Below are 113,439 nucleotides of genomic sequence, written 5' to 3' on the forward strand. Positions count from 1 at the left end.
TCGAGGAACGATTAAATATCGTATTTGAAAAATTAAATGCTATTCCCGGCTTTAATTGCATCAAGCCTCAAGGAGCTTTCTATTTGTTCCCTAATGTCAAAGAGGCTGCCTCATTGACGGGTTATGAATCAGTTGATACATTTGTAAAGGCACTTCTCGAAGAAGCGAATGTAGCCGTCATTCCGGGATCTGGATTCGGTTCTCCCGATAATATAAGATTATCTTATGCAACCTCTCTAGACTTATTTGAAAAAGCTTTGGAACGCATCCATTCTTTTGTAAATCAGAAAATCCAAGATGCAAAGTAACCATTTTCCGGTGGTAACCTGTCAGTTACCACCGGAAAATATTTTTATCCTTGCAAATTGTAAGTGAGTTTACAGGTTTTCTGTGTTGCTAGTGGTTGTATCGATATGTATAATAAGAAACAATAAGAAATGATACATAAGTCATTGTTGAAAGGTTTTGGAGGGAATTAAACGTGAAAACAACAATAGCAGAAGTGAATAAATATGTAGGAGAAGAAGTGACAATAGGTGCCTGGCTTGCAAACAAACGTTCAAGCGGGAAAATTGCATTTCTTCAACTTCGTGATGGGACAGGCTTTATACAAGGTGTTGTAGTGAAGAGTGAAGTCGAAGAAGAAATCTTCCAAAAAGCAAAAGCGCTTACCCAGGAAACATCCCTGTATGTTACGGGTGTAATCCAAGAAGATAGCCGCTCTCCGTTTGGGTATGAGATGCAGGTAAACAACCTGGAGGTCATTCATGAATCCGTTGATTACCCGATTACACCAAAAGAGCATGGTACAGAATTCCTGATGGACAACCGCCACTTATGGCTGCGTTCACGCCGGCAGCATGCTGTTATGAAGGTGAGAAACGAAATCATCCGTGCAACATATGAATTCTTCAATAAAGAAGGATTTGTTAAAGTAGATCCGCCTATCCTTACAGGAAGTGCGCCAGAAGGAACATCTGAACTTTTCCATACTAAATACTTCGATGAAGATGCGTACCTTTCACAAAGCGGCCAGCTGTATATGGAAGCTGCTGCAATGGCGTTAGGAAAAGTATTTTCATTTGGACCGACATTCCGTGCAGAAAAATCAAAAACACGCCGCCACCTGATTGAATTCTGGATGATCGAACCGGAAATGGCGTTCTATGAGCACGATGACAGCCTGAAAGTGCAGGAAGAGTATGTATCTCATATAGTTCAATCTGTTCTGGAAAATTGTAAGCTTGATTTGGAGAGGCTGGGACGTGACACCTCAAAACTTGAAAATATCAAGGCTCCGTTCCCGCGGATCAGCTACGATGATGCCATCAAGTTCTTACAGGAAAAAGGCTTCGACGATATCGAGTGGGGCGATGATTTTGGTGCTCCCCATGAGACGGCGATCGCAGAAAGCTATGATAAACCGGTATTCATTACTCATTACCCTACTGCCTTGAAGCCATTCTATATGCAGCCGCATCCTGAAAGGGAAGATGTAGTGCTTTGTGCAGACCTTATAGCACCGGAAGGCTATGGAGAAATCATCGGCGGATCTGAACGCCTTCATGACCATGAAATTCTAAGCAAGCGAATCAAGGAACATGATTTGGATCCTGAAGCTTATAAGTGGTACCTGGAACTGCGTAAATACGGTTCTGTACCTCACTCAGGCTTTGGACTTGGCTTGGAGAGAACAGTGGCATGGATCAGCGGTGTGGAACACGTACGTGAATCAATTCCATTCCCAAGACTATTAAACCGCTTATATCCATAAAAAATTCAAAATGACTGTCTTGTGATATTTTTCCAGGGCAGTCTTTTTTTCCGCTTTTGTCCATCTGGCGGGAGGCCCATGGCTGTTTCCGCAGATGTAGTCATTTTCCATGTTCAGTGTTTTTGTCAGCATGATATACTAATGAATGAGGTGGACGTATTATGGATTATAAACAATTGATGATAGCTTGGATGGAAGAAGGTACTGTCAGTATTCCTCAGCTCCTTCTGTCCAATTACCACAGACTTGGTTTGAGCGAATCCGAATTTGTTTTGCTGCTCCAGGTATTTTCTTTTATAGAAAAAGGCAACGATTTCCCTACTCCTGAAGAACTTTCCTCCAAAATGAGTTTCTCCAGTGAAGAGTGTTCATCAATTCTCAGAAGACTTGTTCAAAGCCAATTCATTTCCATTGAAGAAGGAAATTCATCAAATGGCATTCTTTACGAGAAATATTCTTTGAAACCTCTTTGGACGAAACTTGCTGATTTTCTTGCATCTGAAAGCAAGGGAGAAAGTGTAGAAAAGACTTTACAGGATGAGAGCGACTTGTATACTTGTTTTGAACAAGAATTCAGCCGGCCTCTTTCACCGCTTGAATGTGAAACATTGGCAATGTGGATAGACCAGGATGAACATAATGCAATGATCATCAAGGCAGCTCTTCGAGAAGCTGTTATCTCAGGGAAATTGAATTTCCGTTATATCGACCGCATCTTATTTGAGTGGAAGAAGAATGGCGTGAAAACAATAGAACAGGCCAAGAAGCATGGAGAACGGTTTCGTCCGCATCAGAAAGTGCAGCCATCAAGCCAAACAACTCAAAGCGATAAGAAGGCTGTACCGTTTTATAACTGGCTTGAACAGTAATAGGACATTCTGCACATGCAGTTATATGAATAGAACAGAGAAGGGGATGTCATATCCATTGCATAGCAGGCTTGACATCCCTTTGTTTTAGGCTTTGTTAGTTAATGATGTTGTAATTCAAGTTTAATGCCTTACATTTTATCCTTTATAAACTGCAATTAATTTCTTGCTACTTCTACTCTTTAACAAAGCCTTGTTTTAAGACAAGAATTCAGGATATACATAAAAATAAATTGAAATACAGTGGTGAAAATAATGTTGAATAAAAGTCAAATTGAGTATTGTTTATCTGAAATGGAAAAGATGTTTCCGGATGCTCACTGTGAATTGAATCATCGAAACCCTTTTGATTTAGTTATTGCCGTATTGTTATCAGCCCAATGTACAGATGCACTGGTAAACAAAGTTACAAAGACACTATTTGAAAAATACAAAGAACCCGAAGATTACTTAAAGGTAAGCCTTGAGGAGCTGCAGCAGGATATACGTTCTATCGGGCTTTACAGGAATAAGGCGAAAAATATCCGAAGCCTGTGTGAAATACTTTTAGAGCAGCATGGAGGAGAGGTCCCTCAATCAAGGGATGAACTTGTTGAACTCCCTGGTGTGGGAAGGAAGACGGCAAATGTGGTGGTATCCGTAGCGTTCGGGGAACCAGCATTGGCTGTAGACACCCATGTTGAGAGGGTGAGCAAGCGGCTGGCGATCTGCCGCTGGAAAGACAGTGTCTTGGAGGTTGAAAAGACCTTAATGAGAAAAATTCCTAAAGAAAAATGGTCGGACACCCATCACCGGCTTATTTTCTTCGGAAGGTATCATTGTAAAGCCCAGTCTCCGCAGTGTAATATATGTCCGCTTCTTGATCTCTGCAGAGAAGGAAAAAAACGCATGAAAAGGAAGAAGTAACATGGGGGAAGCTATATCACTTCCTATTCCTGTACAACTTATGAACTCCTTGTTTTTTAATGATGATGAAAAGGGTCTTTTGATTAATATGGAAGAGAAAGACTCATTGAAACCTGTTTTTTCATTTGAATTTCTCTATTACAATGATATTCCTTTACAGATCCTTCCCTGGGAAAATACAGATGAGGTCAAACGGTTAGAGGAAAGTTGGCAGACGCTGCGCCTAAACTTAAATCAGGCGTTTTCTGCCAGGGCTGCAGCTGAAATAGAGGAGCATATGAAAAACGCTATAGCATGCTTTCTTATGTATTTATTTTGGACGAATGGTCTGCCTGCCAATGCGGCTGATTGGAAAGAAGAGCTTCCGAAATTACATGTTAAACCTGTAAATGCAGGAGAAAGGCTTGAATTTGTGTTTATGCAGCCGTCGCTATTTCACTCATATAAACAATTGGATCAGTTATTTACGGAACAAATAAAGCAATTTGCTAAACATCTTGCTATTTCGCAATCGAAATGAATGAATCACTGAAAAAGGCGTCTGACATATGTCAGACGCCTTTATTATTATTGCTGGCTTCCGGTTCCGGAGTTGTTACCCGAGTTATTCCCATTGCCGCCGTTACCTTGGCCATTGCCTTCGCCATCGCCAGTGTCATCCTCGGCAGGAGGATTGTCTCCATCATCTCCATCACCTTCACCGTTTCCATCATCATTTCCTTCTTGGTTCTCATCATCATTTCCATCTTGATTTTCGTGATCTTCAGGATTTTCTTCTGAACCTTCATCCTGTTCTTCTTCCTCTTCCTGAACTACAACAGTTACAGTTGCTGAATCACTGCGCTGTTCACCATCGACTGCTGTTACAGTAAATGAGTAAGTACCATCAGCAGCAATGTTCTCAACAATCAAGCCTTTTTCAGGTGTCGTGGAAAGCACTTTTGCTTCCTCATCATTGAACGAACCTGTTACTTCAAAGCTTGGTTTTCTATCCTCATCCTCTTCATATTTCCATGTCAGAGTAATGGTCTTTTTGTCTTTATCATAATCTGCCTTGAATTCTTGCGGAGCAGGCAACTTATCAAATTGCTCTGAAACCTGGCTAGGTTCTGTTCCACGCACAAACAGCTCATAAGTGATTTTATCATCAGGTGTATAGTCACTTGGCAGACGTGCAGGATTAGAGCCTTTTTCAACAGGCGATTCGACTACACTTTTCGGCTTTTTGAAGTCTTCAGTGTCGATATCTTGAGACACATAGCTCATGAGATCTTTGACGATGTATTGTGCTATTCTACGTTCTCTTGGATCTAAGGAATATTTTATTTCTTTATATCCTGTCCAGACAGAGGCAGTATAGTTTGTAGTATAACCTACAAACCAAGAGTCTGGTGCCTCATTTTTAGGAATATCATGTGTAGCTCTGAAGTCATCATCATAGTTTGTGGTCCCCGATTTTCCTGCCATAGGCAAGCCTGGGACATTTGCAAATACTCCAGTTGCTCCCGGATTTAAGACATCCTTTAACATATCATTGATCATGTAGGCGGTGTAATCCTTCATTACGGTTTTAGGTTCCGGATCGACAGATACCTCCGTTTCACCATCTCTAAGAATAATTTTCTTAACGGTGTGTGGTTTGTTGTAAACTCCTCCGTTACCAAATGCAGCATAAGCACCTGCCATTTGGATAGAGTTTACGCCAGGTGTTCCACCAATCGCAGCAGATTCAAAAAGTTGCTCTTCAAAGTCAAGACCAAGGTTTGCGATGAATTCAGTACCTCTTTCGGTACCAACTTCTTTTAGAGCTTTTACTGCTGGGACATTCCGGGAATCCCATAATGAGAGACGCATAGAAACATTGCCCTTAAATGCTCCATCCCAGTTGTTAACTTCTCCTCCAGCATCATATTCGTATGGTTCATCCTTAAACTGCTTGTAGGTAGACCACTTCTCGTATTCAATACCTGGTGCGTAATCTAATAAAGGCTTTATTGTTGATCCTGGCTGCCTTTTTTGGTCAACGGCAAAGTTAAATCCTCGTTTAATTTCTCCATAGTTTCTTCCTCCGCCGATTGCACGAATTTCCCCAGTTTGTGTATCAAGCAGGGTGATGCCAGCCTGCATGACAGCTTCTTCAAATCGTGCTGGGTATTCAAAATCAATTGCCTCGCCAGCAAGAATCGCTTCTACACGCTGTTGGGCGTTAGGATCGACAGTGGTGTACACCTTCAAACCGTCAGTGAAGAGGTTGTAGTCTCCCAACTCAGCGACTTCATCGATAACAACATCAATGAATGCTTGATACTTATCAACAGAACGCTCTTCTCTTTTTTCTTCTGAAACAAGCGTTTCTGTGACAGGAACTGCCTGCGCCTGTGCCATTTCTTCCTGACTGATTTTACCGTGTTGGTGCATCAGGCTGAGAACAATGTTTCTTCTTTTCTCTGCTTTTTCAGGAAAATTAAAAGGATTGTAGTTGTTTGGGCTTTGCGGCATTCCTGCAAGAAGGGCCGCTTCATGGAGCTCAAGGTCTTTCAATTCTTTGCCATAATAATAGGTTGCAGCTGTGCCGAAACCATTAATTCCGGCAGACATATAGACTTTATTGAAATACATTTCAAAGATGTCCTGCTTTGTGTATTCCTGTTCAAGCTTGATGGCAAGCCATGCTTCCTGGGCTTTACGTTCCAACGTTTTATCAGGTGTAAGGAATGAACCTTTAATGACCTGCTGTGTCAATGTACTGGCCCCTTCAGAACCAAATCCATTTGTTACATTGGCAATAACGGCTCCGCCGAGGCGGATCAAATCTATACCATTATGTTTATAAAAGCGGTTATCCTCTGTAGCCAATATTGCTTCTTCCATAAGAGGGGGGATCTGTTCGTAATTTACATAATCCCGCTTTTCGGTTCCTACTGTTGTAATTAAGTCGCCGTTCATGTCGAAAATTTCAGAGGCGATAGGATCTTTGAGCAGGGACTCGTCTAATGCAGGAGCATTGCTTGCATAATAAGCAAACAGGCCGGCGCCTGACAGCATGCCGATGATGCCGATAATAAATAAACTGATAAGCGCTTTGGCAAAGAATGATTTTTTCTTTCCTTTTCCATTTGCCTTTGCTTTTTTCTGCTGTGCAAGGCGTTTTTCTTCCCTGGATTTATATTGACCAGACATAACTTATTTCCTCACTTTCATATCTCTTAAATCGCTGTCTTAGGAGTCATGGATAGCATTACTCAATCACAGCATGAGATTTCCGTATTTAAAAGAATAAAGAATGTACAATTTTAAGATAATCAATACGGGGATGAAAACCCAACGGAATCTTGTATCCGTCTTTTTCAATTTCGGCTTTTGTGATGGATTTTCTGCCGCCCCGCTCCATTCTCTCCCAGTATATAAAAAGTTCTTTAAATTTCATAAAGAATATTTCTTCTGTCGCCGAAAATCGGATCAGGATAAAGGCAATACCCTTTTGTTCACTCACTTGCTTCATATGGATGATTTGATGCTCATGAAGATTTTGCAGCGGAAAGGAGGTTTTGTTTCTCGTTTCCTTCGCTTCAAAATCTATGTATCTGCCTTGAAATAACCCATTATAATCCGTCGTGGAAGGCTGCTTAAAATAAGCCTCTTTAATAACGGCAGCACTTCGCTGCGGATAGTGCACATCGACAATTTGAACAGGGGTTGGCTTCTTATGAATAACTGCAATGCCGTTGGCCAGGTAGTATTGATTCGTCTCATTGATATCTTCCTCTAATGTCATCCCCCGGTTGCTGTATGAAACTTTCTTGGCTGCCGGTTTCTTACTGGCAGAGGAATCCTTCGGAATAAACTTTTTCCCATTAGGATAATGGAAGTTCATATTCACACCTCACAAACTAATCTATATGATATCAGATACGTCAAGAAGATGGGTGAATAAAATTTCCTAAATCTCGTCATCATAACCCTATAAAGACTAACGAGGCGGTTTACATGAAGAAAATATCCTTTTTTCACCGGTTTTTACCCGTTTGCTCATCCGCTGAAACCCCTGAGACATTAATAAGGAAGATCAGGGAAACAACCTTTCGCTATAATAAGGACAATATTTCCAGAACGAAGGCTTATCAAGAGTATTACCTATTACACCCTGAAATAAAATGGTCATTTTTAGCCTCCATGGTCTCTCGAAATGCCGGATGGAACATGTGCGACCTAAAAGGTGCATGGCTTCCCGATGTGATTGACAGAGATATTCGAAAAGACCTTTTCCTTACATATGAAAGGGCGAATTGGCTGATTTTTCAAGATATCTTTCCTCAGCTCTTGATATATCACTATATGACGGAAATGAAGAAAGAAATGTTTCACTTATTAAGTGAATTTTTTGTGTCGGCATTCATGCAGAAAGAGTGGAAACTTTTTTGGGAGGATGAAGATATGGAAAGGCTGATGCAGGCACTTATCATAAATGAACAAAATGTCATTGAAGAACCGGTCATTCGTCATCCTGTATATAAAAGGAGAGTATTCAAATCTAATTTATTCTTTTTGGAAGATCATCTTCACTTCAGTTCAGTTTTATTCCCGACAAGAGGAGGGAATTTATACGGAGCAAGTGTAAGCGATTTTAGAAAATTGGATAGCCGAATTGCATTGGGGAACAGGCTCGCACAAATTTTATTTAAAGAGGATTTATATTTTTATTTTAAGGAATTTGCGCTTTCAGTTGAACCGACAGGATCCCGAAGAGATTATGAACAGTACTGCAGGGGTGCGCCTTTTACAGGGACGCCCATCCTCCGGGCAGTGTTTGATGTGACAGAGCACCATATCCACGAGCCGCTTGGCGACTGGTCTAAAGAAAGAAAAGTGAAAAGCAAGTGGTTTAGCCGGTCTAAGGCAAAGGAGCCTGTCAAACTGACCCAATGGTATTTTGGCAAACAACTTCAGCTGCAAAAAGCAATTGAGATAAGAAACCTTTTTAATAGGAAGAAATAAAGTGCCGGTTCGCTCTGTATGAGCTTGCCGGCACTGTCTTAAACTAGCGTTATATTAAGTTGATGGACGGTCCGGCCCCTCCAATTTCGGGTTACCTTGTCCGGCTTTCGTTTCGTTTCGTTTTGCTTCTTTAATTCTTTGTTCTTTGCTTTGGTTTTTAGCCATGGTCGTTTCACACCTCCTCTTAGTATTGTTCTAATCCTTGTGGAATTTCATTCAGTATTTCTGTCGAAAATCTTCGTCGAGATTATGCGATTTCCACTTTCTTTGCCGAAAGAATACTAGTTTTGTCAAGCCTGAAGGTAGAAGGGGAAAGAGGGAGAATACTTATATAAACCTAATTTGAGGAGGCTTTAATATGGTTTGTAAAGATGACCTGCTCGGAATGCTGACAGACATAGAAAATCAACTTGAACAATTAGAAGAGAAGATAGGCGCGAAGGTTCATGAAGAAAAATCAATAATAATAAAGGAAAGGCAATTGAAAGTTGCCAGAGCTGAAAAGGGATATATGAAATCAGAGGGACGGATTCTTGTGAAAATGCATCTTTATGGGGAGGGTGTACCGGAAAAGGCGCGTAAGATCAATAATCTTGAATTATCCTATAAAACCACATAAAATGAAGTAACAACCAAAGTGGCTTACAAGCTGCTTTTTTTTATTCTCAATTATGGGAGGATGCCGTATGAATAACTTAAAACAATTAACTTCCGATCTTCTTCAACTAAATGAAGAAATTCTGTCGACATATAAAAAAACAAGAGAACGAGGGGAAAAAGGGGATTTTTATCAAGAGGTCAAGCCTTTTGCTGACCGTACAAAAGAGCTGGTGGATGAATGGCATCAGCTTGCCCTTCAATGGATGAAGGACAGCAGGCCGAAAAACCTCCATCCCAGCCAAATCATCAATACAGCTGAAAACATTGAAATGATTTCTATTCAGGCATTTTTCCCCGAGTCCAGCTATAAGAGGTTCATCAGTCATTCACAATCAGTCCATTACGTTTTAAAAACCGTCCTGGACCAATATGATGAGTAATTCGATAGGCAATGGAAAGGGCAGAATCAAAAGATTCTGCCCTTTATTTATCTATATTCAGTTTGGAACCACAGGCGATTCTGGTGACGGATAGGCTGCTTCAATTTCTTTTACAAGCTGACGGTACTCCGTGATGGAAATTTCATTTAATATGTAACACTTTCGGGCAAATGTAAGAAGTTCATTTAATGTAGCTGGATTAAAATGGTACTTTTCATGAAATAATTGCTGAATCTCTTCTAAATTCATTTTTATTCCTCCCCTTGTTACGTTGAAATTTGGGTCATCCCTTCCCCTTACAAGGCTATACTAACATGAATTCTGCAAATTAGAAGTTGTAAGAAAAATGGAACTTCCGACAAAAAAATTAAATTTTTGTCGAAAGTACTATTGTTGATGAATGCTCTTTTGGACATTTGCACAAGGCATTGGCACATTTTTGCTGCAGAAACATATTTTATAGCAGAGATTCCTTTGTCAGGAGGATGAATGGAAATGAATCATTACAATAATAAAAGGTATCCAGCCCCCCGTTATAATGGAGGCTTCCAACAAAGTTATTCTGGTCCTGTACCATATTCTCCATATGGCACGCCACAGGGATATGGTCATCAGCAATTTGGATTTCCAGGGCAATCCCCCTATGGGAACGGTGGCAGTTATCAACCGCAAATGCCAGGGTATCAAACCAACCCGGGACAACAGTCAGCTTATCAAAATCAGTTCTTTCAAAACCCGCTCCAGCCTGAAGAAAATACTTATTATCAACAGCAGGGTGGGTATAATGAATACCCCGGTATGACAAATCCTTATCCTCAAGGCAGTTTTATGGTCAAACCTCCTTCATCCGGGGTAGGGACGATCATGAATTCTTTTAAATCACAGGATGGCTCGCTCGACTTCAACAAAATGATGAATACAACCGGTCAGATGATGAATGCTTTGAACCAGGTGTCGTCCATGGTCAAGGGCCTTGGTGGAATGTTTAAGTTGTAGTTATGTTGAACAAGGGCCGTCTTCGGATATGATGCTCTGTACCTGAGGATTTAAATTTCCAAGGCGGGATCATAGGTTGTTACCAATTAACAGCAAAACAAAAAAGCTCAGGGATTCCCTGAGCTTTTATAATTCTACCTTTTTCCCTCTTAACTTACCAAGCTTGAGTGTCAATAATCCATTTTCATAAGAAGCTTTCACTTTTCTTTCGTCGATCATGCCATGCAGCGGGATTGTTCGTGAGTTGTGCTGCTTCAGCTGCTTTTGGAAGAACACGTTTGCTTTTTCATCTTTCTGAGTATGGACTTCATTATTATCTACTGAGATTGTTACGTAGTTTTGGTAGATATCAATATCAATCTGCTCTTTTTTTACACCAGGAAGCTTTGCTGTGATTGTGTAGTCCGCCTTGGATTCCTTCAGGTCAATTGGGAATCCTCCAAATGGGAAAGGGGAGGAAAAGAACTCATCAATACTTTCAAGGATCCCCCTGACCGGTTTTTCATGAAAAAAACCATTCATGGAATCCATCAGGTCACTGAAGGGCTTTTGTCTCTTTTTATCCGGGAGCTTACCATCCATCATACTTGTCTCCTTTCAGGCAGTTTTCTCCATTTATTTTATGTGCGGATTCAGTAAAAGGTGTAAATATGCCCGACGTTTATTGAGTTCGGTAAAGGGCAATATAAACAATAGATTCTGAAAAAGGGTGGGGTTATTAATGGATACTCAACGTGTTGGCATACATGAGCTGGCCTTTAGAGATCATGGCCAAGGGCAGACGGTCATTCTATTGCATGGTTTCTGCGGAAGCTCTGAATATTGGGAGAAAGTAATACCGCTTTTAGATCAATTCAGAGTCATAGCGATAGACCTTCGGGGACATGGTAAGTCAGGAATTCCGGAAGGCGGTTATACACTAGATGAAATGGCCAAGGATATCAATTATTTTATGGACCAGAAGCAACTGAAGGATGTGTACATGTTCGGCCACTCGCTGGGAGGATACGTGACATTGTCATTTGCGGAGAACTTTCCTGAAAAGCTGAAAGGCTTCGGATTAATCCACTCGACCCCATTGCCTGATAATGAAGAGGCAAAAGATAGAAGGACAAGATCTATAGAAAAGATTGATGAATACGGTATGGAACCATTTATCGATGAACTGGTTTCCAACTTGTTCAACCATGAACATCTGGAAGATTTTCAGGATGATGTCAATAATGTGAAGCAAATAGGATATAATACAAGCCCTGCAGGAGCAAAGGAAACGCTTAAAGCGATGAGGAGCAGGGGAGACCGCCAGGCGGCAATAACAAACAGCAAGGTGCCTGTCTTTTTGGCAGCTGGAGCAAAGGATTCCGTTGTGCCTCAGGAAAGTACATTCTGCGTTGATGGCAGGCATGTGAAGAAGGTTCTGTTGGATCATTCAGGCCATATGGGTATCTATGAGGAACCGGAAAAATTGTCAATCGAAATCAAAGACTTCATTTTGGAAAATGAATAAACTGTAAATAACGTCAGGCAGATGGCAGCAGCCAATTATTGCCTGGCTTTTTTTTTCTCTTTTTATTCGAACGTTTATTCGCTAAAATAAAGAGAGAGGTGAAAAGCATGTTTCGGAAAAGAAATCTGCAGGAAATGATAAATACATTGAAAAAAGATAATAAAGGCCAGATTGTTCACTGGCATACAATAGATGAGAAAAAGGCGCAAGTGGAAGACCTGCCGGATCGTATTCATCCTAAACTGAAAAAAGCCTTGAGCGAACGGGGGATCGAAAAGCTGTATACCCATCAGGCTACTGCTTTCGAAACGGCAATGAGTGGGAAGAGCTTTACGGCTGTTACACCTACAGCTTCCGGGAAGACACTGTGTTACAATCTTCCGGTGCTGCAGTCTATCTTGGAAAACAAGGACACCAGAGCCCTTTATATTTTTCCTACAAAAGCATTGGCTCAAGACCAAAAAAGCGAAATCAATGAAATCATTGCTGAAGCGGATGCTGCAATTAACAGTTATACATATGACGGAGACACTTCGGCAAATATTCGCCAAAAAGTAAGAAAAGCCGGACATATTGTGATAACCAATCCGGATATGCTGCACTCAGCAATCCTTCCACACCATACAAAGTGGGTCTCCCTCTTTGAAAATTTAAAGTATGTTGTCATTGATGAACTGCATATTTACCGCGGTGTATTTGGCAGCCATGTCAGTAATGTGATGAGAAGACTAAGGAGGATTTGCAGGTTCTATGGCAGTGATCCGATCTTTATTTGTACTTCCGCTACGATTGCCAATCCTCAGGAATTGGCCGAGGGACTGACTGAAAAAGATATGGTGCTGATTGACAACAATGGGGCTCCAAGCGGGAAGAAACATTTTGTGTTTTATAATCCGCCTATTGTCAATAAGCCTTTAAATATAAGAAGAAGTGCTACTTTAGAAGTGAGAGACATAGCCGGATCGCTATTGGAAAATAAAATACAAACCATTGTTTTTGCAAGAAGCAGGGTAAGAGTCGAGATCATCCTTACGTATTTACAAGAGTTGGTCAAATCCCAGCTTGGCCCTAAATCAATCCGGGGTTATCGTGGGGGATATTTGCCGACACAGAGGAGAGAAATTGAGAAAGGTCTTCGTAATGGAGAAATTTATGGTGTAGTCAGTACCAATGCACTTGAACTCGGGGTGGATATTGGCCAGCTGCAGGTTTGTGTCATGACTGGCTATCCAGGGACCATTGCAAGTGCCTGGCAGCAGGCAGGAAGGGCAGGAAGGCGGCAGGATGAAGCGCTGGTCATCATGGTAGCAAGTTCAAGTCCCCTGGACCAATACATTATTGAGAATCCTCAATACTTCTTTGAGCGTTCTCCGGAAACAGCCAGGATCAACCCTGATAATTTAATTATCTTAATCGATCATTTAAAATGTGCTGCTTATGAACTGCCTTTTACGGATGGAGAAAAATTTGGCGGATTGGATATAGAAGATATTCTGGAATTTCTAGCCGAGGAAAGGGTTATTCATAAAAATGGAGAAAAATGGTATTGGATGAATGACTCGTTCCCTGCCCACAATATCAGTTTAAGATCGGCTTCCCAGGAGAATGTCATCATCATTGATCAAAGTGATGTTGCGAATGTAAAGGTAATCGGTGAAATGGATAGGTTTTCGGCGATGACACTCCTGCATGATGAAGCGATTTACTTGCATCAGGGGATTCAGTATCAAGTTGAATACCTTGACTGGGATGAGAAAAAAGCATTTGTGAGGGAAGTGGATGTCGACTACTTTACGGATGCCAACCTGGCTGTTAAGTTAAGCGTTCTGGAAGAAGACAAGTCGATTAGTTCGGATTCAGCTGAAACAGCCTATGGAGATGTCACTGTCCAGGCGATGGCAACCATCTTCAAAAAAATAAAATTTGATACACATGAAAATATCGGATCGGGTCCGATCCATCTACCTGAAGAAGAGCTTCATACCAGTTCGACATGGGTGTCTTTGAAGAAAGAAGTGGATTTGAACAGTGATCGAATTGAACAGGGGCTGATCGGACTAGCCCAAAGCTTAAAGGCTATTGTCCCTCTTTTTGTCATGTGCGACACAAGTGATGTCTATGTTGTTCCGCAACTAAAAGCGGCACACAACGAAAAGCCAACAATATTTATCTATGACCGTTACCCTGGAGGGGTCGGTTTAAGTGAAAAGGTTTTTGACCAAATGGACGAAATCCTGCAAGAGGCAAAACAAATGATAGAAAGATGCCGGTGCGAAACAGGGTGTCCTTCTTGTATTGGTACCGATATATCAGCCCAAAGTGCAAAAGACGATGCCATGAAACTGCTGGATATGTTCCTTGTTGACCATCATTCATGAAGGCTCTTTTCTTAAACTTTGTGCTATTGATATGAATTTATTATTCGCTGGCAATATCCTGGTAAGCAGGAAAGAAAAGAGCTGCTTTGCCTGTTGAGAGAAAAGAACTTGTCCAGGGGCTATCCGAAAGCAGCAATCTATTAAAAAACAGCTTTAACGGAAGGAGGGGGCTTTGTGTCATTAAAAAATAAGTTGAACCGGATGAGAAATCATATTGTAAGGGAACAGGCTGATCCGCCTGCCAATCCTCCTGAACCCACCTCTAATGAAGAAATTCCATTCTGGGAAAGTTGGTCTTCAAATGGCGTTAAACCTTATTATTTAGATGGAGATTACTGTTTGATTCGGGAAAAATCCTACGACCTTGCTGAATTTCACGGGAAGTATCAGCTTGGTCAAATAAAAGAAGCTGTTAATGCCTGGAATTCCTTTGCAGGAAATCACCCGTTATCTGCTCACGGCTTGTCTGAAGATGACTTGTTCTTTTTTGACACAGAAACCACCGGACTTGGGGGTGGAGCAGGAAACACGATCTTCCTTCTGGGATATGCAAAGGTACTTGAAGACAAACTCGTGTTAAGGCAGCATATCCTTCCCCGGCCGGGAAGTGAAATCCCTTTGTATCACAGCTTCCTGGAAAAGGTGGATTATAATACGCTGGTTACTTATAATGGGAAAGCATTTGACTGGCCGCAAGTGAAAACCAGGCATACCCTCATCAGGAAGCACGTACCGAAGCTGCCGGCATTTGGCCATTTTGACCTTTTCCATGGCAGCAGAAGGCTATGGAAGTCGGAAATGGAGTCAGTGAAATTAACCAATGTAGAAAAAGAAATATTGAATTTCCACCGGAAAGATGATGTACCCGGTTATCTGGCGCCCATGATTTATTTTGACTTCGTGGAGAGGAAGGACCCAGAAGGGATGTTGAAAGTGCTTCTTCATAATGAACTCGATATTCTGTCACTGGTCGTGCTTTATGTCCATCTCAGTTTCCAAATCCTTGGTATCGATTCACACCAAACTTCAAAGGAAAAGCTGTTGGTGGGGAAATGGTTTGATTACCTGGGTGATAAGGAACATGCAGTGAAAAGACTGGAACAACTGGCTGAAGAACCGGCAGGAGAAGATTCAATGGCCGCGAAACATTCGCTGGCTTTCCAATATAAACGGTTAAAGAAATACTCGGAGGCTTATGAATATTGGAAGGAAGTATCTGTAGATGGCCCTGAATCTGTAAGAGCAGAAGCCTGTATTGAATTAGCGAAATTATCCGAACATCAATTTAAACAGCTGGATTCTGCCAGGATGTTTAGCGAATTGGCTTATGAGGAAATAACAAAGAGATCATTCGGCAATGAAAAACAATTGATTGAGCTATCCAAGAGGATAGACAGGCTGGAAAGAAAATTAGCGAAATAACGAAAATTTCCCGGGTAACCGCAACTTTCGCTAAAAAATGTATGCAGAATTGAAAGATGTCGAAATAGTAAATATTATTATTTACTTGGTTTAGCAAGCTTTCAAGGGTGTGAGACCTTGTTATCAAAGGGTTGAATGCCCGATTCTTTTAGCAAGGAGATGAATGCATGCCCTGCATCTGCCACTCACTCCAAAAATTTCTTATTGAGGAATCCTCTGTACTTTTGTAAAATGTTGAATTGTGTAGAAATTCGTAGATTCTAATTTATAAGAAAGATAGGATGAATGTTGATGAGTAGAGCGTTAGTAGTTCTTTTTTTTGTTGTGATATGCTTAACCGTTTTCGTCTTCTCAGGGATGAAGGATGGTTCATATACGTTTCTGTAAAATTTGTTGAATAAAAACAGGGTGCTATGACGGTTTACTCTAAACAATAGGGCCGTTAAAGCGATACCAGATCGAGAAGCCTTAAAAAATAGGTGTTTGCATTAGTACATGTTCTACCCTTTCATCATAGGCTATTAATGTAACGAAACAAAGATGAAAGGAGATTTTAGTATGCATTGCAGACCTAATCAAGTTCTTCCGACAGTTATGCATCCAACGAAATGCTGTAAAGTTAATAACTTTTCAACGTATGAAGTTCCTCATGTTCATCCGCAGCATACAACAATTGTAAATAACCAAATGTATCAGCATAAACACTATTTCCCACAATCTCAGTCGGCGGTGGACAGCGTGTCTCACCAGCACTTCAACTGTGGACCAGGACCAGGGCAAGGTCCTGGAGCGGTACCGGGACCAGGGCCAGGAGGGCCAGTTGGACCTATGGGGCCAATGGGCGGACCAGGATTTGGGCCGTATGGACCGGGAAGATAATGACTTTAAACAAGGGCACAGAGTGTCCTTGTTTTTTATTTTACAAAGGAAATAGTGTCGATTATAGTAGGAATAAGTAATGCGCCCGGGGGTGATGAAATGGCAGCGATAGCGACTGTAACAGGATATAAATCATTTGAATTAGGAATTTTCAAGGAAGATGACCAAGCGCTGAAATATATTAAGAAAGCAATACAGAAACAATTGGAATCACTTCTTGAAGAAGGACTTGAATGGGTTTTAATCAGCGGGCAGATGGGTACTGAATTATGGGCTGCAGAGGTCGTGTTTGACTTACAGCTTGATTATCCTGATCTGAAACTGGCCATATTGACGCCATTCTTGAAGCAGGAAGAAAATTGGAATGAGAAGAATAAGGAATACTATGATATGATCTTGTCACAGGCCGATTTCGTTGATAGTGTTTCTAAGCAGCCATACACGAGTCCGGCCCAATTCCGAAATAAGGATAATCTCCTTTTACATAAAAGTGATACCGTCGTGGTTTTATATGATGAAGAGAAAGAGGGCTCACCGCAATATTTTTACCGAATGGCAAAGCAATATCAGGAGAATCACCCACTGGAAATCCGGCAAATCACTTTCATGGATTTGCAATGGATAGTGGAAGAGGAACAATTAAATACTATTGATTGAAAGAAAAATTGACAAATACGGCTTTTTTTGAAAAAATATAATTGATGTTGGTTGAATTTAGAGGTGAAAATATGATATCTGACAAAGTTAAATTGACTGCTAAAGATATACTCGAAAAAGAATTCAAATCGGGAATGCGCGGCTATAAGCAAGAAGACGTGGATAAATTCCTTGATCTGATCATTAAAGATTATGAAACATTCCATCAGGAAATTGAAGATTTACAGCAGGAAAACCTCCGCCTGAAGAAACAGGTGGAAGAATCGAATCGCCGTACACCTTCTCAACAAACAGGAACGACGAATTTCGATATCCTTAAAAGGTTATCCAATTTGGAGAAGCATGTATTCGGCAGCAAGCTTTATGATTGATGCTGGATAAAAATACCGCTTGCTCTGAGTGTGATACTTCTGTATAATTACTTCTTGGATATACTAGTAATAACATTCAGGTAATCGCTGCAACGTTTGTTGTAGAGGAAAGTCCATGCTCGCACGGTGCTGAGATGCCCGTAGTGTTCGTGCCTAGCCAAGTCATAAGCTAGGGCAGTCCGCTTGCGGATTGACGGCAGGGAAAACACCTAAGTCTTCGGATATGGTGTGAATACCTTGAAAGTGCCACAGTGACGGAGTCTTGCAAGAAATTGCAAGAGTGGAACGAGGTAAACCCCACGAGCGAGAAACCCAAATTTGGTAGGGGCATCTTCTTTAAGGAATTCAACGAGAAGAAGGACGAAACAGTGGTTTCGTAGATAGATGATTACCACCGGAGTACGAGATGACCCATCGTTTGCAGTACGAAGGAACAAAACATGGCTTACAGAATGTTATTACGGGGATTAATAATTGAGTACATGACGCTCTCCTTATTATAAGGGGAGCTTTTGTTTTGTCTTTTAACAGTCTCAGGCGGGCGGGACCTGTACAGTCCTGCGCCGCTGAACGGGGCGCTTGCGCTTTTTTATAAACTTTCACAGTGTTTCTGTTGCTTAAAGTTGACTTCAATGGTTACACTTAGAAATGGACAGTATTATTGTCGAATATACATACATGCTTTAAACAGCTATGATTTGGTGAATGTGCTGTTGGGTGAAGCAGATATTGAAAAGTTAGGGTGATTCAAATGAGATTTAAATTGATAGCGACAGCTGCAATGGGCCTCGAGGCTTTAGTCGCAAAAGAAGTAAGAGACCTGGGGTATGAATGTGAAGTCGAAAACGGCAAAGTCATCTTTGAAGGAGATGAAACAGCGATTGCCCGTGCCAACATGTGGCTCAGGACAGCGGACAGGATCAAAATTCTGGTGGGCGAATTTAAAGCGTATTCGTTTGACGAGCTGTTTGAAAAGACCAAGTCACTTCCTTGGGAAGACTACTTGCCTGAAGATGCACAATTTCCAGTACAAGGAAAATCTGTGAAGTCCAAGTTATACAGTGTTCCTGATTGTCAGGCTATCGTTAAGAAAGCAATAGTAAACAAGTTGCAGACATACTATAACAGGACGAGCTGGTTAGAGGAGTCCGGTGCAATATTCAAGTTGGAGGTTGCCATTCATAAAGATACTGCTTCATTAACGATTGACACAAGCGGTCAAGGGCTGCATAAACGCGGTTACCGCATCGGACAAGGTGAAGCACCGTTAAAAGAAACGCTTGCTGCTGCATTGATTCAATTGACAACTTGGAATCCGGACAGGCCTTTTGCAGATCCATTTTGCGGATCTGGAACGATTCCAATTGAAGCTGCTTTAATCGGTCAGAATATAGCACCAGGTTTTAACAGAGAATTTCTCTCTGAAACATGGCCATGGATGTCAGACAAGATTTGGGATGATGTCCGCATGGAAGCCGAAGATCTTGCCAAGTATGACCAGCCTCTTGAAATCATCGGTACTGACATCGATCATCGAATGGTTGAAGTTTCCAAGAATAATGCATTCGAAGCGGGGCTTGGCGAACTGATTCAATTCAAGCAGATGCAGGTGAAAGATTTCCACAGCGATAAAAGCTACGGTGTTATCGTAGGGAATCCTCCATATGGCGAAAGGATTGGAGAAAGAAAAGAAGTCGAACATATGTATAAAGCAATGGGAGAATCCTTTGAAAAAATGGAGACATGGTCAAAGTATATCATGACCTCCCACGAAGGTTTTGAAGAGCTTTATGGTAAAAAAGCTACCAAAAAAAGAAAGCTCTTCAATGGATTCATTAGGACTGACTATTATCAGTATTGGGGTCCAAGACCTCCGAGAAAAGATTAAATATAAATGAAAAGCCGTCTGATTGCAGGCGGTTTTTTCTTGACCCTTTAAATGAAATGGATGATCCGTGTATCCTGTCCACTTACCGAAATAGTCATAACCCAGAAATCTTCTGCGTATAATACTCAATATATATTATTGAGGAGTGAAACACAGTGGAAAGACCTTCTATTGACTACAATCGAATTTCGAAAGCATTACAATCTACCATTAATCTGATAGAAGAAGAACACTCAAAAATGGACAGCCAGATTATAGGCGAATTGATATCGGCAAAGGAAGATTTGACCAATGCCCTGGCTTTTGACCTTTTTTACAGCAACCCGCGCAATCAGTAAAGGCAGTTTTTTCTTTTGGATTTCATGAAACCAAACCTTCATGAAAGATAGTTCCTGCAGAAAACGCAAGCTTCCCTCGCTTGCGTTTTCTGTTTTTGAAGTTTACAATTATTCTTTTGGAAACGAATTTTTTAGCTGCGGGCCGAGAATTGGCTGAATGCTTCAAATAGATATAATGAAGAGATACGGAGGAAGTTATGAGAGGGAAATTGCCATTTACATTATCAAGGGAACAATCTTTTTATGAAGGACTCGGTGATTGGATCGGGGATGTTTTTTACGATATTCTCCCTGAAAAAGGCTTTGAGCTCCGCGATGAACAAATCTATATGGCTTTTCAAGTACTGAAAGCCTATCAGGATAAAAAAGTGATGTTTGCTGAAGCAGGCGTCGGAACCGGAAAGACACTGGTTTATTTGTTGTATGCACTGGCATATGCCCGGTATACAGGCAAACCGGCCATCATTGCTTGTGCTGATGAAACCCTGATTGAACAAATTGTAAAAAAAGAAGGCGATATCAAGAAGATTGAAGAGGCGTTGAACCTTCAAGTTGACGTTCGCCTCGCCAAATCAAGGGAACAATACTTATGTCTTCAAAAACTGGATGCAGAAGTACTGGAGAATGATAAATTCATGGATATTTTCAACTCCCTTCCCGGGTTTGTCCATGGCAAGGCTTCTATGAGCAAGTTCCACCGATATGGTGACCGAAAAGAGTATGGGGATTTAACAGACCAGGAATGGCAATCAATCGGCTGGGACCCTTTGCAGGACTGTATGTCGTGTGCAGAACGGCACCGCTGCGGCCAGACACTGAACCGTGATTACTACAGGGAAGCCGCTGATTTGATCGTATGTTCTCATGACTTTTATATGGAGCATATCTGGACGAAGGAATCACGAGTAAGGGAAGGTCAGCTTCCGCTGCTTCCGCAAGCAAGTTCTGTCATATTCGATGAAGGCCACCTGCTGGAATTTGCTTCTCAAAAAGCATTGACATACAGAATCAAAAAAGAAACACTTGAGAGTCTTCTTGAAAAAATGACGGCAAGTGATATGCGGGAAAATACGATGTATTTAATTGAAGATATCATTGCTCAAAATGATATATGGTTCGAAGCCTTGAAACAAGCGTCTTCCCAATCAGGAGATGCTCTCAGGCTTCATGTAAGCAAGACGGAAAAAGTCCAAGCTGAAGGCAGCAAATTGGTGGATTTAATAGAGAAGCTTACCGAGGAACTGGTATTTGAGTCAGAGATGTATGTCATGGATGAATACCTGTTAAAAGTGATTGAAGAATATCTTGAACAAATCCTTTATTCCCTTAAGCTATTCCTTCAGGAAGACAAAGGTATCAACTGGCTTGAAATACAACATGGTTCAGAAACCCTGGTCATTATGCCGAGGCTTGTTGAAGAGATACTCAGGCAGAAAGTATTCAGCCAGAAAACACCTTTCATCTTTTCGTCTGCTACACTGTCTAATAATAAAGACTTTTCCTATTTAGCCAATAGCTTAGGGATCGATCAGTATGAATCTTTTACAGTTGAATCGCCATTTGACTATGAAGAAAACATGGTAATCCAAATTCCTGAGTTTTCTGCTGATGGAGCGGAGCAAAAATATCAGTATTGTTTTGATAAAGTGAAAGAAAATGAAGGGAAAACACTCCTTTTGTTTCCAAATAAGCGGGAACTCCAATCTTTTAAAGAGTATCTACAGGACAAACAGCTGCCATATCCCATCTATTATGAGGGCGATGAAGAAATCAGCTTAGTCGTGGAGCGATTCCAAAATGAAGTGAATAGTGTTTTGTGCTCCTATCATTTGTGGGAAGGGTTGGATATACCAGGTGAATCACTCTCTCAAGTACTTATTTTTTCACTGCCGTTCCCTCCAAAAGACCCGGTTTTTGATGCAAAACGGAACCATGCAAAATCTGCTTTTGATGAAGTCGACCTGCCCTATATGCTTCTTCGTTTGAAACAGGGAATCGGGCGATTGATAAGAACTTCGACAGATAATGGCCAGGTTTCAATCCTTCTTAATGATAATGAAAAAGGACTGCTTCCTGCCATCAAGAAGATCCTGCCATATTGATTCATAAAAGTGAAAAATACGGATTCCGTGTTTTTCACTTTTAGGTTTTGGTTCAGGTGTTTACGTAAGTTTTTTTCTGAAAAATATGATAAAATTACAAGGATGCCAGATATTAGGGGGAAAATATGAATACAGAAGTGAAAGAATTAGAAAAAGACTTTTTAGAATATGTAAAAAAGATGTCGGCATACAATGAAGCATTAGGACTTATCTTTTGGGACCTGCGCACAGGCGCGCCAAAGAATGGTGTTGAACAGCGTTCGGAGGTAATAGGATTATTGTCTTCTGAAGTGTTTGAGATGTCCACAAGTAAAGATATGGCTGCATACATAGCGAAACTATCCGCAAATAAAGAAAACCTTTCTGATATGGTTGTAAAAGTTTTAGAGGAATGCCAAAAGGATTACGAAAGAAACAAGAAAATACCGGCTGATGAATACAAAGAGTACGTTGTTCTTCAATCAAAAGCCGAAAATGCTTGGGAACAAGCAAAAGAGAAAGATGATTTCCCATCCTTCCAGCCTTATTTGGAAAAACTGGTTGAATTCAATAAGAAATTCATCGGTTACTGGGGATATGAAGGAAACAAGTACAATACATTACTGGGTATGTATGAGCCGGGAGTCACAGTGGAAGTATTGGATCGGGTATTTGGGGAACTGCGGGATAAAATTGTACCCCTTGTACAGCGTATAAGCGAAAGTGCCAATAAACCGGATACATCCTTCATTTTTGAACATTTTCCTAAAGGAAAACAAAAGGAATTCAGCCTTAAAATTCTTGAACAGATGGGATATGATTTCAATTCTGGAAGATTGGATGAAACCGTCCACCCGTTTGCGATCGGTCTAAATCCTGGTGATGTCAGGGTGACAACAAAGTATGACGAAGGCGACTGGAGAACCGCGATTTTCGGCACCATCCATGAGGGCGGCCATGCATTGTACGAACAGAACATCTCAAGTGACCTGACAGGAACTCCTTTAGCAACAGGAACATCTATGGGGATCCATGAATCTCAGTCATTGTTCTATGAAAATTTTGTAGGAAGAAACTATTCATTCTGGGAAAACAACTACTCGCTTCTGAAGGAGTATGGTGAAGGGCAATTTGATGAAGTTGAATTGAATGAATTCTACCGTGCCATCAATGAGTCTAAACCTTCCTTAATTAGAATCGAAGCAGATGAACTGACATATCCTTTACATATCATGATCAGGTATGAAATCGAGAAAGGCCTCTTTAACGATGAAATTGAAGTGAAGGATCTGCCGCAAATCTGGAATGATAAATACGAGGAATACCTGGGCATCAGACCGGAAACAAATGCGAGAGGTGTTCTTCAGGACGTGCACTGGGCAGGTGGAAGCTTTGGCTATTTCCCGTCTTACGCATTGGGCTATATGTACGCAGCACAATTCAAGCAAGCAATGCTGAAAGATCTGCCAAATTACGATGAGCTTGTTCAACAAGGCGATCTTGCGCCAATCCGTGAATGGATGACAAAGAATGTCCATCAGTGGGGGAAAATGAAGAAGCCTCTTGAAATCCTGACAGAAGTAACTGGGGAAGGGCTGAATGCTGCTCACCTTGTAAACTATCTGACAGAGAAATATTCTGGTGTTTATAATTTAGCTTAATACAAATAAAAGATGCCGGCATTCCTCTTTGAGGTCTGCCGGCTTTTTATCTTCTTTAAAGAAATATTCTGATGAGTATATTTGCAACTTATGGCGAAATGCTATGAAAAGAGTAGTTGATGTCCTTAATCTTTGAAGCGAAGGACATCAAAAAAGGAAAAAGAGAAAAAGATGTCCCGCGCCGATGAAGCGAAGGACATCAAAAAAGGAAAAAGAGAAAAAGATGTCCCGCCTGCAAAGCGAAGGACATCTTTTTAAGCAAAGAGAAAGACAAACACAATAGAATTCAAGGGTATATAATAACAAAAAAATACAGCAAGCCTCTTTTATTAAAAGAAGCCTGCTGTGTCTTTTACCACAATTTAAACCCTTTTGAACCAGGAGGTGCATTTTGAATCATATCTGCAAACGGAATCGAATAGGCGACAAGAATTAAAGCCGTTAATACTGTAAGCCAGATTTTCCAATTTTCAAGAACCATTGGTGTTTTTTCTGCTTCATCAGCTGTTTCCCCGATTGGGAATTCTTCTTCACCTTTAGGTGCAAAGAATGCAAGGTTGATGAAGATATAGAGGATAAGAATGATTCCAAGAAACAGAATCGTTCCGCCGACTGCCTGTGCAACCTGGTAAGGAATCCAATCCAATGCTTGTTGAGCATCTCCATATGTGGAGAAAGAAGAACGTCTTGGTGCACCAAGAAGGCCTACCGCATGCATAGCTCCTGACATGATGCTCATTCCGACTGCCCAAGTAACAGCCTGGACGATCGCAAGTTTATTCATTGCTTTTGTAAGGACACGGCCTGTTAAATGAGGAACCAGCCAGTATGCAATACCAAAGAATGTTAATACAACAGAAGTTGCGAGTGTTAAATGAAAGTGACCGGTTACCCAAATCGTGTTATGCACGACTTGGTTCATCTGATTGGAAGCATTGATCAATCCGCCTGCACCGGCAGGGATGAAAGCCACCATACCTATGAACGGTACACAGAAACGTGCATCTCCCCAAGGAAGCTTTTTAAACCAGCCGAACAAACCTGTAGCGCCTTTAGAGCGTCCATACATTTCGAAGGTGGCAAACAGGGAGAACGCTGTCATCAAGGAAGGAATGACAACCATGAAAGTCAGTACTACCTGTAAAAATTTCCATGAAGCATCAATGCCCGGTTCCACTAATTGATGGTGAAATCCTACAGGGATTGAGAATAACAGGAACAGAATAAATGACATACGAGCAAGTGAATCTGAGAAAATTTCTCCACCGATGATCTTTGGAATGATCACATACCATGCCATGTAGGCAGGCAATAACCAGAAGTATACCAGCGGGTGACCGAAGTACCAGAAAAGTGTGCGGCTGACTAGAACGTCAACTTCAGCTACAAGGCCGAGAGACCAAGGAAGCAGCTGGAATAATACGGTTCCTGCAACACCCAATGTAGCCACAATCCATAAAACAGTGTTAATAATAGCCATGAACGTCAGCAGGGGACTAGGCTGTCCGGGATGCTGTTTTCTCCAATTCATATACTCAGCGATCATGGCAGCTCCGCCAATCCAGCTTCCCACAACAACGAAAGTCAATCCAAGGTAGAAAATCCAGTGAGCTTGTAGCGGCGCATAAAAAGTGTATAAGACAGTTGCTTCATTAAGTAAAATCATAACAGCTGCCATGGCTGTACCGAGCAGCATTACCCAGAAACCAATCCATCCTGAAATCCGTGCACCTTTGCGGTACGTTCCGGAAGTTCTGGAAATAGCAGCATGCTGGAAGCCCAGAATAAAGAAAGTAGTTAGAACAAGTCCTAATAAAACACCGTGAACCGTCAATACTTGATAGTATCCGATATTTGCAGGGAGAGTAAACCTTCCTGATCTGACTAATACCTGAAGCAAGCCTGCCAACCCGCCAAGTGCGAGGGCAATGAATGCTACATAAATATGTGCAAGCGCTAAACGTGCGTCTTTACGATCGACTTTAGATAACATCTTAGTCCACCACCTTAATCATAGTTTTCATCGTATGGTGACCAACCCCGCAATATTCATTACACAAAACGAGATATTCACCAGCTTTGTCAAAAGTAGTAACATATTCACTGATAAATCCTGGTTCAAGCATCATATTGATGTTCGTACCAGCGACTTGAAATCCATGAACTACATCCTTAGTAGTTGCGATGATTTTCACTCTTGAGTCCAAAGGAACTTCAATTTCATCTCCTGAATAATAGAAGAAAGCCGAGCCTACCACTACCAGTTCATAGTCCCAATCTTTTCCTTCCACTTTCTTTAATCCCGGCTCGCTGAAAGGAGCGATCTGGTCTACCTGCTCAGGATCTATAAAAGCTTTAGCACTTGGAGGTGTATGTCCTGAGTGAAATGCGCTGATACCTAAAATAGTTAAGAAAAGAATAAGAGACCCAGTACCTAAAATTAACCACCATTTTTCATAACGATGCATATGCATAAAAATCTTCCCCTTCCACTAGAAACGATCTATAAAAATGTAATAAACACCAAACCAGCTGAGAATGAGAAACAGTCCCAGGAATAATACTGAAGCCAAAGTTCCCTTCAAAGAAGAGGAATCTTCAGTCTTCACCTTCGTTTTTTGATTTAACTGCGGGTTTGCCATACGGCTCACTCCTTTCAATTTTGGAAACAATATCTTGTTACCTATATAATAGGGCTGAAATAATAAGCTATCTGTGATTTATGTCACACTGCAAAAGAATAATTGTGAAGGTTATGTGAAGAAACTCACATATGGCATTATAGTAAGAAGGTTAATTATACGAATAATTAAAGTTTTTATGGTGGTATAGTTCGTGTTTGATTGAAATAAAGGTTGAAATTTTGTGGAAATCTGATATACTGATGATAAATTAATAACACTTACTCATATAACGGCGGGAATATGGCCCGCAAGTCTCTACCGGATAACCGTAAATTATTCGACTATGAGTGAGCAATGGACGGAATTGTTTTTCTGTACTTCTTTGATTTAAGCTCAAAGGCATTGTCTCGCTCAGATTGAGAGTGTGATGCCCTTTGAGCTTTTTTGTTCAGGGGCGGAAGGAGGAAAACGAAATGAAAAGCTTAGAAATGAAAATCATCGAAGAGGGAAGCGTGTTATCCGATTCAGTTCTGAAAGTGGATTCCTTTTTAAATCACCAGATCGACCCTCAATTGATGAAAGAAATCGGCGAGGAATTTTCCAAAAGGTTTTCAGGTGAAGGTATTACAAAGATCGTGACACTCGAATCCTCAGGCATTGCCCCTGCAGTTATGGCCGGCCTTACGATGAATGTCCCGGTTGTCTTTGCCAGAAAGCGCAAATCTTTGACATTGCAGGAAGGGCTGCTGACTGCAGAGGTTTATTCTTTCACCAAGCAAGAAACCAATACGATTACAGTTTCAAGTAAGTACATAGATAAGAACGACAAAGTCCTGATCATCGATGACTTTCTTGCAAATGGCCAGGCGGCTGAAGGGTTAATCGACATTGTCAGGCAAACAGGGGCAGCGGTTGCAGGAATAGGAATCGTGATTGAGAAAGCCTTCCAGGACGGCGGCAGGCTCCTGAAAGAAAAAGGGTACAGAGTAGAATCACTAGCAAGAATTCAGTCATTAAAAGATAGAAAAGTAGAATTTTTGAAGGAGGCAGCGGTATGAACTCATTTAAACTATCATCATTAGCTATTCAGCACGTGCTTGCCATGTATGCAGGAGCGGTTATCGTACCGTTAATCGTAGGGGCAGCATTAGGACTTACAGGAGAGCAGCTGACTTACTTAGTCTCAATTGATATCCTAATGTGCGGTATAGCGACCATTTTACAGGTTTGGAAAAATCGCTTTTTCGGTATCGGGCTGCCGGTTGTTCTTGGGTGTACATTTACGGCAGTGGGTCCGATGATTGCAATTGGCGGCCAGTATGGGATCACTGCAATCTATGGGTCTATTTTAGTTTCAGGGTTATTCGTCATGGTGATCTCCAATTATTTTGGCAAGCTCGTACGCTTTTTTCCTCCCGTTGTAACTGGGTCGGTCGTTACAATCATCGGAATTACATTGATTCCAGTAGCGATGAATAATATGGCAGGGGGCGAGGGTGCACCGGATTTCGGATCACTATCAAATATTGGCCTTGCTTTTGGGACTCTGCTTTTTATTATTCTATTGTTCCGCTTTTTTAAAGGCTTTGTTAGAGCAGTAGCGATTCTGTTAGGGCTTGCTGCCGGAACAGTGGCTGCAGGATTCATGGGCAAAGTGGATATCACGCCGGTTATGGAAGCTTCTTGGTTCCATATGGCACAACCGTTTTACTTCGGGGTGCCGACATTTCATTTGACAGCGATCCTGACTATGATTCTGGTAGCCATGGTTAGTTTGGTAGAGTCGACAGGTGTTTACTTTGCACTTGGGGATATTTGTGAAGAGGAGATCGGGGAAAAAGATGTCGCCAATGGCTACCGTGCAGAAGGTGCCGCCATTGTTCTTGGCGCAATTTTCAACGCTTTTCCTTACACGACCTATTCGCAAAACGTTGGATTGACACAGTTGTCAGGTGTGAAAACGAAGAATGTCATCTATCTTACAGGTGCCATGCTTATCACTTTGGGATTTGTACCAAAGATTGGAGCACTTACAACCATTATCCCTTCTGCTGTTTTAGGAGGAGCTATGATAGCAATGTTCGGGATGGTAGTTGCCTATGGAATTAAAATGCTGGGCCGTGTTGAATTTAATTCACAAGAAAACCTTCTAATCGTAGCTTGCGCTGTCGGAATGGGAATGGGTGTAACCGTTGTCCCTGACATGTTCAATCAGCTCCCGCCAAGCCTGCAAATTCTCACCAGCAATGGGATTGTAGCAGGGAGCTTAACAGCTATACTGTTGAATATAGTCTTCAATGTGAGAAAATCAGAGAAGCCTATCAGAGTTGTTGAACAGAAGGCTTCTTAATAAAAGCAATGAATGAGACCGGTCCATGAATGAATCAAGTAGTTCAGTTTTGGAGTACAAGAACACTATTTGTCCCCTTAATTGAATTGCTTTTTTCATATGAAATCGCATACTAATCTGTCCCCTGATTCGTAAGGTAAAGTGCAACCAAAACTGTCGGCCAGACTGAATGAAAATGATAAGATGAAGGGGTAGGAAGGTTTTAATAAAGGAGCAGGATCGTGGAAGGTGATTTTTTAATTATAGATAGTCCTATCATTAAGTGAGGAGTCACAGATCCATAAATAGAGGGAGAAATTCCCCTTAAACTGCAAAACATGGCTTAGTTCGCTATAAATAAGGGGAGATTTTCCCCTTATTCCTGGCACAGCACCCCATTTTTCATGCTTTTCAAATGAATAGCGGTAAATATTCCCCTTATTTTAACTATTTTTAGTGCCATTTCCTAAATAAGGGGAATTTCTCCCCTTATTTTTATCAGCTCATGCTACTGATTTCCTTTGGGCCCATGAGATTCCTCTCTCGGATGGCGAGGCGGGGCCACTCAGTGAACAAACGGCGTTGTTACTTGAAGAAAAGCCGTCTTTTAATCCGCTGCATAAATCGCAAGGCTACAATATTTATTTCAGTGTTATGGAAACGTGTGCGAACTAGATGCGAAAAAACACTTGATAGTAGATGACTTGCTGAAATACCAAAAAAAAATAGCATACGAATAATGGTGCGAATTCGTATGCTAAAGACTTTGGATTTTTACATTTTGTACCTATAAAGTGAACTCCTTAATGAATGAATGGGCCAGTTCTTATTTTTTGTCCTAATTCTCCTGTTACTGACACTTCCTGCTTACTGGAACATATGATATCAGTATTGAGCACATGGAGGTTTGGGAATGGAAAAGTTTTACTGTGAACGATGCAGAAGGCTGTTTGAGCAGGATGCCATTTGTGATAAATGCTTAATAGAAACTAAGAAAATCATGATTCATAATCTGTACCAGGCTCCTTTGGAAAAAAAGGAATAATTCAGAAAGCAATCTCCTCTTGAAAATAGTACGCTTATGATAAAATAAGGTTAATAGTATAGAGGGGGAGATTGTTGTGTTTTTGCCATCATTTGATTTAAATGGAAAAACAGCTGTTGTCACTGGAGCCGGCAGAGGGATCGGAAGGGCGATCGCGATTGGTATGGCCGAAGCGGGAGCGGATGTTGCCTTGTTATCGAGAACAGAGCAAGATCTTATTGAAACAGCTTCACATATTGAGAAACTGGGAAGAAACGCATACATATTGACCACTGATGTTACTTCACGGGAAGAGGTTGCAAGAGCTGTTTCAGAAGTGAAAGAAAAAGCGGGTTCGATTGATATCCTTGTTAATAATGCGGGAATGAATATACGTTCGCAAGCGCTGGATGTTACTGATGAAGAGTGGCAGAAAATAATGGATACCAACTTAAAATCAGCATTTATGATGAGCCAGGAAGCCGGCAAAATCATGAAAGAGCAGAATGGCGGCAGAATTATTACCATTGCTTCTGTGGCAGGGCATGTGGCACTGCGGACTGGTGTGGTATATGCAGCCACAAAAGCGGCTCTTATCCAAATGACGAAGGTACTTGCTTTTGAATGGGGGAAATACAATATCAATGTTAACAGTATCGGTCCCTGGTATTTCAGGACGCCATTAACGGAGAAACTTTTACAAGATGAAGATTATGTCAACGACATTCTTGAAGTCACACCGCTAAAAAGGGTTGGAGAACTGGAAGAACTTGTAGGCCCTGCTGTATTCCTTGCTTCCTCTGCAGGAAGTTATGTCACCGGGCAGACATTATTTGTCGACGGTGGGATGACAATCCAGGGATTCTAAAATAGACGATAACAAAAAGAGAAGGCATGCGAACCGTGATTCGTATGTCTTCTCTCTTTGTCATGGAAAGCAGTTATGTAAGGTCCACCATGATGACGACGATGAAGTCACCAACATTTTCTATCGAAAGCGGAAGTTTTAAAGCCCGGTCAAATCCGGCTATCCTTGATTCGCCGATTATGACCGTTGGCGGAGTAATATCCATGGAATGCCCCAGTTGTGAGATGTGGGTAGAAAGATTGCCCGCAATCATATTCCCCAGCTCTCCTGCGAAGGATTCCAGCATCTCACCCTCAAGCGGCATTCCGAACATTGAGGCAGCAAGCCCTTGAAAGCCCTCGATATCACCATCAAAGATGATTTGACCCCTTATATCCCCCGTAAGTCCTATCAATACACCAATCTTATGCTTCTTGAGCGGTTCGTTGAGAAGAGTCGGCGGATCGACTGTAACAGGGAGGGGGATGACTGATTTGATTGACTGAATTGTACCATTTACTATGTCGGTTACACTTTTAGTTGTAGTCATGTCGAATCCTCCAATATTTTGTCTTTTTAGCTTAGCATAATGTCTGGGAAAAAAGAACGATGATTTAGAATTTTTTGTAGATTTTCAGCCGATGTTCCGGCGGCTATTCCGCCCGTCAAATGCATATGCAAAACCAGGCACCCATAGAGTGGAATTCTAACATTTATAACAATGAGCCTTTGATAAGACTGTTTTCTAAGATAACACTCTAGTAAACATGCAGAAAGGATAAAGGGACTCGACTTCAAAAATTAAGTAGTTTATATACCTATTATCGGCAGGTAGAAAGAACTGTTTAGATTCTGTATAAAGAAAAATGAATGAATTATTCGCGGTTGGAAAAGATATCCTTACTGAGGTAAGGAGAGATTTCAAATGCCCAAAATCATGAGAGTGGAAACAGCAATACCTCCATACTGCATTGGACAAGAGGAAGTAGCCAGATTTGCCGAGAATTTGTTCTCAGAGAACTTCCGGGATATTAAACGGCTTCTGCCGGTATTTCAGAATGGAGATATAGAGTCAAGGCATTTTGTCCAGGATATAGACTGGTTCAAAAGCCCCCGTTCTTTTCAAGAAAAAAATGATTCCTTTATTGTGAATGCTGAAAAACTTGGGAAAGAAGCGATACAGAAGTGCATGGAAAACAGCGGTGTTCCATTTGAGGAAATAGAGGCGATTTTCACCATCTGCACTACCGGATTGGCAACGCCAAGTATAGAAGCAAGGATCATGAATCACCTTCCTTTTCATGATCATGTCAAAAGAATACCGATATGGGGGCTGGGATGCGCAGGAGGAGCAAGCGGATTATCACGCGCTTATGAATACTGTCTTGCATTCCCAACAGCAAATGTCCTGGTGTTGACGATTGAGCTATGTTCATTGACATTTCAGCATGGTGACAGATCCAAAAGCAATCTGATTGGTACCTCCTTGTTTGCGGATGGGACAGCTTGTGCTCTTGTCTGCGGCGATGAAAGTGCCGCTGTAAGAGAGGCTGAAGTCCCATTGCCATCCGTCATTGCAACCCAGTCAACAACTATGAAAGACTCATTGGACGTTATGGGATGGAATATCAAGAATGACGGACTATTTGTTGTTTTTTCAAAGGATATCCCTTCTATAATAGAAGATTGGTTAAAGCCCAATGTGGAGTCATTTTTGGATAAGCACGGGTTGAAATTGAAAGATATCAACCATTTTGTTGCACACCCCGGGGGGAAAAAGGTGATAGAAGCTTATCGAAAAGCCCTTCACTTGGATAACTCTCTTCTGGAAATATCAAAAGATATATTGAAACGGTTTGGCAACATGTCATCCGTGACCATACATTATGTGTTGAAAGAGCACTTAAAGAAAGAAATCAACGCAGGCGAGATTGGCCTGGGGGTGGCCTTGGGGCCTGGTTTCAGTTCTGAATTGTTATTGATGAGGTGGGAATAATGTTTTATTTGCTGTTTGCAGTTATCGCAATTCAACGGATTGTTGAACTGTTTATTGCCAAAAGCAACGAAAGGTGGCTGAAAGGACAGGGTGGTGTAGAATACGGTCAAAGGCACTATAAACTTATGGTCACGATCCATGTGTTGTTCTTCGTGTCCCTGTTAGTGGAGGGATCAGCAGGGGGGGAATCCCTGAACGAATACTGGGTGATATTATTTGCTGCTTTTTTGCTGACACAGGCTGGAAGAGTATGGGTCATCACTTCACTGGGGCGTTTTTGGAATACGAAAATCATTGTCCTGCCACAAGCAGATGTGGTAGCGAAAGGGCCTTACAAATTCATGAAGCATCCGAATTATTTTATCGTAACAATTGAACTGATCGTCATTCCGCTGATGTTCAATGCATATTGGACTTTATTTATTTTTGCCCTCCTGAATCAGTTCATTTTGTCTGTTCGCATCCCTCTTGAGGAAAAGGCACTGTCAGAGGTGACAGACTATCAATTTGTGCACGGTGAGAAAAAACGTCTTATACCCATTACAAAAAAAGGTAATTAACAGAAAAATGATAAAACCTTATTGAAAATGATTATCGTTTCTGATAAGATTCTAATTGAAGATGAAAATTATTCTCAACACAGGTTTAAAGGAAGGGGTTTCCGACATGACTTGGTTTTTGATTATTTTAACGGCAGCGGTATATGGCGTGTTAATGAAAGTTGTATTAAACAATGTCTTTGTATCCAACCGTAAAACCCTGATGAATCATTCTGCCGATACATTATCCGGAGAGAAAGATGCAAGAGACTTGATTCCGGCTTATGACCGATAATTACAATGAATACTAATTGCCAAAAAGGACTGAATGTTCAAGATCTACTTGAACGTTGAGTCCTTTTTGGCTTTACTAAGGAATTTGCCTCCATGTTTTGATAGGAATGGAACGCCTAATAAGATAAAATATAAGATGCATATTGTTACATTACTCAAAGGTATAAGGGGAAGGTTAGATTGCAAACGCTATCACAAACAAAGACTACAACTGATGGAAAGATAAAAAAACTTGCTTCATTATATGAAACGTTAGTGGAAAATGGGGATAAGGAGTCAGCTTCCAAAGCGGAACTGCTCGCCCATAAATTCTGGAAGAATGAATTCATTGCAGGATTCTGCGGCCATTTTTCAGCTGGTAAATCCACAATGATTAATGCGCTGGCCGGAGAAGAATTACTCCCGTCAAGTCCGATACCGACATCAGCCAATCTTGTGAAAATCCATCACACCGAAAAGGATTTCGCAAAAATCCATTATCACGATCAGCAATCTGTTTTATTTAATGGTGCGTACGACTTTAATGTTGTAAAAAAATACTGTAAAGATGGCCAGAAAGTTCAAAGTATTGAAATTGGCAAAACAGATACAAAATTGCCTGATGGAGTGACAGTACTCGATACACCTGGGGTGGATAGTACTGATGATGCCCATCGCATTTCCACAGAATCTGCTCTCCACCTGGCGGATATTGTATTTTACGTCATGGATTACAATCATGTTCAGTCCCAATTGAATTTTGAATACACCCGGGAGCTGGCTGCCCATGGAGTCCGCCTGTATCTGATTGTTAACCAGATTGATAAACATAATGAGGAAGAATTATCGTTTCAAGAGTTCAAACAGTCAGTCAAGGATTCATTTGCCGCATGGCAGGTGGAACCCGAGAGGATTTTCTTTACTTCATTAAGGGATCAGGACAACCCTGATAATGAATTTTCAGAGGTAAGGAGCTTGATCAACAGGCAATTCCAGCAAAGAGATGAACTGCTGCAGCAGTCTTTCGCTGCAGGGGTTAGCCGCCTTGTCAATGAGCATCATCGCTGGCTGAAAGAAAAGCTGAAAGGGCAGAAGGATTCCTTGTCTTCCATCCTTGAACCTGGGGATATTGAAGACGGTGCTGCCATAATGGAAAAAGAGGCTGAACTTCAAACCAAAATCGCGGCAACGGATACCAGAAGATATGTTGGTGCTTTTGAAGAAGAGAGAGAAAAAATTCTTCAAAATGCCTACTTGATGCCATTTGAAACACGTGAACTGGCAAAAAACTATCTCGAATCTCTACAATCCGATTTTAAAGTGGGGCTGTTCTTTTCAAAAAAGAAAACAGAAGAGGAAAGGCATCATCGCTTGAATGCATTGATTAAGACCCTGAAAGGCAGCGTAGAATCTCAGCTTGAGTGGCATCTCCGGGGGTTAGGGAGCCTTGTCCTGAAGCAGGCTGGTTTACACGATGAAGAACTGACTGCAAACTCAGAAGGATTTACAGTAGAGGTTACAGAAGAAGATATAAATGACAGTGTCAAAAAAGGTGCCAGGGTGACGGGCGAATATGTTCTGAACTACTGTGAAGACCTTGCCGGAAAGATGAAAAGAAAAGCCCGCAGACAAACGGAGGGTCTTAAAGAGCGCCTTATTGAAGTCGTAGACAGAGAGAAAAGTGAAGAAAAAGAATTGCTGGATAAGCAATATGATCAGATAAAGAAAAAAGCGAATGCTATAAAACAACTGGCCTTCTATCATGAAGATCTTGAAATCAGGATCAATAATGTAGAAAGTATTGCTGAGGGTACTGTGAATCTTAGTCCTAAGGATACAGTAGACTCCTGGGAACACAAATGGGAAGAGTCAAAGAGTAATTATTCAATCTATGAAAAAGAAAATGAAGATATAGAGAGTAATGTTGATCAAGCAGTCGAGAAGGAAGCTTCAGAAAACATTGCAGAAGTAAATGAAGACCTCATTGAGTTAGAGCCGTTGATTGAACGGTTGAATGAGATGTCCTCCAGGTTTGGGAACATATCCGGGTTAAGCCAGACGGCCGAAGTTCTGAAGAAAAAAGCAGAACGGCTGAAGGAACAGCAGTTCACCATTGCCCTTTTCGGAGCTTTCAGTGCTGGAAAGTCTTCATTTGCCAATGCGCTGCTTGGCAGTAAAGTGCTTCCTGTGAGCCCGAACCCTACCACTGCCTCCATCAACAGGATAAGACCTCCTATGGATGGACATGAGCATGGTACCGCACAAGTATACCTAAAGACAAAAGTCCAAATGATGGAAGATATCCGGAATTCAATGAAAGTATTCAAGTATGATGCCCAAACGTTGCAGGAAGCGGCAGAGCTGATTCCTGACTTGTTAAAGAGCGCCGAAGGAGAAGGGAAAGAAAAGATCCATCTTTCCTTCCTGGCTGCATTCTCAAAAGGATATGAACAATACAGCTCTCACCTTGGCGAAGTTCTGCATGCCGATTTGGAAGAATTTAAAGGCTATGTAGCAAATGAAAGCCAGTCCTGTTTTGTCGAGTCAATCGATTTGTACTATGATTCACCGGTCACCCGCCAGGGGATTACCCTTGTTGATACACCGGGAGCAGATTCAATCAATGCAAGGCATACAGGCGTCGCATTCCAATACATCAAAAATTCCGACGCCATTCTTTTTGTTACGTATTACAACCATGCATTTGCCAAAGCTGACCGCGAATTTTTGATCCAGCTTGGAAGGGTCAAGGATGCATTTGAAATGGATAAGATGTTCTTCATAGTCAATGCGGTCGATTTGGCAAAAGATGAAGAAGAAGAACAGGAAGTTATCAACTATGTTCAAGGACAGCTGGTCGAATATGGGATAAGATTTCCGCGGATATTCGGCGTCTCTTCCAAGCTGGCGGTGGCAGAAGAGTCCTATGCTGAGTCAGGAATCGATATCTTTAAAGAAGCGTTTGGCCAATTCATTGATGGAGAACTGAAAATGATGGCAGCCCAGTCAGCACAAGCTGAATGGGAAAGGGGGCTCGAACGTTTGAAAACCCTTATTGATAACTCTTCTATGGATGAAGCGAAGCGGGAAGAAAGAAAAACCGAGCTTGGGGAACTCCTCCTGGAAGTGAAATCTTACCTGGATAATGAAGCTCCAGAGAGTTTGAAGCTCAGAGTAACACAAGAAATAAAGGAACTTGTTCATTATGTAAAGCAAAGAGTGTTTCTGCGTTTTTCTGATTTCTTTAAAGAAGCATTCCATCCTGCACTGTTTTCACAGCATGCCTCTTCAAAATCAGCTTTGAACGCAGGGCTGGAAGAATTGCTTGAGTCGGTCGGTTTTGATTTCACACAGGAAATGCGTGCGACATCGTTAAGGGTAGAAAAGTTCTCTGAAAAGCAATTGATTTCCAAGTATGAAGTGTACGAAGAAAAAATTAAAAAAATGCAGGAAAACCTTGTATTTTCCCCAGCTGATTTGAAAGAGCCAAAGGAGATCGATTTTTCACAAGCCTTTTCTGAATTGGAAAGAATACAATTTCAGCAGGCCATGCGTCTTTTCAAAAACAGTAAGGACTTCTTTGAAAATAATGGAAAGAAAAAGTTGATGGAAGAATTGCAAGAGAATCTTCAATCACCTGCAGATAAATACCTTGCTCAATCAAAAAAACAAATTGAAGAGTGGGCATTAGACTATCTGGAAACTGAACATAACAGGATGACTGATTACTTATGGAAACAGTCGGAAGAGCAGATCAATTCCTGGTTGGACGCTCTCAGATCAAGTGAAAACCTTGAAAGCTGGAAAGAGGTCTACGAGAACCTTGCTTCCAAATAACAGGGGACTTAAGGGGAGAAGAAGATGACATACAGCCGGTTTCATGCCTGTGCAACCTGTCAGCACTTTTCTGCTGAGAGACGCCATGGGAAAATGCATTATCAATGTAAGAGGCTGGGGTTTGATACCCGGCCTGACTACCAATTTAATTGTTGGACCCCAAAGGAACATATCAAGGAATTAATGGATAAGGAGGGGGAAGAACCACATGAAGAACACTAAAGGTATTTCATGGCTGCAGTCACATTATACTGATTCAAAGATAAGAATCATTGATTGCCGCTTTAAACTTGGTGAACCGTCTTTCGGAAAAAACCTGTATGAAACAGATCATATTCCTGGAGCAGTTTATTTTGACTTAGAACAAGATTTATCAGGTACTGTAAAGGAGCATGGGGGGCGTCACCCTCTTCCTGATATTGCTGAATTTGTTCAAAAACTGCAACAAGCAAGTATAGAAAATGAAACAACCGTGATCACTTATGATAATGGAGAAGGTACCTTCGCGGCCCGCTGCTGGTGGCTGTTGAAATATATCGGCCATGAAAAGGCGTTTATTTTAGATGAAGGGTTTCAAGGCTGGAAAAAGCGTGAGCTTCCAACAACATCAAAGGCAGTGGAACTTCCTTTGACGCACTATAAGGCGGATGTACAGCAGGAAATGACTGCAGCAGTTGAAGACGTTAGAAAAATCGCCAGTAAAGATGGTGAAGGGATTCTTATCGATTCACGGGCGAATGACAGATATCGCGGCTTGAGCGAACCGATTGACAGAATACCAGGACATATTCCCGGAGCGGTTAATTACGTCTGGACTGAAGGGTTGAAGGATGGACGTTTCCTGAAAGCAGAAGAACATCAGAAGCGTTGGGCCCATTTGGATAAAGACAGCCCTGTGGTTGTATATTGCGGCTCTGGAGTGACTGCTACTCCGAATATCCTCTCTTTATGGGAAGCGGGCTTTACGAACGTAAAACTTTACCCGGGCAGCTATAGCGACTGGGTCTCTTATGAAGAACATGAAGTGGAAACAAGAAAATGATAACTAGACCCAGGCTCCTTGAAGGGAGCCCGGTACTTTTTTAGATGCAGCAAACCATTCCGTTAAAATTTCCTCCCCGTATAAAACATCAACTGGTTCACCACGCTCACATTATCTGATCTCTCCTAAGAATTTCAAAAAAATATATCCATTAAATATGATATAATGCTTAAGTGAACAAAGGAGTGGTTAATGTGGAAAAGCATAATGAACATTTACTTTTGATCGATGGAATGGCGTTATTGTTTCGCTCTTTCTTTGCGACGGCCGTTTCAGGACAATTTATGATAAATACGAAAGGACAGCCGACAAATGGAGTCCAAGGTTTTATGAAGCATCTCCTGATGGCTGTCGAGCATTTCAATCCAAGCCATGCAGCAGTCTGCTGGGATATGGGAAGTTCTACATTCAGAAATGAAATCTATTCAGATTACAAAGCAAACCGGAATGCTCCCCCAGTTGAATTGATTCCTCAATTTGACCTGGCGAAGGAAGTGGCAGAAGGATTTGCATTATATAATATCGGCATGAGCGGGTATGAAGCAGATGATTGTATTGGAACAATCGCTAAAAGTGCCTCTAAAGATACAAAGGTATCGATTCTAAGCGGGGACCAGGATTTGCTTCAGCTTCTGGACGATAATATTGATGTGGTTCTTTTGAAGAAAGGATTCGGCAATTACCATACCTATTCGAAGGATTATTTTATAGAAGAAAAAGGGCTGACTCCGGAACAGTTTATTGATGTGAAGGCTTTAATGGGGGATACGAGTGATGGTTATCCGGGTGTTAAAGGCATCGGTGAAAAAACGGCGGTTAAATTGATTCAGGAACATCAGCACATACAAGGAATTCTTGATGGCATTCATCATCTCACTCCTTCTCAAAGGAAGAAGATCGAGAATGACTTGGAAATGCTTCATCTTTCCCGAAAACTGGCTGAAATTAAATGTGATGTACCGCTAACCTTCACACTGGAGGAAGCCCGTTGGAATTCCATCTCACCAGCAGCCATGTCCATGATTGAGGAATTGGAACTGAGGGTTTTGAGAAGGTTTCTTATCGGAAAAGATCATTTAATCAGCGAACATGCATAGTGTAAAAAAGAGATTTATCCTTTTATGGTAAATCTCTTTTCTTGTGCATGGTAAAGGCGAAAACATCGCCTTTACCATGCATATCTGTTATGATGTAATGTTAAATTTTGGTGTTTGCCCGTTTCGCTCTGTTCTCCAGCTCGGATTTCGGATCGTTTGTTGCTTCTCCATCCTGTGGGTACCCTTGAGGATTTACTGCCGGTGCTTTCGTTCCTCGATTTTTGTTATGTTTTTTGCTCATAATGTCACCTCCGATATTATTTTCACCATCCATCCAGAATTTAATGTAAATAAATCAATTGGTTACACTAATGAGGCGGAACCTGAATGGATTTTTCTTTAGGGTGCAGATGGGAGGTGAGTGGATGAATAGAGGGGTCGTTACAGCATTATTAAGTATTTTTGCTGCACAGGCATTGAAGATTCCTTTGCATTATCTTAAGACAGGAAGATGGAATCCGCTGTTGTTTTTTCAAACTGGGGGAATGCCCAGTTCCCATTCAGCAGGTGTATCATCGCTGACAACATTCATTGCTTTGAAAAAAGGATTCTCAACGATTGACTTCGCTTTGTCATTCGTTTTCGGCCTGATCGTCATGTACGATGCCCAGGGAATCCGCAGGCAGACAGGTGAACTGACATTAAAAGTGAACTCACTGGATGAACTGGTCCGTAAGGCGCATGAAGATCAACCGATTCCATTTGAAGAAAAACCAATGAAACTAAAAGAAATGCTGGGCCACCAGCCTGTCGAAGTACTGGGCGGGGCCATATTCGGAACAATTATAGGGGGAATCAGCTTCTTCCTTGGAAAAAAAGATAGGCAAAAAAGAAGATTTTTTGTAAGATAGAATCAAAAGTGGAAGCGGCCGTTCAGCGACGTACGAATTTACAGGGCTCCCGCATGAGATAAAGGAATCACGAAGAGCGGAGCGATTCGATGATGACTTATCGCAAGGAGGGAGACCGAAATTCGCTAGTCGCTGGCCGCAGGAACTGGACGAAACAAAAGTGGAAGTGGCCGTTCAGCGACGTACGAATTTACAGGGCTCCCGCATGAGATAAAGGAATCACGAAGAGCGGAGCGATTCGATGATGACTTATCGCAAGGAGGGAGACCGAAATTCGCTAGTCGCTGGCCGCAGGAACTGGACGAAACAAAAGTGGAAGCGGCCGCTCAGCGACGTACGAATTTACAGCTGGTCCGGCCGCCATCGCTGATGAACTTTGACTGCAAGGTGAGGAGAATTGTGAAGTACACTAAACAGACAACTGAAGAATTCCTTATTCATCTAGAGAATAAAGGATTTAAATTCGGGGAAGATGCAATTGGATTTATTTATTTTGGGAAACGCTCGGTGAATGCTTCTGATGAGATTGTGAATGCGGCTATTGAAATCACCTTGAAAGCACAAAAAAGGTTTGATAACAGTTTTTATATGTCTTTATTAGAAACACTGTACTCAAATAATATCAGGACCAGAAAGGCTGCCTGGAGGTATGCTGAAGGCCTTGAACTGCTGGCTTAAAATATTATGCACCCGGGTTGACACAAAAAGCAAAGACTAAGTTGGTCTTTGCTTTTTGTATGTGTGCCAGGCATGGCAACTATCTAGGTGGTGAAAGTCCACTGTGGGGGTACACATCGACCAACCACTAAGGAAGCGCAAGGTACTTATTGTGAAATAAGGGCTGGAGGAAGCGTGGAATAAAATCTTGGCTCGACGAACAGAAATCTGATACAAAGGCTTTATAAAGGGATGAAGTTCCATAACAAACTAAAGTCCAAAAGATGTGCGTAACTTTATGAAGTAAATCAGGCGAGTAAAAGAGGAAAGATAGTTGTCTTACCCTGGGAGATCTTGCGGATGTACAGGAGTACAGTCGAAAAAGGTTAGTCGCAAGAAGTCAGCAGAAGCCATAGTAGTGAAGCGAATTCATGAAGGGCGGAACAATTTATAGTGTTTCGACACCACGAACGCGTAAGTGACCTACTCCGAATGTGTTAATGGTGAAAGTATGAGCGTACCTCAGAGGATAGCCAAAATACGAGATATCACTTACTACGTGAGAGGAAAGGAGAAACGAGTGTGGAACTTTTAGAACAAATCCTTAGTAATCAAAATATGAATGAAGCCTACTTGCGTGTCTATAAAAATAAAGGCGCTAGTGGGATAGATGGGGTAACGGTCGATGAACTAAAGCAATACCTGAAGGAAAACAAGGATGAATTGCGGAAGCGCATCAGAACAAGAAAATACCATCCACAAGCTGCCTTAAGAGTGGAGATCCCAAAAGAAAACGGAAAGATGCGCAAATTGGGAATACCAACAGTAGTGGACAGAGTTGTTCAACAAGCCATTCATCAAGTTCTCAGTCCGATATTTGAAGAACAGTTCAGCGAATTCAGTTACGGATTCAGACCAAAAAGAAGCTGTGAGATGGCAATTATTAAAAGCTTGGAATTTCTGAATGAAGGACATGACTGGGTTATTGATATCGATCTTGAAAGATTCTTCGACACAGTCCACCATGATAAACTGATGCGCATTATATCTCAGACAGTTGATGATGGAGATGTCATTTCATTAATTAGAAAGTACTTAGTTAGTGGAGTCATAGTAAATGGAAAGTATGAAGATACACCTGTCGGTACTCCGCAAGGAGGAAACCTCAGTCCACTACTGAGTAATATCATGTTGAACGAACTAGATACAGAACTTGAAAATAGAGGATTAAGATTCGTAAGGTACGCTGATGACTCACTTATTTTTGTGAAAAGCGAAAAAGCAGCGGACCGAGTAATGAAATCAATTGTGAAATTCATTGAGAAGAAATTAGGACTTATAGTCAACGCAGAGAAAAGTAGGATTGCCCGTCCCAAAGAACTGAAATTTCTAGGATACGGATATTATTACGACTATAAGAACAAGAAATATCAAGTAAAACCTCATCTAAGTTCAATACGGAAATTTCAAAGAAAACTTCGCCAACTCACAAAACGAAACTGGAGTGTTCCATTAGACTTTCGAATTTTGAAATTGAAACAAGTCGTTTTTGGATGGGTGAACTACTTCAGGATTGCCAATATGAAAGAAGTGACCAAACAAATAGACCAGAAGCTCCGCTCTAGAATAAGGGTCATCATCTGGAAACAATGGAAAGTTCCGAGTAAACAAATCAAATCGCTTATTCAACTAGGGATTCCGAAGGAAGAAGCGAAAGGACTAACCTTCTGCAGAAAAGGTTATCGGTTTATAGGACTTTCTAAAGTGGTCCATAGAGCAATTTCAAATGAAAGACTAAAACAGAGGGGACTCCCTTCTGTTTTAACCCATTATCTAAAAGTACACACTGTAATATAAGTTGAAGCGCCGTATACGAGACCCGTACGTACGGTGTTGTGAGAGGGGCGAAAATAATAACATGATTATTTTCCCTCTACTCGATTATTTCTTTTTGACTCAAAGCTTTCCTAACTCGCAGAAGAACGAATGCAATTGCCAATAAAGATAAATCTGCGCCTATTCTTTTGTTATTCATTTTGGCTTTTGCTTTCATTCAAATGGATAGCCTTGCGCGCGAGTTCATCAGCTCTCTTGTTTTCTTTGTTGGGAATCCACTTGATGAAAAATAAGTCAAACTCTTTGGAGAGCCGCAGTATTTCCTCTAAGAGTACTTTATATTTTTTGTTCCGGGCAAATTCCTTCTCTACAGCATTGACGACTGCTTGCGAATCACTCCGGAACGATAGAACCTTATAGTTTTTTTCTTTGCAGATCTGCAGAGCTTTCATGCACGCAAGGTATTCCGCTTCATGGTTTTCTTTTACTCCGAGAGGAATAGAAAATGAAAGATTTTCTCCATTATTTTTGATATAAATTCCAGCTCCGCTTTTTCCTGGGTCTCCTGCGCTTGCTCCATCTATGTATACTTCAATCATGTCGTCACCTCGAAAAATATGTAATTATAAGTCTAATCGCAAATCAGCCCAACTTCAACTTATTTGAGCAGATATAATAAGGGGCTGCCTCATTGGTGAGACAGCCTTGAGCAGTTAATCATTTGGAGTGAATCTTTTCGCAAGATATCCGAATGGAGTGTCCAGTATAGCGATAATCCATTTTAATAAATAGGTCGTGAACAAAATCTGAACCCAGACATCCAAAGGAAACTCTCCAAGAAAAGCAACTGAAGTGAAGACTATCGTATCCAGCAGCTGGCTGATCATGGTACTTCCGTTGTTACGGATCCAAAACTGGCTGTCCTTTGGGAATCTCTTTTTCAAAAAAGCGAAGATATATACATCGGCAAATTGGCTGACAAGGTAAGCTGCCAGGCTTCCTGCTGCAATCCGAGGTATCATCCCAAAGATAGTTTCTAATGATCCTTGAGCAAAGTCATCAGGATGAGGGTCGAACACCAGCACCATCTGCATGATGATCGTCATGACCAGTAAGGTAAAGAAGCCCAGCCACACTGCCTTTTGCGCTTCTTTTTTTCCGTGTTTCTCATTTAAGATATCTGTTACTAAGAAGGCGGTGCCATACATGGCATTCCCAAGAGTAGCGGTCAACCCGAAAATTTCAATTGTTTTAATCACCTGTAAATTGGCTAATATAGTTGAGACGCCTATCCAAACGAACAAACCTGTCCTTCCGAAAATCCTGTACATTGCCAGGACGAGAACGAAGTTGACAATAACAAATATAAGTCCGAACCATTCATTGAACATATTGACAGCTCCCTGAAATTATAGTGTATTAATGCATATACTAAAGTAACTTTATAAAATATATTCTTAACGAAAAGCAAGGCGAATACCCTGCAATAAATACAAAGACCTTGTACATTATACATAGTAGGAGCAATTCAGACAATAAACGAGGCTGAAAGGAGAGGTTGGCTTTGAAAATGAAGGTGATCTGGAAGTACAGCGGAAAAATCCCGGAAAAAGTAACATTTGAATCAGAATGGGTAAACCGCAGGGTAGTGGATTATTTAATTGAAGATCTAATGAAAACCGGGCGGGCAGAAGATATCGTTATCCGGGATGAGATGGATAATGAATGGACCAGGAAAGAGTTCCTCAAGTTGAACGAAGAACTTGAGCAGGAACCGGAAAACATCATGGTCTATTTTGATGGTGGATTTGATAAGCAGAATGCTTTGTCAGGGTTGGGAATGGTGATCTATTATGAAAAGGGCGGAGAAAATTGGAGAATCAGGAAGAATGAAAAACTTGAGGAGCTTGAGAATAATAATGAGGCAGAATATGCTGCTCTATACTCCTGTATGCTCCTGCTGGAAGAGCTTGGTGTACATCATGTCCCCTGCATAATAAAAGGTGATTCCCAAGTGGTGTTAAAGCAGCTTGAAGGAGAATGGCCGTGTTATGAAGAAACATTGAATAACTGGCTGGACCGTATAGAAGCAAAGATAAAGTCACTTGGGCTTAAGCCCGTTTACGAAGCGATCGGCAGGAAACAAAACAAAGAAGCGGATCATTTGGCAAATCAGGCACTTCAAGATACATTCATACACAGCCATTCAAAATATTGATGGACAGCATGTCAGAAAGGTGATGGAGTTTTGGAAAGGAATCAAGTCATTAACAAAGTGGACGAAATTCTTGTAACCTATTGTGAAGATTGCTTATTAAAAGCTCACTTCAGAAAAGAGCATGGAAAGAGCCATGCACATCGCTTTTGCATAGAGAAATGTACGGTCGGCCAAAAGCTGAAGGAGCTGGGCAAGAAATTAACATAGATATTTATAAGCAGAGGGAAGGAGCTTCCGCTTGAAGCTTCTTTTTTATATGGAGCATTTCCAAAGTCTCTGGTTGTGGTAGGTAATAAAAAAGTATCCCGGCAGGCACTAACTCAGTTGTGTCCTGAAATTAGGGAAAAAAAAGAAGCTGCAGGAAAGCAGCCTCTTTTAAACATCTATATAGTCGATATTATAATTTAGTTACGTTAGCAGCTTGAGGTCCGCGGTTGCCTTCTACGATTTCGAAAGAAACTTCTTGACCTTCTTCTAATGATTTGAAACCTTCACCTTGGATAGCTGTGAAGTGAACAAATACATCGTCTCCGCCTTCAACTTCGATGAATCCGAAACCTTTTTCATTGTTGAACCATTTTACTTTACCGTTTTGCATAATACTGTTCCTCCTAAATCTTTCAAGCACATATTTGTGCTCCTGGAAATATTATCATTATAAGAACCATTTGTCATTCGTATCAGAAGGCAAAGAATTCTGTAAATGATGTCTTTAATATACAATAACGTGTTTGGAAGAGTCAAGAAAGTTAGCGCAGTTTTTTTGTGAGAAAATTTAAACGTTTTGGATAGGAGAGGTTTTTCAGGGGAAAACCTTCTCTGTTCCCTGTCCTGACTTTTCCAAAGGTTGTATTAAAGCAGTATCTATAGTAAACTTTTAATGATATTTTACCAATGTGGAGGGTTCACTATGCCAACGCCAAGTATGGAGGATTATATCGAACAGATTTATTTATTGATTGATAATAAAGGATATGCCAGAGTTTCAGATATCGCCGATGCTCTTTCGGTTCATCCCTCCTCAGTGACCAAAATGGTACAAAAATTAGATAAAGACGATTATTTGGTTTATGAAAAATACCGGGGATTAATTCTCACTGCAAAAGGAAATAAAATCGGGAAGCGCCTTGTTTTCAGGCATGATCTTCTTGAGCAGTTCTTAAACCTGATAGGGGTAAAAGAAGAGAACATATATGAAGATGTCGAGGGCATCGAACACCATCTGAGCTGGGATTCTATAGATAGAATCGGTGATCTGGTGCAGATGTTTGAGGAAAATCAAGAATTGGTACAGCAGCTGAGAAGCATGCAGCATAAAAACGAAAATGAATAAAAAAGGGACGATTTCTATTAGTAGAATCGTCCTTTTTTGTTATATCAATTTCCTCAGCAAAGATCCTTGAGGTGTTTTGGAGGGATCTGTATTCGGACACAAATGTGCACCCGGAGGTCATTTCAGTCCGAATCACCCCCGCATTCGGACACAACTCTGCTTCCGGGGACCATTTCAGTCCGAATCACCTCTATTTTACATAAAAGCGAAGCCTGCAAACTTAAAAAATTGCAGGCAAATGTGAAAAGCCGCCATCATCATTATAGCTGTTAGTCAACTGGGTTGTACCTTCTCCGTCAACTTCCACATATACTCCGGTAATAATCCCTTCCTGTGCCTCCATGATTGCTTTTTGGTATGAGATGATCCTGCCTGAAGTGGTTTGGAAACTGATTATTTGCCCGTCATGATTGCGCTGGATTCTAGTGATTTCTTCCACTGCTTGTTCACCCTTTACAATTATTCTCATGCCTAGTATGTTCAAATGTGTGGCCTTTCAAAAGGCGAAACGCTAAACTTGTTGATTTTTCCACAGTATAATTGTGTCAGCGGCTTTAAATATTTCTATGAAGGCAGGATTTTAGAGGTTTGCTGTGAAATGATAAGGTATAGGGCTTGTAAATAATCATTGTTACATATAACAAAATCAGCAAAGAGGTGTCGAGATGGGGAGTAAAGAATGGCATGAAAGTGCCCGGGAGCGATGGGATAACAATGCAAATAACTGGCACAGCCGCAGTGTGAATATGTGGAAAGAAGGGAGCAGGAAAGATATTGTTCCTTTTATGGTAAAACATATTCCTGAAGGAAGCAGTGTAGCTGATCTCGGGTGTGGCGACGGATTTGGCTCTTATTTATTAAGTGAGAATGGTTATAACGTCACCGGGATGGATTTATCTGAAAAAATGGTTGAACTTGCAAACAAGCAAGAGAACGCAAGGTTACGCTTTTTACAGGGTGATTTGTCAAATCCGCCTTTTAAAGAGGAGCAGTTTGACGCAGTCATGCTGATCAATTCTCTTGAATGGACGGAAGATCCGCTTCATGCTTTGAAGAAAGTTTCGGATATAGTCAAACAGGATGGGTGGATTTGTATCGGGATATTGGGGCCCACTGCACACCCGCGTGAAAATTCATTTCCAAGGCTGCATGGGGAGAAAGTGATCTGCAATACAATGATGCCTTGGGAATTGGAGAAACTCGCATTGGAGAATGGGTTAGAAAAAGAAGCTGAGACATGGGTTTATAAAAAAGGTGTGAATGACAGCCTTGTTAAGAACTTGTCTGAAGAATTGAAGCAGGCGTTGACCTTTATGACATTGTTCATGTTCAGAAAGAAGTGTAAATAATAGGAGGGGTTATTTTGAAACAACGATTTTCAATTGACGAATTCATTCAGCAGACCAAACAGGAAGACAAAGGAGAAGGACTGTTTGAATTGGAAACTCCGCGTATGCTTGAGGTCAACCTGGATGGTGGGGTTTGGGCAAAAATGGGAGCGATGGTCTCTTACCGGGGAACGATTAAGTTTGAAAGAGAAGGTGTCCTTGAACACGGGTTGGGCAAACTTTTCAAAAAGGCTTTAACGGGAGAAGGCACTTCACTGATGAAGGCAACCGGGCAAGGTAAGTTATATCTGGCGGACCAAGGGAAAAAGATTTCCATTCTTAACCTCGATGATGACGCAATCTATGTGAATGGAAATGACCTGCTCGCATTCCAGCAGGACTTAAAATGGGACATAAAGCTTATGAGAAGGGTAGCGGGCATGATGGCCGGTGGATTATTCAATGTACGGGTCGAAGGTACAGGGATGGTTGCCATTACTTCACACTATGAGCCATTAACTCTTATTGTCAAACCAGGAAGTCCAGTTTATACAGACCCTAATGCAACCGTAGCGTGGTCAGGCAACCTTGAGCCTGATTTTGTAACGGATGTATCTCTTAAAACATTTCTGGGCCGGGGAAGCGGTGAATCAATACAAATGAAATTTGAAGGGGAAGGTTTCGTGGTCGTACAGCCTTTCGAGGAAGTGTACTACAGCCAGCAGCAATAAACCTGAAAAGGGAGAGGCGACTCTCCTTTTTTGATTAGGCTTTTTTGAAAATTTGTTAATAGTGTATTAATTCCTCAAGAAATTTTCTGGCAATAATATTGGCAAAAAGAGCTCATAATTAGGTTATATGGTTTAAATTGCATTTAAAGACAATAAAGAAATTTTAAAAATCCATTATTAATAGAAAACCAGTGTTTTTACATAGTCAAACAGTTGATGGTTTACAGGCCTAAGGAGGAATTGTATTGAATAAGAAGATTGTGCCTTCAGACATTGAAATAGCCCAGACAGCAAAGATGCTTCCAGTTAAGGAAGTCGCCAGCAAAGTAGGGCTTGAGGAAGATGATTTGGAAATGTACGGAAAATATAAGGCGAAACTATCTTTACAATCTATAAAAAAGCTGGATAACAATGCGAACGGCAAGCTGATCCTTGTCACTTCAATTAACCCTACTCCTGCAGGTGAAGGGAAATCAACCGTCACTGTAGGCTTGGGTGATGCGTTATCTCTAGTCGGAAAGAAAACGATGATTGCTTTAAGAGAGCCTTCTTTAGGGCCGACGATGGGCATAAAAGGTGGTGCAGCGGGAGGAGGTTATGCTCAGGTTCTTCCCATGGAGGATATCAACTTGCATTTTACTGGGGATATACACGCAATTACTGCCGCCAATAATGCATTGGCAGCGTTGATTGATAACCATATCCACCAGGGGAATGACCTCCTTATAGATCCAAGGCGCATTGTGTGGAAACGGGCATTGGATATTAATGATCGGGCTCTGAGGCAAATCGTTATCGGCCTTGGGGGCCCTGTTCAAGGTGTACCGCGGGAAGATGGCTTTGACATCACCGTCGCTTCAGAAATTATGGCTGTCCTTTGTCTTGCCGGCAATCTTGAAGACCTGAAACAGCGCCTCTCGAAAATGGTAATAGCCTATAACTCAAGAAAGGAGCCTGTTACGGTTAATGATCTGGGAGCACAAGGGGCTTTGGCTATGTTATTGAAAGATGCAATTAAGCCCAACCTTGTCCAGACCATTGAACATACACCTGCCCTTGTTCATGGAGGTCCTTTTGCCAATATTGCTCATGGCTGCAATTCTGTCATAGCGACCAAAACAGCTTTAAAGCTGGCAGACTATGTCGTGACTGAGTCCGGTTTTGGAGCTGATTTGGGTGCTGAGAAATTCATGAACATCAAAACCCCTTCACTTGGTGCAAGTCCTGATGCCGTAGTGATTGTCGCTACAGTGAGAGCTTTGAAGATGCATGGCGGTCAGAATAAAAATCATTTATCGGAAGAAAATCTTTCTGCGCTTGAAAAGGGCTTGGAAAATTTGAAAAAGCATATGGAAACGGTTGAACTCTTCGGTGTTCCGTTTGTGATTGCCATTAACAAATTCATAACCGATACAGAAGCCGAATTATCTTATTTATTCAGCTGGTGTGAAAGCCACGGAGCTTCTGTTTCATTGGCAGAAGTTTGGGAGCATGGAGGTAAAGGCGGAGAAGATTTGGCCGGTAAAGTCATCAGTGCAATCGAGCACGGTGAAAAATCCTTCAGACGTCTCTATGACAGTAACATAAGTATTGAAGATAAAATCAGGACTGTAGCTTACAATGTGTATGGGGCCATGGGTGTCGAATTTTCAGCAAAAGCTGAAAAGCAGCTGATTGATCTGGAAAAACAGGGGTGGGGAACACTGCCTGTCTGCATGGCGAAAACCCAGTATTCACTTTCAGATGATAAGTTGAAGTTAGGAAGGCCAAAAGATTTCTCCATACACATAAGAGAGCTGCGGCCGAAAATAGGAGCAGGATTTATCGTCGCCTTGACAGGAGAAGTCATGACAATGCCTGGATTGCCCAAAAAACCGGCAGCCTATGAAATGGATGTAGATGAAGAAGGGAATGTAAGCGGGCTTTACTAGTCCGCTTCTTAATCTTATATAAGAGGGAGGAGCCATGGATGTTTGACCCAACAGCCTATGAAAATCTGAAAGTCGTGTTACAAGGTGCGTTGTATGAACTTGAACTATCTGGTTCCTTAAAAATAACTGACAGGAAAGATATTATCGACCTTGCCAGTTTGGAACGCAGATTCTCTCTTACAGTATCTGATCCTGACGTAGATAATGTCAGTGCTGTCATATCTTTGTTAGCAGGAATAAAAGAATGGAATGCTGAAGCCCATCCTTTCGAAAATGGAATTCCCGGTGCCTGGCTGCAGGTTCTCTACCAATCGGAAGGAAAGCTTTTTTCGGATGAAACCATTAATAGATTGGAAGAGTGGTGGGGACCGGAACGAACGCTGGAATGGACAGAAATAAAATCCAGCATCAATCCACTGCAGCACATCTGCAAGGTGAACTTTAACCGGATCATCACGGAAGAAATGGTGGATGATTTAGAGGAAGTTGCAGTGCACATAGAGAATTCATTATTGAATATAATTTAGGCATGACCCAATAAATCAGAAGTAGTACTTACATATCGTCAAAAAGGGGATGAGGGATATGAGAATTGCATGGGTGACAGACAGTACAGCATCAAAGTCGGAAGAGTTGAAGAACCATCAAGATGTCTTCATTGTACCGATGAATATAATCATTGGGGATAAGGAATATATAGACGGAGTCGATTTGTTTCCGGAAGAACTTTTCAGGCATTTAAGGCAAAAAGGAACAGATGCCAAAACCTCGCAGCCTTCCATTGGAGTGTTTCAAGAACTCTATGAAGAGCTTCAGGAAAATTATGACCATATTTTTTCTATACACGTTTCGGCGGCGTTCAGCGGTACTTTTTCTTCCGCCCAGCAGGCGTCTCAGCTTGTAGATATTCCAGTGACGGTCATTGATTCAAAAATTTTATCTTTCCCACTAACCAGGTTGATTCTCGATGGAATAGAACAGGCAGATACCGGAGCGGCCCCTCATCAGATAGAATCGAACTTATTAAAAAAAATCGAGACAGGTGAAACCTTTGTGATGGTAGGGAGTCTTGAACAGCTTCACAAAAGCGGCAGAATGAACGGCCTGTCCTTTTTTCTAGGCTCAGTTCTGAAAATCAAGCCGATACTGAAAATCAAAGACGGCCGGCTTTCAGTGGAAGAAAAAGTCAGAAGCACAGGCAAAGGCCATATCAGAATGAAAGATTACCTGGATGAGACCTTAAAGAAAAAGAATATAACAGAAGTTTACATCCTTTATGGATTAATAAAAGAGGAAGCTGAGTCCTGGGTCCGGGAGCTGTCCGTTAAGTATCGGGAGATCTCTTTTTCAGCCCATGAGATCGGTGCTGTTATTGGGGTCCATGCAGGCGAGAATACGCTTGGCCTAAGTTGGTTTGCAGAGTGATTCAGAGGGGGCTTCCCCTCTTTTTTTATGGGGATATTGGCTGTTGCCAGCTTCTAAAGTATCCCCGGCAAAGCCTTTTTCCCGGCATTCTGTTAAAATAAAGGGGAAAGGGTGACTTTATATGGATACGAACAAAATCACCGAAGTTGAAAAGAAGGTTCAAGCCATACATGCGGATGATCCCAGCGGGCATGACTGGCATCATATTGACCGTGTGCGGCAGCTGGCAGTCTATATTGGAAAAAAGGAAGGCAGCAGCCATATGGAAAGAATTGAGTTAGCTGCACTTCTACATGATATTGCAGACGATAAATTGATTGAAAGTGAGCAAGCGGGGCTTAACAAGGTAAATACTATTCTTGAAAGTATAGATGTACATAATGAGGAAAAAGAAAGGATTGTCGACATCATTAAATCCATCTCATTCCGGGGCGGAAATGAAAAGGAACTCCTTTCGACAGAAGCAATGGCAGTAAGGGATGCAGACAGGCTTGATGCAATGGGTGCCCTGGGCATTGCCAGGACTTTTGCTTACGGCGGAAAAAAAGGCAATCCTATATACAGTCCTGATTTACCCGTTAGAAAGAACATGACATTGGAAGAATACCGCAATGGTGAAACTTCCACTATTCATCATTTTTATGAAAAGCTTCTGCTTCTTAAAGACCGCATGAGTACTGATACAGGAAAAGAGCTGGCGGAAGAACGGCATCAGTTTATGGAACTTTTTTTAAAGCAATTTTATAAAGAATGGAATGGTCAGCTGTGAGAATGTTAACTGTTGAAAATATTACCAAATCATATGGGGAAAAAATGCTGTTTAAAGACATCGGCTTTACGATAACCGAAAAAGAAAGAGCTGGATTGATCGGTGTCAATGGCACCGGAAAATCAAGCCTCCTGAAGATTATCGCCGGGATTGATGAAGCAGATAGCGGGGAAATGACTAAGCCGAATGATTATGTCATTTCCTATCTGGATCAGGAGCCGGAACTCAATCCTGATTTGACAGTGATAAGCCAGGTTTTCCAAAGTGAGGCGGCTGTCATAAAGGTGATGCGTGAGTATGAAACAGCGCTTATCCACCTTGAAGCCAATCCGGAAAACGAAAATAATCAGGCAGCGTTATTTGAAGCCCAGCGGCAAATGGAGATTCATAACGCCTGGGATGCCAATGCAAATGCGAAAGCGATCTTGACCAAGCTTGGGATCTCACAGTTCACAAAAAAAGTCGGGGAGCTCTCCGGAGGACAGAAGAAGCGGGTGGCCCTTGCTCAGGTGTTGATTGAAACGCCTGATCTTTTAATCCTGGATGAGCCTACCAACCATCTCGATTACCAGTCAATAAAGTGGCTTGAAGACTACTTATCCAGATATCAGGGAGCGGTCCTTATTGTGACGCATGACCGCTACTTCCTTGATCGTGTCACCAATCGGATTTTTGAACTGGATGGAGGGAACCTATACTCCTATAAAGGGAACTACCAGGCCTTCATTGAAGCCAAGTCAGAACGAAACGAACAAGAACAGCAAATGGCAGAAAAGCAGAGAAATCTTTACCGTCGTGAGTTGGCATGGATGAGGCGCGGGGCAAAAGCGCGCACCACAAAACAAAAGGCGCGTATCCAGCGTTTTGAAAACCTTGAGGACAATATGTCTTCAGGTCCTTCAACCGAAGGGATCGATATGTCACTATCAGGAAGCCGCCTTGGCAAGCAGGTCTTTGAATTCAAAGAAGCGTATAAAAGCTATCCGGGCCAGGTCATCCTTAATCAATTCAACTATTTGATCAAGCCGGGCGACCGGATTGGGGTCGTCGGCAGGAATGGAAGTGGAAAATCGACTTTCCTGAACATCCTTGCAGGCCAGGATCAATTGGATGAAGGTGAACTGAATCAGGGTCAGACCGTTAAAATCGCCTATTATACTCAAGGCCATGAAGAAATGGATGAAAACCAAAGGATGATTGAATATATCAGGGAATCCGGAGATGTCATAACAACTGCCAGCGGTGATCAGATTTCTGCTGCCAGTATGCTCGAACGGTTCCTGTTTCCGATGCACAGCCACGGAACCTTGATCAGAAAGCTTTCAGGAGGAGAGAAACGCAGGCTTTTCCTTTTGAAATTGTTAATGACAAAGCCAAATGTCCTTTTGCTGGATGAGCCGACAAATGATCTGGATACCGAAACCTTAACGGTGCTCGAAGACTATATATCTGATTTTTCCGGCGTCGTTATCACTGTGTCACATGACCGTTATTTTCTCGATAAAACGGCAGAACAGCTTCTTGTTTTTGAAGGAAGCGGTCATATCGGGACTTATTTAGGAGAATACTCTGAGTATCTTTCTTTGAAAGCTGCAGAGGAAAATCAACCAAAAGAAAAGAAACCTGTTGAAAAACAAGCGGCAAAACCAGCTGCTTCTGATAAAAAGAAAAGAATGACCTACAACGAGAAGAGAGAATGGGAAACGATAGATGATCAAATCGCCCAGACAGAAGAAAAGCTGGAAACGGCTCAGACCGAGTTAGAATCTGTCGGCAGTGATTTTGAAAAGGCACAAAAGCTTATGGCAGATATCGAGGAATACAACAATAAATTAGAAGAGTTGATCGAGCGCTGGTCCTATCTATCGGAGATTGCGGAGGGCTAAGCACATTCATTAGATTAGAAATCCGACTATGTTAGAATGAAACCAGATACGAACTGTACATAGAAAGGGGTCAAGGATCTATGAAGATAAAGTCAATTGAACCAACGCCGAGCCCTAATACGATGAAAATCATATTGGATGAAGAAATGGCTGGCGGAAAGAGCAACAACTACAAAAAAGAAGATGCTTCTTCAGCACCGAAGCGCATTAGAGATATTCTTGAGATTGAAGGAATTAAAGGTGTTTATCACGTGGCAGACTTCCTGGCTGTCGAGAGAAATGCCAAGTTCGACTGGCAGGAGCTGCTTCCACGGGTACGCAAAGCATTTGGTGAAGATGCCTCAGTGGATAAGAATGAAACGAAAGCTGATGAACACTTTGGTGAGGTTGCAGTCAGTGTCCAGGAGTTCAAAGGCATTCCTATGCAAGTGAAACTAAAAACTGATTCAGAGGAAAAGCGTTTCTCTATGCCGGAACAGTTTGTAAAAGCTGTCAGTGAAGCCCAGATGGAAGGGGATAATGTTGTTCTTCTCCGCAAGTGGAAAGACCAAGGTGCCCGTTACGGTGAACTGGAGGATATTGGAGAGAGTGTGGTTGAGGAGCTTATGGCCGCCTATCCTCAAGAGAGAATCGATTCTCTTGTTAAAAAAGCTCAGGATCCTGATAGCGCAGCTGAGGAGAAGACAGGGAAACGCGGGAGAATAGTAACTGTTGAAGAATTTGATGCACCAGACTGGCAAACAAGATATCAGCTCCTGGAAAGCATGAAAGACCCTGATATTGGGGACCTGCCGCTGCTCGAAAAAGCCCTCAATGATGAAAAAGCGTCAATCCGCAGGCTTGCAGTCGTATATGTGGGCATGATTGAGGATGAAAAAGCTCTTCCTTTGCTATATAAAGGATTAAAGGACAAAACAGTCACAGTCAGAAGAACAGCCGGAGACTGTCTGTCAGATCTTGGATTTGAAAAAGCTATGGATGAAATGGCAGTTGCCCTGCAAGACAAAAGCAAACTGGTCCGCTGGCGTGCAGCGATGTTCCTTTATGAAGTTGGAGATAGAAGTGTCCTCCCTGCTTTAAAAAACGCCGAAGATGATCCTGAATTTGAAGTGAAGCTTCAGGTGAAAATGGCCATTGAAAGAATTGAAGGCGGAGAAGAAGCCAAAGGATCGGTCTGGAAGCAAATGACTGAAGCGAGAAAGCAATAATCAATTCCAAACATAAACATACCAAGAAAAGGAGATGGATAATCATGTCTATGGCATATGAAGAATATATGAAGCAGTTGGTAAAGCCGATGAGGGCAGAATTAACTCAAGCAGGTTTCAAAGAACTGCTGACAGAAGAAGAAGTCGAACAGACAATGGATAATGCAAAGGGTATTTCATTAGTAGTGGTCAATTCAGTATGCGGCTGTGCTGCAGGACTTGCAAGACCGGCGGCCACACAAGCTGTGATGAACAGTGAAGGCCAGATTGACCAGCTCCTTACTGTTTTTGCCGGGCAAGACCGTGAAGCAACAGTGAAGATGCGTGAATACTTTGAAGGATATGAGCCTTCTTCACCGTCAATGGCAATCCTAAAAGGTAAAGAAGTCATTCATTTCATACCGCGGGAAAAAATCGAAGATCATTCCATTGAAGAAATCATGGATGAAATTAAAGCGGGACTCGACAAGTCGAAATAAGTACACATGAAATCCAGGGAACGGATCAGAATTCCGTACACCTGGATTTTGTGTTTCAGTAACAAGCAATCCTGAAACATAAAAAAGGAGTGAGCCTGTTGATAGTCACGACAGCAGGAAGAACCAACAATGAAATGATTCAAAAAGCCAAAAAAGTTGCAGGAGATTTGGGAAAGGAATACATAGAAAGAAGAAAGAAAACTGTCAAAGGTATGAAAGACAGGTACTCCCAGGATATTCTGGTTGTCGGAAAAGAGCGGCTGGAATTGTTTTCAGCAGATTCAGATGAGCCGTTTTTCTTTCATCCCAATTCGGCTTCCTTTCGTCTTAAGAGAATTCTTAATGGAGAGGAAGATTCTTTTGCAGAAGCAGCCGGGCTAACATCAGGAATGAGTCTTTTGGATTGTACGCTGGGTATGGCGTCTGACAGTATTGTGGCTAGTTTTGCTGTGGGGAGCAGCGGGAAGGTAACAGGAATTGAAGGCAGCCTGGAGATTTCATACCTGATCAGGGAAGGGCTGAAGACATGGGATTCGGGACTGAAGGAAATGAATGAAGCGATGAAAAGGGTGGAAGTAGTCAATTCCTCCTCTATTGAGTATTTAAAAGAGATGCCGGACAACAGCTTTGATGTTGTCTACTTTGATCCGATGTTCAGTGAACCAATAGTATCTTCAGCAGGCATCATGCCAATGAGGAATTGGGCATTATACAGCGGATTAGATAAAGAGACCATTGAACAGGCAAAGAGGGTTGCAAACCGCAGGGTAGTACTAAAGGAACATTTCAATTCTCCTTTGTTTGCACAATTCGGATTCCAGGTCAACAAGCGCCCGTCTGCGAAATTTCATTACGGAATAATTGAACTTTAATAGATGTAAGAGCCCTGATTAATCCCAACAGGCAAATGTTCGAAAGAGTTCTAGTTTCATTATGACAAAAACTCATCCACCTTTGGAGTGCTAACTTAGGTTGATTGGAGCGGAAATCTGGCAGCTTTTTAAAAAGGGAATAAAAGACTACAACATTCTTTAAAAAACAAAAAAAATAACGGGGCCCTGCTATTTAAGCTGGGCCCCGTTATGGTTAAGTATTTTGGATCAGTCTGTAAGAGTAAGTGAGATGAAGTAAAACAGCAAAAGTAAGAATCCGATGCTTACCATTATATCGACGTTCATTGATAATCCTCCTCTATACAAGTTCTTCTAATATAGTACCACATTCCTGTTTTAATATCCTTCATAAAATTTTCGAAACCTTTTTAACCTCTCATACGTCTAAACATGTATAATGAAAAAAGAGATACATATAGAAAGGAAGTATTTGACTTGTCTAACTGGTTGAGGAAGTCGTTTGTCGTCCTGATATCCATTTTGACCTTCGGATTGGTGACGCCATCTCAGGCCTTTTTAAATGAAAATGAAAATCTGAATAAATCCAATAATAAAGCAGCATCAAGCATACACAGTGAATCAGAAGTTACATCAGACGTAGCCGAAATCAGCGAAGAAGCAGAACTAGACCATGAAATCTTTGTTCAGAAAATAATGTCTGAGGCAGAACACCAGGCTTACATCAAGTTTGGAAGTAAAATCAAGCCGGTGATCCAGAATGAATTCCAATCGGTCATCTTACCTAAAATTCAAGTTGCAATAGAAGAAACGACAAAGCAATATCCTGAAAAAGACCTTTCTTTTTTAACGATTTCAGAAGTTCCGACTTATGCCAAAAGTGAAAAGATCTTTCACATTTATGATGAAAGAAGCGGCGAAGATGTCATCCGGTTTCATGTGAGACGTGACCATCCTCCGCTTGATGGATATTATTTTAACTTCCATTACCATACTGCTCATGATAACTTCCAGGAGCATTTCAGCCTGGGGGACATCTACTGGGACAAAAATGTACCTCCGCAATGGCTCGCTTAGGAAAAAGACAAGTACGGGAAGTAAGGGTCGCAAATCCATAAAATAAGAGAAAATTTTTCCTTTAAACTGCAAAAATAGCTGATTGAGCGATAAATAGGGGAAGAATTTTCCCTTATTCCTGGTACAGAACTCCATTTTTCATGATTTTCATAGAATTAGCGGAAAATATTTCCCTTATTTTCACTATATAAAGTGACTTTTCCTAAATAAGGGAAGTTTCTTCCTTTATTTTCATCAACTTATGCTGCTGATTTTCTTAGGGCCAATGGGATTACGTTCGGAGGCACCTATTTGTTACGTGAAGAAAAGCCGTTTTTATACAGTAAACCCGCTGCATATTGGACCCCTTATAAAGGGGCGAATTATAACCATAATGGACAAATCCGTTATGGTTTTTTCATGCCATTTCGTAAGTTACTTCGCTACATAAATCGCAAGACTGCAATATATATTTCAGTCTTTTGGAGGCGTGTACGAAACTATATGCGAAAAGATACTTGAAAGTAGATGAGGTTCATCTGTACTTGTCTTTTTTTAGGTTTTAAAAAAGAGTAAATATTATCTTAAAATAGCAGATACAAGGCTGTTTGCTATGAAAATAGCTGATTAGTTCGATTTTTCAAATATCTTACAGAATAATATTATTGTAATATATGTTATAATAGTTTCATAGTTGCAATACTCCTCTTCCTATCTTGTGAAGAGCTCCTTCTGAAACTTCTACCAATGGGAAAGGGTGACAAAGTGAATGTACCAAAAATTTTCATTATTCGTCACCGTCATTTTTGCGGGAGTATTCCTGGTCCTCCAAAATACCTCTGCCAACTACCCGGGTATATTTCTTGATAATGCCCCTATAAAAAAAGACCTCACATTACATTCTGAAATACTTGAAAATATTGTTCTATTGCCTGAAGAACCTTTTGATGAAGACGAAGCAAGGCAGATCATTTATCGTCTCGATCACATTCCGGAAAAACTTCTTCACAGGATAAATACTGAAGGGATCAAGGTTCGTCTATTTCAAGATAAATTAACCTCATTTCCAACGACGCAGCACTTGAAAGGTGTCACTCCGAGAGGGTACACTAATACAGAAAGAACCTGGGATGAAGTCCCTGGAATAGGGGGCTCTCAGCTTGTCCTTGTTAAAATCGGCCATAGCGAGAAAGGGGAAGGGCATGGTTCAATCAATCTTGAACTCCATGAAATTGCTCACAGCATTGACCGATATGTTTTGAAAGAAATCTATTTAAAGATGAAATTTACGGCGATTTGGAAACGGGAAGCACATTTATTGTTCCCGGAAGAAGATTACTTTTTGGAGTACGAGGAAGAATATTTCGCTGAAACGTTTGCGATGTTTTACCTCAATCTGAAAACCAACAAAAGATTAAAAGAAAAAGCACCGGCAACTCACCAATTCTTCAGAGAGTTGGAATCAATGTAAAGGGGAATAAAATGAAACAATACCTTGAGCTATGCAGACATGTTTTAGAAAACGGCACTGAAAAAGGGGATCGGACCGGAACTGGAACGATCAGTACCTTCGGATACCAAATGCGATTTGATTTAAGCGAAGGGTTTCCGATGCTGACGACGAAGAAATTGCATGTGAAATCAATCATTCATGAACTTCTGTGGTTTTTACAGGGAGATACAAATGTAAAGTATCTTCAGGAAAATGGAGTGCGTATCTGGAATGAGTGGGCTGATGAAACCGGTGACCTAGGACCGGTATATGGGAAACAGTGGCGTTCGTGGGAAGGCGCAGGCGGAGAAACAATCGACCAGATTACTGAACTCATTGAAAGCATCAAGAAGAATCCTGATTCCAGGCGATTGATTGTCAATGCTTGGAATGTGGGGGATATTGATAAGATGGCACTGCCGCCATGCCATTGCCTTTTCCAATTCTATGTTGCAGATGGAAAACTTTCTTGTCAATTATATCAGCGCTCGGCAGATGTGTTTCTTGGCGTTCCGTTTAATATAGCCTCCTATGCATTGTTAACAATGATGATTGCAAATGTTTGTGACTTGGAACCTGGTGAATTTGTCCATACTTTTGGAGATGTCCACATTTACCAGAATCATGTAGAACAGGTGAAGCTGCAGTTGACGAGAGAGCCTAGAGCACTCCCTTCAATCAAGATCAATAAGGATGTAAAGGATATATTCAGCTACAGCTTTGAAGATTTTTCTCTCGAAGACTATGATCCCCATCCACATATTAAAGGAGTGGTGAGTGTATGATTTCGTTTGTGTGGGCAATGGATGAAAATGGCGTGATCGGCCATGAAAACAAGCTGCCATGGAGACTTCCTGAAGATTTGAAGTTTTTCAAAGAAACAACAATGGGGCATCCGATCGTCATGGGAAGAAAAACATACGAATCTATCGGAAAACCGCTTCCTGGACGGGAAAACATCGTACTTACCAGGGATTTTTCTTATGAGGCAGAAGGGTGTATCATCTATCATGAAGTAGAAGAGGTACTTCATTATGCTGAAGAAAGAGAAGTAGAGGTAATGGTGACAGGAGGATCGGAAATCTTCAAAAAATTCACCCCTTACGCAGACAAGCTTTATGTAACAAGGATTCATGAAAGTTTTGAAGGAGATACCCATTTTCCTGAATTAAACTGGGGCCAATACAAACTGATTTCTTCTAAACAGGGAATCAAGAATGAAAAAAATCCATATCATTATGTTTTTGAAATATACGAGAAAATCAATTAGCTTACCACGAACTGGCAGCCTTCAAAATGGAGTCTGCCAGTTTTTTTGTTTCTCACACATTAAGTTGAAATTTCCCGTCACTCAGTACAAAAAGAAGCTATAATAATAATGTATGTAAACTGAAAGGGGAAAGGAAATGCTTCGTTTTTTATATGTTTTGATATACATGGCCTTATACTTAATCTACAGCATCCCGACTTTAACCAAGGTGAAAAAGCTTGACTCCTCGATGTCAGTGGAAGAAGAGGATGTCATCAAGCATGCTATGCCGAAAAGGTGGGCAAGGGGGATCATTATCAGGACAGGGACCAAGGTGAAAGTGACAGGAAATCATCATATACCAGCTGGTCCTGTTCTATTTGTTTCTAATCATGAAGGTGATTTTGATATTCCTGTTTTGCTAGGATATATTGAAAAACCGTTTGGATTCATGTCGAAAATCGAAGTGAAAAAAGTGCCGATCATCAATGAATGGATGGATGCGCTCAACTGTGTGTTCATCGACAGAAAAAACAAACGGCAGTCCATTCTGTCGCTTAGAGAGTGCATGGCTAAGTTGAATGAGGGGCATTCTCTGGTCATCTTTCCTGAAGGAACCAGGAGCAAGGGCAGAAGTGTCAACCAGTTTAAAACAGGGGCCTTTAGAATAGCATTGGAAGCAGGAGTACCCGTTGTGCCAATAAATATATCCGGTACGGCCGACATCTTTGAAAACCAGAAGCGGGGCCTTAAACCAGCAAGCGTAGAGATCAATGTGCTGCCAGCTATTCCTTATAAGGAATACAAGGGTTTGTCTCCCCGCGAAATGGCTGATATGGTGCAAGGGATGATTGCATCAAATAAATTTGACCGTGCTTCTTAGACTGTGGCTCTGTCTTCATTGCTTTTCGATGTGCTCTATATGGTTTAACCCTAATACTATCGGGAATATAGACACTGTATTAATAAAAAAGGAGATGAGACAGAATGGAACACAATACGAATGACAGTAAAATGGGCAACAAAGTTGATGACCGTCTTTCAAATATGTCAGAAGACAAAAAAGAGGACATTCTCTCAAACTTCGAACGATTCACTGATTACCTGGGCGATAAGGTCGAAAAAGCTGATAAATTGGGATTAAACGAAGAGCAGCAGGCACGTGCAGCTCAAAAAGTCGGAGATTATCTGGCTAAACATGAAGAGCCGAAAAACCGAGAAGAAAAACTCTTGTATGAGCTATGGAAAGCGGGTAACAAAGAGGAACAGCATATGCTTTCTCACATGCTCGTAAAACTTGTATCCTAATCTAAAAAAAAGACCCTGTAAGGCAGCTAAGGCTGCCATGCAGGGTCTTTTTTATATAAATAATCAAACATAGAACAATACACAAAAATACATAAATGAGCTTCCGGCAAGAACAAACACGTGCCAGATTGCATGGTTGTAGGGCAGCTTATTCCATACATAAAAGAAGGCACCGATTGAGTAAAAGATGCCGCCGGTAAGCAGAAGGGCGAAACCTGATGGACTCAGCACTTCATACAGTGGCTTAATAGCAATAATTATCAACCATCCCATTAACAAATAAACAAGGGTGGAGACAATTTGATATTTATCAACAAAGTAACATTTGAACACAATTCCAGCAATCGCTAATCCCCAAATGATGCCGAATATTGTCCAGCCGAGAGGTGTGCGGAGACTCACCAACATAAACGGAGTATAGGTTCCGGCTATGAGAATATAGATTGCCGAGTGGTCAAGGATGGCGAACAATTTTTTTATCTTTGAAGGTCTGCAGCTGTGGAGCATGGTTGAAAATAAATAGAGAAGCAGCATGGAAACACCGAATATTGTAAAACTTACAATATGCCAGGCAGTACCTTTATCAAGAGCTGCCAATATCAGCATGACCAGGGCAGGAATACTTAACAAAAAACCTATCCCGTGGGTAACAGCGTTTGCGATCTCCTCTTTCCAATTTGTATAATCAAAGGCCAACTAATTAGTACCTCCTTTTTCATCTCTATAGTTAATCATAATATGGCGGTTATATAATGGCAAATAATAGATTGCGATTATTATTGTTTTGTTTTGGGGATAAAACTCAGTGGGAAACATCTTTCCCTCGCTGTTTTGCTGGGATGGCAGCCGGTCAGGGGTGTCTTAGGGGGATTGCTTTCTTTGAACGAGACCCGGATTCGGACTCAACCGAGCCTCAGATAACGATTACAGTCCGAATGGAACTCGATAAATCTAGAGGTTTTAAAATAATAACGGTTCCTATAAAGGAATCTTCTCATTAATCCAATTTAATGAATGCTCATATTCTGTATCGGATGCAAACAAGCCTGGATTCATATTTTCCCGATACCATGAAAAAAGATCTTCAGCGTTATTAAACACTTCTCCACTTGTATCACTTTTTCGGATTGTATAAATACCATTATCCGGGTCGATAGTCACCACAACAGGCAGTTCACTGTCAATGGTTTTCAGTTCAAGTTCCAAATCATTTCAGCCTCCAATTCCTTTATTATGTTTGAGTTGAAAAATCTTATATAATATGTGTTATAAATGGAAATACATACTCCCTGGAAGCGGAACAGATGGACTAAACTCGAACGAAAGGTTGGGATAAAATGTGCGGAAGGTTTACCCTCACTGTTTCTTATGAAGAGCTGATTGATCAATTCATGATCGATGAACTGGTTGATGAGTGGGGCCCTCGTTTTAATGTTGCTCCTTCACAAACGGTACTTTCTTTGATATCAAGGAACGGCAAGAGAAGAGCGGGACCTATTCAATGGGGACTTATACCATTCTGGGTAAAAGACCAGAGTAAATGGAAACCGCTAATCAATGCCAGAGGAGAATCTCTTGAAGAAAAAGCAAGCTTTAAGCACCTACTTAATAAAAGAAGGACAGCCATCCTTGCAGACAGCTTTTTTGAATGGGAACAAAAGGAGGGTAAGAAGCACCCGGTACGATTCTTGATGCGGGATAAGGAGCCTTTTGCTTTCGCAGGCCTTTGGGACAAGCATGGGAATGAAAACTCGGTGTCGGTGACATCAACGATCATTACAACGAAAGCGAACGAACTTGTTCAGCCGGTGCATGACAGGATGCCGGTCATATTAAGAGGGGAAGAGAATATAAATCGCTGGCTCTCAACAGAAGACCTTTCATTCAAAGAAGTAAAAGATCTTCTGGAGCCTTACCCTTCAGAACTTATGATGAAGTATAAGGTATCTCCGGAAGTCAATTCTCCAAAAAATGATTATAAGGCGTGTGTAGAACCGTTGGAGAATTTGTCATAAGAAATTTGAAAAATTACAAGAACAGTCAACTGTTTTCATTGATTATAAGGTATAATATAGTTATAAACGGGTGAAAAAGAGGATTGATATTTTGCTACTAAAAAGCCTTGAGTTCAAAAATTGTTATGGACAGAAGGTAAGGATTTCGGAAATTCCAGTTTTGGCCCAGGATAACCCTTTTCATTTTAAAGTGAGTATCAGACTTCAAATCTACATTTCTGAGATTTATCAGAATCCATTGAAGAAGGTTTACAGCTTCCGTGACTACTTAAAGAAACACCTGAAGTGGCCAGAATACCAAAGTATCTATCATACCGTAGAATTAAAAAACAATGCCTGATTTAATCTTTTCAGCAGAAGCACAGTAATATACTGATGCTTCTTTTTTATGAGGTTTCCAGCTGCATCTGGTACTATTTTGACTCACCACCCGAAAGGGAGCCTGATCATGTGGGAAAAAAATTGAGTTTATACAGCGTGTTATTTGTGAAAAGTATTTTTAGGGCCAATGAATCTTATAGAAAGCCGGTCCCGCTGATAAAATATTTCAAATAAAACGGATATAAAGGTATAATACAAAGCATATGGGAGACAAGGATGTGTGGATATGAAAGAAGTTAAAATCGTTACAGATTCGACTGTCGACCTTTCAAAAGAAGAAATAGAGAAGTATGGTATTCATGTGGTTCCACTGTCTATTTCGATTGAAGGTGAGACATTTTTGGACAGGATCGATATAACACCTAAGGAATTCATGGAGAAAATGAAACAGTCCGGCGAACTGCCGAAAAGCTCGCAGCCTCCTGCGGGAGAATTTGCACAGTTGTATGATGAGCTGGGAAAAGACGGCAGCATTGTGCTTTCTATACATATGACCGGAAATATGAGCGGTACGGTAAGGTCTGCCGAAAGTGCAGCTGAAATGAGTTCTTCCGAAGTAATGGTGGTAGATTCCCGGTTTATCTCAAAGGCTCTTGCTTTTCAAGTTATAGAGGCAGCCAAGATGGCTTCTGAAGGGAAAAGCCTGGATGATATATTGACAAGATTGGAGCAGATAAAAAATGGAACCAATCTATTTGTCGTCGTTGATACATTGGAAAATCTTGTGAAAGGCGGACGAATTGGAAAGGGTAGGGCATTAATCGGTTCACTTCTGAATATTAAGCCGATTGCTTCGCTTGATGGCGGTGAGTATACGCCAGTTACCAAAGTGCGTAGCCACTCACAAGTTGTAAAATACCTTTCCGCACAATTTGTGGAGGATGTAAAAGGAAAAACAATACAGGGAGTAGGACTTGTACACGCTGACGGTCTCGACCTTGCACAGAAGCTGAAAAGCCGCATCATTGAGCTGACCGGCTACGAAGCTATCGAAATAGAAGATACAACACCAATCATCAGCACACATACTGGTCCTGGTGCTATAGGCTTTATGTACTATTCTGAATGATTTCGGTTTCCTGAATAATTGAATACACTTCAATCGAATATAATTAAAGAAGACTAAATCAATTGCTGATTTAGTCTTCTTTAATTAAAGCGGCTCTTTTCTGAAAGATTGTAGCTTTTAATACTATTTTACCCTCTACCCTATTACGTAGGGGGATTGGAGCGGAAGAAGTACGACCTCCTGCGGGACTAGCGGGACAGGTGAGACCAAGGTTACGTACCCACCGGAACGTAACCCCGCAGGCAAAGCCGAGGAGGCTCACCGCCCGCCCCGCGGAGTCGTGCGTCTGGAGCGGGAATCCATTCTTTTAAACAGCCACAATCACTACGAAAGGAGCCATTTAAAAAGATAATTAAATTAAGAAGGCATTGGTGTAGGAGTCGGTTTTGCATAACCTTCTTTATATGTTTCATCAATATAATTTCTTATTTCCTTAATGGAACTTCCTTTTTCGTACATGACAATTGATTCAGCAGCAATTTCAAGGCAGGCCAGGCATCTGGTTCCGTGGTCATCCCATGTCACTTTGCCGTCTTCAATCTTGTGTACAAAACAATTCAAATTGTTCATGTGGCCTGCTGATTCACCACACCCGCAGTAACAAGGGATGTACTCCAGCAGTTCTGTATGCTGTGCTGCCGAAGAATAAACCAGTTTAATATTCTCGTCCTTCTCATCCAGAAATGAAGGGAGTTGATCTACTCCTGCTGTTTCTTCTCTAATGTCCCCGTTGGCAAGCTGTTCATGTTCGTGATTGTGTTCTTCGGAAGAATTATTGCTGTTTTCAGCAGCAGAACTGCAGCCGGTTATGAATAACAGCAGCGCTGTCAGACTAACAATATATAAAGCTATCCCTTTACGCATTAATCATCACTCCTCAAATTAATGAATACATCATATCATCTTTGGAGGCTGAAAGTTATAAAAGCATTAAATTGTTAATAATTTGTCAAAGGTAAACATAGAGAATTGGTAGTTAAATATAAGGAGTGATGCAGAGTGGCAAGAAAAAAAGTTTTATTGTTTTCAGATTTTGGCGTTGATGATGTCGTAGCTCTGCTTTATGCATATTATAAAGAGGAAATCGAAATAGTCGGCATTGTCGCTGACTACGGGAACGTTTCCAAACAGACTGCATTGAAGAACGTTCAATTCCTCCAAGAGTTAACAGGAGCGACAAGGCCTGTTATCGGTGGAGCTGTTTCGCCGTTAACAGGGGAGCTCCCTCAATATTTCCCTGAAATTCATGGTATTGCCGGACTGGGACCGATCATTCCAGAAAATAACCATGTGGATGAGTCCATATTGGAGAACTTTTTTGAAGTCCGGGAAATTATTAACAGATATCAGAATGATATTACAATTTACAGTGCAGGCAGACTGACTTCTTTAGCGACTGCTTTTATTCTTTATCCTGAAACAATGAAACTTGTGAACGATTTTTATATAATGGGCGGGGCATTTGGTGTTCCGGGCAATATCACTCCAGTAGCTGAAGCGAACATCTATGGTGACCCTTATGCAGCTAACATTGTTCTGCAGCTCTCGCCTAAGCCAACTTATATTATTCCGCTTGATGTTACAAAATACGCTTTATTCACTTCAGAAATGATCAATGATCTGGATCAATATTTTCATCAAAGCGGGGATAAAGTGGGCGCAATCATAAAACCGATTGTAGATTATTATCAGAAATTCTATAAGGAGACATATCCCGGGATTTCAGGAAGTCCGCTTCATGACTTGCTGGCCATTTGGTCCCTTTCTCCGGAGGCTGAAATGAAGTTTGTCGAAGTCCCTGTCAAAATTGAAGTCAACTTGGGAAGCACATTCGGACAAAGTACTGGAGACTTTCGAGAAAGCACGGATCTAGCTGATTGGAAAAAACATTATGTAGCTGTTCACTTTAATTACAAGCGTTTTATTGAAGATGTATTCCATGCGTTTAAAACTCCTCCATGGCGTTAACAATTATAGTTAGATATGGCAATTGGGCATTGTGAAGGGAAAAGTGAAAAGAGTCTGTCTTAAAGAAACTCTCATGATATAATATTATTAAAAAATGAGAGGAGATGTTTCTGTGAGAAAGATTTTCTTCTCTCTCTTTTTGCTCACATTTCTACTATACGGCTGTTCAACTTCTCAGGTTCTGGAACATTCGCAGCTTACGCGTACACTTGTTGAAAAAGAACAACCGCCTGCAGATTTTGTTCCAAAAACAATGAAAGTTGTTTCAATCGGCGATTCTTTGACACAGGGCGTAGGAGACAGTACAAAAAGCGGGGGATATGTTCCGTACTTGAAAGATAGACTGGAAGCGCTTGACTCGGTGAAAACGGCAGAATTTTCGAACTTTGGCAAGAAAGGAAACCGCACGGACCAATTGCTGAAACGTTTGAAAAATGACGATATTGAATCAGCTATTAAGCAGTCTGATATTGTTTTCATAACCATTGGAGGCAACGATGTGATGAAGGTCTTTAAAGAAAACCTTTATGATTTAAATCTTGCCGTCTTCAATGATGAATCTATCCAATACGCTGACCGCCTAAAGGAAATTTTAACTCTGATCCGCGAATATAATCCTGACACCGGAATTGTTTTGGTAGGAATCTACAATCCTTTCAATACCTGGTTCTCGGATATAAAAGAAGTGAATGAGATTATCTTGAATTGGAACGGGTTGAGCGAGGAAATACTGTCGGAGTATGATAGAACTGCTTTTATCAGGATAAATGACATTTTTATCGAAGGGAAGGACAGCCTCCTTTTTGATGATTATTTTCATCCAAACGATCAAGGCTATGAAATGATGGCGGACAGGATGTTTGAGGAGCTGGCAGAACGGGAAACGTTAGCAGAGCTGACACAAAATGAATTTATTGTCGGAGAAGAGGGGCTGTAAGAATGAGAAATAGATGGAAAGCAGGCTTTTTCACTCTTCTGGGACTTAATATTCTGGTGCTCGTGATAGCTGCCGTTTTGTTAATGATCCCTATAGAAGACGCGGAATTGGCCGAGGAAAATCTTAAAGAGAGAGAAAATGTGGCCTTTCAAATAAAGGCTTCAAAAAAAGACCTGAATCAAATGATCGATCACTATATTGAAGAAGAAGGGATCAAAGGGCCGGTAGACTATTCAGTGGTCCTGAATGACCATGTAGAGCTCAATGGTTCGGTTCCCGTTTTCACAAGTGAAATCAATTTCAAAATGACGTTTGAAGCCAATGCGCTTGAAAATGGGGATCTGTTATTGAAGCAGGATTCCATTTCCGTGGGAACGTTAAATCTTCCTGTTTCGCATGTGTTGAAAATCATCAGGGATTCGTATAATTTTCCGGAATGGGTGAAAATCCAGCCGAACGACGAACTGATCTATGTCTCTTTGCAAAACCTCGAGATGAAAAGTGATCTCCAGGTACGGGCAAAAACATTTGATTTAAAAAATGATGATATCGTATTTAATATGCTTGTCCCTATAGACTAAAGGCCAGGATGGTTTATTCCGATGTGAATGAGCCATCTTTTTGTTTCGATTTTTTCATAAACGTTCTGCTGGTGAGATGTGACAGGCGGGGCGGGCCAAATAAAAAAACTGTTCCCGTTTGAAGTCTGATACAGACTCTGCTTGAGAACAGTTTTGCTCTGCACCCATTACCCTTTAACGAGCAAAGCTTCCAGCTCCGGATTTCCCCCCAGGAGTCCGACCGCAAAGATGGTATAAGTTTGATTCGGTTTCAATGTTACATTCGGAACCTTAAGTACCGCATTCTTCGTGCCTGCAGCCCTCACCTCAAGGTTCACTGTCATAGGGGTAAGGCCCAAGTAATCAGTTGCTTGTTTATAGGAGACATGCGGGAAAACCACATCACCTTTTTGGACAGCGATATCTACAGCAGGTGCATCCGGGGATAGGTGGATGAACCTCACCTTGGTTTCTCCTGTAGGAACGAACGGATCTGATACATATGGGAGGAGCTGCAGTTTCTGCCCCTTGCCGACAGCAGCAAGCGTATAGGTTTTTCCTGCTTCCACAGCCACTTTCTTACTGATGACCGTGTTGACGCTTGTTCCTGCCGGGTAGATGTCAATGTGATATTTACCTGCTGGAAGCGGCAAAAATTCACTGATGTCCTTAAACGCCACATTGCTTAACACTTTATTTCCATTCAGGTACACATCAACATTCGGAGCATCCGGAACAGCATGAAGCACCCTTACAAAGGCAGGACTGTTTTCTTGATGTGTCCTCACGCCATGAATCGCTTTTTTCATGTATTTAATATGTTTGTGGTAGTAATGTATGTGAAGGCGGGGATCAGAGTATTTATAATACATGGATAATAAGTCATACATAGCAGCCTTTTGAAGGTAGGTTTCTCTGTGTGTCATACATCTCTCTCCTATATTTGGATTTACCTCAATACACTATGCGGAGGGCAATGAATTGGTGAAAATACCTATTTTTCAAAAAAACAGTTGTAAATTATGGTAATGTGAGGCATAATAGGAATAACTAATATGAAAGCGGGTGATGTGTTATGAGTAAATCAACTGTATCTTTTGCTGTTTACAATGACACGGCCTGTTTTCGATGTGCGGAGTATCGTTTAAACTAGTTGACATTTTCTATAGATCAACTGTTTCTTTGATATGCATAAAGAACCATGGCTGTGTCAGGATGCCATGGTTTTTTTGTGTATAAATTTATTTGCCGGAAACCCGGAAATATTAGGAGGAAACAGTTTGAATAAATATAACGATGTGTTTCAAGAAAGATCAAATCAACTGGGGAACAATTCTTTATTGGCTGGAAGAGTGACATCACAGCAAAAAGGAATTTATTCACTTTTGTCACTGGAGGGTGAGTTCCAAGCCAAATTGACAGGAAAGTTTTATTACGAAACGCACGCTGCTGAAGATTTGCCGGCAGTTGGTGACTGGGTTGCATTCAATCCTTTAGGCCACAATCAGGCGATGATTGAGAAGGTTTTGCCGAGATTAAGTAAGTTTTCACGAAAGAAAGCGGGAGAAGAGGCAGAGGAACAAATCATTGCAGCCAATGTTGACTTCCTATTTATCGTAACATCATTGAATGATGATCTTAATCTGAACAGGCTGGAAAGGTATCTTCTGTTGTGCTGGGAAAGTGGAGCAGCACCGGTCATTATCCTTAGTAAAGCGGATTTATGCGCCAATCTGGAGGAAAAAATAGCAGAAGTTGAAACGGTTGCCATGGGAGTTCCTGTTATTCCTGTATCATCTTTTGAATATCAAGGAATCCACAATCTTGAGCCGTATCTGACTGTGGGGAAGACGGTTGCCCTTGTAGGTTCTTCTGGTGTTGGGAAATCCACACTGCTGAACAGCTTAGCCGGGGAAAGCCTGCAGGCTGTCCGGGAGATCAGGGAAAAGGACAGTAAAGGAAAACATACAACTACGCACAGGGAAATGTTTACGTTGGAGAATGGAGCTTTCGTCATTGATACCCCCGGCATGAGAGAGCTGCAAATGTGGGAAGGGAATGAAGGGATTTCTGCGCAATTTAAAGATGTCGAGGAATATGCAGAGTTATGCAAGTTCCGAGATTGCAAACACGAAGATGAACCTGGATGTGCTGTCCGAATTGCGATAGAACAAGGTTTGCTTACAGAAGAACGGTTTATGAGTTATTTGAAGCTTTTGAAAGAGATAGAGTACTCCATTCGGAGGGCCGATAAACGGCTTCAATCCCTGGAAAGGAAGAAGTGGAAAAAACTCTCCCAAAATCGGGTGGGCCGCAAGTAGTTTAATTCTTTTACCTCTCATCAAAATAACGTTAGAATAATTCAATAAAGGGAATATTGTTTAAGAGTAACCCGGAGAGGATGAGAGTGATGAAGGAAAACACGGAGACAAGGAAAGCGACCTTTGCAGGAGGTTGTTTCTGGTGCATGGTTCAGCCATTTGACGAAATGCCCGGCATTAAGAAGGTTGTTTCCGGTTACACAGGGGGACATGTAAAAAATCCGACCTACCGTGAAGTCTGTTCAGAAACCACCGGCCATTTTGAAGCCGTACAAATAACCTATGACCCTGAACTGTTCCCATATGAGAAATTACTTGAGCTGTACTGGCCGCAAATCGATCCTACTGATCCAGGCGGACAGTTTTTTGACAGGGGACACTCTTATACAACAGCGATTTTCTTCCATGATGAGGAACAGCGGGCTGCAGCAGAAAAGTCCAAAGAAGATCTGGAACGAAGCAATAAGTTTTCCAAACCAATTGTAACCAAAATCCTTCCGGCAAAAGAGTTTTATCCAGCGGAGGAATATCATCAGCATTACTACAGGAAAAATCCTTCACACTATCAAAGATATAGCATTGGTTCGGGAAGAAAAGCATTTACACAAGAGCATTGGGGGAGTAGTAAATGAACAAAAAAGATGAATTGAAAAAAGAATTGACACCCTTGCAATATGAAGTAACACAAAATAATGGGACAGAACCTCCATTCAAAAACGAATACTGGGATGAATTTGGTGATGGCATCTATGTCGATATTGTATCCGGCAAGCCGTTATTCAGCAGCAAGGATAAATATGATGCAGGGTGCGGATGGCCAAGCTTTACTAAGCCAATAAAGGAAGAAGAAGTCGAGGAAAAAATGGATTACAGCCATTTTATGGAGAGAAAAGAGGTCAGAAGCAAATCTGGTAACTCTCACCTTGGCCATGTATTTGATGATGGTCCCGGTCCCGACGGATTAAGATACTGTATCAACTCTGCTGCTATGAAATTCATTCCTAAAGAGGACTTGGAAAAAGAAGGTTACGGAGAATATAAGAAGCTCTTTGATTGATGCGAGCCTGGCAGATAATAAGATGGATGTTTCATTGCTTATACTTTATTGCAGGAAGGGCTGAAATTTATGTTTAAAAAGCTATTCGGAAAGAAAGAAGAGGTGCCTGTATCCATTAATATTCATTCACCTCTTGCCGGTAAGTTGATCAGTCTCGAAGAAGTTCCGGATCCTGTTTTCTCTCAAAAAATGATGGGTGATGGAATAGCCATCGATCCGACGGACGGAAAGGTCGTATCTCCAGTCGATGGGGAGATTGTTCAAGTCTTCCCTACGAAACATGCAGTGGGGATTAAAGCGGTAAATGGTGTTGAAATCCTTATTCATATAGGACTTGAAACAGTATCTATGAATGGTGAAGGGTTTGAAGCTCATGTGTCAGAAGGGAAAAAAGTGAAGGTCGGCGATTCCCTGGTGACATTTGACATGGACGCTGTTAAGGAAAAAGCTAAAAGCACCATAACACCAGTAATTATCACCAACGGCGATAAGGTGGATGAAATCAAGAAGAATGATACAGGAGAAGTAACAGGCGGAGAAAGCCAGGTCATGACTGTGTCAGTAAAATAACAAAAAGAGCTGATTTTTTCAGCTCTTTTTTTGTGTTTTTCCTTTTGCTATTTAGAAGATGTCATCCCGCCTGACAGGATGAATTTCATTGCATCTTCAGGGCTGACATCAATAATTTCTATCTCATCTTTTGGAACTAAAAATGTATATCCGGCAACCTGGAAAGTTTGCGGGATATATACCGCCACGAAATCCTGAAGCGGGCTGTGAAACAGTTCAAGCTGTTCTGAAGTGATGAAGCCGAGTGATTTCATTCCCGTCCCGGGAAGTGTCACAAGTGCCACCTTGGAGAAAGATTTTTTCTCACCGATGAAGGAATGTACGGTGTCTTTAATAATACTGTAAAGCGTCTTTACCAAAGGAATCTTCTTTAAAAGATAATCTATGGCTCTAATGACTGTGCCGGTAATGAATCTGGTCGACATCCAGCCAAGGAGGGTGATCAAGATGACCGTCAGCAGCAATCCAATCCCAGGGATGTAGTTCTCGTCAAGATAGGGTCTCAGCAGGTTGCCAAGGAGCCCATCAAGAAAAATGAAGAGCTTATAGACTACATAAACGACCAATCCAATTGGCAAAATCGTCAATACACCATTAACAAAGTTCTTGAAAAAATACTTCATTGTACTCTCCTCTATTCATTTGCTCATAATCGCCATGATGTCAGTTTCCAACTGCCAAATGGATAACTTGTACCCGTCATCTCCTCGGGAAATGAGATTCCGGCATATCATAACTCTTCGGTAAGTATAAAGCATAAACTGTACAATGAAAATACATTTTTGCGGTCTTTATACCCCCTGTCAACTTTCCGAATGAATTAACAAATTCCAAGAGCCTATTTTGGGCGAAAACATAAACACTTTAGGCGGTTTATACATAAAGTAACATTGAAACAGAAATAAAACCGAGGAGTGATATGAATGCATTACGGATATGACGATTGTTATTATGCTTACCCTGCAGCTCCTGTAGCTGGTGTCTCTGGATACAACAACGGATTTGCCTTGATTGTTGTATTGTTTATTCTTTTGATTATTATTGGTGCTGTGTGCTACGCGCCTAAATGCTAATTGGCTATAAACAATGATGAAATGAAATTCACTAAAGGAGGCTGGGGCTGCCAGCCTTTTTTTTATGGGTTTTTTAAAATCTATCCTTTTATTGATTGGCTATGGCCTGGATCTTCTGTTTTCGGATTTGATGTCGTCATAGCGCTTCTATGAGGTTGTGGAATTTCATTTTATCGCAATTGATGACGCAATAGCGCCTCTATGGGGTTGTGGAAATTCATTTTTTCGCATTTGATGACGCCATAGCACCTCTATGGGGTTGTGGAAATTCATTTTGTCGGATTTGATGGCGCCATAGCTCTTCTATGGGGTTGTGGAAATTCATTTTTTTGGATTTGATGACGCCATAGTGCCTCTATAGGGTTGTGGAATTTCATTTTTTCGCAATTGATGACGTCATAGCACCTCAATGGGGTTGTCGATTTTCATTTTTTCGTAATCAAAGACACAATAGCGCCTCTACGTGAATGTTGATGTTCTAGCCTAATCAGGGCCGCTTCTACTTTTATTTATAAACTTTTTTATCATCAAGAAAGATTCTCCGCATTTATCATAAGTATTAATAAGAGTAGAACTCCACTTTGTTCAGGAGGGGGTTTCATGCCTCATTCTCATTTAATCAAACCGTTTTTGACGGAAAGTTATCCCGAAATTGACTACGGTAAAGGCGTTTATCTCTATGACAAAAATGGGTTTGAATATCTTGACGCTTGTTCAGGGGCGGTAACAGCAAATATCGGCCACGGAATAGAAGAAATATTGCAAGCCATTTACAGGCAAGGGCAGCAGGTTTCGTTTGTATATCGTTCACAATTTACGAACGAGCCAAGTGAACAACTTGCTGCCCTTCTATCACAAGAAACCGGTCTGGATTGGTGTTTTCTTGTGAATAGCGGATCCGAAGCTGTCGAGACAGCTGTGAAAATTGCCATCCAGCATTGGCAAGAGAAAGGCAAGCCTGGGAAACGGAGAGTGATCTCAAGATGGCTGAGCTATCATGGCATCACTTTTGGAGCCCTTTCTGCATCAGGCCATCCTGTCCGAAGGGAAAGGTTTGATTCGTTTGTGGGAGATTGGCCAGCCATTGAACCTCCGTACTGCTTTCAGTGTCCCTATGGAAAGACATATCCCAGCTGCGATCTCCACTGTGCAAGGCAGCTTGAGACAGTCATCAGGAGACTGGGAGAAGGCAATGTCGCTGCCTTTATCGCGGAACCTGTTATTGGAGCAGCAGGCGGAGCCATTGATGCGCCGTCGGAATATTTCAAGGTAATAAAAGAAATTTGTGAGAAGTATGAGGTTCTTTTTATTGCCGATGAAGTCATGACGGGATGTGGAAGAACAGGAACATTTCTGGCGATGGAACAGTGGGGAGTCCTGCCGGATATCGTTGCGTTAGGAAAGGGATTGAGTGCGGGGTATGCTCCAATTGCTGCAACTTTGGTGACGAAAAATGTATTAGACCCTGTCCTCCAAGGTTCACAAGTAATCATGAGCGGCCACACTTTCAGCGGAAATCCATTATCGAGTGCAGCAGCTCTTGCTGTCTTGAAACTGGTTAAATCAGAAAAGCTTATTGAAGGGGTTGAGGAAAAGTCGAAATACTTGAATAAGAAACTCCAACAATTAAGCGGGGAGTTTGCATTTATTGCAGACATTCGCGGAAGGGGTCTTCTGCTGGGAATAGAGTTCTCAGGAGCCATTAACGGGAAAAAGATTGATTCTGCTTTTACTGCAGTGATCATTAATGAAGCAAAAAAAGAAGGTCTTCTCCTTTACCCTGCTGCTGCAGGATTAGATGGAAGAAGCGGAGCGGCCATCCTTATCGCTCCTCCCCTTACCATTACAACAAAAGAGATGGATGAACTATCTGCAAGGTTTGAAAATGCCTTAAAGGCAGCAAGCCAGCTATAAACAAAAAGAAAGAAGGGAGACAAATGAGGGGGCAAAAAGTCAGCACTTATGAAGAGATCCGGGATTACTTCCATGATGGGATGACTTTAATGTTTGGCGGTTTCGGCGGGGTTGGTTCTCCTCCTACTCTTATCAAGCACCTTATTCAATGGGAAATAACCAGGATGACATTAATAGGCAATGATACCGGATTTCCTTCTATTGGGATTGGCCAGCTGGTGTCTGAGGGTAGGGCAATAAAAATCATAGCCTCACACATCGGAAGCAACCCAATTGCAGGGAAGTTGATGAGTGAAGGAAAACTGGAGGTGGAATTTTCTCCTCAAGGGATATTGGCTGAACGGATAAGAGCGGGAGGATCAGGGCTTTATGGCATTATTTCGGATGTTGGGACCGATGATCCGTATTTAAATAAAGGAAAAACAAGCCTCGAAATTGAAGGGAAAACTTTTTTGGTTGAAACAGCTCTTACAGCAGAAGTGGGAATCATTTATGCCCGGAAGGCAGATACACTTGGCAATCTCGTCTATGACAAAAGCGCTCGAAACACCAACCCGTTAGTAGCAATGGCTTGCGACACTACAATCGTAGAAGCGGAAGAGATTGTAGAAGCAGGGGAGCTGGATGCTGAAGAGATTGTGACTCCCGGTGTCTTCGTGGATAAAATAGTGCTTTCAAAAGGGGTGGATTGGAAGTGGGCCTGGGAGTAAAAGAGAAAAACAAAATGGCAGCGAGAGCGGCACGTGAAATCAAAGAGGGTATGGTCGTGAATCTGGGAATCGGCATCCCTTCGTTAGTCCCCAACCATTTGAATAGATCGGAGAACATACTCTTCCATGCCGAAAACGGTATTCTCGGAATAGGGAAGTCGCCTCAGGGAGGCAAGGAAGATGCCAACCTGTGTAATGCAGGGGGATTTCCTGTAACCCTTATGGAAGGCGGGAGTTATTGTGACAGCGCTACTGCCTTCAGTATCATCAGGAAGGGGCTTTTGGATTTGACTATCCTTGGAGCGCTGGAGGTAAGTGAGAAAGGAGATTTGGCTAACTGGATTATTCCCGGTATAAAAGTTCCCGGCATGGGTGGGGCTACAGAGCTGGCGATGAAGACAAAAAAAGTGATTGTTGTTATGGCCCATTGTGATAAGTATGGAAACAGCAAGGTTGTAAAGGAATGCACACTTCCATTGACTGCCAAAGAATGTGTTGATCTTGTCATTACAGATATGGGTGTATTTGAGGTAGAAGAAAGAACACTCACACTGGTAGAAATTTTTGAACCCTATTCCTTGAAGGAAATCGAGCAAAACACACGGGCCGATTTTAAAACCTCCAACAATCTCCGTATCATATAGCTGCCGAAATTCAGGGGGAAGGATGTGCAAAGAATGGATCATTCCGCTGTTCATCAATGGATACACAGCCAAGAAGCGCAAGCAGTCCGTCTTTTGCAAAAACTTGTACAAGAGAAAAGTGTCAGGGGAAATGAAGCAAAAGCACAGGCTGTAATCATTGAGAAGTGCAGAGAATTGGGGTTGGCACTCGATATTTGGGAAATTGAAAAGAAGGATATTGCAAACCACCGCTTTTATAGATGCGACCGGGACGATTTCAGTGGCAATCCAAATGTAGTGGGAGTATTAAAAGGAAAAGGAGGGGGCCGTTCCATCATCTTGAATGGACATATCGATGTTGTTCCAGAGGGGGATCCTTCAACGTGGAATATTGATCCTTATTCCGGTGAACATGTGAATGGAAAAGTTTTTGGAAGGGGCTCGACTGATATGAAAGGCGGGACGGTTGCCCTTTTGCTGGCAATTGAAGCCTTGAAGGAAAAAGGGATCGAGTTGAAAGGTGATGTGGTTTTTCAAAGTGTCATAGAAGAAGAAAGCGGAGGGACCGGAACACTGGCAGCATTGGAGAGGGGATACACGGCAGATGCTGCGATTATTCCAGAGCCCACCAATCTGAAAATATTTCCAAAACAGCAGGGGTCCATGTGGTTCAGGCTCCGTGTCAAAGGAAAACAGGCACACGGAGGAACACGGTATGAAGGAGTGAACGCCATAGATAAGGCATTCACAGTTCTTGCTGAGATAAAAGAACTGGAGCAGGAAAGAAATGAGAATGTAACAGATCCACTCTACAAAAGTATCCCGATCCCATTTCCGATTAATATTGGGAAATTTGAAAGCGGTAAATGGCCGTCATCCGTTCCTGACATGGCTGTCATCGAAGGGAGAATCGGGGTAGGTCCTCACGAGACGATGGAGGAAGTAGAGAAAGAGCTTGAAGAGTGTTTAAAACGCCTATCTGATAGGGATGAGTGGTTTGAACTTCACCCTGTAGAGCTGGAGTGGTTCGGCGGGAGATGGCAGCCCGGAAGCCTTGAAACCGAACACCCATTTTTGAAAGTCATTTGTGAATCTTATAAAGATATTTTTAAGGAGAAACCTGTCATTGAAGCGTCGCCATGGGGAACAGATGGAGGGATTCTTTCAAAGGGAGGAAATATTCCTGTCGTCGTTTTCGGACCGGGAACTACTGAAGCTGCACATGATGCAAATGAATATATTGAGGTTCAAAAGATACTTCAAACTGCAGAGGTTATCGTTTCAACTATGATCTCATGGTGTGAAGCAGCAGCAGAAGATTAATAAGCAGGATGAGAGCAGAGGTTTTGGCTGCTCTTTTCGACTATATTTAACACGGGCTCGAGGAAGGGAGGGAAGTGTTATGCAATTCAGCAAGACGATAATTAGTAAAATGGCTTCACTAGATATATATTTTGATAGTTTCAATCAAAGAATCAGGGTGGATGGGTATACGGGAAACTTGGACGAAATCCACAAACTAATTCAGTTTCATGCAGATAAAGCTAATGCTGAGAAAGTGATTGTGAAGTCACGCAGGGAGCATCTTCTTGCATTTTTAAGCAGCGGATTTGAGCTTGAAGCAGTAGTGGGAGGCTACTTTGAAGGAAGCGACGTATACTTTTTATCAAAGTTTCTTACTGAAAAAAGGAAAGTACCTCTGCACTGGATGAAGGCGGAAAACGTATTTGAAAATGTTATGCAATTAGAGGCCGATAGTAAAAAGCCCCTGCATGCTTTTACACTCCATAAAGCAGGTATATCAGACGCTGAACGGCTGGCTGGATTATATGAGAGTGTGTTTCCGGTCTATCCTGTTCCTTTGCAAAAACCGGAATTTGTCAGGAAATCGATTGAAAGCGGAACAGTATTCCTTTTTATTGAACGAAAGAATGAAATCATCAGTGCCGCGTCTGCGGAAATTAACTTCCGCCACCGCAATGCAGAACTGACGGATTGTGCGACCCATCCATCTTTTAGAGGAGGAGGGCTGATGAAACAGCTGTTGAGCGGCCTGGAACAATATCTCGTCGAACAGCAAATCTACTGTGCTTATACCATCGCAAGGTCACTTTCGTTTGGCATGAATGCAGCATTCAAGCAGCTGGGCTATCATTATGGCGGCAGACTGGTGAACAACTGCTACATTTTGGATAAAATCGAAGATATGAATGTGTGGTGGAAGGATTTAAGTTCACATTGAGACGTGGGCTCTCCAAAGGCTGCTTTAATAAACAAAAAAATTGAAACCATTTTTCGTCGCCCATCATAGCCTAGAAGTAACTTGAAAGAGAAATGTTTGTTTCTATGAAAGTGCTGTCAGTCTGGTGAAATGATGGATGAAGGGCTGGTGTAAACCATGTTGAACGATTTATATAAACCGAAAAGACATTGGAAGGACATAGAAGTTTGGAAGGATGTTACAGATGAACAGTGGAATGATTGGATTTGGCAGTTGACCAATACAATCAGGACACTTGATGACCTGAAAAAAGTGATCGACATGACTCCCGAGGAAGAAGAGGGGGTCAGAATATCAACGAAAACGATCCCTCTTAATATTACGCCTTATTATGCCTGGCTTATGAATGAAGATGACGCCCGCTGCCCGATCAGGATGCAGTCTGTGCCGATCGGACAAGAAATATATAAAACCAAGTATGATATGGAGGATCCTCTTTATGAAGATGAAGATTCCCCTGTCCCGGGGCTGACTCACAGATATCCAGACCGCGTCCTGTTCCTTGTCACCAACCAATGCTCAATGTATTGCCGCTACTGCACAAGAAGACGTTTCTCCGGGCAAATCGGAATGGGAGTGCCAAAAAAACAGCTGGATGAAGCCATTCAATACATCAGCGAAACCCCTCAGGTAAGGGATGTTCTGCTTTCTGGAGGAGACGGCCTTCTGATCAATGATAAGATTCTAGAGTACATTCTTAAAAGTCTCAGAGAAATTCCCCATGTAGAAATCATCCGGATTGGAACGAGGGCACCAGTCGTATTTCCACAAAGAATCACCGAAAATCTATGTAACATACTCAAAAAATATCATCCTGTATGGCTTAATACCCACTTTAATACGTCCATTGAAATAACTGAGGAATCCAAGAAAGCGTGTGAAATGCTGGCCGATGCAGGTGTTCCGGTTGGTAACCAGGCTGTCATTCTCGCTGGGATCAACGACAGTGTTCCAATCATGAAAAAACTCATGCATGATCTGGTCAAAATCCGTGTAAGGCCGTATTATATCTACCAATGTGATCTATCGGAAGGAATCGGGCACTTCAGAGCGCCGGTTTCTAAAGGACTGGAAATCATTGAAGGGTTGAGAGGACATACTTCAGGTTATGCAGTACCTACCTTTGTTGTCGATGCTCCGGGAGGGGGCGGTAAAATAGCCCTTCAGCCTAACTATCTGATTTCACAGAGTGCTGAAAAAGTGGTCCTGCGAAACTTTGAAGGTGTCATCACCACTTATCCTGAACCGGAAAATTATACACCAGGAAGGGCTGATGACTATTTCAACTCCCTTTATCCACTAAAAGACTATAAATCTTCTATAGGGATTAACGGCCTGCTGAATGACTCGAAATCTTCCTTGGTTCCAGAAGGGCTGCAGAGGTTGAATCGAAGAGAAAAATACAATGAAAATCCCGAGCATAAATCCTTAAAGGATTTCAGGGAGAAGAGAGATACCTTGAAAGAGAAAAAGTTTCAGGCACAGTTAAAAAAAATGGAAAAGGCTGAGTCCGCTGATGAATGAAAGGTTTGGATGTACATGGTGCGGGGAAGAACAAGCATATAGAAGCAGAGGGCCAGTCTTTTGGGAGCTTCCTGATGGGTCAAGAGCCATTGAAATAACCGGAACTCCGCAAGTATTCTGCAGCGACTGCGGTATTGTTTTTACAGAAGAAGAAGTGACAATAGAGATTGAAGATCAGCTCCTGCTAATCGATACAAAGCAGTTGGAACATCGGGTCAGTTATCGTGAGCTTATGAAAATCGAGAGGAAATTGAAGAAAAATTATTTCCGTTTTGACTGACTGGCCCTTTACGTAGTCCTCTCGTTTTTGTATCCTAATACAAAAGAACGAACACGAACACACAACATAAAATGTAAGCAAAATCATTAAATCTTAACAGAAGAAGCAGGGCAGGAGAATACCATGAGAAAATCATTTTACCACTTTCTAATGAAGTACCGCCAACCAACCGACAGGGATGAACTTACAGCATTCGCGAACAATGTATACGACGACCTCGCCTTTCCGAAACAGTCTGAAAGCTATGATGAAGTAAGTTCCTACCTTGAATTAAACGGACATTACCTCGATAGCATGAGTCTCTTCGATGACGCATGGGACCTATATTTATTGGAAGAGAAATAACTCATTTGAAACCGCCTCAACACGGGGCGGTTTTTTTGTACTTTACAGGTTGTTATTATAAAACCTTTAAGGAGTGTAAGTCAGGCATCATAAACGAATATTTAATTGTTCAGTTTTCAAAAAAATCAGATAAAATTCTCCCTTAATAGGCTGCAGTTATTCGCGTATTCAACAAGTTTGCATATAATAATATCAAACAACCAACGGGGAGGGGAGAAGATGGGTAAGCGAAAACAGCCAAAATTCAAGGCAGGGGATACTGTTGTTGTGACGATTTATGGAACAGTCGGAAAAGTGACCAATATTAAGCTGCTGGAAGGAGATTATGTTTACGAGGTCAATGAAAGTGAAGGGTTGTTCAAGGAAGATTGCTTGCGGCTGCTTGATGAGTATGATGGCTATTTGCTTGAGCAGGAACAGATTGATATAGAATACCGATTCTTATTCGGAGACCTTGTTAAAGTGAAGGGTTATGACAGCGACATTTTTAAAGTAGTCGGATTCAGGACAGAGATCTGGAGATATAGGGAAGATGCATGGGAAGATGTCATTTACGAATTGACACGGATTACGGATGGAGAGTGGCTTGAAGCCGATGAGGAAGAGCTGACACTCATTGCGGATTATGATCAAGCTGAAGTTTTCATCAAAAAGTACGGAATCGTGATCCCGGCCAAACAAGAACAAGCATTGCTGCCTTCCCCGCGAAACCATAATGATAGTCAAGTAGACAGACTGCTTGACCACTACAATGACTATAAAGCCTTATATTATTTATTCAAGGATAAAAAATATAAACGGAAAATGAATTCAATAGTTGAACAGTTGAAAAATCATCTTAACTCAAGTTCAGATGTCATCGGGAAAGATTAGAACAGGCAATAAAGGAACACTGGCAAGCTCAAAACAAAAAACGCTCTTAAAATCCATTTAAGCAAGGTTTCCATCCCTTTAATGATTATACCTTCATCATTCATAATATCCTCTACAATAATGCTTTTCAGTGTTTTGGCAGCATCCATTTCTAATCACTCCTTCAGGGAATTCTTTCTTTGTATCTCCAACTTATGCTTGTCCAACAGGGGATATGAAAACTTTTTTCAGGTTGCATAACTTTCTTTTGTTTCTCATAGATTGAAGTACAAGGGGGCGATACTATGCGTGAAATTGAAGTGTTCATTGATACGGAAGAGATTGCGGAATTTTTCTTTCAGGAGCTTGTTCGCAGAGGGTATGTACCCTCAGAGGAAGAGTTAGAGGAAATCGCCGATATCACTTTTGAGTACTTGATTGACAAGTGCATCATAGACGAAGACCCTAATGATGATGAGTATTAATTAATGAGACGAACTTTGTCTCTGCTACATACCAAACAAACTGGCTTCCTGCAATGGGAAGCCAGTTCAGGTTTTAAAAGCCTTTAATTCAGTTGCAATCTTTAAGAGCAGTTTACCTTTTGAAGTTACATCAAATCTTATGGGGATAGGCAGGTCAATTAGTGCGTCCAGATGATTGATCGTTTTGCTTGTCAGCCAATCAGAGCTTGAAAATGAGTGGTCAACCCTATCCCATACCTCTTGCAGGCAGGGGCTGTATATTTTATCTTTTTGTGCTTTATTTGGTACATAGCTTTGCGGCCAGTAATCACACCTGGAACCTGAATGGGGAGTGATCTTGGCAAAGTGCAAAGCCGAATTAAAAATATTTTTTTTCTTGAACAGTATACTGTAAAGCTTTTTACCGATTGTGATTCTGTTTAACGTTTCCTCAAAATGTGAAATGCTTGTGCCAGCGAGTGAGTAAGGCTGTTTAGGCAAACTCGCTTTCGTATAAGGGAAAAAGACAGTCGTAACCTCAAGTCTGTCCTGCAGGAAGAAGAGAAGCTTTTCAAGATTGTGCCCCCCATTTATAGTGGATAGCAACCTTTTTTGCAGCATGCTTTGTTCGTTGATGATCAATGCGGTGGTTAATTCAGTTTTATTGCCCTGATCCCAAAAACGTTCGCATAAAACGCTCATAACCTTGGAAACGCCAAACGCTGGCAGCAAATGAAAAAGGGACTTTTTTTCTTCCAAGCTTTTTTTATACAGGAGGAGTTGGGGGTAGGCATCTTGAAATATAATGGCATTGGCTCTTTCAAGAAACAGAAAGAAGTGATATGTTTCTTCCGCATGGAGCAAAGAAGGAAGCAGCTCTCCTTTTAAATCCGTCATGTGGTAGCCGGCATTCCTGGAAACCATATGGGCAAGAAAGGACCATTCAATTTCAGGACATTCTTTATAAAAGTCCAGGTAGGCTTTAGTCCTGGTGATGTTGTCGGCATTTTTCAGCTGTGTTTCTTTTCTGATTTGGCGTACGATCTTTTGGCCATCAGGGAGAAGAGTCAGAGGTGTAGGAGGGCTGAACTGCAGAATTGTTTCTTTAAGTTGCTTTAATTCAGCTGCAGGCACAAGGCGTATTTTCTTTGCAGAAGGGTTTAACAGGTTTTCTAGTACAGGAAACATGATATAAATCACTCCAAAATGAAACTTTTTTCATCCCTAATCGTATAAAAAGAAAAAGGAGGAATTACCTTGTTGAAAAAACTGATCAAACACTTACTGAAAAGCAAGTCACACCGAAGACATTATTCATCAAGTGATTCATGGAAAAGCTATAAATCTCATAAACACAAACACTACGGACACCACCACTATAAAAAGAAATATGGCAGCAGCCGTTCCTTCTCAAGCTTTTTCAGCAGCTGAACCTAATGGGGATATGGAGGGAATTCATTAATTTTTTTGAGAGAGAGTGGCAGACAGGCAGCCAGGTTGAAGACTATAGGATTCACTCCATGCTCGGAAAGGGAAGTTATGGGACGGCCTACTTGGTGAAGCATAATGACACAGAGCAGATGGCAGTATTAAAGAGGCTCAGGCCATATAAGCGTATGATTGATCCTGGCGGGAAGCTGATCCGCCGGGAAGCGGAAATCCTTGAGCGCCTGGATTACCCTTACTTCCCCAAGCTTTACGGCATCGGCATGAAGGATAAAGTACCCTATCTTATAATGGAATATTTTGAAGGGGACACCTTTGACAAACTCATCTTCCAAGAAGGAAAAAGACTCGATGAGCAAGAATCCTTATTAGTACTCAAAGAAATTATTCAAATAGTTGAAAGGCTGCATGCCGAAGGAATTGTACACCGGGACCTGAGAATACCGAACATCATACAGGACGGTGATGTTTACAAAATTATCGATTTCGGCCTGGCCGCTGAGATTGATGGTAAGCCATCTTCACCAAAGAAACATAGAGATTATATGCGGGAAAAAAGCATCAGGGCTGATTTTTACGCTTTAGGACACTTCCTGCTGTTTCTTTTATATTCATCTTATGAATGTGAGGGTGCGAGGGAAAGCAGCTGGGAAGAGGAGTTGGCACTCGCTTCCCAAACAATCTCTCTTTTGCGGAGGCTCCTCCAGATTGATGAGCCTTTTGAAGATTCCCGCACACTGTCACAGTATCTGGAAAGAGCAATTACTAAAAAAACTTAGTAAAGGAAGGAAAGTAAATGTCATTTTTTAATAAAGTATTTGCCTCAGTTGGAATTGGTGCAGCATCCGTTGATACAAAATTAGAAAAAGCCCGATACAATGCGGGAGAAAGAATTTCAGGGGTTGTTGAAGTGAAAGGAGGAAATATCGAGCAGGAAGTCGATTCCATTTACCTGAAGCTTTTCACAACTTATATAAGAGAATCTGATGACAAGAAATATACAGACAGTGCCTGTATCGAGAAAGTATTGATCTCGGAGCCCTTTGTCATAAAGGCAAATGAAGTGAAGCAATTTCCGGTAAGTTTCGAGCTTCCTTATGAAACACCGGTAACCGTTGGGAATACTCGTGTGTGGGTGGCCACTGGACTGGATATAAAAAATGCCGTCGACCCTAAAGATAAAGATTATATCGAAATCTCACCAAATGAACTGATGGGTTCAGTATTTTCGGCATTGGAGAGAATCGGTTTCAAGCTTAGAAAAGCTGATTGTGAACAGGCGCCCCGCCATTTGAGAGGGAAGAATCCGTTTGTACAGGAATTTGAGTTTGTGCCGGTCTCGGGAGCTTACCGCCAAAAGCTGGATGAGCTTGAGGTCGTCTTCCTGAAGCAGTCAGGAACTTCTATGGAAATACTCTTTGAAGTCGACCGGAAAGCAAGAGGATTTGGAGGCTTCCTTGCAGAGGCGCTTGAGATGGATGAATCAATGGTAAGAATGTCTGTTTCCACAGCAGATGTGCCTGCATTGGAGGAGAAAATAACTCGGGTATTAGATCAATTTTCCTAATTTGCCGCTTCGACAAAAGCAGTCTTTTTTCTATGAAGGATTCGACATGACTAAGAGCTAATTCTATAAGAACAATAAGTAACGGAGGGGTTCTTATGGCATTGCTCGAAAAAATCATGCGTCCAAAATCTTACACAAAAACCTATGACATTACCATTTTTCAAACGCCCCGATTCGGCCAGCGCAAAGGCTACCAAAAAGTCTATCGTACCTCGATACCTGCCCAGGACAGGATGGATGCCCTGGATGAAGCATTCAGGCTCTTCAATGTTCCTGACAGAATGCCGGGTGATTACCAGGCAAGGTATATCAGTACCGGTGATATCATTTTTGTTGACGAAGGCAGACGCGGCCATTATTACTTCAGGCTCGAACCTGGCGGATGGAAACAGGTAAACAGAGTGATAATCAGATAAACAGCAAAAGAATTTCCAGTTTTAGGACTGGGGATTTTTTTTGTTTTCTAAAGGTGGTGCGAGTTTGAGAAAAAGAAGAAGATGGGCCGTGTAAAGAGTCTGCACGAGGTGCGAGTTTGAATAATAGTGGAAGTTGGGCAGTGAAAGAGGTTTTAATAAGGTGAAGTTTATAAGAGGAAGAAAATCCTCAAGAAGGCTGAACAAATCATGTCCTCTTTCAAAAGTGACTAAGCAACCCTGTCTATAGTAAAGGCAGCTGGGTACTTATTTATAAAAAAGAGAGCTGGCCGTAAAATGGCCAGCTCCGCCCATTTTATTGATTATGACCTGGACCGTTTTTTCGTTTTCGGCCGGAATGTTCTTTGTCATGTCCTTCGTGTTCTGCAATGATTCCTTCCGGCGGTATGTGGTTATTTTTCTTTGGTGCATTGATACGTGCCCGATGTTTTTTTCCCAAATCAATTACCTCCCGCTGTTGAATCTTTCAGTTTTCGAAGAGTTAGGCTGATTTCTGGACCGTGAAGATGGATTTGTATTATTGGCATATTCTACTGCCTGCTGAAGTTTTTTGCTCATTTTTTCTTTAGCCATGGTAATCCCTCCTTAGGATTATTTTAGCCAGATCCTTCGTCCTTATCCTCAAAGTGAGTTCGTTGCATGAATTGGCAAAAAAGCTTACAATGTTCATGCATAGCCTTAGGGAAAATAAGAAAGCTATAGGTATGAGATTTTTAGAACTTTCAATAGGAGGAATTTTTAATGAGCATACATATCGGCGCTAAAGAAAATGAAATAGCAGAAACGGTCCTTCTGCCTGGAGATCCTCTACGTGCCAAGTATATCGCAGAGACGTTTTTGGAAAATCCGGTTTGCTATAACGAAGTGAGAAATATGTTTGGATACACAGGGACTTATAAAGGAAAGCGAATTTCAGTACAAGGAACAGGAATGGGTGTGCCATCCATTTCTATCTACATCAATGAACTGATGCAAAGCTATAATGTACAGAACCTGATCCGCGTGGGAACTTGCGGGGCGATACAAAAGGATGTAAAAGTGAGAGATGTCATTCTTGCAATGAGTGCTTCTACAGATTCGCAAATGAACCGCCTGACTTTCAACGGTATTGACTATGCTCCTACTGCAGACTTCTCATTGTTGAAGAGAGCACATGATGCAGGTGAGCAAAAAGGGCTTAATTTGAAGGTAGGAAATGTCTTCACAGCAGACATGTTCTACAATGATAACGCAGAGCATGAAAAGTGGGCACAATACGGAATTCTGGCCCTTGAAATGGAAACATCCGCACTTTATACACTTGCAGCTAAATATGGCCGCAGAGCACTTTCTGTCTTGACTGTGTCAGATCACATCCTGACTGGTGAAGAAACGACTTCAGAAGAAAGACAAACGACTTTCAACGACATGATCGAAGTTGCTCTGGAAGCAGCTATCAAGTAAATCTGTCCAAGCCTGCCGCATGCATCGGCAGGCCTTTTTCTTTGTCTGCAGAAAAACCTCATTTTAAAGTAAGTAAATAGGATGTTTATCCGGATTACAGAATGGATAAGAAGTGTTATGATGGTTTAGATAATGTTAGAGAAGGTGACTGAAATGAAAAAGCTTATCTTGGTACCGGCTGCTGTGGTGCTGCTGTCAGGTTGTCAGCAGGCAGAAGAGTGGACGAAAAATCTGTTCTCCTCAGGGGAGCAGGAGCAATCCACACCGCAGGAAGAGCCTGTTCAGGACAATCAAGAAAATGAAACGGTGAATGAAGAGAATAATGACAGTGAGGTACCGCAAACACCGGAGAATGATAATAATGGTATCGATGAGGGCAGTGGAAATGAGGAACCTAAACCTGCTGATGAAGAAAATATTCCCCCTTCATTGCAATTGGAATCTCAGTTTTTCAATGACGTAAAAACAGTTGAGGGTAAAAAAGTGATTACCAATCCGGCAAATACTTTGGCACTCATCAATAAAGAGTTTGGCCTTACTGGCGACTATAAGCCAGAGGATCTGGTCAGGCCCGATGTTCCATTCGTATTTGGAAATCAGGACATCGAAAAAGCATACATCCGGGCGGAAGCAGCAGCTGCTTTAGAAGAGATGTTTTCTGCAGCAAAGCAGCAAGGCATTTATTTGACGGCTATTTCCGGCTATCGCTCCTATCAATACCAGGAAGCACTTCTACAAAGGGAAATTAAGCAATTTGGTGAAGAAAAAGCTGTGAAAGCTGTTGCGCCTCCGGGGAACAGTGAGCATCAATCAGGTCTTGCAATGGATATTTCCAGCAAAAGCAATGATTTTCAGGTAAGTATTCCTTTCGAAAATACACCGGAAGGGAAATGGCTTAAGAAGAATGCTCATACATTTGGATTCATCTTAAGATATCCGAGAGGAAAAGAAGATATTACCGGCTATCAATATGAACCATGGCATTTCCGTTATGTAGGGAAAGAACCTGCAAAAGTCATTTATGAAAATGACTGGACCCTTGAAGAATATTTTAACAATGTCAAAAAAATATAACCGGTAAAGACTTGCAGTGATATATTCTGCAGGTCTTTTTTTAGGCTCTTTTCTAAAAGATTGTTGCTTTTAATGCTATTTAACCCTCTACCCTATAACGTAGGAGGATTGGAGCGGAAGGCGTGCGACCTCCTGCGGGACTAGCGGGACAGGTGAGACCAAGGTTACGTACCCACTGGAACGTAACCCCGCAGGCGAAGCCGAGGAGGCTCACCGCCCGCCCCGCGGAGTCGTGCGCCTGGAGCGGAAATCCATCACTTTTAAACAGTCACAATCTTTGCGAAAGGAGCGTTTTTTTATGAAGGAAGGTGCTAAAACGTTTTATTTAGCTTGGACAAATAAAACCAGTCAGGAAGTCATATACCTTAAATAAGGTGATCTGCTTTCTTATAAAAATCACCTTAGAATGTGAGACAAGATACTCTGCGGTTATTGGGGGATTAGTTTTTCAGGGGGGAAGAAAATGTACAAACTCTATCTGCAAATCATACTGGGAAGCCTGTTGGTGGCTATCGGCATAAACGCTTTTTTCGTCCCTCAGCATTTTTTGGATGGCGGAATGATCGGAATCGGTTTAATCAGTCACTATTGGCTGGACCTGAAACCGGGTCTTACCATTGTCGTGTTGAGTATACCCTTATATATACTTGCCTTTTTCTTTGACCGGAGTTTATTTTACAAAAGCATCCATGGACTCTGGCTGTCTTCATTATTGATAGACATGCTCCAGCCGCTGTCTCAAAAGATAAACATGATACCAATCGCTGCTGCTTTGGCAGGAGGGGCTTTTGTCGGTGTCGGAATTGGTTTGATGCTCTTGGCGGAAGCTGCGACAGGGGGCACGGACCTGCTTGCCCAGATTATCGGGAAAAGCACTGGATGGAATGTCGGAATTATCATCTTTATTATTGATACCCTTGTGTTGCTTGGCGGATTTACCCTTATTGGTGCCAATTCATTCTTTCATTCACTGCTTGCTGTCAGTACAGTTGGTTTTTTTACAGCCCTTTTAACCCATAATAATAAGCGGAAGGGATATTCCTTTCGATAAATTTTAAAACCTGATAAAATGAGTAAGATGCAATTCAGACATCTGCGTACCCGTTTCCACAGTGGTATTCCGGGATGGGGCAAAGTGCAAAAAAAGTGTCAATAATTCAGAAAACATGCTATTCTAAGGAAAATATGCTAGCAAGACATGCAATGAAAGTGGTGATAGTTGATGGACAAGGAGCAGGATCAGAGCACTAATAATGAAGTGAATGAACAAAACACATCAGGATTTATTAAAATCCGCAAATTTCAATTTGTAATGTTAATATTTTTTCTGGTATTCGCAACCGCTGGTATTACAACCTTTGCATTAGCTTTTGGTGATGAAAAAGCAGTGAATGTGGGGGTATCGGAAAGAAATGAATTCCAGAAGCTTTATGAAGCATACGATGCTTTGAACAGCAATTATTATAAGGATTTAGAACAGGAAGACCTTGTGAACGGCGCGATTAATGGAATGCTTGAGTCTCTGGAGGATCCTTATTCTGACTATATGAATCAAGAAGAGGCAAAGAGATTCGAAGAGAGCATCACTTCTTCCTTTGAGGGGATTGGTGCCGAAATCCAGGAAAAGGACGGGCACATTACAATCGTGTCACCGATAAAAGGATCTCCAGCCGAAAAAGCAGGGCTTCGTCCAAATGATAAGATTCTTGAAGTCGATGGTGAGAGCATTCAAGGTCTTAGTGTAACGGATGCTGTATTGAAAATCAGAGGAGAAAAAGGTACAGATGTGACCTTGACCATTCAGCGTCCTGGTGCAGATGAGCCGACAGAAGTGAAAATTACAAGAGATGAAATTCCACTGGAAACGGTTTACGCTGAAATGCTTGATAATGGAATTGCCAAAGTCCAAATAACCAGTTTCTCGGATGACACTTATAAAGAGTTGACGGAAGCTCTTCAGGAAATGAAGGAACAGGGGATGAAAGGGCTCATTATCGATGTAAGGCAAAACCCTGGCGGACTGTTAGACCAGGCGATCAAGATTTCCTCTCTGTTCGTGCCTGAAGGAGAAGTTCTTCTAAAGGTTGAAGATAATGAAGGCAACACAGAACAAATAGTATCTGAAGGCGGCCAAAAAATTGATGTGCCTGTGACTGTCCTTATCGATAAAGGAAGTGCGAGTGCTTCTGAAATCCTTGCAGCAGCCGTAAGCGAATCATCGGATATCCCTCTGATTGGTGTGAATTCTTTCGGAAAAGGAACGGTTCAAACATCTGAAAGTTTCACAGACGGCTCAAATATGAAATTCACGACTGCAAAGTGGCTGACTCCTGAAGGAACATGGATCCATGAAAAAGGTATCAAGCCGGACTATGAAGTTACATTGCCAGCCTATGCGGAACTGCCTTATATCAATCCGGATAAAGAATTGAAGGAATCGGATTTGTCTGATCAGGTTAAAGCCGCTGAAGAAATGCTTAAAGCAGCCGGCTATGAACCAGGGAAAGCCGATGGATTCTTCGATGAAGAAACGACTGAAGCGGTTAAGGCATTCCAAGAGGCAGAAAAACTTGAAGTGACTGGTACTCTCAACAGTGAAAGTATTTTGAAACTGATGGAAAACATGAGAAACCTGATAGAACAAAATGATACACAAGTGAATAAAGCAGTTGAGGTGCTATCTGAGCAGATAAAGCAGTAACCTCTCTTCTTCAGAGCTTGCCGGGCATAAGTCCGGCAAGCTTTTTTGTTAGGTAAGAAAGTAAAAGATTGGGGGTCGAAATTAAGTGGTGTTCCAAATCCATCTCCAGTGCCTGATTGGCTAACGAGGCGCTCGCGTTTTTTATAGTATAGGAAGTGCTTTTCTAACCCACAATGATAACAGTCTATATTAAAGAAGGTGGTCAATTTGAAAACAATCAGAAGAGTTGTACAGGTTGCCGTTTGTTTTTTGATCATTCACAGCTGTGCCGATGACTGGACGAGAGAAATTACAAATAATGATGCTGACTTAAAATCAGAAAGTACAATCGATCAGAAAATAGCCAAGACAGATAGTAATGATAAAGCAGAACAAAAAGAAGGGTTGAATCTGTTTTCAAAAAAAGAAGAACCTCTCAATGTACTGATTATTGGATCAGATCAAAGAGGAAATGAATCTTCAAGAGCAGATACGATCATGGTTGCCCAATATGATGCCGGTTCAAAGAAAGCGAAAATAATGTCCATCATGCGGGATTCCTATGTTTTCATACCGGGCCATGGGATGAGCAAGATCAATCATGCCTTTTCCTGGGGAGGAGAAGCTCTATTGCAAGAGACAATAGAGGAAAACTTTAAAGTGAAAACTGACCGTGTGGTAAAAATAGATTTTCAAGGATTCGTGGGGTTTATCGATAAGGTTCTGCCTCAAGGGGTGGAAGTGGATGTGCCTGCAGAAATGATTAATCATTGGAAATGGGAGATGGAGCCTGGCAAGCATGTTCTGCATGGCCAGCAGTTATTGAATTACGTCCGTTTTCGTAAGGATAGTGATAGTGATTTCGGCAGGGTGAGAAGACAGCAGGAAGTCCTTGGGAAAGTTCAAAAAGCTGTTATGGAAAAGCTGGCAAACGGTGAAGGGATCCAGACTGTCTCATCGTTGATGAAAGAAGGTAAAAAGGCTATAGAAACCGATTTGGAGTTAGGGGATCTTTTGAGTCTGGGGATGTCATCTATGCTTAATCCCATCGATACGTTTGATTCAATCAGGATTCCAGTTGAGGATAGCTATAAGAATGTGATGACAAACGATGCCGGTCTCGTTTTAGAACTGGATGCACAGGCTAATGCAGAGGCAGCAGCGGAATTCTTCCATCCTTAGAACATAGGGAGTGCCTTGGCAAGACTGCACAACATGCAGAATAATGGGAAGCTGAGGTTCTGACCACAAGTAATCATCTTGTTGTCAGGGTTTATCCAAAAAGATGTCAATCCTTCTTAATATGAACGCCCATCAGCATCTCAACCTTTTCTTGTTTTTTTAGAATGAGCCCTTCCAAATAGTGGCGGTAACTTAAGTCTTGTGCTTTTTTCTTCACAATGAAAAGGGTTTGCAGCTGTTCCAGATGTTCTTTTAAAGTCATCTCCCTGTTGTCAGTATTCCCGGCATGGACTTTGCGGAGGATGATCTCCAATAGTTTATCATGGGTAGCTTCTACGGATTTGGTACCTTGCCGCAAATAGATAGCATTGTAGCGGAGATCGCCTCCGGCTGCAATGGAAGTATAGGGTATGTATTTAGGATCGTATTCAATCATGAGAACTTGAAACAACTTTGAATGTAGCGAAGGTTCACTTTCTTCAGTGAAAAGAAAGTCCTCCGTTCGATATTTTAAGTACTTAGGCAGCATATGCTGAAGTTTATTATCTATGTCTGCCTTGTCCATATATTCTTCTTCTGTCAATCCCCTCAAATTGATCGATCCGTCGTCCAATTGACCGACCCCTATAATAATTGCACCTCCGCCAGTGTTTGCTATTGCAAGAATATGCTTTGCCATCTTTGTCCAATTCGTCCATTTGGCTTTGAAGTCAAGGTAATCTGTTTCCCCTGTGTTCGTTAGAAAGAGGTTTTTTAAATTCACATGTGAGGGTGATTGCAAGAAAATTTTCAGATTAACAGGAACAATATGCTCGTAGTACATACACACAATCCCTTTCCTGGGGTTATAATTCATTGTATGCGAGTACATGTATCATTTTCCTGCAGTTCTGATTTTTTACAGCCGCTTCTTACAGACTGCGAGGCAGAAAGGATAATGTTTTCCTTCTCTTTTTGGCTCAATTAATACACTTCGCTGATAATAAAACTCTTTTTCGCAAAAATGGTCAAAGAGATCTTTAAACTCATTTTCCGTTAATTGATGTACATGATAAGGCTCATTGGTCGGTTGCCCTCTGCCTGCTCCAAAGGGTGTAGAGATAATGAGGGTACCCCCGGGTTTTAATAACTGATATAGGTTATCCATAAATCTTTCCTCATCTTCAAGGTGTTCGAGTGTTTCGAAACTAATAATCAGGTCAAACTTTCCTAATTTTCCGGGGAGTTTCGAATCAGCCGCATTTTCCATCACGTACTTAATAAGAGGATGATAATGCTTGGCTTTTGCATGTGAGAGTGTCTTCTCATCATGATCAACTGCCACTATCTCTGATAAAACGGCCTTTTGGGCCTTGGCAATGATCTTTGAACCGTAACCGGTGCCACACGCTATATCAAGTACTCTTCCCTTTGCATACTCCACCGCAAAATAGTATCTGGCCAAATGCTCAAGCAGCATACCATTCATTGGGTCCATTTGTTCTGGAATGACTCTTTCTCCTGTTAATTCAAGCAAACTAATCGTCCTCCTTATTAGACTTCATTATACCAAAGTGAAGGTGATGATTGTAATACGGCCGGTATTGAACTAGAATGACTAGAAGAAGGATGTTGAAAGGAAGAGTTTGGATGACAAAAGATGTATATTTGCTTTCCGGTTTCCTCGGAAGCGGAAAAACGACATTATTAAAAAATGTTATTACGTCATTAAAGGAAAAAAACCTAAAACCTGCAGTATTGATGAATGAACTTGGGAGTGTCTCCATTGACTCACAAGAAGTAGAAGGTGGTACGCCGCTCAAAGAACTTCTCGATGGATGCATTTGTTGTTCTATTCAAGATAAATTGGAATCACAGCTCCAGGAGCTCTTATTCCAGGGTGAATTTGACGTACTAGTGATTGAAACAACCGGTGCAGCTCATCCAGTTGAAGTTGTGGATGCAGTACTGTCGCCTTTATTTGCGGATCGCTTTCATTTTAAAGGAATTATAACGGTGGTTGATGGCAAGCAGTGGGTTTCGAGAAAGGCCTATAGTCCCCAAGTCCTTCAGTTGATGAGGGAACAAATAAAGCATGCTCATTTACTTGTCTTCAATAAAGAAGATTTGTTGACAGAGATGGAAAAAGGGACGGCTCTTTTTGAAATTCAGCAAATCAATCCCTCTGCTAAATTGATCATGACCAACTACAGTAAGGTTTCTTCATCTGACTTGCTCAAACTGCAGGGGGGGAGTATGCCAAAAGAAAGAGAGAAGAGTGGGATTGGACACCAGCTTAATCTTCAGGCCTATGTCCATACTTTTGAAGGAGAAGTCTCACAGACCGACTTTGAGGAATGGATAAGAAATCTGCCTGATACCATTTATAGAATGAAAGGATACATACCGTTTGCTGGAAGACGGTATCCTTTTATGTTTCAATATTCATACGGCATGCCTCTTCTGCTTCCTGAGGATATGAATATGCCTAAAACGCTGGTTGTGATAGGGGAAGCCCTGGATAAAGCCATGTTAGAAAAAGAGTTGAGACTGATTGAAAAACAACATTGAAACGGTCTGATACGGGTTGACCTGAATGTTAAATTGTCGTAAGATTAAATAGTTAACTAACTGAACTATTTTCCTTGCCAACGAAAGGTGTAAGATAGTATTGAAAAATGAAATGTCCCAATTAGAACAATTATTCCGCGGCGTGTTTCGTATGATGAAACATGATATCGCCAAACTTAATGGGAAATATTTATCGGGCGGAGAGGTTTTGGTCTTGAAAAATCTTTCTGAAAACGGGCCTATGAAAGCATCTGATCTTTCAAACATAATGGAGGTTTCTGCCAGCCATATCACGAGTGTGACAGATGGCCTGACAGAGAAAGGCTATATGACAAGGCAGAGATCATCTGTGGACAGACGTGTAGTTGAATTGGCTCTTACTCCTGAGGGTAAAGAAATACTCCATAAATGTGAAGAAAACAAGACACAGTATTTTCAGGAGAAGTTTGGTACTTTTTCAGAAGAAGAATTACACCAATTGATCGAGTTATTTACAAAACTTTATAAAACAAAATCATAGATTTAATGGAAGGGATAACTTTTTGATATTTAAAGTTACCCTTTCCTTATGTGTAAAAGTTAATTAGGTTAAATATTTATATTATTAATAAAGTGAACGGGGGATTTATATGGAACACTTAGAGCAGAAGAAAAAGATTTTAATTATGATGGCTATCATGTCTGCTATGCTTTTTGCCGCTTTAAACCAGACGATCGTCGGCACTGCTCTTCCGACAATCATTGCTGATTTAGGCGGGATGGAGTACTATAGCTGGATTTTTACCATCTTCATGCTAACTTCTTCAGTAACGGCAATCCTTGTAGGAAAGCTTTCTGATATGTATGGCCGTAAACCATTTATATTAATAGGGATCGGAGTCTTCACTATAGGCTCATTTATGAATGGTCTTTCAACATCGATAATTGAATTGATTATTTACCGGGGGATTCAAGGGTTTGGTGCCGGAATGATCATGTCAACTTCCTTTACGGCTGTCGGTGACTTGTTCGCCCCAAGGGAAAGAGGTAGGTGGCAGGGCTTGATGAGCGGTATTTTTGGTTTGGCGAGTGTGTTTGGCCCTACACTTGGAGGCTGGATTGTTGATAATGCTGAGTGGCATTGGGTATTTTGGGTTTTCCTCCCGGTTGGTTTGGTTGCTTTCATTATGATATGGAAGCTGTTCCCTTCTCAAGCGGTTCAGGAAAGGAAAAAGGTCGATTATCTTGGATCGCTTATGCTTTCCTTGACGATTGTTCCTTTGCTCCTTGCATTCACTTGGGGTGGAAATGATTATGAGTGGGTGTCGCTCCCAATCATCGGATTATTTGCTGTTACCTTAACTGCCTTGATTTTCTTTCTCATTACAGAGAAAAAAGCGGCGAACCCGGTACTCCCGCTCCATTTATTTAAAAATCAAATCTTCACCCTCTCAAATATCATTGGGTTTATTCTTGGAGCAGGCATGTTTGGAGCTATTATGTATATGCCCTTCTTTATACAAGGTGTCATTGGAACGTCCGCGACAAAATCCGGTTTCGTGATGATGCCGATGACGCTGAGCATGGTATTTGCTTCAGCAATAGGCGGGCAGCTCATTACGAAAACAGGTAAGTATAAGTTAATCGCGCTTACAGGATTATTCGTAATGGGTTGCGGATTGGCTTCCCTTTCCATGATGGATACAAACACAACCAACACCACTGCGGTAATCAATATGATCATTGTAGGCGGAGGATTGGGGTTAGCTTTTCCAGTGTTCACCTTGACCGTTCAAAATGCGGTACAACATCAATATCTTGGTGTAGCAACTGCTGCGACTCAATTATTCAGACAAATAGGCGGAACTGTAGGTGTTGCCATCATGGGGACAGTCATGAATAATTCCATGAGTTCTAAGATGGCTGAAGAAATGTCCACGTTGAAAGAAACAGCTAATCTGGGAAGCCTTTCTCCTGAAACGGCGGCTCAGTTACAGTCTCTTCAAAATCCGCAAAGCTTGATGAACGGAGAGAAACTCCAGGAAATGCAGCAAGCCCTGCCGCCGGAAATGCAGGAAGTCTTTGGAAAGATGATGGAAATCGTCCGTGATTCACTAAGCTATTCCCTGACGAATGTATTCTTGATTGGGGCAATTGTTCTTTCAGCAGGGTTTTTGCTAACATTCTTCTTAAAAGAGATTCCGCTGCGCATGACAAATAAAGATGAAGAAAAAAAGGAATTCAAAAAAGTGGAACCAGTAAGTGAATACAAATAATAATGAACTAGAGCGGTCTCCAGCATAGGGGGACCGCTTCTTTTATTAACTCATGCTCTCTCCAAATTTCTTGAAGGTTCTTTCATCCTCCACCAGTCCGCAAGCAGCACATTGTACCTTGATTTCAGGCCCCTTATAGGCAATGTGGAAAGGATCAACATTGTTATTTTCATACTGTTCTACAATATTACCTGAGTTTGGATCCAATTTCACACTTTGCGGCACCTGCTGTATAATGTTGAATCTGGATCGGTTGGTCTTGCAGTTGGGACAGCGATAGGGTGTTCCCATGTAATTACCACCTTTCTTATTTAGTACGTCTTCAACCTTAGAGATAGTTGTTCTCTTGAAAGTAGTATTAGAAAATTTTACAAAAAATATGTATATCGAAAGGGTGAGGATATGAAATCGACTGAAATGCTGAAAGCGTACAAATCAATCTGGAACCACCGTTCTTTAAACCAAGAGAGAACAGAACCTGGTGATGTATTAAAGGAAGCCATCCTTAGAGAATTACTTGATGAAAACAGCCATCCCCGTATTAGAAAGAATAAGGAGATAAAATATTATTTCGCTGTGAAGCGTATCCTGGAATCTACTCTATCTGCCGAAGCCAAGCTCCAACTGATACAATTGCATACCAGCCTATTGCAAGACTTGCGGAATACATAGAAATTTAAATTTTCACATATGAAAACTAAATGTTATAAATGATAAAATCTGCAGAGTTATTCGAGGCTGTCAATCATGTTATTTTGCCAAATAGTGGGTGCTAGTGCATGATAAACCAGTTTTTCTAGAAGTAGGAAATTTGTGTGGGATAACATTTTAAGCAGGTTAGCTATCACTTTTTCAGACAATTTACTATATTAGTATTTTCAAAGAATAGTAAATATCCTGGTGTTTCCATTTTTCTCCTCAATTATGACAAAAAACCGGTGATATGATGTATATGCAACACAGCAACTACATTTTTGAGGAGGAACACCATGAATATGAAAAAGAAAATGATTGTCTCAACTGCTACAGCATTAACACTGATGGCTGCACCTTTTTTTAATAGTGCGGAAGCATCAAGCGGCCAGAATTATCCTACACAAAAAAAGGTATATACCTATCAATTCTCTGGAAACCATGATGACCTTAACAAATGGATCCAGAATATAATGTCTAATTATAATGTTCAATGGAAATACCAGGATGAAACACAAAAGCCAGTTCAGGAGAAGCCTGCTCCAGAACAACCAGCTGTGGAACAGCCGTCACAAGAAGATACACCTGCTGTCCAACAGCCGGAACCTGAAAGCACAGCACCTGCAGCTCCCCAAACACAGCCTGCACAAGAAAATAGTACAGAAGCTGTAAGCGGAACACTAAGCCAATTTGAAAAACAGGTAGTAGACCTGACAAACCAAGAGAGAGCCAAGAATGGACTGCCAGCACTGAAGGTTGACACGGAACTGAGTGATGTGGCGCGTGAAAAATCAAATGATATGCAAAAGAAAAACTATTTTTCACATACAAGCCCCACATACGGTTCACCATTTGATATGATGAACAGTTTTGGAATTGACTACCGGGCCGCCGGTGAAAATATTGCAATGGGCCAGCGTTCACCGGAAGAGGTAGTGAAGGCATGGATGAACAGTGAAGGACACCGTAAAAATATTCTTAGCAGCAACTTTACACATATTGGTGTCGGCCACAATGCAAACGGAAACTACTGGACACAAATGTTTATCGGAAAATAAACAGTAGCAGTTTGAAGGAAGCCTGAATTTATTCAGGTTTCTTTTTTTATGTATTAGGAGGCTTGTCGGGCATCTGGATAGTGATTGGTATTATTATATAGTGCCAGCTCTAAAAGAGTGTAATGCATAGAAGACCAATAAGCGTAGGGGAAGTGCCAGCTTAGAGGTGCTGGAGAAGAGCAGTTGGTCAATAAGGAAAGGATAAATGCCAGCTGAAAGGTGTGAGAGGGTGTCAGCTGGTCAATAAGGCTAGGGTAAGTGCCATCTAGAAGGTGCCGGAGAGAAATAGCTGGTCAATAAGCCAAGGATAAGTACCATCTAGGAAATGCTGGAGAGGAATAGCTGGTCAATAAGCCAAGGATAAATGCCATCTAGGAAATGTTGGAGAGGAATAGCTGGTCAATAAGATAAGGTAAATGCCATCTAAGAGATGCAGAAGAGGAATAGCTGGTCAATAAGCAAAGGATAAATGCCATCTAAGAGATGCAGAAGAGGAATAGCTGGTCAATAAGCAAAGGATAAATGCCATCTAGAAGGTGCCGGAGAGGAATAGCTGGTCAATAAGCCAAGGATAAATGCCATCTAGAAGGTGCCGGAGAGGAATAGCTGGTCAATAAGCAAAGGATAAATGCCATCTAAGAGATGCAGAAGAGGAATAGCTGGTCAATAAGCCAAGGATAAATGCCATCTAGAAGGTGCCGGAGAGGAATAGCTGGTCAATAAGAAAAGGATAAATGCCATCTAAGAGATTCAGAAGAGGGATAGCTGGTCAATAAGCGAAGGATAAATGCCATCTAAAAGATGCCGAAGAGTGTCAGCTAGTCAATAAGCAAAAAAATAAGTACCAGCAGCTAAAAAGTATAAAGAAGGAATAAATGGTTCAAAAAAGATGTACCACCAATAGGGTTCCCCGCGACTAGTTATGCAGCTCTAAGAATTTTTAAGGCTGCCAGAGCATAACCCCATTCAAGCCAACAATTTGAATTTCATGAAATTTAATGGTATTTTCAAAAACACAAACAAAAAGGAGAGGTACCTTGATGCAATATACAATTCGAAAAGGAAAGATTGATGACATCCCGGAAATCATGAGGAGTGTCGACAAGACTGTTGCCATTATGAAAAGTGAAGATGTTGATCAATGGACAGAGGAGTATCCGCTGGCTTCACATTTCACAGCCGATGCAGAGAATGAGACTCTCTATGTTGCCGAAGGTGAAAATGGTAAAGTGGCAGGAAGCGTCACTATTGATATGAATGAACCTCAGGAATACAGCACTCCCAAATGGAGAAAAGCTAAACCGGCCATATTGTTTCACAGGCTGGTCGTTGATCCGGAAGTAAGAGGCAAAGGGATTGCCAGTCTTTTAATTGAACAGGCAGAAAAATTGTCAAAAGTTCATAATCTATTTTATATCCGGACGGACACCTACTCCCTTAATAAGAAGGCACAATCCCTTTTTATAAAAAATGGCTTTGAACAAACTGGAACTATTCAGTTTATGGGAAAAGAGAATCCATTTTATACATATGACAAAATAGTGAAAGAGGAATAAAGACAAAGACAGAACCATTTGAAAACGGTTCTGTCTTTGTCTTTAAGTAGTGCTTTTAATTTTGAGCTTCGTCTTTCTTTGAACTATAACCAGGCGCCACGATAAAGTAATAGCGCCGGCTGTTAAACCGGAGATCAATCCTACCCAGTATCCATAAGGACCGAAATCCGTGAACTTCGCCAAATAGTAACCGAGCGGCAAGCCGATGATCCAATAAGAAATCAAAGCCATGATGAATGTGATGTTAACATCTTTGTAGCCACGCAAAGCACCTTGGACAGGAGCTTGAATCGCATCCGACAGCTGAAAGAACACCGCATACAGTAAAAAGTGTACAATCAGTGTGCTTACCTCTGCATTATCTGTGTACAGTGCCGATATCGGCTCCCTGAATAAGAGCAGGATGATACCGTAAACTACCGCAAGAATGACTGCTGTAATTATACCTAATAGGCTGTATGCCTTGGCATCCTCAAGTCTTTTAGCTCCAACCTCAAACCCGACAACAATCGTTAATCCCATGGATATACTTAACGGTATCATGTATAAGAATGACGCGAAGTTTATAGCAGCAGTATGGGCGGCGATGATATTGGTGCTGTACTCACTCATGAATAGTGTAACCGCAGAAAAAATACTTACCTCAAAAAATATTGAGAGGCCTATTGGAATGCCTATCAGCAGGATTTCCTTCCATTTGCTAAGAGAGATGCCATACCACCTGCTGAAAATATTGAATCTCTTCAAAGGATAGTAACGATCAATCACAAGCCAGGCAATCAGGGCAATGAGCCAGTAAGTAATCGCTGATGCAACTCCTGCACCGACTCCTCCCAATTCAGGAAATCCAAACTTACCAAAGATCAGAACATAATTAAAAAAGATGTTGATGGGCAATGATGTAAGTGTCACATACATGGTGACGCGGGTCATGCCAAGTGCGTCTATAAAGGAACGCAGGACATTATAAATGAACAGCGGAATAACCCCGAATGCCAGTGCCAGTAAATAATTCTTCGCTATCAGTCTGACATCGGGTTCAAGTTTCATATTGTTTAAAATCGGATCAAGGAGAAAGAAGCCTGCGACAATCACTGCAATTGCAAGAAAGGCCGCAGCATATATACCTTGTATCACCGAAAAGGACACATCTTTTTGCCTGTCACCCCCGATAAGCTGGGCTACAATTGGTGTAACAGCAAGCAATATACCGCTCAAACCTGTAAAAACAGGGACCCATAAAGAAGAACCAATCGCTACACCTGCCAAATCAGTGGAAGAAAACTTTCCTGACATCATCGTATCGAAAAAGCTCATGCTGAACATGCCAAGCTGAGTCACGAGTATAGGAATAAGGACGATCAGAAATTGTCCGTATTTATCTTTTAAAGTGGTAGTCTGTCTCATATTTCAGCCTCACAAAACCTAAATTTGTTCCGGTATGTAACAAGGAACTTATGAATTATATCATAATTGCCTTTTGATAAGGGTATAGAATGATTGATTGAAGTCCACTTTTCACTGTCACCCCTGGTACTTCCGTGTTAATATATAATTTTGATAATGTTTAAAAATATACTGTGTATAATGATAAAGGATACTTTATGGATAGGAGCTTGAATAATAATGAGTAAACATATACTTTTTACTGGCGGTGGATCCGCCGGCCATGTAACCGTTAATGCAGCCCTCATTCCGTTTTTTCTAAAGCAGGGGTGGAAGGTTTCTTACATAGGATCAAGGGATGGAATCGAGAATGAAATCATTACGGAACAATTCCCGGACATACCTTACCATGGAATTTCAAGCGGAAAGCTGCGCAGGTACTTTTCCTGGAAAAACTTTTCTGATCCTTTCAGAGTGGCGAAAGGCCTTGTGGAAGCCCTCACGATTATTAGAAAAACTAAGCCGGATGTCATTTTTTCCAAGGGTGGATTTGTCTCCGTACCGGTTGTAATGGCAGCTAAGATGTCCGGGATTCCAACTGCCATCCATGAGTCGGACTTTACACCGGGATTGGCCAATAAACTGGCAGTCCCGTTCGCAACGAAAATATTCACGACCTTTCCGGAAACTTTGAACAGTATGCCTTCAGACAAATCGATTTGTGCTGGTGCCATCATCCGGGAAGAATTATTTGCGGGTGACAAGGCAGAAGGAAAGAGGCTGACAGGGTTCTATGAAAACAAACCCGTTCTTATGATCATGGGAGGAAGTCTAGGTTCACGAAAAATCAATGATTCTGTTCGCAGTAATCTAACTGGGCTGCTGGAGAAATATCAAATCATCCATTTATGCGGAAAAGGCAATTTAGATCCCTCCCTGGAGCAAAAAGGGTATCGGCAGTATGAATACGTCTCGACCGAGCTTCCACATTTTCTTGCTATGACGGATTATGTCATTTCCCGCGCAGGTTCAAATTCCATCTTTGAATTCCTGGCCCTTAAAATACCGATGCTTCTTATTCCACTTTCCCGGGAAGCAAGCAGGGGAGACCAGATCATTAATGCTGACTCTTTTGTCAAGCAGGGAATCGCATTGAAGTTGGAAGAGGAAGAATTGAATCCAGATACTTTTAAGAAGAAACTTGCCGAGCTTAAACAAAACAGCGGTGAAATGATCACAGCTATGGAAAAGAATAAGTCCTCTTACACCATCGAGGATATGTTCAATGAGCTATCGCATATGGCAAAATAATATAACAAAAAGCTCTGGTTCCATAAGGGGAATCCAGAGCTTTTCTTATGCCTCCATCGCTTGCTCTTCTTCTTGAGGAGTGCTGTAGAGATGCATTGTATATAAATCTTTTGGAATTTCATAAAGGTCGTAAATATCCCCCTCAGCATTCAGCTGCTGATAGATGGATGGCCTTAAATCATTAGCCTTAATCACATAAGGAAGTTTTTCGGCGGCTTTTTGAGAACGGATGTTTACTTTCCGGATTCTCATGAAAACCGTTTCCATTCCCAGCTCATAAAATAGCTCTTGGAAAAAAGCATCTTTGGCCGGTTTATTGTAGCCTTTTCCGTGATATGGCTTGCCGATCCACGTTCCAAGGAAGCCCGCGCCATTCTCAATGTCGAATAAGTTGATTGTGCCAATAGGGTTGCCCCATTCATCGGCAATTGTACGTGAAATAAGTTCTCCGCGCTCTTCGGCTTCAATTGTGCTTTTCGTCAAAAACAGGAATTCATCATAAGATTGAGCTTTTTGACGCACAAAAGGGAAGACCTCAGGGTGCACCATCAAATCAAACAGAACGTGACAGTCCTGCAGTTCGCGTTTCTTGATCATTAGTATCCCTCCATGAGGGCAGTCTTTTAGCGTAAGACTCCACCCTCGAAATTTTTCATAAACCGCATAAAAAATTTCGGGGTGGGAATCGAACCCACTAAGACCAGTCAAGAAACTGGTGGCGCACCATTTGCCTTCCCTCCATTACATAAGCCATATATATTCAGATTGCCCGGCTAGTGAACAATATAATGGAATATATCATCTGTTCGTATCATACTAAAAAAAATCATAAAAATAAATAGGTAAATCGTTAATTTTTAATGAAAAAATTCACCAATTATCTACAAATTTTTGAAAGCGATTTCCCCATCTACAAGAGTAAGGACAGGTTTTGCCATAAAATCAAACGGATGTGCACTCCAGAGAACAAGATCAGCATCTTTTCCTTCTTCGATGCTGCCGAGACGCCCGTCAATTCCAAGGTTTCTCGCCGGGTGTATAGTAATGCCTGCCAATGCGCTTTCCAGGCTCCATCCCTCCCTGACAGCTATTGCTGCACACATATTCAAGTACTGGACAGGGGTATATGGATGGTCGGTCGTAATGGATACCTCGACACCATTTTTTGTGAGCTCCTGGTAGGTGAGCCAGCTTTTGTTTTTTAACTCGACCTTTGATCTCCGTGTAAACGTTGGCCCCACACATACCTTTAAGGATAAATCTCGCAGTTCATTCGCAATCAGATGTCCTTCTGTACAATGTTCAATCCTTAAATCAAGGTCAAATTCCTGGGCAAACCGGACCGCCGACAGGATATCATCCGCTCGGTGGGCATGGATCCGCACCGGAATCTCTTTCTTCAAAGCCATCACTAGAGGAGCTACTCTAAGCTCTTCAGGCTGATCGCAATACTTTGCATGGAAGAAGGCTTCTCTCAACATTCCCATGATGCCCATTCGTGTGATGGAATCATTGTTTCCGTTACTGTGGATCCTTTTTGGGTTTTCCCCTAAAGCGAGCTTTAAACCCGATGTTTCCCTAACGAGCATGGATGCGACGTTTTTGCCGAAGGTTTTAATGACAGCAGTGGTTCCGCCGATGACATTGGCGCTTCCTGGCATGACATTTACAGTGGTCACGCCGTACTTTAATGCGTCCTGGAAGCCGGGATCGAGAGGATAAACGCCATCAAAGGCCCGGATATGCGGGGTCATAGGCTCAATCGTCTCATTCGCGTCATTTCCGGCCCACCCTGTCCCTTCATCGTAAAGTCCCAGGTGGGTATGCACATCAATGAACCCTGGAAGAAGCGGCCTGCCTTTACAGTCGATCACTGTAACACCAGACAAATCTATTGAAGGCTCAATCGATATTTTTTTGATTTTTCCTTCTTCAATCTGCACATTGCCATTGGAAATTATGCCAGCGGTAATTGTATATATAGTTGCATTTTTTAATAATAGTTTTTGCATGACTTCAATTCCTTTTGTTTATGAATTGATATTATTGTAAACAAAGTTGAGAGTTAATTGAAGCCGGAATTTGTTCAACCAAGCTATTTATTTTTTTTGCCTTTTAAAAGTTGTACAGCAAAATAAAAAACAATTCCCGAACTGGCGATGAATGCAACAGGCTTAATATATTGGCTGCCGATAATTTCAATTTGCTCCCAATGGTCTCCCAGCTCCATCCCGATCAGCAGGAATAGGATTGTCCATGGAATCATCGCGGCAAATGTATAAAGGAGAAACAAAGAAAATTTCATTTTGCCTATGCCCGCCGGAATTGAGATGGCATGGCGGACGACCGGGATAAACCGGGCTGAAAAAATGACAAAGGATCCATAACGGGTAAACCATTCTTCAGATGCTGTAAGATGTTTTTCATGGATGAACAGGAACTTCCCCCATTTTTCAAAGAAAGGCCTTCCTCCATACAGGCCGAGCCAATATAAAAATACTTGAGCCAATGTGCCTCCAACGATGCCGGCAAGAAGAGCGCCTAAGAAGTTGAGTTTGTTTGCAGAGACCAGATAACCGCCATAACTCAATACTAGTTCGCTTGGAATCACTTCTATCATCAAACCAAATGCAATTCCAAAGTATCCCCAATCAGATAATAGTTGCAGCAGTCCTGAAATCCAATCGTTTCCCATCAGGCAACCTCCTTAAAAAATTCCGGTCCATTGAAGAATTAAAATCACAATGCCTAGTCCCCATACATAGTAGGAGAAAATTTTCAGTGATCGGTTTTTCAGGAAATTGATCATTGCAACTATGGCTATATAACCAAATACAGCTGAAGCCACTGTCCCGACCATGAGAGAAGTTAGAGAGACTGCTTCGACGTGGCCGGTGAAAAGATCCTTTCCTTTCATCACCAGGCCGCCAAGAATCGCAGGTGTAGAAAGAAGGAAAGAAAAATAGGCAGCTGTCTGCCGGTCGAGCTTGCGGAACAGGCCGGCAGCGATCGTTAAACCTGAGCGGGAGAGTGCAGGAAAGATGGCAGCTGCCTGAAAACTTCCAATCACAAATGCATCTGTATAGGTGAGGTCCTCAAGTTTTTTAAAGCCATCTTTTACACCGTCAGCAATATACATAATTAATCCGGTAATAAGGAATTCCCAGCCGATTGTACTTCCGGTTGTTGAGATCTTATCGAAGTAATCTTCAAAAGAAAAGCCGATAATGACGGCAGGGATGGTACCGACAATCAGGATGAAGCTGAGTTTGCTGAAGGGGTGGCGGACCATATACAATAATTCCTTCTGATAAACGACTAGAACAGCCAATAAAGTACCCAAATGCAGCATCGTATCAAGGAAAAGTCCGGCATCTTCCAGTCCAAAGGCTTTTCTTCCGATATAAAGGTGTCCTGTACTTGAAATGGGCAGGAATTCAGTCAAGCCCTGAATCATACCCAGTATGAGGGCTTCTAGTTTTGACATCATATACGTTCATCCTTCCTGGACAAGGTTTCTATAAACATATATTCAAAAACGGCAGAAGAAGAACGTCTTCCTCGACAAAAACGCTTCACCACGTTAATGCACTAAGAGGGACAGTCCCTCTTAGCACATTAATGCGCTAAAGCACAAACTAAAAAACTGTGAAACTTTCCTGGTACTCAAACGTATAGTTAATTAGAAGGAAATATTTTTAGGGGGAATACTTTTGGAATCATCAAGAGATGAAAGGTTATTAGCCGCATTTATTTACATTATCAGTTTTTTTACTGTCTTTATCGGACCGCTGGTTATCTGGCTCCTCAAGAAGGATGACTCAGATTTCATCGATTATCACGGGAAGGAATATATGAACTTTCTGATTTCCTATTTTGTATACGGACTCGTCAGTTCACTTCTGATGATTATCCTTGTCGGATTTATCCTTATGCCGATTGTCGGACTCATGGCCTTCATCTTCACTATACTGGGAGCGATCAAAGCATATGAGGGCGAGTACTACCGAATTCCGGCCATCTTCCGTATCATAAAGTAACAAGCCTTTACCCCTTTAAAGCGCCATAGGGGACTGTCCCTCTTAACGCTTTAAAGCGTTAAACCATTAAGCCGCCTGCTGGTTAAGCAGCGCGGCTTTTTTGTGAAAACAGACTTTTTTGAATAATTTAACTATAAAGTTTGCTAGAATAGTTAGTGAGGTGAGTGAATTGGTCCGTGTAAACAACAAAGAGCGTTTATTAAAACTGATGGAGATACTGAGGGAACAAACCGATGAAGAACATGAACTTTCTTTTGATGAATTGATGCTTCAATTTAAAAGAGTCTACGGGGAAGAGATGAAGCTGAACAAGAACTCACTGAAAGATGATATTGACCAGCTGATTCAATCGGGTTTCGATGTAACCATCAATCAGGTAAAAGAAGGTCTTCCTAAATACTACAGCCACCAGTACCGCTTGTTTGAACTATATGAACTTAGAATACTGATAGATGCTGTCGTTTCTGCACGCTTCATCACCAAAAACGAAACGAAGAACCTGATCCGAAAAATAAAAAAGCTGACAAGCATTCACCAGGCAAAGCTGCTGCAAAATGAAATATTGATAGATTCGTCGGTGAAAAGTGAAAGCCCCATGGTGCGGCTCACCATTCATGAATTGCATCAGGCGATTGCAGAAAAGAAGATGATTACTTTTCAATACGGCAGGTATAATGTGGACAAGCAATTTTCATTGAGCCATAAAGGCAGGCTGTACCAGGTGAAGCCGCTTGCCTTAACATGGACAAATGATTTCTATTATCTTATCGCTTACTTCATGGAGGCAGAGGAGATTCGCCATTACAGGGTAGATCGCTTGAGGAATGTTGAGCTGACAAACGAAAACTTTAGTTATGAACCTTTTGATGTGAGCAAATATGTGCAATCGACTTTTCACATGTTCGCCGGCTCAGAAGAATGGATCAAAGTCCGTATCGATAACGGCCTGATCAATGTAATGATTGATAAATTTGGAAGAGATATAGAAATTCTAAAAGAAGATGAAGGCCACTTTATCCTTACGACTAAAGCCAGAATCAGCAACGGTCTAGTCAGCTGGATATTGAACTGGGGGAGCCAGGCAAAAGTACTGTCGCCGCCTTCCCTCGTCGGAAAAATAAAAGCAGAAATAGAGAAGATGAATAGAATTTATGAATAGAAACACAAAAAGCAGTTCTCTGTTATTACAGAGGCTGCTTTTTTGCGTAAGGCTTATTGAAAGAATAGATAAAAATTCTGCAATAAATGCATGAGGATAATTTTCAAAAAAATAATTCAAAAAAGTTTTGAACGAAATGAGAACTACTTCGTATTATCATCGAGAAAACAAAATGAGAAACCAGGGAGGAATTCTTAATGACAGAATTACAGCAAGCATTAGAATCAATAAACTGGGGATTGATTGCTCCTCTTATCATTATTCAATTCATTCTGATGATCACTGCTCTTGTAGATGTTATAAGAATAAAAGATACAAATGGACCTAAATGGCTGTGGGTACTGCTCATTCTATTCGTTAATATCATCGGTCCGATTGCCTACTTTGTAATCGGAAGGAGACAGAATGGATGAACGTCATTAACGTAAACAGCCTGCGTAAAGAATATAAAGAAAAGCTGGCAGTTGAAGATATCAATTTCAGCCTGGAAGAAGGGAAGTGTACGGCTCTTCTCGGGCCGAATGGCGCAGGGAAAACAACGACAATTAAAATGCTTGCCGGTTTGATCAGCCCGACTTCCGGCAAAGTAACATCGGAGTTGTTCCCAAACACAAAAGACCTGCGTCCGCTGATTGGCTATCTTCCCCAATATCCATCGTTTTTTGAGTGGATGTCTGCAGAGGAGTACATGATGTTTTCTGGGGAAGTAGCAGGGATGAACAAAAGGGATGCCGGAAAGCGGACTGCTGACCTGCTGGAGCTAGTCGGCTTGAGGGATGCCCAAAGTAGAAGGGTTGGACAATTCTCTGGCGGCATGAAGCAGAGGCTGGGGATTGCGCAGGCACTCATTCACCGGCCAAAGTTAATCATGTTGGACGAACCGGTTTCTGCCCTTGACCCTTTCGGCCGCCGTGAAGTGCTTGAATTATTGGCAAAGCTGAAACAGGAAACGACAATTTTATTTTCCACCCATATATTGAATGATGCTGAAGAAATCTGTGATGATATATTGTTCCTCCATAAAGGAAAACTGGTGGAAAGTGGTTCCTTGAAGGATATCAAGAAGAAGTATAAAGAAGCAATGCTGACCGTCCAATTCGAGGATAAAGCCGAAAGCTATATCAAACATCTTATTGGATTGCCTTCCATTTCAGGTCATGCACTGAATGGGTATTCTGTTCGGCTTCAGGTAAAAGAAGTTAGTTCGGCAAGAGATGAAGTGTTAAAAGCATTGGCAGAAAATAACGTCCCTGTAAGTAAGTTCGAAACCAGCGAGAGCAGCCTGGAAGAAATATTCATGAAGGTGGTGAAATGATGAAACAATTCACTGTACTTTTAAGGAAAGAACTGCTTGAATCAAGGCGTAATTTCAAGTGGCTGTGGATGCCGATTGTTTTCATCCTTTTCGGGATTACAGAACCGCTATCAGCCTATTATATGCCCGATATTCTCAACGCCGTCGGCAACCTTCCAGATGGTGCAGTAATTAAAATCCCGACCCCTACTTCTGAAGAAGTCCTGCTTTCCACTATTGGTCAATACAGCACGATGGGTGTCCTGATCATCGTTCTTGCCTTCATGGGGACTGTATCAGGGGAGAAAAAGAACGGATGTGCTTCACTTGTGCTTGTTAAACCGGTTTCTTACTTCAATTACATTCTATCCAAGTGGACTGCTGCCATCATCGTTGTCTGGGTATCCTATGGATTAGGGATGCTGTCAAGCTGGTATTATATTAATATCCTATTCGAAAACATTTCAGCAGCTGAATTTTTGCAGTCCTTGGTTATTTATGGGTTTTGGCTTTCTTTCGTCGTGACGTTGACTGTGTTCTTCAGCAGTATTACATCTTCTTCGGGATTTGCAGCTTTTTCCGCCATTGGTGTATCCGTTCTACTCTCGTTTGTGTCCAGTACACTTTCAGAACAGCTGCAATGGTCGCCCTCTCAGCTGTCTGCCTATGTTGCTGAAATTCTTATAGATGGAAATTGGTCGTCTGAACTGACCCTCACTCTGGCTGTTACGACACTCCTTATTGGTCTGCTGCTGTTCCTTTCACCTGTTTTATTCAAAAAAAGTGAGTTGTAATAGGAAAACAAAGAAGTGATGTAGAATACTAGATAAATCCCAGCCGATTCTTCCGACAAGAATCGGTCTTTTGTTATAAGTAATGCAATATTGAGATCAATACCATTTTAAAAAGGAGGTATATATATTGACGGATTATTATCTTACAGAAAAAGTGCAGCAGCTTATTAAGAATGCTGAGGCAATATGTAAAGGTCCTCTGCAGCCGGTTGACCTTTTTCTCGGGGCGGCCCTTGTAAAAAAAGGTACGCTGCTGGAAATGTTCTTATTGATTGAAGAGGAAATGCATGGACTTCTCTCTGGTAGAGCTGGAACTGAAGAAACAGCAGTCCCTCATAAAGATTTTTCCATCGGTATCTCTCCAAGCACAGAGATTTTATGGAACAGGTCCTTGGAAATCATGACTCGTTATGATCAAATCTATTTGAATGAGGGACACATCATAAAGGCGTTTTATCAGACATGGACGGAAGAAGAACGAGCCCTCATGAGCAGCCTGCCTCATGAGAGAATACAAGAAAGCGTCACCACAGCACGTGATCTGATTGTCTCCATGAATGTCTACCAGAAAAAAGAGATGACAAATCGGGAGCTCACCATACTGCGTGCTGCCAAAACAGATGAGGAGAGGGTATTGGAATTTACCGCTGCCGAATTTGGAGAACCCTGGGTGAAGACTCTTAAGTATGGTTTCAAGCAACAGGAGATTCCGATATTTCTGGCCTGGAAGGATAGTAATCTCGTGGGTTTTTCCTCCTATGACGTATACCGCAGACAGAAAGGTATATACGGACCTATGGGGGTAGTGAAAAATGAAAGAAAAACCGGAGCGGGAAGCATGCTGCTTCATGCAGCTCTGCAAGATATGAAGGATAAGGGCTATGCATATATTATTCTGGGAGAAGCCGGGCCAATCGAATACTATGAAAAGGAATGCGGAGCTGTCGTTGTTCCAAAGAACAGCTATTAGCCCGAGCTGTGAAGTACAATTTTTCAGGGGAATATGAGACAATATAGTAATATAAACACATAATATTATTCTGAATTATTACTAAAGAGGTGACCTGGATGCTTTTCAAACAAACCGGCCTGGTCCTCGAAGGCGGGGGGATGAGAGGGGTTTACACAGCCGGTGTGCTGGAGTACCTGCTTGAGCAGGATATTGAATTTCCATATGTGATTGGTGTATCGGCAGGCGCATGTATTGCTGCTTCTTTTTTATCCAAACAAAAAGGAAGGAACAAAAAGGTGAATATCGGTTTTGCCGGCAATCCTAAATATCTCTCATGGAGAAATTATCTTAGGAAACGTGAACTGTTTGGCATGGATTTTGTCTTTGATGAAATTCCCAATAAGATTGTCCCGTATGATTATGATGCGTTTCACAACAATGAATCTGAATTTGTCATCGGAACGACAGACTGCCATACAGGCAAACCGGTTTATCATTACCGGAAAGATTATGGGGAAGATGTACTGACACCGATTCGTGCTTCAAGTTCACTGCCTTTCGTCGCACCTGTAGTCAAATTCCAGAGCCGCCACTTGCTGGATGGAGGGATAAGCGACCCTATCCCGATAAAAAAAGCTGAAGAGGATGGGTTTAGAAAAAATGTTGTCATCCTTACGAGAAACAAAGGGTATAAAAAAAGACCGTCCAAATTCAACTACTTCACTAAGCGAAAGTATCCTGAGTATTCAGGTTTGAGAGATGCAATGATAAACAGGTATTCGATGTATAATGAAACAATTGACTATCTGGAGAGCGAAGAAAAGAAAGGGAACGTATTTATTATCCGGCCCGATGAACCGTTAAAAGTAGGACGAATCGAACGCAATCCCCAAAAATTAGAAGACTTATATAACCAGGGGTATCATGATGCCAAAAAACATTTTTCTGGTTTATGCAAATGGGCTGGATCTCATTCAGAGCTGGTTAATATTTAGGCAGGATCTCCTCAAGGCAGTTGTTTTTTTCGCCTTGAGGTTTTTCGTTCTGTTAATAAACCTTGATAAGGTAAGGTGTTGAAATGAAAAAAGAGAATACAATGGTGGTTGCGGTCAAAGGCCTGATCCTTAATGAAGGAAAGGCATTGATCGTGAAACGGGCAGATGACGATGAAGTCGGAGGAGGGACTTGGGAATGTGCGGGAGGCAAAATAGATTTTGGCGAGAATCTTGAGCCTGCTCTTGTCAGGGAGGCGAAAGAAGAAACAGGCCTGGATATTTTAATAGAAAAAATCCTCTATGCCACTACGTTTAAAACAGACCCAAATAGGCAGGTAATCGTCCTTACCTACTTATGCAAAAGCAACAGCAGGGATGTTGTCCTGTCAAAGGAGCATAGTGAATATCTCTGGGCTGACAAAGATCAAATAACCGGATTATTATCCCCTGCCATTATTGATGATTTAGTGAAGAACAGGGTGTTCAGGTTTATAGAGGATTACCCTGGCAGTTGATAGCTCATCCCCCATCCAGCATTATTAATAGATTCATCCTTGACTCTCTTTTATATGTTCTATTAGTCCTCTCAGATTCATAACATGAATAGAACTCTATTAAGGAGTGAACGTTCAATATGAATATCTCCCT

127 protein-coding genes, 1 other RNA gene and 1 riboswitch (2 of these 129 cut by a window edge) are annotated in these 113,439 nt (G+C 41.6%); of the genes, 98 read left to right on the forward strand and 30 right to left on the reverse strand.

Annotated features, from left to right (window positions below):
- The 5 genes from M1E09_RS07735 to M1E09_RS07755 form a co-directional block, all read left to right on the forward strand.
- Nucleotides 1-308, forward strand: the final stretch of a protein-coding gene (locus tag M1E09_RS07735) for a pyridoxal phosphate-dependent aminotransferase (protein ID WP_456274261.1). Its footprint begins 892 nt before the window's first position; only the last 308 of its 1,200 coding nucleotides appear in the window; the start codon falls outside the window, past its left edge; its stop codon occupies nt 306-308.
- 173 nt (nt 309-481) lie between these two features.
- Nucleotides 482-1,774 (forward strand): asparagine--tRNA ligase, encoded by a 1,293-nt coding sequence (gene asnS / locus M1E09_RS07740; RefSeq protein ID WP_456274262.1) that lies wholly within the window; start codon nt 482-484, stop codon nt 1,772-1,774.
- A 161-nt stretch (nt 1,775-1,935) separates the two neighbouring features.
- Nucleotides 1,936-2,643: a DnaD domain-containing protein gene (locus M1E09_RS07745; RefSeq protein WP_456274263.1), complete on the forward strand. Its 708-nt coding sequence runs from the start codon at nt 1,936-1,938 to the stop codon at nt 2,641-2,643.
- Nucleotides 2,644-2,898: 255 nt separating this feature from the next.
- Nucleotides 2,899-3,549: an endonuclease III gene (nth, locus tag M1E09_RS07750; protein WP_456274264.1), complete on the forward strand. Its 651-nt coding sequence runs from the start codon at nt 2,899-2,901 to the stop codon at nt 3,547-3,549.
- A 1-nt stretch (nt 3,550) separates the two neighbouring features.
- Nucleotides 3,551-4,069 carry a YpoC family protein gene (locus M1E09_RS07755; RefSeq protein WP_456274265.1) on the forward strand — a complete coding sequence of 173 codons (519 nt, stop codon included), beginning with the start codon at nt 3,551-3,553 and terminating at the stop codon, nt 4,067-4,069.
- A 47-nt stretch (nt 4,070-4,116) separates the two neighbouring features.
- Here M1E09_RS07755 and M1E09_RS07760 read toward each other — a convergent pair whose 3' ends face one another.
- Together M1E09_RS07760 and recU are read right to left on the reverse strand one after the other, a co-directional pair.
- Nucleotides 4,117-6,729 (reverse strand): transglycosylase domain-containing protein, encoded by a 2,613-nt coding sequence (locus M1E09_RS07760; RefSeq protein ID WP_456274266.1) that lies wholly within the window; start codon nt 6,727-6,729, stop codon nt 4,117-4,119.
- Nucleotides 6,730-6,817: 88 nt separating this feature from the next.
- The gene (gene recU, locus M1E09_RS07765; RefSeq protein ID WP_456274267.1) at nt 6,818-7,423 is read right to left on the reverse strand and encodes a Holliday junction resolvase RecU; all 606 of its coding nucleotides are present in this window, start codon (nt 7,421-7,423) and stop codon (nt 6,818-6,820) included.
- Nucleotides 7,424-7,536: 113 nt separating this feature from the next.
- On the opposite strand from recU, the gene M1E09_RS07770 reads away from it, so the two are divergent.
- The 3 genes from M1E09_RS07770 (at nt 7,537) to M1E09_RS07780 (ending at nt 9,584) form a co-directional block, all read left to right on the forward strand.
- Nucleotides 7,537-8,544 (forward strand): DUF2515 family protein, encoded by a 1,008-nt coding sequence (locus tag M1E09_RS07770; protein ID WP_456274268.1) that lies wholly within the window; start codon nt 7,537-7,539, stop codon nt 8,542-8,544.
- Between the two features lie 358 nt (nt 8,545-8,902).
- Nucleotides 8,903-9,163, forward strand: coding sequence for a hypothetical protein (locus M1E09_RS07775; protein WP_456274269.1), 261 nt, complete (start codon nt 8,903-8,905; stop codon nt 9,161-9,163).
- A 67-nt stretch (nt 9,164-9,230) separates the two neighbouring features.
- Complete coding sequence (locus M1E09_RS07780) at nt 9,231-9,584, forward strand: YppE family protein (RefSeq protein WP_456274270.1); 354 nt, start codon at nt 9,231-9,233, stop codon at nt 9,582-9,584.
- A 57-nt stretch (nt 9,585-9,641) separates the two neighbouring features.
- Here M1E09_RS07780 and yppF read toward each other — a convergent pair whose 3' ends face one another.
- Nucleotides 9,642-9,833, reverse strand: a complete 192-nt coding sequence (gene yppF, locus M1E09_RS07785; RefSeq protein WP_456274271.1) for a YppF family protein — start codon at nt 9,831-9,833, stop codon at nt 9,642-9,644.
- 246 nt (nt 9,834-10,079) lie between these two features.
- Here yppF and M1E09_RS07790 point away from each other — a divergent pair, with 246 nt between their 5' ends.
- Complete coding sequence (locus tag M1E09_RS07790) at nt 10,080-10,580, forward strand: YppG family protein (RefSeq protein ID WP_456274272.1); 501 nt, start codon at nt 10,080-10,082, stop codon at nt 10,578-10,580.
- A 126-nt stretch (nt 10,581-10,706) separates the two neighbouring features.
- Here M1E09_RS07790 and M1E09_RS07795 read toward each other — a convergent pair whose 3' ends face one another.
- Nucleotides 10,707-11,165 (reverse strand): Hsp20 family protein, encoded by a 459-nt coding sequence (locus M1E09_RS07795; RefSeq protein WP_456274273.1) that lies wholly within the window; start codon nt 11,163-11,165, stop codon nt 10,707-10,709.
- A gap of 136 nt (nt 11,166-11,301) precedes the next feature.
- On the opposite strand from M1E09_RS07795, the gene M1E09_RS07800 reads away from it, so the two are divergent.
- From M1E09_RS07800 to M1E09_RS07850, 11 genes are all read left to right on the forward strand, one after another.
- A complete protein-coding gene (locus tag M1E09_RS07800) occupies nt 11,302-12,087 on the forward strand; it encodes an alpha/beta fold hydrolase (protein WP_456274274.1) in 786 nt (261 codons plus the stop codon).
- A gap of 107 nt (nt 12,088-12,194) precedes the next feature.
- Nucleotides 12,195-14,465, forward strand: a complete 2,271-nt coding sequence (locus tag M1E09_RS07805) for a DEAD/DEAH box helicase (protein ID WP_456274275.1) — start codon at nt 12,195-12,197, stop codon at nt 14,463-14,465.
- A 174-nt stretch (nt 14,466-14,639) separates the two neighbouring features.
- Nucleotides 14,640-15,887, forward strand: a complete 1,248-nt coding sequence (locus M1E09_RS07810; RefSeq protein WP_456274276.1) for a ribonuclease H-like domain-containing protein — start codon at nt 14,640-14,642, stop codon at nt 15,885-15,887.
- Nucleotides 15,888-16,445: 558 nt separating this feature from the next.
- Complete coding sequence (locus tag M1E09_RS07815) at nt 16,446-16,766, forward strand: CotD family spore coat protein (RefSeq protein WP_456274277.1); 321 nt, start codon at nt 16,446-16,448, stop codon at nt 16,764-16,766.
- Nucleotides 16,767-16,865: 99 nt separating this feature from the next.
- Nucleotides 16,866-17,423, forward strand: coding sequence for a DUF1273 domain-containing protein (locus tag M1E09_RS07820; protein ID WP_456274278.1), 558 nt, complete (start codon nt 16,866-16,868; stop codon nt 17,421-17,423).
- 71 nt (nt 17,424-17,494) lie between these two features.
- A complete protein-coding gene (gene gpsB / locus M1E09_RS07825) occupies nt 17,495-17,794 on the forward strand; it encodes a cell division regulator GpsB (RefSeq protein ID WP_456274279.1) in 300 nt (99 codons plus the stop codon).
- A 72-nt stretch (nt 17,795-17,866) separates the two neighbouring features.
- Nucleotides 17,867-18,247, forward strand: an RNA gene (gene rnpB, locus M1E09_RS07830) — RNase P RNA component class B.
- Between the two features lie 298 nt (nt 18,248-18,545).
- On the forward strand, nt 18,546-19,682 hold the full coding sequence (locus M1E09_RS07835; protein ID WP_456274280.1) for a THUMP domain-containing class I SAM-dependent RNA methyltransferase: 1,137 nt from the start codon (nt 18,546-18,548) through the stop codon (nt 19,680-19,682).
- A gap of 155 nt (nt 19,683-19,837) precedes the next feature.
- Nucleotides 19,838-20,020: a hypothetical protein gene (locus M1E09_RS07840; RefSeq protein WP_456274281.1), complete on the forward strand. Its 183-nt coding sequence runs from the start codon at nt 19,838-19,840 to the stop codon at nt 20,018-20,020.
- A gap of 197 nt (nt 20,021-20,217) precedes the next feature.
- A complete protein-coding gene (locus M1E09_RS07845) occupies nt 20,218-22,122 on the forward strand; it encodes an ATP-dependent DNA helicase (RefSeq protein WP_456274282.1) in 1,905 nt (634 codons plus the stop codon).
- A 125-nt stretch (nt 22,123-22,247) separates the two neighbouring features.
- Nucleotides 22,248-23,762 (forward strand): carboxypeptidase M32, encoded by a 1,515-nt coding sequence (locus M1E09_RS07850; protein WP_456274283.1) that lies wholly within the window; start codon nt 22,248-22,250, stop codon nt 23,760-23,762.
- Between the two features lie 352 nt (nt 23,763-24,114).
- On the opposite strand, the gene M1E09_RS07855 is transcribed toward M1E09_RS07850, so the two are convergent.
- Genes M1E09_RS07855 through M1E09_RS07865 form a run of 3 tightly spaced genes read right to left on the reverse strand, consistent with a single transcriptional unit; the run spans nt 24,115 to nt 26,404 of the window.
- Nucleotides 24,115-25,755, reverse strand: a complete 1,641-nt coding sequence (locus tag M1E09_RS07855) for a b(o/a)3-type cytochrome-c oxidase subunit 1 (RefSeq protein WP_456274284.1) — start codon at nt 25,753-25,755, stop codon at nt 24,115-24,117.
- A 1-nt stretch (nt 25,756) separates the two neighbouring features.
- On the reverse strand, nt 25,757-26,236 hold the full coding sequence (locus M1E09_RS07860; RefSeq protein WP_456274285.1) for a cytochrome B5: 480 nt from the start codon (nt 26,234-26,236) through the stop codon (nt 25,757-25,759).
- A gap of 18 nt (nt 26,237-26,254) precedes the next feature.
- Nucleotides 26,255-26,404 (reverse strand): cytochrome c oxidase subunit 2A, encoded by a 150-nt coding sequence (locus tag M1E09_RS07865; RefSeq protein WP_456274286.1) that lies wholly within the window; start codon nt 26,402-26,404, stop codon nt 26,255-26,257.
- 244 nt (nt 26,405-26,648) lie between these two features.
- Nucleotides 26,649-26,750, forward strand: a riboswitch (purine riboswitch).
- 109 nt (nt 26,751-26,859) lie between these two features.
- Between M1E09_RS07865 and M1E09_RS07870 the strand changes: the two genes are divergently transcribed.
- The 4 genes from M1E09_RS07870 (at nt 26,860) to M1E09_RS07885 (ending at nt 30,607) form a co-directional block, all read left to right on the forward strand.
- Nucleotides 26,860-27,444, forward strand: coding sequence for a xanthine phosphoribosyltransferase (locus tag M1E09_RS07870; RefSeq protein ID WP_456274287.1), 585 nt, complete (start codon nt 26,860-26,862; stop codon nt 27,442-27,444).
- Complete coding sequence (locus M1E09_RS07875; RefSeq protein WP_456274288.1) at nt 27,441-28,736, forward strand: nucleobase:cation symporter-2 family protein; 1,296 nt, start codon at nt 27,441-27,443, stop codon at nt 28,734-28,736. The genes M1E09_RS07870 and M1E09_RS07875 overlap by 4 nt, the downstream gene beginning before the upstream one ends.
- Nucleotides 28,737-29,628: 892 nt before the next feature.
- The gene (locus M1E09_RS07880) at nt 29,629-29,760 is read left to right on the forward strand and encodes a hypothetical protein (RefSeq protein ID WP_456274289.1); all 132 of its coding nucleotides are present in this window, start codon (nt 29,629-29,631) and stop codon (nt 29,758-29,760) included.
- Nucleotides 29,761-29,836: 76 nt separating this feature from the next.
- Nucleotides 29,837-30,607, forward strand: a complete 771-nt coding sequence (locus tag M1E09_RS07885; protein ID WP_456274290.1) for an SDR family NAD(P)-dependent oxidoreductase — start codon at nt 29,837-29,839, stop codon at nt 30,605-30,607.
- 73 nt (nt 30,608-30,680) lie between these two features.
- Here the strand turns inward: M1E09_RS07885 and M1E09_RS07890 are convergent, their stop codons facing one another.
- Entirely contained in the window at nt 30,681-31,136 is a 456-nt protein-coding gene (locus tag M1E09_RS07890) for a chemotaxis protein CheX (protein ID WP_456274291.1), read from the reverse strand.
- A gap of 375 nt (nt 31,137-31,511) precedes the next feature.
- Between M1E09_RS07890 and M1E09_RS07895 the strand changes: the two genes are divergently transcribed.
- The 6 genes from M1E09_RS07895 to M1E09_RS07920 all read left to right on the forward strand — a co-directional run bounded on the left by M1E09_RS07895 (nt 31,512) and on the right by M1E09_RS07920 (nt 39,370).
- Nucleotides 31,512-32,582, forward strand: coding sequence for a type III polyketide synthase (locus M1E09_RS07895; protein ID WP_456274292.1), 1,071 nt, complete (start codon nt 31,512-31,514; stop codon nt 32,580-32,582).
- On the forward strand, nt 32,582-33,142 hold the full coding sequence (locus tag M1E09_RS07900; protein WP_456274293.1) for an isoprenylcysteine carboxyl methyltransferase family protein: 561 nt from the start codon (nt 32,582-32,584) through the stop codon (nt 33,140-33,142). Before M1E09_RS07895 ends, M1E09_RS07900 begins: the two co-directional genes overlap by 1 nt.
- Before the next feature lie 106 nt (nt 33,143-33,248).
- Nucleotides 33,249-33,416, forward strand: a complete 168-nt coding sequence (locus M1E09_RS07905) for a hypothetical protein (RefSeq protein WP_456274294.1) — start codon at nt 33,249-33,251, stop codon at nt 33,414-33,416.
- A gap of 179 nt (nt 33,417-33,595) precedes the next feature.
- Nucleotides 33,596-37,231, forward strand: a complete 3,636-nt coding sequence (locus M1E09_RS07910; RefSeq protein WP_456274295.1) for a dynamin family protein — start codon at nt 33,596-33,598, stop codon at nt 37,229-37,231.
- A gap of 208 nt (nt 37,232-37,439) precedes the next feature.
- The gene (locus tag M1E09_RS07915) at nt 37,440-38,273 is read left to right on the forward strand and encodes a sulfurtransferase (RefSeq protein ID WP_456274296.1); all 834 of its coding nucleotides are present in this window, start codon (nt 37,440-37,442) and stop codon (nt 38,271-38,273) included.
- Between the two features lie 233 nt (nt 38,274-38,506).
- Complete coding sequence (locus tag M1E09_RS07920) at nt 38,507-39,370, forward strand: 5'-3' exonuclease (RefSeq protein ID WP_456274936.1); 864 nt, start codon at nt 38,507-38,509, stop codon at nt 39,368-39,370.
- Between the two features lie 100 nt (nt 39,371-39,470).
- Here M1E09_RS07920 and sspL read toward each other — a convergent pair whose 3' ends face one another.
- Nucleotides 39,471-39,611: a small, acid-soluble spore protein L gene (gene sspL / locus M1E09_RS07925; RefSeq protein ID WP_456274297.1), complete on the reverse strand. Its 141-nt coding sequence runs from the start codon at nt 39,609-39,611 to the stop codon at nt 39,471-39,473.
- A gap of 124 nt (nt 39,612-39,735) precedes the next feature.
- Here sspL and M1E09_RS07930 point away from each other — a divergent pair, with 124 nt between their 5' ends.
- From M1E09_RS07930 to ltrA, 3 genes are all read left to right on the forward strand, one after another.
- Nucleotides 39,736-40,221: a divergent PAP2 family protein gene (locus M1E09_RS07930; protein ID WP_456274298.1), complete on the forward strand. Its 486-nt coding sequence runs from the start codon at nt 39,736-39,738 to the stop codon at nt 40,219-40,221.
- Between the two features lie 369 nt (nt 40,222-40,590).
- On the forward strand, nt 40,591-40,899 hold the full coding sequence (locus M1E09_RS07935) for a DUF6123 family protein (RefSeq protein ID WP_456274937.1): 309 nt from the start codon (nt 40,591-40,593) through the stop codon (nt 40,897-40,899).
- Nucleotides 40,900-41,460: 561 nt separating this feature from the next.
- Nucleotides 41,461-42,735 carry a group II intron reverse transcriptase/maturase gene (gene ltrA / locus M1E09_RS07940; protein ID WP_456273109.1) on the forward strand — a complete coding sequence of 425 codons (1,275 nt, stop codon included), beginning with the start codon at nt 41,461-41,463 and terminating at the stop codon, nt 42,733-42,735.
- Between the two features lie 170 nt (nt 42,736-42,905).
- Here ltrA and M1E09_RS07945 read toward each other — a convergent pair whose 3' ends face one another.
- Both M1E09_RS07945 and M1E09_RS07950 read right to left on the reverse strand, forming a co-directional pair.
- Complete coding sequence (locus M1E09_RS07945) at nt 42,906-43,313, reverse strand: reverse transcriptase-like protein (RefSeq protein ID WP_456274299.1); 408 nt, start codon at nt 43,311-43,313, stop codon at nt 42,906-42,908.
- Nucleotides 43,314-43,427: 114 nt separating this feature from the next.
- Nucleotides 43,428-44,105, reverse strand: coding sequence for a queuosine precursor transporter (locus M1E09_RS07950; RefSeq protein WP_456274300.1), 678 nt, complete (start codon nt 44,103-44,105; stop codon nt 43,428-43,430).
- A 173-nt stretch (nt 44,106-44,278) separates the two neighbouring features.
- Between M1E09_RS07950 and M1E09_RS07955 the strand changes: the two genes are divergently transcribed.
- Complete coding sequence (locus M1E09_RS07955) at nt 44,279-44,932, forward strand: reverse transcriptase-like protein (protein ID WP_456274301.1); 654 nt, start codon at nt 44,279-44,281, stop codon at nt 44,930-44,932.
- Between the two features lie 48 nt (nt 44,933-44,980).
- Nucleotides 44,981-45,139, forward strand: coding sequence for a zinc-finger domain-containing protein (locus M1E09_RS07960; RefSeq protein WP_456274938.1), 159 nt, complete (start codon nt 44,981-44,983; stop codon nt 45,137-45,139).
- Between the two features lie 190 nt (nt 45,140-45,329).
- Here the strand turns inward: M1E09_RS07960 and cspD are convergent, their stop codons facing one another.
- Entirely contained in the window at nt 45,330-45,530 is a 201-nt protein-coding gene (gene cspD, locus M1E09_RS07965) for a cold-shock protein CspD (RefSeq protein WP_113929350.1), read from the reverse strand.
- 312 nt (nt 45,531-45,842) lie between these two features.
- Here cspD and mntR point away from each other — a divergent pair, with 312 nt between their 5' ends.
- Nucleotides 45,843-46,265, forward strand: coding sequence for a transcriptional regulator MntR (mntR, locus tag M1E09_RS07970; RefSeq protein ID WP_456274302.1), 423 nt, complete (start codon nt 45,843-45,845; stop codon nt 46,263-46,265).
- A gap of 220 nt (nt 46,266-46,485) precedes the next feature.
- Here mntR and M1E09_RS07975 read toward each other — a convergent pair whose 3' ends face one another.
- A complete protein-coding gene (locus M1E09_RS07975; RefSeq protein ID WP_456274303.1) occupies nt 46,486-46,704 on the reverse strand; it encodes a DUF3892 domain-containing protein in 219 nt (72 codons plus the stop codon).
- A gap of 226 nt (nt 46,705-46,930) precedes the next feature.
- Between M1E09_RS07975 and M1E09_RS07980 the strand changes: the two genes are divergently transcribed.
- The 16 genes from M1E09_RS07980 (at nt 46,931) to M1E09_RS08055 (ending at nt 61,978) form a co-directional block, all read left to right on the forward strand.
- Nucleotides 46,931-47,614 (forward strand): class I SAM-dependent methyltransferase, encoded by a 684-nt coding sequence (locus tag M1E09_RS07980; protein ID WP_456274304.1) that lies wholly within the window; start codon nt 46,931-46,933, stop codon nt 47,612-47,614.
- A 14-nt stretch (nt 47,615-47,628) separates the two neighbouring features.
- Nucleotides 47,629-48,324, forward strand: coding sequence for an AIM24 family protein (locus M1E09_RS07985; protein ID WP_456274305.1), 696 nt, complete (start codon nt 47,629-47,631; stop codon nt 48,322-48,324).
- A 296-nt stretch (nt 48,325-48,620) separates the two neighbouring features.
- A complete protein-coding gene (locus tag M1E09_RS07990; protein WP_456274939.1) occupies nt 48,621-50,255 on the forward strand; it encodes a formate--tetrahydrofolate ligase in 1,635 nt (544 codons plus the stop codon).
- A gap of 38 nt (nt 50,256-50,293) precedes the next feature.
- Complete coding sequence (locus M1E09_RS07995) at nt 50,294-50,782, forward strand: hypothetical protein (RefSeq protein ID WP_456274306.1); 489 nt, start codon at nt 50,294-50,296, stop codon at nt 50,780-50,782.
- 58 nt (nt 50,783-50,840) lie between these two features.
- Complete coding sequence (locus M1E09_RS08000) at nt 50,841-51,680, forward strand: DegV family protein (protein ID WP_456274307.1); 840 nt, start codon at nt 50,841-50,843, stop codon at nt 51,678-51,680.
- Between the two features lie 121 nt (nt 51,681-51,801).
- Nucleotides 51,802-52,449: an HD domain-containing protein gene (locus tag M1E09_RS08005; protein ID WP_456274308.1), complete on the forward strand. Its 648-nt coding sequence runs from the start codon at nt 51,802-51,804 to the stop codon at nt 52,447-52,449.
- A complete protein-coding gene (locus tag M1E09_RS08010; protein WP_456274309.1) occupies nt 52,446-54,335 on the forward strand; it encodes an ABC-F family ATP-binding cassette domain-containing protein in 1,890 nt (629 codons plus the stop codon). The genes M1E09_RS08005 and M1E09_RS08010 overlap by 4 nt, the downstream gene beginning before the upstream one ends.
- A gap of 80 nt (nt 54,336-54,415) precedes the next feature.
- Nucleotides 54,416-55,543 carry a conserved virulence factor C family protein gene (locus M1E09_RS08015; protein WP_456274310.1) on the forward strand — a complete coding sequence of 376 codons (1,128 nt, stop codon included), beginning with the start codon at nt 54,416-54,418 and terminating at the stop codon, nt 55,541-55,543.
- 44 nt (nt 55,544-55,587) lie between these two features.
- Entirely contained in the window at nt 55,588-56,022 is a 435-nt protein-coding gene (locus M1E09_RS08020) for a BrxA/BrxB family bacilliredoxin (RefSeq protein WP_456274311.1), read from the forward strand.
- 98 nt (nt 56,023-56,120) lie between these two features.
- Nucleotides 56,121-56,894 carry a class I SAM-dependent methyltransferase gene (locus M1E09_RS08025; protein WP_456274312.1) on the forward strand — a complete coding sequence of 258 codons (774 nt, stop codon included), beginning with the start codon at nt 56,121-56,123 and terminating at the stop codon, nt 56,892-56,894.
- 456 nt (nt 56,895-57,350) lie between these two features.
- On the forward strand, nt 57,351-57,950 hold the full coding sequence (locus M1E09_RS08030; protein ID WP_456274313.1) for a YpjP family protein: 600 nt from the start codon (nt 57,351-57,353) through the stop codon (nt 57,948-57,950).
- Between the two features lie 748 nt (nt 57,951-58,698).
- Complete coding sequence (locus tag M1E09_RS08035) at nt 58,699-59,400, forward strand: anthrax toxin lethal factor-related metalloendopeptidase (RefSeq protein ID WP_456274314.1); 702 nt, start codon at nt 58,699-58,701, stop codon at nt 59,398-59,400.
- An 11-nt stretch (nt 59,401-59,411) separates the two neighbouring features.
- On the forward strand, nt 59,412-60,206 hold the full coding sequence (locus tag M1E09_RS08040; RefSeq protein WP_456274315.1) for a thymidylate synthase: 795 nt from the start codon (nt 59,412-59,414) through the stop codon (nt 60,204-60,206).
- On the forward strand, nt 60,203-60,691 hold the full coding sequence (locus M1E09_RS08045) for a dihydrofolate reductase (RefSeq protein WP_456274316.1): 489 nt from the start codon (nt 60,203-60,205) through the stop codon (nt 60,689-60,691). The genes M1E09_RS08040 and M1E09_RS08045 overlap by 4 nt, the downstream gene beginning before the upstream one ends.
- Before the next feature lie 136 nt (nt 60,692-60,827).
- Entirely contained in the window at nt 60,828-61,553 is a 726-nt protein-coding gene (locus tag M1E09_RS08050; protein WP_456274317.1) for a lysophospholipid acyltransferase family protein, read from the forward strand.
- Between the two features lie 104 nt (nt 61,554-61,657).
- Complete coding sequence (locus tag M1E09_RS08055; RefSeq protein WP_456274318.1) at nt 61,658-61,978, forward strand: DUF3243 family protein; 321 nt, start codon at nt 61,658-61,660, stop codon at nt 61,976-61,978.
- Between the two features lie 63 nt (nt 61,979-62,041).
- On the opposite strand, the gene trhA is transcribed toward M1E09_RS08055, so the two are convergent.
- Nucleotides 62,042-62,674 carry a PAQR family membrane homeostasis protein TrhA gene (gene trhA, locus M1E09_RS08060; protein ID WP_456274319.1) on the reverse strand — a complete coding sequence of 211 codons (633 nt, stop codon included), beginning with the start codon at nt 62,672-62,674 and terminating at the stop codon, nt 62,042-62,044.
- Between the two features lie 282 nt (nt 62,675-62,956).
- Nucleotides 62,957-63,184 (reverse strand): hypothetical protein, encoded by a 228-nt coding sequence (locus M1E09_RS08065; protein WP_456274320.1) that lies wholly within the window; start codon nt 63,182-63,184, stop codon nt 62,957-62,959.
- Nucleotides 63,185-63,315: 131 nt separating this feature from the next.
- Here M1E09_RS08065 and M1E09_RS08070 point away from each other — a divergent pair, with 131 nt between their 5' ends.
- From M1E09_RS08070 to M1E09_RS08080, 3 genes are all read left to right on the forward strand, one after another.
- The gene (locus tag M1E09_RS08070; RefSeq protein ID WP_456274321.1) at nt 63,316-63,993 is read left to right on the forward strand and encodes an SOS response-associated peptidase; all 678 of its coding nucleotides are present in this window, start codon (nt 63,316-63,318) and stop codon (nt 63,991-63,993) included.
- A 91-nt stretch (nt 63,994-64,084) separates the two neighbouring features.
- Nucleotides 64,085-64,333, forward strand: a complete 249-nt coding sequence (locus tag M1E09_RS08075) for a DUF2535 family protein (protein ID WP_456274322.1) — start codon at nt 64,085-64,087, stop codon at nt 64,331-64,333.
- 267 nt (nt 64,334-64,600) lie between these two features.
- Nucleotides 64,601-65,443, forward strand: coding sequence for a DegV family protein (locus tag M1E09_RS08080; RefSeq protein WP_456274323.1), 843 nt, complete (start codon nt 64,601-64,603; stop codon nt 65,441-65,443).
- A gap of 357 nt (nt 65,444-65,800) precedes the next feature.
- Here the strand turns inward: M1E09_RS08080 and M1E09_RS08085 are convergent, their stop codons facing one another.
- Nucleotides 65,801-66,295, reverse strand: coding sequence for a PCYCGC motif-containing (lipo)protein (locus M1E09_RS08085; protein ID WP_456274940.1), 495 nt, complete (start codon nt 66,293-66,295; stop codon nt 65,801-65,803).
- A gap of 147 nt (nt 66,296-66,442) precedes the next feature.
- Between M1E09_RS08085 and M1E09_RS08090 the strand changes: the two genes are divergently transcribed.
- The 3 genes from M1E09_RS08090 to M1E09_RS08100 all read left to right on the forward strand — a co-directional run bounded on the left by M1E09_RS08090 (nt 66,443) and on the right by M1E09_RS08100 (nt 68,929).
- Nucleotides 66,443-67,411 carry a nucleoside hydrolase gene (locus M1E09_RS08090; RefSeq protein WP_456274324.1) on the forward strand — a complete coding sequence of 323 codons (969 nt, stop codon included), beginning with the start codon at nt 66,443-66,445 and terminating at the stop codon, nt 67,409-67,411.
- Nucleotides 67,412-67,523: 112 nt separating this feature from the next.
- Nucleotides 67,524-68,348, forward strand: coding sequence for an SGNH/GDSL hydrolase family protein (locus M1E09_RS08095; RefSeq protein WP_456274325.1), 825 nt, complete (start codon nt 67,524-67,526; stop codon nt 68,346-68,348).
- Nucleotides 68,349-68,350: 2 nt separating this feature from the next.
- On the forward strand, nt 68,351-68,929 hold the full coding sequence (locus M1E09_RS08100) for a YpmS family protein (RefSeq protein ID WP_456274326.1): 579 nt from the start codon (nt 68,351-68,353) through the stop codon (nt 68,927-68,929).
- 167 nt (nt 68,930-69,096) lie between these two features.
- Here M1E09_RS08100 and M1E09_RS08105 read toward each other — a convergent pair whose 3' ends face one another.
- Nucleotides 69,097-69,834 (reverse strand): DUF4397 domain-containing protein, encoded by a 738-nt coding sequence (locus tag M1E09_RS08105; RefSeq protein WP_456274327.1) that lies wholly within the window; start codon nt 69,832-69,834, stop codon nt 69,097-69,099.
- A 354-nt stretch (nt 69,835-70,188) separates the two neighbouring features.
- On the opposite strand from M1E09_RS08105, the gene rsgA reads away from it, so the two are divergent.
- The 4 genes from rsgA to M1E09_RS08125 all read left to right on the forward strand — a co-directional run bounded on the left by rsgA (nt 70,189) and on the right by M1E09_RS08125 (nt 72,856).
- Nucleotides 70,189-71,229 carry a ribosome small subunit-dependent GTPase A gene (gene rsgA / locus M1E09_RS08110; RefSeq protein WP_456274328.1) on the forward strand — a complete coding sequence of 347 codons (1,041 nt, stop codon included), beginning with the start codon at nt 70,189-70,191 and terminating at the stop codon, nt 71,227-71,229.
- A gap of 89 nt (nt 71,230-71,318) precedes the next feature.
- Entirely contained in the window at nt 71,319-71,861 is a 543-nt protein-coding gene (gene msrA, locus M1E09_RS08115) for a peptide-methionine (S)-S-oxide reductase MsrA (protein ID WP_456274329.1), read from the forward strand.
- Nucleotides 71,858-72,286 carry a peptide-methionine (R)-S-oxide reductase MsrB gene (gene msrB, locus M1E09_RS08120; protein WP_456274330.1) on the forward strand — a complete coding sequence of 143 codons (429 nt, stop codon included), beginning with the start codon at nt 71,858-71,860 and terminating at the stop codon, nt 72,284-72,286. The genes msrA and msrB overlap by 4 nt, the downstream gene beginning before the upstream one ends.
- Before the next feature lie 69 nt (nt 72,287-72,355).
- Entirely contained in the window at nt 72,356-72,856 is a 501-nt protein-coding gene (locus tag M1E09_RS08125) for a PTS sugar transporter subunit IIA (protein ID WP_456274331.1), read from the forward strand.
- Nucleotides 72,857-72,903: 47 nt separating this feature from the next.
- Here the strand turns inward: M1E09_RS08125 and M1E09_RS08130 are convergent, their stop codons facing one another.
- On the reverse strand, nt 72,904-73,479 hold the full coding sequence (locus M1E09_RS08130; protein ID WP_456274332.1) for a DUF502 domain-containing protein: 576 nt from the start codon (nt 73,477-73,479) through the stop codon (nt 72,904-72,906).
- A gap of 300 nt (nt 73,480-73,779) precedes the next feature.
- On the opposite strand from M1E09_RS08130, the gene M1E09_RS08135 reads away from it, so the two are divergent.
- The 10 genes from M1E09_RS08135 to M1E09_RS08180 all read left to right on the forward strand — a co-directional run bounded on the left by M1E09_RS08135 (nt 73,780) and on the right by M1E09_RS08180 (nt 82,479).
- A complete protein-coding gene (locus M1E09_RS08135) occupies nt 73,780-73,929 on the forward strand; it encodes a YjcZ family sporulation protein (protein ID WP_456274333.1) in 150 nt (49 codons plus the stop codon).
- 600 nt (nt 73,930-74,529) lie between these two features.
- The gene (locus M1E09_RS08140) at nt 74,530-75,843 is read left to right on the forward strand and encodes an aspartate aminotransferase family protein (RefSeq protein WP_456274334.1); all 1,314 of its coding nucleotides are present in this window, start codon (nt 74,530-74,532) and stop codon (nt 75,841-75,843) included.
- A gap of 23 nt (nt 75,844-75,866) precedes the next feature.
- On the forward strand, nt 75,867-76,553 hold the full coding sequence (locus M1E09_RS08145; protein ID WP_456274335.1) for a 3-oxoacid CoA-transferase subunit A: 687 nt from the start codon (nt 75,867-75,869) through the stop codon (nt 76,551-76,553).
- A complete protein-coding gene (locus tag M1E09_RS08150) occupies nt 76,538-77,197 on the forward strand; it encodes a 3-oxoacid CoA-transferase subunit B (RefSeq protein WP_456274336.1) in 660 nt (219 codons plus the stop codon). The genes M1E09_RS08145 and M1E09_RS08150 overlap by 16 nt, the downstream gene beginning before the upstream one ends.
- Before the next feature lie 33 nt (nt 77,198-77,230).
- Nucleotides 77,231-78,499: a peptidase gene (locus M1E09_RS08155; RefSeq protein WP_456274941.1), complete on the forward strand. Its 1,269-nt coding sequence runs from the start codon at nt 77,231-77,233 to the stop codon at nt 78,497-78,499.
- Nucleotides 78,500-78,578: 79 nt separating this feature from the next.
- Nucleotides 78,579-79,418, forward strand: coding sequence for a putative beta-lysine N-acetyltransferase (gene ablB / locus M1E09_RS08160; RefSeq protein ID WP_456274337.1), 840 nt, complete (start codon nt 78,579-78,581; stop codon nt 79,416-79,418).
- 156 nt (nt 79,419-79,574) lie between these two features.
- The gene (gene kamA / locus M1E09_RS08165; protein ID WP_456274338.1) at nt 79,575-80,981 is read left to right on the forward strand and encodes a lysine 2,3-aminomutase; all 1,407 of its coding nucleotides are present in this window, start codon (nt 79,575-79,577) and stop codon (nt 80,979-80,981) included.
- Nucleotides 80,974-81,261, forward strand: coding sequence for a YokU family protein (locus tag M1E09_RS08170; protein ID WP_456274339.1), 288 nt, complete (start codon nt 80,974-80,976; stop codon nt 81,259-81,261). Before kamA ends, M1E09_RS08170 begins: the two co-directional genes overlap by 8 nt.
- Before the next feature lie 123 nt (nt 81,262-81,384).
- Nucleotides 81,385-81,606 carry a YozE family protein gene (locus tag M1E09_RS08175; RefSeq protein ID WP_456274340.1) on the forward strand — a complete coding sequence of 74 codons (222 nt, stop codon included), beginning with the start codon at nt 81,385-81,387 and terminating at the stop codon, nt 81,604-81,606.
- A 219-nt stretch (nt 81,607-81,825) separates the two neighbouring features.
- Entirely contained in the window at nt 81,826-82,479 is a 654-nt protein-coding gene (locus tag M1E09_RS08180) for a hypothetical protein (protein WP_456274341.1), read from the forward strand.
- On the opposite strand, the gene M1E09_RS08185 is transcribed toward M1E09_RS08180, so the two are convergent.
- Entirely contained in the window at nt 82,476-82,628 is a 153-nt protein-coding gene (locus M1E09_RS08185; protein ID WP_456274342.1) for a hypothetical protein, read from the reverse strand. The two genes, M1E09_RS08180 and M1E09_RS08185, sit on opposite strands and share 4 nt — an antisense overlap.
- 135 nt (nt 82,629-82,763) lie before the next feature.
- Between M1E09_RS08185 and M1E09_RS08190 the strand changes: the two genes are divergently transcribed.
- Entirely contained in the window at nt 82,764-82,943 is a 180-nt protein-coding gene (locus M1E09_RS08190; RefSeq protein ID WP_456274343.1) for a YozD family protein, read from the forward strand.
- 66 nt (nt 82,944-83,009) lie between these two features.
- Here the strand turns inward: M1E09_RS08190 and M1E09_RS08195 are convergent, their stop codons facing one another.
- Nucleotides 83,010-84,110: a DUF2515 family protein gene (locus M1E09_RS08195; protein ID WP_456274344.1), complete on the reverse strand. Its 1,101-nt coding sequence runs from the start codon at nt 84,108-84,110 to the stop codon at nt 83,010-83,012.
- A 69-nt stretch (nt 84,111-84,179) separates the two neighbouring features.
- Here M1E09_RS08195 and M1E09_RS08200 point away from each other — a divergent pair, with 69 nt between their 5' ends.
- From M1E09_RS08200 to M1E09_RS08215, 4 genes are all read left to right on the forward strand, one after another.
- Entirely contained in the window at nt 84,180-84,353 is a 174-nt protein-coding gene (locus M1E09_RS08200; protein WP_456274345.1) for a hypothetical protein, read from the forward strand.
- 5 nt (nt 84,354-84,358) lie between these two features.
- Nucleotides 84,359-85,147 (forward strand): serine/threonine protein kinase, encoded by a 789-nt coding sequence (locus M1E09_RS08205; protein WP_456274346.1) that lies wholly within the window; start codon nt 84,359-84,361, stop codon nt 85,145-85,147.
- 17 nt (nt 85,148-85,164) lie between these two features.
- Nucleotides 85,165-85,935 carry a sporulation protein gene (locus tag M1E09_RS08210; RefSeq protein WP_456274347.1) on the forward strand — a complete coding sequence of 257 codons (771 nt, stop codon included), beginning with the start codon at nt 85,165-85,167 and terminating at the stop codon, nt 85,933-85,935.
- 95 nt (nt 85,936-86,030) lie between these two features.
- Nucleotides 86,031-86,351 (forward strand): YodL domain-containing protein, encoded by a 321-nt coding sequence (locus M1E09_RS08215; protein ID WP_456274348.1) that lies wholly within the window; start codon nt 86,031-86,033, stop codon nt 86,349-86,351.
- A 313-nt stretch (nt 86,352-86,664) separates the two neighbouring features.
- Here the strand turns inward: M1E09_RS08215 and M1E09_RS08220 are convergent, their stop codons facing one another.
- Nucleotides 86,665-86,808, reverse strand: coding sequence for a hypothetical protein (locus tag M1E09_RS08220; RefSeq protein WP_456274350.1), 144 nt, complete (start codon nt 86,806-86,808; stop codon nt 86,665-86,667).
- Between the two features lie 5 nt (nt 86,809-86,813).
- Nucleotides 86,814-86,942 (reverse strand): hypothetical protein, encoded by a 129-nt coding sequence (locus tag M1E09_RS08225; RefSeq protein ID WP_456274351.1) that lies wholly within the window; start codon nt 86,940-86,942, stop codon nt 86,814-86,816.
- Nucleotides 86,943-87,110: 168 nt separating this feature from the next.
- Between M1E09_RS08225 and deoD the strand changes: the two genes are divergently transcribed.
- The 5 genes from deoD to M1E09_RS08250 all read left to right on the forward strand — a co-directional run bounded on the left by deoD (nt 87,111) and on the right by M1E09_RS08250 (nt 92,748).
- Nucleotides 87,111-87,812, forward strand: coding sequence for a purine-nucleoside phosphorylase (gene deoD, locus M1E09_RS08230; RefSeq protein ID WP_456274352.1), 702 nt, complete (start codon nt 87,111-87,113; stop codon nt 87,810-87,812).
- A 153-nt stretch (nt 87,813-87,965) separates the two neighbouring features.
- The gene (locus M1E09_RS08235) at nt 87,966-88,886 is read left to right on the forward strand and encodes a M15 family metallopeptidase (RefSeq protein WP_456274353.1); all 921 of its coding nucleotides are present in this window, start codon (nt 87,966-87,968) and stop codon (nt 88,884-88,886) included.
- 463 nt (nt 88,887-89,349) lie between these two features.
- Nucleotides 89,350-89,937, forward strand: coding sequence for a YitT family protein (locus tag M1E09_RS08240; RefSeq protein WP_456274354.1), 588 nt, complete (start codon nt 89,350-89,352; stop codon nt 89,935-89,937).
- A gap of 171 nt (nt 89,938-90,108) precedes the next feature.
- Nucleotides 90,109-91,587, forward strand: a complete 1,479-nt coding sequence (locus M1E09_RS08245) for a lmo1851 family serine protease (RefSeq protein WP_456274355.1) — start codon at nt 90,109-90,111, stop codon at nt 91,585-91,587.
- Between the two features lie 207 nt (nt 91,588-91,794).
- Nucleotides 91,795-92,748 (forward strand): LCP family protein, encoded by a 954-nt coding sequence (locus M1E09_RS08250; RefSeq protein WP_456274356.1) that lies wholly within the window; start codon nt 91,795-91,797, stop codon nt 92,746-92,748.
- A 106-nt stretch (nt 92,749-92,854) separates the two neighbouring features.
- On the opposite strand, the gene M1E09_RS08255 is transcribed toward M1E09_RS08250, so the two are convergent.
- The gene (locus M1E09_RS08255; RefSeq protein WP_456274357.1) at nt 92,855-93,571 is read right to left on the reverse strand and encodes an RNA-binding domain-containing protein; all 717 of its coding nucleotides are present in this window, start codon (nt 93,569-93,571) and stop codon (nt 92,855-92,857) included.
- 75 nt (nt 93,572-93,646) lie between these two features.
- Nucleotides 93,647-94,264, reverse strand: coding sequence for a class I SAM-dependent methyltransferase (locus tag M1E09_RS08260; RefSeq protein ID WP_456274358.1), 618 nt, complete (start codon nt 94,262-94,264; stop codon nt 93,647-93,649).
- A gap of 113 nt (nt 94,265-94,377) precedes the next feature.
- Between M1E09_RS08260 and M1E09_RS08265 the strand changes: the two genes are divergently transcribed.
- From M1E09_RS08265 to M1E09_RS08275, 3 genes are all read left to right on the forward strand, one after another.
- Complete coding sequence (locus M1E09_RS08265) at nt 94,378-95,298, forward strand: CobW family GTP-binding protein (protein ID WP_456274359.1); 921 nt, start codon at nt 94,378-94,380, stop codon at nt 95,296-95,298.
- A 100-nt stretch (nt 95,299-95,398) separates the two neighbouring features.
- On the forward strand, nt 95,399-95,818 hold the full coding sequence (locus tag M1E09_RS08270; protein ID WP_456274360.1) for a MarR family winged helix-turn-helix transcriptional regulator: 420 nt from the start codon (nt 95,399-95,401) through the stop codon (nt 95,816-95,818).
- Nucleotides 95,819-95,927: 109 nt separating this feature from the next.
- Nucleotides 95,928-97,553: an MDR family MFS transporter gene (locus tag M1E09_RS08275; protein ID WP_456274361.1), complete on the forward strand. Its 1,626-nt coding sequence runs from the start codon at nt 95,928-95,930 to the stop codon at nt 97,551-97,553.
- A gap of 45 nt (nt 97,554-97,598) precedes the next feature.
- Here the strand turns inward: M1E09_RS08275 and M1E09_RS08280 are convergent, their stop codons facing one another.
- Nucleotides 97,599-97,844, reverse strand: a complete 246-nt coding sequence (locus M1E09_RS08280) for a DNA alkylation repair protein (RefSeq protein WP_456274362.1) — start codon at nt 97,842-97,844, stop codon at nt 97,599-97,601.
- A 111-nt stretch (nt 97,845-97,955) separates the two neighbouring features.
- On the opposite strand from M1E09_RS08280, the gene M1E09_RS08285 reads away from it, so the two are divergent.
- From M1E09_RS08285 to M1E09_RS08295, 3 genes are all read left to right on the forward strand, one after another.
- A complete protein-coding gene (locus tag M1E09_RS08285) occupies nt 97,956-98,225 on the forward strand; it encodes a hypothetical protein (protein ID WP_456274363.1) in 270 nt (89 codons plus the stop codon).
- Between the two features lie 323 nt (nt 98,226-98,548).
- A complete protein-coding gene (locus M1E09_RS08290) occupies nt 98,549-99,304 on the forward strand; it encodes a CAP domain-containing protein (RefSeq protein WP_456274942.1) in 756 nt (251 codons plus the stop codon).
- Nucleotides 99,305-100,344: 1,040 nt separating this feature from the next.
- Complete coding sequence (locus M1E09_RS08295) at nt 100,345-100,860, forward strand: GNAT family N-acetyltransferase (protein ID WP_456274364.1); 516 nt, start codon at nt 100,345-100,347, stop codon at nt 100,858-100,860.
- Between the two features lie 42 nt (nt 100,861-100,902).
- On the opposite strand, the gene M1E09_RS08300 is transcribed toward M1E09_RS08295, so the two are convergent.
- On the reverse strand, nt 100,903-102,267 hold the full coding sequence (locus tag M1E09_RS08300) for an MATE family efflux transporter (RefSeq protein WP_456274365.1): 1,365 nt from the start codon (nt 102,265-102,267) through the stop codon (nt 100,903-100,905).
- Between the two features lie 219 nt (nt 102,268-102,486).
- Here M1E09_RS08300 and M1E09_RS08305 point away from each other — a divergent pair, with 219 nt between their 5' ends.
- A complete protein-coding gene (locus M1E09_RS08305) occupies nt 102,487-103,557 on the forward strand; it encodes an undecaprenyldiphospho-muramoylpentapeptide beta-N-acetylglucosaminyltransferase (protein WP_456274367.1) in 1,071 nt (356 codons plus the stop codon).
- Between the two features lie 45 nt (nt 103,558-103,602).
- On the opposite strand, the gene M1E09_RS08310 is transcribed toward M1E09_RS08305, so the two are convergent.
- From M1E09_RS08310 to M1E09_RS08325, 4 genes are all read right to left on the reverse strand, one after another.
- Complete coding sequence (locus M1E09_RS08310; RefSeq protein ID WP_456274368.1) at nt 103,603-104,154, reverse strand: GNAT family N-acetyltransferase; 552 nt, start codon at nt 104,152-104,154, stop codon at nt 103,603-103,605.
- Between the two features lie 284 nt (nt 104,155-104,438).
- Nucleotides 104,439-105,569 carry an amidohydrolase gene (locus M1E09_RS08315; RefSeq protein ID WP_456274369.1) on the reverse strand — a complete coding sequence of 377 codons (1,131 nt, stop codon included), beginning with the start codon at nt 105,567-105,569 and terminating at the stop codon, nt 104,439-104,441.
- A gap of 83 nt (nt 105,570-105,652) precedes the next feature.
- A complete protein-coding gene (locus tag M1E09_RS08320; RefSeq protein ID WP_456274370.1) occupies nt 105,653-106,252 on the reverse strand; it encodes a DedA family protein in 600 nt (199 codons plus the stop codon).
- A 12-nt stretch (nt 106,253-106,264) separates the two neighbouring features.
- Nucleotides 106,265-107,044: an undecaprenyl-diphosphate phosphatase gene (locus M1E09_RS08325; protein ID WP_456274943.1), complete on the reverse strand. Its 780-nt coding sequence runs from the start codon at nt 107,042-107,044 to the stop codon at nt 106,265-106,267.
- A 226-nt stretch (nt 107,045-107,270) separates the two neighbouring features.
- On the opposite strand from M1E09_RS08325, the gene M1E09_RS08330 reads away from it, so the two are divergent.
- The 9 genes from M1E09_RS08330 to M1E09_RS08370 form a co-directional block, all read left to right on the forward strand.
- Nucleotides 107,271-107,597, forward strand: a complete 327-nt coding sequence (locus tag M1E09_RS08330; protein WP_456274371.1) for a DUF4870 domain-containing protein — start codon at nt 107,271-107,273, stop codon at nt 107,595-107,597.
- A gap of 160 nt (nt 107,598-107,757) precedes the next feature.
- Nucleotides 107,758-108,756 (forward strand): helix-turn-helix transcriptional regulator, encoded by a 999-nt coding sequence (locus M1E09_RS08335; RefSeq protein ID WP_456274372.1) that lies wholly within the window; start codon nt 107,758-107,760, stop codon nt 108,754-108,756.
- A 197-nt stretch (nt 108,757-108,953) separates the two neighbouring features.
- On the forward strand, nt 108,954-109,169 hold the full coding sequence (locus M1E09_RS08340) for a PLD nuclease N-terminal domain-containing protein (protein ID WP_456274373.1): 216 nt from the start codon (nt 108,954-108,956) through the stop codon (nt 109,167-109,169).
- A complete protein-coding gene (locus M1E09_RS08345) occupies nt 109,166-110,071 on the forward strand; it encodes an ABC transporter ATP-binding protein (protein ID WP_456274374.1) in 906 nt (301 codons plus the stop codon). The genes M1E09_RS08340 and M1E09_RS08345 overlap by 4 nt, the downstream gene beginning before the upstream one ends.
- Complete coding sequence (locus tag M1E09_RS08350; RefSeq protein ID WP_456274375.1) at nt 110,068-110,844, forward strand: ABC transporter permease; 777 nt, start codon at nt 110,068-110,070, stop codon at nt 110,842-110,844. Before M1E09_RS08345 ends, M1E09_RS08350 begins: the two co-directional genes overlap by 4 nt.
- Nucleotides 110,845-110,971: 127 nt before the next feature.
- The gene (locus tag M1E09_RS08355; protein ID WP_456274376.1) at nt 110,972-111,814 is read left to right on the forward strand and encodes a GNAT family N-acetyltransferase; all 843 of its coding nucleotides are present in this window, start codon (nt 110,972-110,974) and stop codon (nt 111,812-111,814) included.
- Between the two features lie 98 nt (nt 111,815-111,912).
- Nucleotides 111,913-112,791 (forward strand): patatin-like phospholipase family protein, encoded by an 879-nt coding sequence (locus M1E09_RS08360; protein ID WP_456274377.1) that lies wholly within the window; start codon nt 111,913-111,915, stop codon nt 112,789-112,791.
- An 83-nt stretch (nt 112,792-112,874) separates the two neighbouring features.
- Nucleotides 112,875-113,306 carry an NUDIX hydrolase gene (locus M1E09_RS08365; RefSeq protein ID WP_456274378.1) on the forward strand — a complete coding sequence of 144 codons (432 nt, stop codon included), beginning with the start codon at nt 112,875-112,877 and terminating at the stop codon, nt 113,304-113,306.
- Between the two features lie 119 nt (nt 113,307-113,425).
- Nucleotides 113,426-113,439 carry the start of a hypothetical protein gene (locus tag M1E09_RS08370; RefSeq protein WP_456274379.1) on the forward strand. Its footprint extends 667 nt past the window's final position, so 14 of the gene's 681 nt are visible here — the first part of the coding sequence; it begins with the start codon at nt 113,426-113,428; its stop codon lies off the right edge, out of view.

This window comes from Bacillus sp. AK031 (genome assembly GCF_053903065.1).

What these genes read in the sequence shown, in the direction of transcription:
- M1E09_RS08190 (WP_456274343.1), top strand. Translation starts at nt 82,764, where the DNA reads ATGCGTGAAATTGAAGTGTTCATTGATACGGAAGAGATTGCGGAATTT.
- M1E09_RS08275 (WP_456274361.1), top strand. Translation starts at nt 95,928, where the DNA reads ATGGAACACTTAGAGCAGAAGAAAAAGATTTTAATTATGATGGCTATC.
- M1E09_RS08255 (WP_456274357.1), bottom strand. Translation starts at nt 93,571, where the DNA reads ATGTACTACGAGCATATTGTTCCTGTTAATCTGAAAATTTTCTTGCAA.
- M1E09_RS08300 (WP_456274365.1), bottom strand. Translation starts at nt 102,267, where the DNA reads ATGAGACAGACTACCACTTTAAAAGATAAATACGGACAATTTCTGATC.
- cspD (WP_113929350.1), bottom strand. Translation starts at nt 45,530, where the DNA reads ATGCAAAACGGTAAAGTAAAATGGTTCAACAATGAAAAAGGTTTCGGA.
- M1E09_RS07870 (WP_456274287.1), top strand. Translation starts at nt 26,860, where the DNA reads ATGAAAAGCTTAGAAATGAAAATCATCGAAGAGGGAAGCGTGTTATCC.
- M1E09_RS08265 (WP_456274359.1), top strand. Translation starts at nt 94,378, where the DNA reads ATGACAAAAGATGTATATTTGCTTTCCGGTTTCCTCGGAAGCGGAAAA.
- M1E09_RS07945 (WP_456274299.1), bottom strand. Translation starts at nt 43,313, where the DNA reads ATGATTGAAGTATACATAGATGGAGCAAGCGCAGGAGACCCAGGAAAA.
- M1E09_RS08175 (WP_456274340.1), top strand. Translation starts at nt 81,385, where the DNA reads ATGAGAAAATCATTTTACCACTTTCTAATGAAGTACCGCCAACCAACC.
- M1E09_RS07755 (WP_456274265.1), top strand. Translation starts at nt 3,551, where the DNA reads ATGGGGGAAGCTATATCACTTCCTATTCCTGTACAACTTATGAACTCC.
- M1E09_RS08215 (WP_456274348.1), top strand. Translation starts at nt 86,031, where the DNA reads ATGGCATTGCTCGAAAAAATCATGCGTCCAAAATCTTACACAAAAACC.
- M1E09_RS08360 (WP_456274377.1), top strand. Translation starts at nt 111,913, where the DNA reads ATGCTTTTCAAACAAACCGGCCTGGTCCTCGAAGGCGGGGGGATGAGA.
- nth (WP_456274264.1), top strand. Translation starts at nt 2,899, where the DNA reads ATGTTGAATAAAAGTCAAATTGAGTATTGTTTATCTGAAATGGAAAAG.
- M1E09_RS07950 (WP_456274300.1), bottom strand. Translation starts at nt 44,105, where the DNA reads ATGTTCAATGAATGGTTCGGACTTATATTTGTTATTGTCAACTTCGTT.
- M1E09_RS08045 (WP_456274316.1), top strand. Translation starts at nt 60,203, where the DNA reads ATGATTTCGTTTGTGTGGGCAATGGATGAAAATGGCGTGATCGGCCAT.
- M1E09_RS08180 (WP_456274341.1), top strand. Translation starts at nt 81,826, where the DNA reads ATGGGTAAGCGAAAACAGCCAAAATTCAAGGCAGGGGATACTGTTGTT.
- M1E09_RS07905 (WP_456274294.1), top strand. Translation starts at nt 33,249, where the DNA reads ATGACTTGGTTTTTGATTATTTTAACGGCAGCGGTATATGGCGTGTTA.
- M1E09_RS07890 (WP_456274291.1), bottom strand. Translation starts at nt 31,136, where the DNA reads ATGACTACAACTAAAAGTGTAACCGACATAGTAAATGGTACAATTCAG.
- M1E09_RS08195 (WP_456274344.1), bottom strand. Translation starts at nt 84,110, where the DNA reads ATGTTTCCTGTACTAGAAAACCTGTTAAACCCTTCTGCAAAGAAAATA.
- M1E09_RS08240 (WP_456274354.1), top strand. Translation starts at nt 89,350, where the DNA reads ATGTACAAACTCTATCTGCAAATCATACTGGGAAGCCTGTTGGTGGCT.
- M1E09_RS08320 (WP_456274370.1), bottom strand. Translation starts at nt 106,252, where the DNA reads ATGGGAAACGATTGGATTTCAGGACTGCTGCAACTATTATCTGATTGG.
- M1E09_RS08235 (WP_456274353.1), top strand. Translation starts at nt 87,966, where the DNA reads ATGAAAAAGCTTATCTTGGTACCGGCTGCTGTGGTGCTGCTGTCAGGT.
- M1E09_RS07745 (WP_456274263.1), top strand. Translation starts at nt 1,936, where the DNA reads ATGGATTATAAACAATTGATGATAGCTTGGATGGAAGAAGGTACTGTC.
- M1E09_RS08205 (WP_456274346.1), top strand. Translation starts at nt 84,359, where the DNA reads ATGGGGATATGGAGGGAATTCATTAATTTTTTTGAGAGAGAGTGGCAG.
- M1E09_RS08125 (WP_456274331.1), top strand. Translation starts at nt 72,356, where the DNA reads ATGTTTAAAAAGCTATTCGGAAAGAAAGAAGAGGTGCCTGTATCCATT.
- mntR (WP_456274302.1), top strand. Translation starts at nt 45,843, where the DNA reads ATGCCAACGCCAAGTATGGAGGATTATATCGAACAGATTTATTTATTG.
- yppF (WP_456274271.1), bottom strand. Translation starts at nt 9,833, where the DNA reads ATGAATTTAGAAGAGATTCAGCAATTATTTCATGAAAAGTACCATTTT.
- M1E09_RS07855 (WP_456274284.1), bottom strand. Translation starts at nt 25,755, where the DNA reads ATGTTATCTAAAGTCGATCGTAAAGACGCACGTTTAGCGCTTGCACAT.
- M1E09_RS08140 (WP_456274334.1), top strand. Translation starts at nt 74,530, where the DNA reads ATGCCTCATTCTCATTTAATCAAACCGTTTTTGACGGAAAGTTATCCC.
- M1E09_RS08210 (WP_456274347.1), top strand. Translation starts at nt 85,165, where the DNA reads ATGTCATTTTTTAATAAAGTATTTGCCTCAGTTGGAATTGGTGCAGCA.
- M1E09_RS07920 (WP_456274936.1), top strand. Translation starts at nt 38,507, where the DNA reads ATGGCGTTATTGTTTCGCTCTTTCTTTGCGACGGCCGTTTCAGGACAA.
- M1E09_RS07770 (WP_456274268.1), top strand. Translation starts at nt 7,537, where the DNA reads ATGAAGAAAATATCCTTTTTTCACCGGTTTTTACCCGTTTGCTCATCC.
- ablB (WP_456274337.1), top strand. Translation starts at nt 78,579, where the DNA reads ATGCAATTCAGCAAGACGATAATTAGTAAAATGGCTTCACTAGATATA.
- M1E09_RS08365 (WP_456274378.1), top strand. Translation starts at nt 112,875, where the DNA reads ATGAAAAAAGAGAATACAATGGTGGTTGCGGTCAAAGGCCTGATCCTT.
- M1E09_RS08290 (WP_456274942.1), top strand. Translation starts at nt 98,549, where the DNA reads ATGAAAAAGAAAATGATTGTCTCAACTGCTACAGCATTAACACTGATG.
- M1E09_RS08035 (WP_456274314.1), top strand. Translation starts at nt 58,699, where the DNA reads ATGTACCAAAAATTTTCATTATTCGTCACCGTCATTTTTGCGGGAGTA.
- M1E09_RS07935 (WP_456274937.1), top strand. Translation starts at nt 40,591, where the DNA reads ATGAACTTTGACTGCAAGGTGAGGAGAATTGTGAAGTACACTAAACAG.
- M1E09_RS08245 (WP_456274355.1), top strand. Translation starts at nt 90,109, where the DNA reads ATGGACAAGGAGCAGGATCAGAGCACTAATAATGAAGTGAATGAACAA.
- M1E09_RS07990 (WP_456274939.1), top strand. Translation starts at nt 48,621, where the DNA reads ATGCTTCCAGTTAAGGAAGTCGCCAGCAAAGTAGGGCTTGAGGAAGAT.
- M1E09_RS08005 (WP_456274308.1), top strand. Translation starts at nt 51,802, where the DNA reads ATGGATACGAACAAAATCACCGAAGTTGAAAAGAAGGTTCAAGCCATA.
- M1E09_RS08325 (WP_456274943.1), bottom strand. Translation starts at nt 107,044, where the DNA reads ATGTCAAAACTAGAAGCCCTCATACTGGGTATGATTCAGGGCTTGACT.
- M1E09_RS08295 (WP_456274364.1), top strand. Translation starts at nt 100,345, where the DNA reads ATGCAATATACAATTCGAAAAGGAAAGATTGATGACATCCCGGAAATC.
- M1E09_RS08315 (WP_456274369.1), bottom strand. Translation starts at nt 105,569, where the DNA reads ATGCAAAAACTATTATTAAAAAATGCAACTATATATACAATTACCGCT.
- M1E09_RS07875 (WP_456274288.1), top strand. Translation starts at nt 27,441, where the DNA reads ATGAACTCATTTAAACTATCATCATTAGCTATTCAGCACGTGCTTGCC.
- M1E09_RS07800 (WP_456274274.1), top strand. Translation starts at nt 11,302, where the DNA reads ATGGATACTCAACGTGTTGGCATACATGAGCTGGCCTTTAGAGATCAT.
- M1E09_RS07995 (WP_456274306.1), top strand. Translation starts at nt 50,294, where the DNA reads ATGTTTGACCCAACAGCCTATGAAAATCTGAAAGTCGTGTTACAAGGT.
- M1E09_RS08105 (WP_456274327.1), bottom strand. Translation starts at nt 69,834, where the DNA reads ATGACACACAGAGAAACCTACCTTCAAAAGGCTGCTATGTATGACTTA.
- M1E09_RS08000 (WP_456274307.1), top strand. Translation starts at nt 50,841, where the DNA reads ATGAGAATTGCATGGGTGACAGACAGTACAGCATCAAAGTCGGAAGAG.
- M1E09_RS08310 (WP_456274368.1), bottom strand. Translation starts at nt 104,154, where the DNA reads ATGATCAAGAAACGCGAACTGCAGGACTGTCACGTTCTGTTTGATTTG.
- M1E09_RS08285 (WP_456274363.1), top strand. Translation starts at nt 97,956, where the DNA reads ATGAAATCGACTGAAATGCTGAAAGCGTACAAATCAATCTGGAACCAC.
- M1E09_RS08145 (WP_456274335.1), top strand. Translation starts at nt 75,867, where the DNA reads ATGAGGGGGCAAAAAGTCAGCACTTATGAAGAGATCCGGGATTACTTC.
- M1E09_RS08345 (WP_456274374.1), top strand. Translation starts at nt 109,166, where the DNA reads ATGAACGTCATTAACGTAAACAGCCTGCGTAAAGAATATAAAGAAAAG.
- M1E09_RS07780 (WP_456274270.1), top strand. Translation starts at nt 9,231, where the DNA reads ATGAATAACTTAAAACAATTAACTTCCGATCTTCTTCAACTAAATGAA.
- M1E09_RS07930 (WP_456274298.1), top strand. Translation starts at nt 39,736, where the DNA reads ATGAATAGAGGGGTCGTTACAGCATTATTAAGTATTTTTGCTGCACAG.
- M1E09_RS08225 (WP_456274351.1), bottom strand. Translation starts at nt 86,942, where the DNA reads ATGGCTAAAGAAAAAATGAGCAAAAAACTTCAGCAGGCAGTAGAATAT.
- msrA (WP_456274329.1), top strand. Translation starts at nt 71,319, where the DNA reads ATGAAGGAAAACACGGAGACAAGGAAAGCGACCTTTGCAGGAGGTTGT.
- M1E09_RS08130 (WP_456274332.1), bottom strand. Translation starts at nt 73,479, where the DNA reads ATGAAGTATTTTTTCAAGAACTTTGTTAATGGTGTATTGACGATTTTG.
- M1E09_RS08170 (WP_456274339.1), top strand. Translation starts at nt 80,974, where the DNA reads ATGAATGAAAGGTTTGGATGTACATGGTGCGGGGAAGAACAAGCATAT.
- deoD (WP_456274352.1), top strand. Translation starts at nt 87,111, where the DNA reads ATGAGCATACATATCGGCGCTAAAGAAAATGAAATAGCAGAAACGGTC.
- M1E09_RS07980 (WP_456274304.1), top strand. Translation starts at nt 46,931, where the DNA reads ATGGGGAGTAAAGAATGGCATGAAAGTGCCCGGGAGCGATGGGATAAC.
- M1E09_RS08340 (WP_456274373.1), top strand. Translation starts at nt 108,954, where the DNA reads ATGACAGAATTACAGCAAGCATTAGAATCAATAAACTGGGGATTGATT.
- M1E09_RS08020 (WP_456274311.1), top strand. Translation starts at nt 55,588, where the DNA reads ATGTCTATGGCATATGAAGAATATATGAAGCAGTTGGTAAAGCCGATG.
- M1E09_RS07895 (WP_456274292.1), top strand. Translation starts at nt 31,512, where the DNA reads ATGCCCAAAATCATGAGAGTGGAAACAGCAATACCTCCATACTGCATT.
- M1E09_RS08050 (WP_456274317.1), top strand. Translation starts at nt 60,828, where the DNA reads ATGCTTCGTTTTTTATATGTTTTGATATACATGGCCTTATACTTAATC.
- gpsB (WP_456274279.1), top strand. Translation starts at nt 17,495, where the DNA reads ATGATATCTGACAAAGTTAAATTGACTGCTAAAGATATACTCGAAAAA.
- M1E09_RS08080 (WP_456274323.1), top strand. Translation starts at nt 64,601, where the DNA reads ATGAAAGAAGTTAAAATCGTTACAGATTCGACTGTCGACCTTTCAAAA.
- M1E09_RS07850 (WP_456274283.1), top strand. Translation starts at nt 22,248, where the DNA reads ATGAATACAGAAGTGAAAGAATTAGAAAAAGACTTTTTAGAATATGTA.
- M1E09_RS07865 (WP_456274286.1), bottom strand. Translation starts at nt 26,404, where the DNA reads ATGGCAAACCCGCAGTTAAATCAAAAAACGAAGGTGAAGACTGAAGAT.
- M1E09_RS08305 (WP_456274367.1), top strand. Translation starts at nt 102,487, where the DNA reads ATGAGTAAACATATACTTTTTACTGGCGGTGGATCCGCCGGCCATGTA.
- M1E09_RS07815 (WP_456274277.1), top strand. Translation starts at nt 16,446, where the DNA reads ATGCATTGCAGACCTAATCAAGTTCTTCCGACAGTTATGCATCCAACG.
- M1E09_RS07880 (WP_456274289.1), top strand. Translation starts at nt 29,629, where the DNA reads ATGGAAAAGTTTTACTGTGAACGATGCAGAAGGCTGTTTGAGCAGGAT.
- M1E09_RS08100 (WP_456274326.1), top strand. Translation starts at nt 68,351, where the DNA reads ATGAGAAATAGATGGAAAGCAGGCTTTTTCACTCTTCTGGGACTTAAT.
- M1E09_RS08135 (WP_456274333.1), top strand. Translation starts at nt 73,780, where the DNA reads ATGCATTACGGATATGACGATTGTTATTATGCTTACCCTGCAGCTCCT.
- M1E09_RS08055 (WP_456274318.1), top strand. Translation starts at nt 61,658, where the DNA reads ATGGAACACAATACGAATGACAGTAAAATGGGCAACAAAGTTGATGAC.
- M1E09_RS07845 (WP_456274282.1), top strand. Translation starts at nt 20,218, where the DNA reads ATGAGAGGGAAATTGCCATTTACATTATCAAGGGAACAATCTTTTTAT.
- recU (WP_456274267.1), bottom strand. Translation starts at nt 7,423, where the DNA reads ATGAACTTCCATTATCCTAATGGGAAAAAGTTTATTCCGAAGGATTCC.
- msrB (WP_456274330.1), top strand. Translation starts at nt 71,858, where the DNA reads ATGAACAAAAAAGATGAATTGAAAAAAGAATTGACACCCTTGCAATAT.
- M1E09_RS07915 (WP_456274296.1), top strand. Translation starts at nt 37,440, where the DNA reads ATGAAGAACACTAAAGGTATTTCATGGCTGCAGTCACATTATACTGAT.
- M1E09_RS07775 (WP_456274269.1), top strand. Translation starts at nt 8,903, where the DNA reads ATGGTTTGTAAAGATGACCTGCTCGGAATGCTGACAGACATAGAAAAT.
- M1E09_RS08040 (WP_456274315.1), top strand. Translation starts at nt 59,412, where the DNA reads ATGAAACAATACCTTGAGCTATGCAGACATGTTTTAGAAAACGGCACT.
- M1E09_RS07900 (WP_456274293.1), top strand. Translation starts at nt 32,582, where the DNA reads ATGTTTTATTTGCTGTTTGCAGTTATCGCAATTCAACGGATTGTTGAA.
- M1E09_RS07760 (WP_456274266.1), bottom strand. Translation starts at nt 6,729, where the DNA reads ATGTCTGGTCAATATAAATCCAGGGAAGAAAAACGCCTTGCACAGCAG.
- M1E09_RS08070 (WP_456274321.1), top strand. Translation starts at nt 63,316, where the DNA reads ATGTGCGGAAGGTTTACCCTCACTGTTTCTTATGAAGAGCTGATTGAT.
- M1E09_RS08350 (WP_456274375.1), top strand. Translation starts at nt 110,068, where the DNA reads ATGATGAAACAATTCACTGTACTTTTAAGGAAAGAACTGCTTGAATCA.
- M1E09_RS08280 (WP_456274362.1), bottom strand. Translation starts at nt 97,844, where the DNA reads ATGGGAACACCCTATCGCTGTCCCAACTGCAAGACCAACCGATCCAGA.
- M1E09_RS08155 (WP_456274941.1), top strand. Translation starts at nt 77,231, where the DNA reads ATGGATCATTCCGCTGTTCATCAATGGATACACAGCCAAGAAGCGCAA.
- M1E09_RS07795 (WP_456274273.1), bottom strand. Translation starts at nt 11,165, where the DNA reads ATGATGGATGGTAAGCTCCCGGATAAAAAGAGACAAAAGCCCTTCAGT.
- M1E09_RS07820 (WP_456274278.1), top strand. Translation starts at nt 16,866, where the DNA reads ATGGCAGCGATAGCGACTGTAACAGGATATAAATCATTTGAATTAGGA.
- M1E09_RS07860 (WP_456274285.1), bottom strand. Translation starts at nt 26,236, where the DNA reads ATGCATATGCATCGTTATGAAAAATGGTGGTTAATTTTAGGTACTGGG.
- sspL (WP_456274297.1), bottom strand. Translation starts at nt 39,611, where the DNA reads ATGAGCAAAAAACATAACAAAAATCGAGGAACGAAAGCACCGGCAGTA.
- M1E09_RS07835 (WP_456274280.1), top strand. Translation starts at nt 18,546, where the DNA reads ATGAGATTTAAATTGATAGCGACAGCTGCAATGGGCCTCGAGGCTTTA.
- M1E09_RS07805 (WP_456274275.1), top strand. Translation starts at nt 12,195, where the DNA reads ATGTTTCGGAAAAGAAATCTGCAGGAAATGATAAATACATTGAAAAAA.
- M1E09_RS08185 (WP_456274342.1), bottom strand. Translation starts at nt 82,628, where the DNA reads ATGGATGCTGCCAAAACACTGAAAAGCATTATTGTAGAGGATATTATG.
- M1E09_RS07790 (WP_456274272.1), top strand. Translation starts at nt 10,080, where the DNA reads ATGAATCATTACAATAATAAAAGGTATCCAGCCCCCCGTTATAATGGA.
- M1E09_RS08015 (WP_456274310.1), top strand. Translation starts at nt 54,416, where the DNA reads ATGAAGATAAAGTCAATTGAACCAACGCCGAGCCCTAATACGATGAAA.
- kamA (WP_456274338.1), top strand. Translation starts at nt 79,575, where the DNA reads ATGTTGAACGATTTATATAAACCGAAAAGACATTGGAAGGACATAGAA.